This window comes from Duganella violaceipulchra, assembly GCF_019166075.1.
Classification (GTDB): Bacteria; Pseudomonadota; Gammaproteobacteria; order Burkholderiales; family Burkholderiaceae_D; genus Rugamonas; species Rugamonas violaceipulchra.
In genome coordinates, this window is the sequence record NZ_JAHTGR010000001.1 from 344,949 (window position 1) to 458,255 (window position 113,307).

Genomic DNA, 113,307 nt, shown 5'->3' on the forward strand with positions numbered 1-113,307 from the left:
GTATTCGAGCGGCTTGGTTTCGTTGAACGGCATCGCGGCGGCAAGCTGCTCGTCGCTGGTGACTTTTTCCAGCAGCTGTTCGGCGATCGGATTCGGAGGGCCGAGCCGGGAGGGCTGCGGCGGTTCGGCGGGTCCCGCCACTGTGCTGAGTATCGAGCCGGCGCCGTCTACCGCGCCGCTATCGTCTTTGGAGTGAGCCATGTCGCACCTCGTCTGAGTATCGCCGGCCCGGACGGACGGCGGATATTCAGTGTGCTTTTCTTGGCTGCGCGTGTGTTTGACGGCGCGCAAACCAAATCAGGAGAAGAAACGAGGGTCGTAGATCCAGCGCTTGATGGTTGTGGCCGTAATGGAGGCCACATCGGGATGCTGGGGATTAATCAACACATTGTATTCGTCCGGCACGCTTACCGACGGCACAAGCAACAATGCCGAACTGCCCGATGCCACCCAGGCATCCCCTGTCGTCCGGCTTGTCATGCCGCACGGAATTGCATCCCATCCGCCAGGCAAGGGATCGAGCACAAGGCGCGAGTTCCAGACGACGTCGGGAACGTCGATTCGCACCAGAAAGCGGTTGAATGGCAGGCCGCCACTGCGTATGTGCAAGATCGTTTCAATGGTCGCCAGGGCAATGTTCGTGGCGCTGTAGATCAGTGGCGTGCCGATGTTGTTCCAACGCCCCCCTGACATCTTGGCGCCGGCGCCGGTCAGATCATTGGCCTTATAGCTTGGCGCCTCGACGGCAATGCGCCATAAGGACATCGTCATGCATAGGCCCCGCTCTGGCTCATGGACAGCAATTCAGCCACCAGTTTTTGCCCTTCGAACGTGTCCATATAGCTTGCCGGCGTCGCGCCGCCGAGCGCCGGCAACGGCTTGGCCAGCCAGTCAGCAACCCACCGGGCGGCGTCGAAACCGGCCGGAACGCCGGACTCTTCCACCATCGTTTGCACTTTGCCGATCAAGCACGCCACCCCCAGGACACGCTCGGATTCGTCTTTCGACAACGCCGTTTCGTCCTTTTCCTTCCGGCTGATGGTTGCGCGGGACAGGCCAAGGCTGCCGAGCAGCAGCTCTTTGCTCATCCCCATCGTCGAGGAAAGCTCGCCGACCATCGAGGCCGGAATGCCCTTGCGTATCGCGGCGATGCGGGTTTGCGGATCAACCCGATAGAGGTGGTGAAATGTAGTCCGTTTTTCCAGAGCCTTCATAATCATCTCCTTTGAGACAACAGTGTAGCTCAAATGAGGCGTCAGAAGAAGTGCTGCCAGTCCGCCAGCCATGCCGGAAACTCTTCGACCGGCATCGGCTTGGCGATGTAGTAACCCTGCGCGTAGGTGCAGCCCAGCCCTTGCAGGAAGTCCCAATCCTGCTTGGTCTCGACGCCCACCGCCACCGAGCGGCGATCCAGGCTGCGCGCCAGTCCAAGGAAGGAGCGCAGCACCGTGCCGATGGCCTGCTTCTTGGAGGCCCCGTCGACGAAGCTGCGGTCTATCTTCAATTCGGAAAATGGGATGCGTGCCAGCAGCTGCAGGTTGCTGCGCCCGGTACCGTAGTCGTCGATCGCCAGGCCGAAGCCCTTCATGCGCAAGCGCAGCAAGCGTTCGAGGAAGTGCGGATCGGTGGTCAGCACCGCCGACTCGGTCATCTCGAAGGTGATGTAGTCGGGCATGATGCGGTGCCGTTCCAGGCAGGCCGCGATCTGCTCCATGAACTGCGGATGCGCCAGCGTGCCCTGGTCGACATTGATGGAAAACGAGATCGGTATGCCCTGGTCGTGCAGGGTGCGGCAGGCAGCCACCGACTTCTCGATCATGCTCCAGTCGAGGAAATCGATGCGCCGGTTCTCCTCCAGCACCTGCATGAACGACGCCGGTCCCAGCACGCCATACAGCGGATGGCGCCAGCGCGCGAACATCTCCAGCCCCTTGACCTGCCCGGTCTCGAGCTCGATCTTGGGCTGGAAGAAGGGGTCGAACTCGCGCATCTGCAAGCCCTGCCCCACCTCGGCGAACGAGATCGGCGGCGCCTTGGCGTGCGCGGCGTCGCTGCGGGCTTCTTCCGGTTGCAGGTAGTTGGTGATGAGCGCCTCCAGCCGGCCGCCGATCACCGGCTTGCCGATCGCGCCCAGCATATTGATGCCGTAGGCCGCCGCCATGGTCTCCACGGAGAACAGCACCGCGTTCGACTGCGCGCCCACCACCACCACGCCCATGCGGGACTTGGCTTCGGACAGGCGGCGGATCAGCTCCAGCGCGTCCATGCCCGGCAGCGCCAGGTCGATGATGGCGATATCCACCTGCGGCGTGATGCCGGCGCTGAAATGGCGCAGCGCCGTGTGGCCGTCGGGCGCCTGCGTGATCCGGCCCACGCCCAGGTGCACCAGGATATCGGCCAGCGCGTGGCGTTGTACCTGATCTCCCTCGGCTACCAGAAAGTGCAACTGCGCGATATCCATCGACGGCTCCAATAAATCAGTTATATCTGATTCTGCCTGACTTGCTCGAAAAAGCATACTGCCGCGCACGCGGCCACGTTCAGCGACTCCACCTGGCCCAGGTGCGGTATCACCACCTGATGAGTCGCCATCGACAGCAGGTCGTCCGCCACGCCCTGCCCTTCGTGGCCGAACAGCCACGCCACCGGCTGGCGCAGGTCGACGTCATACAGGCGCTGGGTGGCGTAGCCGCTGGTGGCCAGCGAGGCCACTTTCGACGAAGCCACCAGCTGCGCCAGGTCGACATTTTCGAAGATATCAAGCACAAAATGCGCGCCCATGGCCGCGCGCAGCACCTTGGGCGACCAGCAGAACGCCGAACCAGCGCTGCAATACACCTGGGTGATGCCGGCCGCCGCCGCGCTGCGCAGGATGGAGCCGACGTTGCCGGGGTCCTGCACGTTATCGAGCAGCACCGCCGACACGGCCAGCGGCTCGGTCACGGCGCGCTCCGGCGTCTCGATCAGGAACATCACGCCGACGCCATGTTCCACCTGGCTGACGGCGTTATACATCGCGTCGGGCAATCCCAGCACGTGCGCGTGCTGCACCTCCAGCCGGCCGACGATCTCCATCACTTCCGGGTTGTGCAGCGCCGTCTCGCTGACGATGCACTGCTCCGGCAGGCCGCGCAGCTGCAAATAGGCCTGGCACAGGTGCACGCCGTCCAGCAGAGTGCGGCCGGACTTGCGGCGCGCCTGCGAACTGCCGGCCAGCTTGACCAGCTCCTTGTACTGCGCGTTGTCGCGCGAAGTGATGGTCTTCATGCCGTACCTCCCGCGCGCAGCGCGAATTCTTCCAGCACCGCCCGCACCGGCGCGAACGAGCGGCGATGCACCGGCGAGGCGCCATGTTCGCGCAGGCGCGCCAGGTGCAGCGCGGTGCCATAGCCCTTGTGCTGGTCGAAGCAGTACTGCGGATATTGCGCGTGCAGCGTCACCAGCGCGGCGTCGCGCGCGGTCTTGGCCAGGATCGACGCGGCCGAAATCGCATCGACCTTGTCGTCGCCGCCGATCACCGCGATGCTCTGTATCTTCATCACCGGGCAGCGGTTGCCGTCGATCAGGGCCAGCGTCGGCACGGTGCTCAGCGCCTCCACCGCGCGCCGCATCGCCAGCATCGACGCCTGCAAAATATTGAGCTTGTCGATTTCCTCTTCCGACGCCTCGGCGATCGCCCACGCCAGCGCGTTGGCCTTGATCAGCGGCGCCAGCAGGTCGCGCTTCGCTTCGGTCAGCTTCTTCGAATCGCGCAGGCCCTCGATCGGACGCGAAACGTCCAGGATCACGGCTGCCGCGTACACCGGGCCGGCCAGCGGGCCGCGGCCCGCCTCGTCGACGCCGCAAATGATTTCATCAGGCGAGTCGGGCAGGAAGTCGAACAGGCCGGGGTTTTGGTTTTTCACGTTGATACTCTTAAGCTTTGATTACTTTAAGCACGGCGGCCGCGCTCTCCACCGCGCTGTTGCGCAGCAGGCTGTGATGCATGTCGGTGAAGCGCTCGGTCAGCCGCAGGCGATGCGGCGCGTCGCTCAGCTGCTTCCACATGGCTTCCGCCAGGGCTTCGGGATTGGCGGCGTTCTGCAGCAGCTCCGGCACCAGGAACTCGCGCGCCAGGATGTTCGGCATGCCGATCCACGGCTGGTAGTTGAAGTGCCGCAGGATCTGCCATTCCAGCTCCGCCATGCGATAGGCGATCACCATCGGCTTCTTGAACAGCGCCACTTCCAGCGACGCCGTGCCCGACGCCACCAGCACCGCGTCGGCCGCGGCGATGGCCGTATGCGATTGCCCGTCCAGCAGCTGCACTTCAACGTCCTGCAGGCCGGCCTGCGCCACCAGTTCGAGGAAGTATTGGCGCTGGCGTTCACCCGCCATCGGCGCCACGAAACGCAGCGACCGGTCGCGCTGCTTGAGCAGCCGCGCCGCAGTGATGAAGGCCACCGTGTTGTACTTGATCTCGGACATGCGGCTGCCCGGCATGATGGTCACCACGTTGGCGTCCTCCGGGATGCCCAGCGCGCGCCGCGCGCCCGCCACGTCCGGCGCCAGCGGGATCAGCTCCGCCAGCGGGTGGCCGACATACGTGACCGGCACGCCGGCCTGGCGGTAGATCTCCTCTTCAAAAGGAAACACCACCAGCATGTGCGATACGGCCCGGATGATTTTCTTGATGCGCCCACCGCGCCAGGCCCAGATCTGCGGCCCGATGTAATGGATGGTCGGAATCCCGGCCGCCTTGAGCTGCTCTTCCAGGCCCAGGTTAAAGCCCGGATAGTCGGCGCCGATGAAGGCAGCCGGCCGCTCGGCCAGCAGCTGGTCGCGCAGCTGGTTCTGGATGCCCTTGATTTCGCGATAGCGCGGGATCACAGCCAGCAGACCGCGCACGGTCAGCTTGTCCATCGGCCAATGCGATTCGAAGCCCTGCGCCATCATGTGTTCGCCGCCGATGCCGTGGAAGCGCGCCTCCGGCAGATGCGGGCGCAGGCCGGACAACAGACGCGCAGCCAGCAAGTCGCCCGACGGCTCGCCCGCCACCAGCGCCACCGACAGCGGCGTCGTGGCCGGCGCCGTCAGGTCAGCGGACGATGCCACGGCTGGCGACGTTGAGGAATTCGCGCATCGAGCGGATTTGCTCGGCCGCTGCCGGCATCGCATCTTCTTCCGCCTGCAATGCGACCTTGGCTTCTTCCAGCGTCAGGCCGGAGCGGTAGATCAACTTGTACGCGGTGCGGATGCCGTTGATCTGCTCGCGCGTAAAGCCGCGCCGCTTCAGGCCTTCGATGTTGACGCCGTGCGCCTGTGCCGGATTACCGTTCAACAGCACGAACGGCGGCACGTCCTGCGTCAGCGAGGTGCTCATGCCGACAAACGCGTGCGCGCCGATCTTGCAGAACTGGTGCACATTGGCGAAGCCGCTCATGATCACCCAGTCGCCAATTTCGACGTGGCCGGCGATCTGCGCGTTGTTCGAGAAGATGGTGTTGCTACCGACCTGGCAGTCGTGCGCCAGGTGGACGTAGGCCGAGATCCAGTTGTCGTTGCCCAGCGAGGTCACGCCCTTGTCCTGCACCGTGCCGGTGTTGAAGGTGCAGAACTCGCGGATGGTGTTGCGGTCGCCGATGGTCAGGCGGGTCGGCTCGCCGTTCCACTTCTTGTCCTGCGGCGCGGCGCCGATCGACGAGAACTGGAACAACTTGTTGTCGGTGCCGATGGTGGTGTTGCCCTCGATGACCACGTGCGGACCAACCACGGTGCGCGCGCCGATCACCACGTTGGGGCCGATCACCGAATACGGTCCCACCTCGACGGATTCGTCGAGCTGCGCCTTCGGATCGATGATGGCGGTGGCGTGAATCTTGGCCATGATTACTTCCCTGCAGGCTGACTGGCGTCGGTGGCGCTGCGGATGGTGCACATCAGGTCCGCCTCGACCGCGGTCTGGCCGTCGACCGAGCCGACCGCCTTGTATTTCCAGATGCCGCGCGAGACGCGCAGGATCTCGACGTTCATCACCAGCTGGTCGCCCGGTTCCACCGGACGCTTGAAGCGCGCGTTGTCGATGCCGACGAAGTACACCACCGAATTCTCGTCCGGCTTGATGTCCATGGTCAGGAAGGACAGGATGGCCGCGGTTTGTGCCATCGCTTCGATCATCAGCACGCCCGGCATCACCGGCTTGTGCGGGAAGTGGCCGTTGAAGAACTCCTCATTGGCGGTGACGTTCTTGATGGCGGTGATGGTCTTGCCCGACTCCCAGTCCAGCACGCGGTCGACCAGCAGCATCGGATAGCGATGCGGCAGGTACTGCTTGATCTGATGGATGTCCATGCATTTCTTGACGCAAGTGGATTCGGTGGGGGTGGTGATGTCGGTAGTGGTCATGATTATTTCTCGTCTTGATTCGTCAATGTTTTAATTGTTTTTTCCAGCGCGCGGATTTTATCCCGCATCGTCGACAGGTTGCGGACGATGGCGGCGGATTTTTCCCACTCGCTGTTCTTTGCCAGCGGATAGAAGCCGGTGTACTGTCCCGGCTCCAGGATGGAGCGCGAAACCATGCTGCCCGAACCCACATGCACCTTGTCGGCGATGGTCAGGTGGCCCAGCACCATCGCGGCCCCGCCGAAGGTGCAGTATTTGCCGATCTTGGCGCTGCCAGCCACGCCGACGCAGCCGGCCATCGCCGTGTGCGCGCCGATATGGCAGTTGTGGCCGATCTGGATCTGGTTGTCCAGCTTGACGCCGTCTTCCAAAATCGTGTCGGCCAGGGCGCCGCGGTCGATGGTGGTGTTGGCGCCGATGTCCACATCGTCGCCGATCACCACCCGCCCGGTTTGCGGAATCTTGATGTAGACCCCGCCCTCGTTGGCGAAACCGAAACCGTCGGTGCCGATCACCGCGCCCGAATGGATGATGCCGCGCTTGCCGATCACGCAGCGCGCCTGGAAGGTCACGTTGGCGAACAAATGCGTGTCCTCGCCGATGACGGCGTCGCGGCCGATGTAGCAGCCGGCGTCGATCACCGCGCGCTCGCCGATCACGGCGCCGCTCTCGATCACCGCGCGCGCGCCCACATGGGCGCTGGCGGCGATCACCGCGTCGGCCGCCACCACGGCGCTGGCGTGCACGCCCGGCGCCGGCACGATGGCCGTCAGCGATTCGAAATACTGCGCCGCGCGGGCGAAATACACGTACGGATTATTGGTGACGATGCGCGCGCCCGCATAGCCGGCGGCGATAAAAGCGTCATCGGCGGCCGACACGATCAGTGCCGCCGCCTGGCTTTGCAGCGCTTGCGCGCGCAGTTTGCTATTGCTGAGAAAGCTGATGTGCGAAACGCCGGCGTCCGTCAGTGGCGCGATCCCGGTCACTTCCAGGTTCGCATCCCCCACCAACTGCCCGCCGAGGCGTTCGACCAATTCCCCTAGTCGAGTGCCCATCGGGTGATCCAATCTTGATGTGTTTTACTTGTCTTTATCCAGCGCGGCCAGCACCTTGTCGGTGATGTCGATGCGCGGGCTGGCCCAGACCGCATCCTGCAGCACGATGTCGAAACCCTCCACCGCCGCCATCTGCTTGATGATCTTGGTGGCTTTTTCCGAGATCGCCTGGCGTTCCTCGTTGGTGCGCTGGTTCAGGTCTTCGCGGAACTCGCGCTGGCGGCGCTGGTATTCCTTATCCAGCTCGAACACGTCGCGCTGGCGCTTGATGCGGTCCGCTTCGGCCAGCGTCGGTACGTCCTTCTCCAGCTTTTCCGACGCCGCCTTCAGGCGTCCGGCCATATCCTGCATGGCCTTCTCGCGGCTCTTGAACTCTTCCTGCAGCTTCTCGCCGGCCAGCTTGGCCAGCTTGGATTCGTTGTAGATGCGCTCAGGACTCAGCCACGCGATGCGCGAGGCCGAGGTCTGGGCCTGCACCGGCGCCAATGCACACCAGCCCAGTGCAAGCACGGCGAGAGATTTGGTCAGGGTAGCGGACGCAGTCTTCAACTTGTTTCTCCGAAGTAAATATCAATACTCAATGCCATCAAACCCACCTTAGAAGCCGGTACCCATCTGGAACTGGAAGCGTTCCAGGCGGTCGCCCGGCTTGGCGTTCAAAGGCTTAGCATAACTCAACTTGAGCGGACCGACCGGCGAAATCCAGCTGATGCCCAGGCCCGACGAGTAGCGCAGCTCGGAAGCGCGCATCTTCGCGCCTTCCTGGTAGACCTGGCCGGTGTCGACGAAACCGAACCAGCGCAGGCTGCGGTCCTGGCCCGAGCCAGGGAACGGCAGCTGCAGTTCGGCCGTGCCGAGCAGGCGCGAGGCGCCGCCCAGCGCATCGCCGTACACCTGATCGACCGCGCCCAGCGAGGAGCTCAGGTAGCCGCGCACCGAACCGATGCCGCCGCCGTAGAAGTTCTTGAACACCGGGTAGCTGCTGTTGCCCAGGCCATGACCGTAATCGATCTCGCCCTTCAACGCCAGCGTCACCTTGGAGAACAGCGGCTTGTACCACTGCTGCTCGTAGACCGCGCGATAGTACTTCTGCTGGCCGATCACATCCAGTTCCAGGTTGGCGCGCTGGAAGCGGCCCACGGTCGGCGTCAGCGCCGAATCGCGGCTGTCGCGCGCCCACGCCGCCGTCAATGGCACGGCGTTGGTCGACGCGGTGCCGATGCCGTCCGCGTTGCCGGTAATGGTGGTCACGTAGTCTTTGAAGCGCACCGGCGAGGTGGCGTCGGTGGTGATGCGCGAGCGTTCCAGACCGATACCGAAGAACACCGTGTCGACTTCCGAGAACGGCACGCCGTAGCTGATGCGGCCACCCTGCTGGCGGATGGTGTAGCTACCGATGTTGAGGGCCGGCGGCTGCTGCGTGCGCAGGTAGACTTCGTACGAACGCGAGATGCCGTCGTCGGTGTAGTAAGGGTCGGTCTGCGAGAACGACAGCGTGCGGCTGTATTTCGACGTATTGAACTCGATGCCGACGGTGGTGCCCGAACCGGCGAAGTTGGCCTGCTGGATCGCCGCCTGGAAGGTGAACTTCTCCGACTGCGAGAACGCGCCGCCGATCTGGAAGTTACCGGTCGGCTTTTCGACCACGGTCAGGTTGACGTCGACCTGGTCGGACGTGCCCTGGGCTTCCGGCGTGTCGATGGTGACGTCCTTGAAGTAGCCGAGGCGGTCGACGCGGTCGCGCGAGAGCTTGATCTTGTTGGCGTCGTACCACGACGATTCGAACTGGCGGAACTCGCGGCGTATCACTTCGTCGCGGGTGGTGGTGTTGCCGGCGATATTCATGTGGCGCACGTAGGCGCGCTTGCCCGGATCGATGAAGAAGGTGAAGGCGACTTCGCGCTTCTTCTGGTCGATTTCCGGATTGGCGTTGACGTTGGCGAAGGCGTAGCCGAAGGTACCCAGGCGATCGGAGATCAGTTTGTTGGTGGCGGTCAGGCGCTCACCCGAATAGGTTTCGCCCGGACGCAGCAGCACCAGCGAACGCAGTTCCTCTTCGCGGCCGAAGGTCTCGCCTTCGAACTTGATGCCGGAGACCTTGTACTTCTCGCCTTCGGTGATGTTGATGGTGATGTAGATGTCCTTCTTGTCCGGCGTGATCGACACCTGGGTCGATTCGATCTGCATCTCGATGTAGCCGCGATTCAGATAGTAGGACTTGAGCGATTCGATATCGCCGGTCAGCTTGGTCTTGGAGTACTGGTCGGCCTTGGTGTACCAGCTGAACCAGCCGCCGGTGTTCAGGGCCAGCTGGTCTTTCAGCTCTTTGTCCGAGAACACCTTGTTGCCAACGATGTTGATCTGCTTGATCTTGGCGATGTCGCCCTCGTCCACCGCGAAGGTGATGTTGACGCGGTTACGCTCGATCGGGGTGACGGTGGTGACGATCTTGACGCCATACAGGCCGTGCGACAGATACTGGCGCTTCAGTTCCTGCTCGGCGCGGTCGACCGAGGCCTTGTCGAAAATCTTGGTCTCGCCGACGCCGATGTCCTTCAGCGCCTTGACCAGCGTGTCTTTTTCAAATTCCTTGGTGCCGGTGAACTCCACCTTGGAGATGGCCGGGCGTTCCTCGACCAGCACCACCAGCACGCCGCCGTCGGCTTCGAGCTTGACGTCCTTGAAGAAGCCGGTGGCATACAGCGCCTTGATGGCGGTGATGGATTTGTCGTCGTTGAAGGTCTCGCCGACCCGCACCGGCAGGTAGCTGAAGACCGTACCGGCTTCCGTACGCTGGATCCCTTCGACGCGGATGTCTTTGATGACGAAGGGCTCGATGGCCATGGCACTGCCGGCGCACAGCGCCAGGACAGCGGCGCCGATCAGGCTGCGGCGAAAGGAAGTTGAGTTAATACGGTCAGAATATAATTTCATTGGGGTTATTCAATGGCTAAATCAACGAACTACTTTTATATACAAAGCGAGCCTGTTACAGCAGCCGCGCGACGTCGTTAAACACCGCCAGCAGCATCAACGTCAGTAACAAGCCCATGCCCAGGCGCTGCGCAATCTCACCAAAACGCTCCGGCACAGAACGCCCAGTTAAAACTTCCAGCGAATAATACAGCAAATGCCCCCCATCTAGAACGGGAATTGGTAGCAAATTCATTACCCCCAAACTGATGCTGATGAAGGCGATGAAGCTCAAATAGCTGGCCACGCCCATACGCGCGGTCTGCCCGGCATAATCGGCGATGGTGATCGGGCCGGTGACGTTCTTCAGCGAGACTTCGCCGGTGATCATCTTGCCGATCATTTTGACCGTCATGGTGCAGGTATCCCATACCCGCGCCACCGACTTGCCGATGGCCGCAATCGGGGATGATGGCACGGTGATCATATCCGGCTGCTGCTCGACGTAAGCGCTGATCTTACCGACTGTTACAGTTCCCTTACCGGTTTTTGCCTGCTCGGCCTGGGGCACCATGGGCAGCACCAGCTGCTGGCCGGCGCGGCGCACCGCCACCTGCACCGTCTTGCCGGCCGAGGCGCGGATAATGTCGATGAAGGCGATGCCGTCGCCCACCGGCGTGTCGTCCACCGACAGCAGCAGGTCGCCCTTGAGCAGGCCGGCGCGCGCGGCGGGACCGCCCGGTATCACTTCCTGCACCACCGGCGCCGGACGGCCCACGCCCACACCGAGCTTACCCGGCACGTCGCCTTCCAGGTCCAGCGTCGCCAGGGCGTCGGCCGGCAGCACGAAAGTGAAGCGGCCCTGCCCCACGCGTTCAACGGCGACGCGGGCCTCTTTTTTATCGATGGCGGCCTGGATCAGGTTCCAGCGCAGCTCGGACCACACGGCCACCGGCTGCTCGTTGACAGCGGTGACCACGTCGCCGCTGCGCAGGCCGGCGCTCCAGGCGACGGTGGGCGCGCCCCCCGCCATTGCAGGCTCGCTGGCGCGCACGCTGATCTTGCTGGTCGGTTCTTCGACGCCGTGCATGTACAGGCCGGCGAACAGCACGATCGCGATCAGGAAATTGGCCAGCGGGCCTGCGGCCACGATGGCGATGCGCTTCCATACGTTCTGGCGGGTGAATTCACGCTTGAGGTCTTCCGGCGGCAGGTCGCCCAGGTCGCCCTCGCGCGAGTCGAGCATCTTGACGTAGCCGCCCAACGGCAGCGCCGACACCGCCCACTCGGTCTGGTCGGGCCCGAAACGGCGCGACCACACCACCTTACCCATGCCGACCGAGAAGCGCAGCACCTTCACCCCGCACCAGCGCGCCACCAGGTAGTGCCCCAATTCGTGGAAGATGATCAGGGAGCCCAGGCAGACGACAAATGCCAGCACGGTTTGCAGGAAGTTCATTTTGCCAGTCCGGCGATATAGGCTTCAGCGGCGGCCCGCGCCAGCGCATCCTGCGCCATCACCGCTTCGATGCTGTGCGCATCGCCGTGCGGCAGCGCCTCCATCACATGCGCGCTCACGCGGTCGATCTGGCGGAAGCCGATCTTCAAATCGAGGAAGGCTTGCACGGCGATCTCGTTGGCCGCGTTCAGCAGCGCCGGCGCGGTGCCGCCGGCCTTGAGCGCCTCGAAGGCCAGCGCCAGGCAGGGGAAGCGGTTGAAGTCGGGACGCTCGAATTGCAGCGTGGCGATCTGCGTCAGGTCCAGCTGGGCCACGCCCGATTCGATGCGCTCCGGGTAGGCCAGCGCGTGGGCGATCGGCGTGCGCATGTCGGGATTGCCCAACTGCGCCAACACGGAACCGTCGACATACGACACCATCGAATGGATCACCGACTGCGGATGGATCACCACCTCGATCTGCTCGGCCGGCGCGCCGAACAGCCAGTGCGCCTCGATCACTTCCAGGCCCTTGTTCATCATGGTCGCGGAATCAACCGAGATCTTGCGGCCCATCGACCAATTGGGATGCTTGCAGGCCTGCTCCGGCGTCACCGCGTCAAGCGTGGCGACGTCGCGCGTCAGGAACGGGCCGCCGGAAGCGGTCAGCAGGATCTTGGCGATGCCGGCCTTGCGGTCGCGCACCGCCGGCATGCGGCCGCCGAACTGCGGCATGCCCTGGAAGATCGCATTGTGTTCGCTGTCGATCGGTAGCAGCACCGCGCCCGCCGCATGAGCGGCGTCGATGAACAACTGGCCGGACATCACCAGCGCCTCCTTGTTGGCCAGCAGGACCTTCTTGCCGGCGCGGGCCGCGGCCAAGGTCGGCGCCAGGCCGGCGGCGCCGACGATGGCGGCCATCACACTGTCGACTTCCGGCGCGCTGGCGATGCTGCACAGCGCCGCCTCGCCATATTCCACTTCGGTGTTGACGCCGGCGGCGCGCAGCAGCGCCGTCAGCGCGCTGGCGCCGGCGGCCGTGCCGACCACCGCGCGCGCGGGACGGAACTGGATGCACTGGGCCGCCAGTTCCTCGACCCGGCTATGCGCCGACAGGGCGTAGACGGTATAGCGCTCGGGGTGACGGGCGAGCACGTCCAGCGTGGACACGCCGATCGAACCGGTGGCGCCAAGGATGGTGATGCGTTGCATAGTTATTCTTTCAGAACCAGGAGCCGATCAGCGCGGCCAGCGGCAGGACCGGGATCAAGGCGTCGATACGATCAAGCACGCCGCCGTGGCCTGGCAGCAGATTGCTGCTGTCCTTGATGGCGGCGCGGCGCTTGAGTTGGGATTCGAACAGGTCGCCGATCACCGACGCGGCGACGATCAGCAGCAGCAGCAGCAGGGCCAGGGCCCAGCCGAAGCGCGCCTGCAATTGGAAGGCGAAGGTGTCCCGCAGCCATGGCTGGCCGGCGGCCAGCAGCATGCTGATCGAGGCGATGGCCAGCACGGCGACGCCGCCGCCGATCGCGCCCTCCCAGGATTTGCCCGGCGAGATCGACGGCGCCAGCTTGCGCTTGCCGAAGGCCTTGCCGGAGAAGTAGGCGCCGATGTCGGCGACCCACACCAGCGCCATCACCGACAGCAGGTACAGCGCCGAATGCTGGTACAGGCTGACGATGGCGAAGAAGCAGGCGAAGATGGCGAAGCTGAAGGTGATGGCCAGCGACCAGTTGGCCGCGCCGGCCAGCGGCGGCAGGCCCAGGCCCAGCGACGGCGCATAGCGGATCAGCCACAGCAGGCAGGCCGCGCCGAACAGCGCGTTGAGCGCGCCCGGCTTGCCCGAGTGCTGCAGCAGGAACACGAACAGCACCGCGCCGGCGATGCCGGCCACGCGCGCGCGCATGGCGGACAGGCCGAACAGGCGGGCGCCCTCCCACATCGCGGCGCCCAGGAACAGCGTGACGACGACGGCAAACGCTGGGAAATAGTTGAAGAACAGGACCGGCAGCAACACCGCCAGCAAGACCAGAGCGGTAATAATCCTAGTTTTCAGCATCAGCTTTTCTTTTCCGCCAGTTGCGCGCCGGTGCGGCCGAAGCGGCGTTCCCGATGCTGGTAGGAGGCAATCGCCTCGTCGAGGCTCTCGATCGAGAAATCGGGCCAGTAGGTATCGGTGAAGAACAGTTCGGTGTAGGCGAGCTGCCACAGCAGGAAATTGGAGATGCGCTGCTCGCCGCCGGTGCGGATGAACAGGTCGGGCTCGGGCGCGTAGGCCATCGCCAGGTGCGGCGCCAGCTGCTCCTCGGTGAAGTTGGCGGCGCCGGGATGGGCGGCCACCATCTGGCCGACCGCCTGCATGATGTCCCAGCGGCCGCCATAGTTGGCGCACACGGTGACGGTCATGCGGGTGTTGTTGGCGGTCTTGCGCTCGGCGCTGGCGATCATGCCTTGCAGCTTGTCGTCAAAGCGGGTCAGGTCGCCGACCACCTTGAGGCGGATGTCATTGGCGTGCAGCTTGGACACTTCGCGGTCCAGCGCCGTCACGAACAGGCGCATCAGCAGGGACACTTCCTCTTCCGGGCGGCGCCAGTTTTCGGAGCTGAAGGCGAACAGGGTCAGGTACTCGACGCCGCGGCGGGCGCAGGCCTCGACCACGGTGCGCACGGCGTCCACGCCCTTGACGTGGCCGGCCACGCGCGGCAGGTAGCGTTTGGTGGCCCAGCGGCCATTGCCATCCATGATGATCGCGACATGGCGCGGCACGGACGGCGCATCTGGAACCTCAGTAGTCGAACTCGTATATTTCATCAAAACTTTGGTGCCAAAGTATAAAGTATTGCAGGTGTGGCGCAAAAAGACAAGACGCCCTGGGGTCAAGTCTGACATTCGGACACGAGCTGGTCCGTAGCGCTTGCTACGGACCAGCTCGTGTCCGAATGTCAGACTTGACCCCAGTTTGGCGCCGGCGGGTTTTAAACCGTCAGAACTTCTTTTTCTTTCTCGGCGACCATCTTGTCGATGTCAACGATGAACTTGTCGGTCAGTTTTTGCACCTCGTCGGTGCCGCGGCGTTCGTCGTCTTCCGAGATCGCCTTGTCCTTGACCAGCTTTTTCATGCCTTCGTTGGCGTCACGACGAATGTTGCGGACGGCGATTTTCGCGTCTTCCGCTTCGCTCTTGACCAGCTTGACCATCTCCTTGCGGCGCTCTTCGGTCAACGGCGGGGTCGGCACGCGGATCATGTCGCCCTGCGACGACGGGTTCAGGCCCAGGTCCGCGTCGCGGATGGCCTTCTCGATGGTGGCGGCCATCTTCTTCTCGAACGGCTGCACTCCAATGGTGCGGGCGTCGATCAGGGTCACGTTGGCGACCTGGGTCAGCGCGGTCGGCGAACCGTAGTACTCGACTTGCACGTGGTCCAGGATGCCGGTGTGGGCGCGGCCGGTACGCACCTTGGCCAGATCGGCGCGCAAGGTTTCCAGCGATTTGATCATGCGCTCTTGCGCACTTTTTTTAACGTCAGCTACGGACATTGCTGCTCTCCTGAAATCGAAATATTGTTTAAACGTGAACCAGTGTACCCTCATCCTCGCCCATGATGACGCGCATCAGCGCGCCCGGCTTGGTGATGGAGAACACCTTGATCGGCAGCTTCTGGTCGCGGCACAGCGCGAAGGCGGTGGCGTCCATGACCTGCAAATGCTTGGCGATGGCTTCGTCGAAAGTAATGGAGCTGTACAGCGTGGCGTTCGGATCTTTCTTCGGATCGGCGGTGTAGACACCGTCGACCTTGGTGGCCTTGAGCACGATCTCCGCGCTCATCTCCGAACCGCGCAGCGCCGCTGCGGTGTCGGTGGTGAAGAACGGGTTGCCGGTGCCGGCCGCAAACACCACGACCTTGCCTTCTTCCAGATACTGCAGGGCTTTCGGGCGCACATACGGCTCGACCACCTGCTCGATGCCGATCGCCGACATCACGCGGGCGGTGATGCCGACATGGCGCATCGCGTCGGCCAGGGCCAGGGCGTTCATGACGGTGGCCAGCATGCCCATGTAGTCGGCGGTGGCGCGGTCCATGCCTTGCGCACCGGGGGCGACGCCACGGAAGATGTTGCCGCCGCCGATGACGATCGCCAGTTCCACGCCCAGTTTCGCGACCTCCGCCACGTCGGCGACCATCCGTTCGATCGTGCCGCGGTTGATGCCGTAAGGATCATCGCCCATCAGGGCTTCGCCGGACAATTTGAGGAGGACGCGCTTGTAGGCTGGTTTTGACATGAGACGAGGCTCCTAAGTTGGGTTTATTCGGGTAAGGCTGCCGGCGCCTATGATACCTTGGTCGGCGCCGGGAACGACTGCGTACTGCTTGAAACTTTGGTCGGGCTAAAAAAACGGGCCTCTCGGCCCGTTTTCTTTGGTATTACGCTCCCTGGGAAGCAGCCATCTGTGCGGCTACTTCTGCGGCGAAGTCGTCAACCTTCTTCTCGATGCCCTCGCCTACCACGTACATGGCAAACGCCTTAACGGTGGTCGATTTTTCTTTCAGCATCTGCTCGATCGATTGCTTGTCGTTTTTCACGAAAGCCTGGTTCAGCAGCGATACTTCTTTCAGGTACTTCTGTACCGAACCTTCCAGGCGCTTGGCCAGGATTTCCGGCGATTGCGCCGGCTTGCCTTCGGCAATAGCTTTGGCCGCATCTTCTTCAGCTTTCAGTTTTGCAACCGAACGCTCTTTTTCGATCAGTTCCGCTGGAACCTGCTCGGACGACAGCGACACTGGCTTCATCGCAGCGATGTGCATGGCCACGTCTTTACCAACTTGCTCGTCGGCGCCTTCGAAGTCGACGATCACGCCAATGCGCGCGCCGTGCAGGTAGGAAGCCAGCTTGCCGGTGGTTTCGAAACGCTGGAAGCGGCGGATCGACATGTTTTCGCCGATTTTACCGATCAGTGCTGCGCGCACTTCGTCCAGGGTCTTGCCGTCCAGCGGCAGTGCCAGCAGGGCGGCGACGTCGGCCGGGTTGTGCTCGACAACCAGGCGTGCGGCGTTGTTGGCCAAGGCCAGGAAGTCGTCGTTTTTCGCGACGAAGTCGGTTTCGGAGTTGACTTCAACCAGCGCGCCTACGCCGCCGGCGATGAAGGTTGCCACGACGCCTTCGGCGGTGATGCGTGCCGATGCTTTCGATGCCTTGCCGCCCAGCTTGACGCGCAGGATCTCTTCAGCACGACCCATGTCGCCTTCGGCTTCGGTCAGTGCTTTTTTGCATTCCATCATAGGCGCGTCAGTCTTCGCGCGCAGTTCGCCTACCATTGCTGCAGTAATAGCTGCCATGTGATTCTCCTGTATTCGGTGTTCGGGTGGGGTGGTGAGCGCTGCTCAAACCACTTACGTTAAAAAAAAGGGGGAGCTGTTGGCCACCCCTTTTTCCTTGCAGCTTGTTACGAACGATTAAGCCTGTTCGGAAACTTCGACGAATTCGTCGCCAGCTGCAGCTTTAACCATTTCAACTACTTCGTTACCGGCAGCAGCACGGCCTTCCAGGATCGCATCTGCCACGCCGCGGGCGTACAGAGTGATGGCTTTCGACGAGTCGTCGTTGCCTGGAATGACGAACTGAACGCCTTCTGGCGAGTGGTTGGTATCGACCACGCCGATAACTGGGATGCCCAGTTTTGCGGCTTCGGTGATGGCGCCTTTATGGTAGCCAACGTCAACGACGAAGATTGCGTCAGGAACGCCGCCCATGTCCTTGATGCCGCCGATCGATTTTTGCAGCTTGATCATTTCGCGTTGGAACATCAGCGCTTCTTTTTTCGACAGCTTCTCAACCGAACCGTCTTCGATCGTCGCTTCCATGTCTTTCAGGCGCTTGATCGAGGTCTTGATGGTCTTGAAGTTGGTCAGCATGCCGCCCAACCAACGCTGGTCGACGAAAGGAACGCCTGCGCGTGCTGCTTCAGCAGCAATGATTTCGCGAGCTTGACGCTTGGTGCCGACCATCAGGATGGTGCCACGGTTCGAAGCTACCTGTTTCACGTGCTTCATTGCTTCTTGATACATACCCATCGTCTTTTCCAAGTTGATGATATGGATCTTGTTGCGGTGGCCGAAGATGAACGGAGCCATCTTTGGGTTCCAGAAACGGGTTTGGTGACCGAAGTGGACACCGGCTTCCAGCATTTCGCGCATAGTTACGGACATATTAAACTCCAGGGTTGGGTCTGGAATCCGATCAGTCACCATATAGGCACCCTTGTCGACCGGATTCGCGTTTATTAATGTGGATTTCCACGGGATTTTTACAACATTGCTCAAAACCGAATTCAAGCAACCCGAGATTCTACCCTGAAAACAGCCACTTAGGCAAGCACTGTACGCCTGCGCGCGCCCTCGCCCAGGCCTGGTGCGCCGCATAACTTTGCCTCGCGACACCTCCCTTTCCTCACAGACATGCCTTGTTACAAATAAAAAGGCAACCATTTTGAGCATAAGTAACTATTTTGTAATATCATGGCGAAAACTTTAATTTCATATTGTTAATAGTTATTTCGTATCTACTACATCATTGAAGGTTCCTCCCCATGTCCATCCTGTTTGCCGTGACGCTAGCCGCAGTTTCTACTGTTCAGCCAAGTTGCTCCTGGGATCGCCCTGGCGTTAATCCTTACACCGGCAAGACCGCCGCCGCCATCGACCGCTACACCGACATCCCGGCCTCCGTGCGCAGCACGCTCAAGCGCCGCATGGAGGAAGGCCAGTCCGATGACAAGGTCACCATCACCCGTGACGGCATCAGCGGCAAGAGCCAGTACGATCCGGCCATCCGCGACATGCACTTTGGCGCCGCCTCGGTTTGCACCACCGTCACCCGCGGTAAATGGAGCGAGAAGCGCCAGGAGCCGGGCGCGGTCTACTGCGTCGACCAGCACTGCATCCTGGTGCCCAAGATTTGCGGCAATGTCAGTCGCATCACCCGCCTGCCGGCCGCCGCCAAAGCGCCGGCCGCCGCGCCGCCGGCCGCCGCCAACCTGGGCGACCAGATGGGCGCCAAGGACCTGGGCCTGGCCGACGCCGAGCAGCACGAGCCGGAAGAACTGAGCGAGGAAGCCTTGGCCGAGCGCGAACTCCGGAAACTCCAGGTCACCGACCGGGCCAGCAAACTCCGCCGGCAACCGGGCGGCCTGGAAACAATCAAGCTCAATGACGAGGACGTACCCGAACTGCTGGCCGACGGCGGCGCCTTCCCGCTGCTGCCTCCCCTGCGCGACGACAGCGATGGCGCCATCCCCTTGCCGGTGCCTGAAGCCGATACCTGGGCCATGCTGCTGGCCGGCCTGGCCCTGCTCGGCGTCACCGCGCGCCGCCGGCGCAGCGCCTCCCGCCAGGGCTGAAGCGTCACGGCCGCGGCCGCGAGCGTGGCGCCCACGCGCCACGCCGGCCACCAACCTCGCATTCCCGAGCGGGGCCGCCCCGCGTCGTTTATAATTTCGACATATTTGCACGCCGCGAGCTGATCCCATCAGCTCGCCGCCTGCGTTTTTACCGTTTACTTTGCTGATTGCGATCCATTATGTCTATTTCCATTAAATCCGCCGAAGATATCGCCGGCATGCGCGTGGCCGGCCGCCTGGGCTCCGAGGTGCTGGACTACATCACGCCCTTCGTCAAGCCGGGCGTGACCACGGGCGAACTGGATCGCCTCTGCCACGAATACATGGTCAACGTGCAGGGCACCATCCCGGCGCCGCTGAACTACTGCCCGCCGGGTTACACGCCCTACCCCAAGGCCATCTGCACCTCGGTCAACGACGTCATCTGCCATGGCATCCCCGGCGACAAGGTGCTCAAGAACGGCGACGTGGTCAACCTCGACATCACCGTCATCAAGGACGGCTACCACGGCGACAACAGCCGCATGTTCTTCATCGGCGAGCCGTCGATCCTGGCCAAGCGCCTGTCCGACATCACCTACGAATGCATGTGGCTGGGCATCGCCAAGGTCAAAGCCGGCGCGCACCTGGGCGACATCGGCCACGTGATCCAGCAGCATGCGGAAAAAGCCGGCTACAGCGTGGTGCGCGAATTCTGCGGCCACGGCATCGGCAAGATCTTCCACGAAGAGCCGCAAGTGCTGCACTACGGCCGCCCCGGCACGCTCGACGCGCTGCAGGCCGGCATGATCTTCACCATCGAGCCGATGATCAACGCCGGCAAGCGCGAAATCCGCGAAATGGGCGACGGCTGGACCATCAAAACCAAGGACCGCAGCCTGTCGGCCCAGTGGGAACACACCATCCTGGTCACCGAGACCGGCTATGAGGTGCTGACGCTGTCGGCCGGCAGCCCGCCGCCGCCGGCGTTTATCACCGACGTGCGCGCGCCAGCTTCGCTGACGCCAGCCTAAGCCCCGCATGACGACGGCGGCGATGAAGAAGGAACTGCGCGAGCAACTGAAGCGCCAGCTGAAGGCCGACCGCCAGGTCGTCATCGCCGGCTTCCAGGCCGACGGCATGCCGGAGAAGCTGCTGCGCAGCCTGCGCCAGAGCGTCGACGCGGTGCTGACCACGGCCTGGCATGAAGCCCGGCTGCCGGCCAACACCGCGCTGGTCGGCGTCGGCGGCTACGGCCGCGGCGAGCTGTTCCCCTATTCCGACGTCGACCTGCTGATCCTGCTGGAAAAAGCGCCGGACGCCGCCACCACCGGCAAGCTGGAGGAGCTGGTGCAGCTGCTGTGGGACCTGGGCCTGGAGATCGGCCACAGCATCCGCACGGTGGACGAGTGCCTGAGCGAATCGGCGGCCGACATCACGGTGCAAACCAGCCTGCTGGAAGCGCGCCTGATCTGCGGCGACGAGCCGCTGTTCCAGCAGCTGCAGCAGCGCTACCAGGCGGCGATGGACCCGCGCGCCTTCTACCACGCCAAGGTGCTGGAGATGCGCCAGCGCCACGCCAAATACGAAGACACCGCCTTCAGCCTGGAGCCGAACTGCAAGGAAAGCCCGGGCGGCCTGCGCGACCTGCAGGTGATCCTGTGGATGGTCAAGGCCGCCGGCCTGGCCAACTCCTGGCGCACCCTGGCCACCAGCGGCCTGATCACGCAGACCGAAGCCAAGCAGCTGATGGAGAAGGAACGCGCCTTCAAGGACATCCGCGTGCGCCTGCACCTGCACGCCGGCCGGCGCGAAGACCGGCTGGTGTTCGACGTCCAGACCGCGATCGCCGAATCGCTGGGCCTGCAGGCCACCGGCAGCGGCGTCAACATGCGCCGCGCCAGCGAATACCTGATGCAGCGCTACTACTGGGCCGCCAAGACCGTCACCCAACTGAACACCATCCTGCTGCAAAACATCGAGGAACGGCTGTTCCCGAAGGCCGGCGTACCGGTGCGCATCAACGAGCGCTTCAACGACGTCAACGGCCTGATCGACATCAGCGAGGACGACACCTTCGCCACCACGCCGTCGGCGATGCTGGAGATCTTCGTGCTGATGACGGAGCGCCCTTCGCTGCAGGGCATGACTTCGCGCACCATGCGCGCGCTGTGGCATGAACGCTTCAAGATCGACGCCGCCTTCCGCGCCGATCCGGTCAACCGCGCGCTGTTCCTGCGCATCATGCAGGCGCCGGTCGGCATCATCCACGCGCTGCGGCGGATGAACGACCTGTCGGTGCTGGGCCGCTACCTGCCCAACTTCCGCAAGATCGTCGGCCAGATGCAGCACGACCTGTTCCACGTCTACACGGTGGACCAGCACATCCTGATGGTGGTGCGCAATATGCGCCGCTTCACGATGGCCGAGCACGCGCACGAATACCCGTTCTGCAGCCAGCTGATGGCCAACTTCCCGCAACCGTGGCTGCTGTACCTGGGCGCGCTGTTCCACGACATCGCCAAGGGCCGCGGCGGCGACCACTCCAAGCTGGGCACGGTCGACGCCGAGCAGTTCTGTCTCGATCACGGCGTCAGCGCCGACGACACCGAGCTGGTGGTGTTCCTGGTCGAAAACCACCTGACCATGTCGCAGGTGGCGCAGAAACAGGACCTGTCGGACCCGGACGTCATCGCCGCCTTCGCCAAGGTGGCCAAGGACGAGCGCCACCTGACCGCGCTGTACCTGCTGACGGTGGCCGACATCCGCGGCACCAGCCCGAAGGTGTGGAACGCGTGGAAGGCCAAGCTGCTGGAAGACCTGTACCGCATCACCTTGCGCGTGCTGGGCGGCGAGCCGCACAGCGCCGACCACGAACTGAAGCACCGCCAGCAGGAAGCGCTGGCCACCTTGCGCCTGTACGGCCTGCCGCCGGACGCGCACGAAGCGTTCTGGAAGCAGCTCGACGTCGCCTACTTCCTGCGCCACGACGCCTCCGACATCGCCTGGCAGACGCGCGCGCTGTACGACCGCTTCACCAGCGACAAGCCGGTGGTCAAGTGCCGCCTGGCGCCGATCGGCGAAGGCCTGCAGATCGCCGTCTACATCCAGGACCAGCCCGACCTGTTCGCGCGCATCTGCAGCTATTTCGACCGCAAGAACTTCAGCATCCTCGACGCCAAGATCCACACCACCCGCCACGGCTACGCGCTCGACACCTTCCTGGTCACCGAGCAGAGCTTCGCCAAGAGCTACCGCGACATCATCAGCCTGATCGAGCACGAGCTGTGCGCGCTGCTGACCAACCTGGAGCCGCTGCCGGCGCCGGGCAAGGGACGCCTGTCGCGCCTGTCGCGCACCTTCCCGATCCAGCCGACGGTGGACCTGCGCCCGGACGAGCGCGGCCAGTACTACCTGCTGTCGGTGGCGGCCAACGACCGCACCGGCCTGCTGTACTCGATCGCCAACGTGCTCACCAAGTACAAGATCAACCTGCACACCGCCAAGGTGATGACCCTCGGCGAGCGCGTCGAGGACGTGTTCCTGATCGACGGCGCCACGCTTAACAACGCCCGCAGCCAGATCCAGCTTGAAACCGACCTGCTGGACGCGATCAAGGTATAAACTAGTTTCACCCCTTTTAGAAAACGAAAAACGCATCATGTCCGAAGAATTATTACGCCTGTCCAAACGCATGTCCGAACTGGGCCTGTGCTCGCGCCGCGAGGCGGACGAGTGGATAGCGCGCGGCTGGGTACGGGTCGATGGCCAGGTCATCTCCGAACTCGGCACCAAGATCTACCCGAGCCAGCGCGTCACCGTCGAGCGCCAGGCCGCCGCCGAGCAGTCCAAGCGCGTCACCGTGCTAATCAACAAACCGATGGGCTACGTCAGCGGCCAGGCCGAGGACGGCTACCAGCCGGCCGTGGTGCTGATCAAGCCGGAAAACCGCTGGCCCGACGATCCGTCGCCGGAGATCTTCCACCCGACGCAGCTGCGCTCGCTGGTGCCGGCCGGCCGCCTGGACATCGACTCGGTCGGCCTGCTGGTGCTGACCCAGGACGGCCGCGTGGCCAAGCACCTGATCGGCGAAACCACCGACGTCGACAAGGAATACCTGGTGCGCGTCGAGTACACCAAGCCCGGCAAGCTGCCGGACAGCGACCTGAAAAAGCTGTGCCACGGCCTGTGGATGGACGGCAAGCCGCTGCTGCCGGCCAAGGTGCGTTGGCAGAACGAAGACCAGCTCAGCATCACGCTGCGCGAAGGCAAGAAGCGCCAGATCCGCCGCATGTGCGACATGGTCGGCCTCAAGGTTGTTGGATTGAAACGAGTCCGCATCGGCAAGGTCAAACTGGGCGACCTGCCGGTCGGCCAATGGCGCTATCTGCGGCCCGAAGAGCAGTTCTGACCGGTCCGGCGTGGACCAGAGTGCACAGGGAGCGAAATATTCTTGCCATTTAGCAAGCCAAGCGCGCGAATAAACTGTAAACTGTGCAGATCGACCTCGCATCGTAGAGTCATTATCAAAGAGATATGCCGTCGTGAACGATCCTATACCGAATGAATTTCGCCGCGGTCCGCCCAGCCTAAAAGATGCTGTGGAACCCATTCCGGCGGGTTCCAAGCCGCACGAGATGACCGATGAGCATGACATCGGCGATTCCCTGACGCTGCTCGCCGACAACGGCGATCCGATCTCCATTTATCCGGCCAGCACCACCAATGTGGTGATGGCGCGCATCAAATCGGTCGACCCCGAAAATCCGTATTTTGTGCTGGAGCTGAACGAGGGCGAGTTCCTGCCACCCGGCGACGCCGTGTTCGTCGCCTGGCTGCGCGCGGCCAAGGTGCAGTTCAAGCTCAGTTCGCCGGACTGGGCCTGCACGCCCGGCGAGCCGACCCTGATCCCGCTGGACTTCCCGACCAAGTGCCAGGTGCTGAACCGCCGCGCGTCCACGCGGCTGGAAACGCCGCTGGGCATCTACTACATGGCCTCGTTTGTCCTGAACGGCAAGCCCTACGAGCTGCAGCTGTACGACTTCTCGGCCGGCGGCGTCGGCATGCGGGCGCCGCCGCGCGACTGCGTCGGCCTGTATGTCGGCCGCAAGCTGCAACGCGTGCGGCTGGAGCTGGGCCCGGATTCGGTGATGATCGCCGACCTCGACATCCGCCTGTCGCGCACCTTCCGCTCCTTCCTGCTGGGCGAGCAGGTGCAGATCGGCTGCCAGTTCGTCAACCTGTCGCCGTCGATGCAGGAAGAACTGGCGCGCCTGCTGGACAAGCTCAACCTCAGCAAACAGCGCTAGCCGTCGCAACACAAGCTTACCGGGCATGCAACTTGCTTAGAAAAGCAGCTTAGATAGCTGCTTTTTTTTAGGGGCCCGGCATGACAAAAATAGAGTCCGAACCGACGCAACGCATCGTCAAGATCCGTCGCGACTACAACACCTGGGTGGCCAACGAAACCATCGAGGACTACGCGCTGCGCTACACGCCGCGCGCGTTCCGCAAATGGTCGGTGTTCCGCGTGTCGAACACGGCCTTCGGCGCGATCTCGTTCCTGGTGCTGGAGGCGATCGGCGGCACCATCACCGTCAACTACGGCTTCATCAACGCGCTGTGGGCCATCATGGCGGTCGGCCTGATCATCTTCCTGACCGGCCTGCCGATCAGCTACTACGCCGCCAAGTACGGCGTCGACATGGACCTGCTGACGCGCGGCGCCGGCTTCGGCTATATCGGCTCGACCATATCGTCCTTCGTCTACGCCTCGTTCACCTTCATCCTGTTCGCGCTGGAAGCGGCCATCATGGCCTACGCGCTGGAGCTGTACTTCCACCTGCCGCTCTACCTGGGCTACATGGTCAGCGCCCTGGTCGTGATCCCGCTGGTGACGCACGGCGTCACCCTGATCAGCCGCATCCAGATGCTGACGCAGCCCGTGTGGCTGGTGCTGATGGCCCTGCCCTTCATCGCCATCCTGCAGAAGCAGTCGGAGCTGCTGCCGCAACTGCTGCACTACGCCGGCCGCTCCGGCCAAAACGGCCAGTTCAACGTGCTGATGTTCGGCGCCGCCACGGCGGTCGGCGTGGCCCTGATCACCCAGATCGGCGAACAGGTCGACTTCCTGCGCTTCATGCCGCAGAAGACCGCCGCCAACCGCTACCGCTGGCATCTGGGCGTGCTGGCCGCGGGGCCGGGCTGGATCGTGCTTGGCATCGCCAAGATGCTGGGCGGCGCGCTGCTGGCCTTCCTGGCCATCAGCAGCGCGGTGCCGCTGGCGCAGGCGGTCAACCCGACCCAGATGTACCTGGCCGGCTTCGGCCAGGTATTCGACCATCCGTCGGTGGCGCTGCTGGCGACGGCGCTGCTGGTGGTGATCTCGCAGGTCAAGATCAACATGACCAACGCCTACGCCGGCTCGCTGGCCTGGTCCAACTTCTTCGCGCGGCTCACGCACAGCCATCCGGGGCGCGTGGTGTGGGCCGTGTTCAACGCGCTGATCGCCGTACTGCTGATGGAGCTGGACGTGTTCCAGGCGCTCGACCAGGTGCTCGGCCTGTACTCCAACGTCGCCATCTCGTGGATCACGGCGGTGGTGGCGGACCTGGTGGTCAACAAGCCGCTGGGCCTGAGCCCGAAAGGCATCGAGTTCCGCCGCGCCTATTTGTATGACATCAATCCGGTCGGCGTCGGCGCCATGCTGCTGGCGTCGGCCCTGTCGGTGGCGGCCTTCATGGGATTGTTCGGCCACCAGGCGCAGGCCTTTTCCGCCTTCATCGCGCTGCTGACGGCGTTCGTGGCGTCGCCGCTGATCGCCGTCGCCACCAGGGGCAAGTACTACATCGCCCGCCAGCCGTCGCCAGTGCACAGCAAGACCTGCGTGATCTGTGAAAAGGAATACGAGTCCGAGGACATGGCGCACTGTCCGGCCTACCAGGGCGCGATCTGTTCGCTGTGCTGCTGCCTGGACGCGCGCTGCAACGACCTCTGCAAGCCGCATGCGAAAGTGTCGTCGCAATGGCAGGCCGCGATGCAGGCGCTGCTGCCCAAGTCGCTGTGGCGCTACCTGAGCAGCGGACTGGGACACTACCTGCTGCTGATGATCGTCACGCTGCTGTTCCTGGGCGCCTTGCTGGGACTGATCTACTACCACGAACAGTCGGTGCTGGCGGCCGGCGACGCCGCCCTGCTGCCGCAGCTGCAACTGGTGTTCTTCAAGATCTTCGCGGCGCTGCTGCTCACCAGCGGCATCGTCGCCTGGTGGCTGGTGCTGACCAGCGAAAGCCGCCGCGTGGCGCAGGAGGAATCGAACCGCCAGACCGGCCTGCTGACGCGCGAGATCGAACTGCACAGCCAGACCGACGCCCAGCTGCAGCAAGCCAAGAAGACCGCCGACCTGGCCAACCAGGCCAAGAGCCGCTACATCGCCGGCATCAGCCACGAGATCCGCACGCCGCTCAATTCCATCCTCGGCTACGCGCAGCTGCTGGACAACGACCCGTCGATACCGGAGCACCGCCAGCAGGCGATCCGCGTGATCCGCAGCAGCGGCGAGCATCTGCTGTCGCTGATCGAGGGGACGCTGGACATCGCCCGCATCGAGGGCGGCAAATTCAACTTCGACATGAAGGAGCTGAACTTCCCCGACTTCATCGGCCAGATCGTGCGCATGTTCGAACTGCAGGCGGCCAACAAGGGACTGGCCTTCCGCTACGAGCTGACCGGCGCGCTGCCGCGCATCGTGCGCGCCGACCGCAAGCGGCTGGGCCAGATCCTCATCAACATCCTCGGCAACGCGGTCAAGTTCACCAGCACCGGCGGCATCGTGCTGCGCCTGCAGTACGCGCGCGAGATGGCCTCGTTCGAGATCGAGGACAGCGGTCCCGGCATCCTGCAGGAAGAGATCGACCACATCTTCGAACCTTTCTCGCGCGGCAGCGCCAGCGCGCACGCCAACGCCAGCGGCACGGGCCTGGGCCTGCCGATCTCCAAGATGCTGACGCAGCTGATGGGCGGCGAACTGAATATCCGCAGCACGCCGCAGCAAGGCAGCGTATTCCACATCCGGCTATTCCTGCCCAGCGTGCACGCCTCGGCCCGTGAGCTGAAGGAACTGGAGCAGCCGGCGGCGCAGCGCAGCGGCTATCGCGGCACGCGGCGCCGCATCCTGGTGGTCGACAACGAACGGGTCGACCGCGAGATGCTGCTCCATATCCTGACGCCGCTGGGGTTCGACGTGGCGCTGGCCGAATCCGGCCTTGAGTGCCTGGACCTGCACGCCTCCTTCCAACCGGACCTGATCCTGATGGACCTGGCCATGCCGGCCATGGACGGCTGGGAAGCGAGCTACATCCTGCGCCGCCGCCAGTTGTCGCAGGTGCCGATCGCCATCGTCTCCGCCAACGCCTTCGACAAGGGCATGGAAAACGCCGCCGGCATCACGGCGGCGGACTTCATCGTCAAGCCGGTCAACGTGGCCGAGCTGCTGGACTGGATAGGCCGGCGCCTGGCGCTGGAATGGATCACGCAGCCGGCCATCAGCATCGAGGTGGCGGCGACGGCGCCGGAACTGGCGCAGCTGGTGCTGCCGCCCGCCGCGCAGCTGCAGGCCCTCAATGAGCTGGTCCGCATCGGCTACGTGCGCGGCATCCAGAACAAGCTCGATGAAATCAGCGCGCTCGACGCACGCTACCTGCACTTCACGCAAACCATGCGCAATTTCGCCGCCCGCTTCCAGCTGGACGCGATGGCCGACTTCCTCCGAAAGCACCAGAACAATGAACTTCAACACTGACCGCAACGTCGTCCTGGTGGTGGACGACGTACCCGAAAACCTGGCCGTGCTGCACGACGCACTGGACGAATCGGGCTACACCGTGCTGGTGGCGAACAACGGCGCCACCGCCTTGCAGCGCGCCGCCGAGGCGCAGCCGGACATCATCCTGCTGGACGCGGTCATGCCCGGCATGGACGGCTTCGAAACCTGCCGCCATTTGAAAGCCAGCCTGGCCACGCGCCACATCCCGGTGGTGTTCATGACCGGCCTGACGGAAGCGGAGCATGTGGTGGCGGCCTTCGCCGCCGGCGGCAACGACTACGTCACCAAGCCGCTGCGCACCAGCGAGGTGCTGGCGCGGATCACCTCCCACCTGCAGACGGCGCGCCTGATGGACCAGGCCCGCAGCGCGCTGGACGCCTTCGGCAACGCGGTGATCGCGATGACGCCGCGCGACGGCAAGATCGTCTGGCAAACGCCGCTGGCGCGCACGCTGATGCAGGGCTATGCGGTCGACACGGAATTGACGGCGTGGCTGGCGGCGACGCAGCTGGCGCACAGCCAGGGCCAGTCGCATCCGCCGCTGACGCTGCAGCGGGCCAGCCGCCGCCTGATCTTCTCGGCGGCGGAGTTCAGCGAAAACGAACAGTGGATGATCGTGCTGCGCGAGGAATCGGACGGCGCGCAGATCGAGAAGCTGATGGCGTCCTTCAAATTGACGCAGCGCGAATCGGAGGTGCTGAACTGGGTCATCAAGGGCAAGACCAACCGCGACATCGGCGACATCCTCGGCACCAGTCCGCGCACCGTGAACAAGCACCTGGAGCACGTGTTCGTCAAACTCGGCGTGGAAACCCGCACCTCCGCCGCAGCGGTCGCGATGGGCAAGCTGCGGCTCAGAACGACGGAAGCCGCAAGCCCAGTTGAATCGCCAGCAGGCGCACCACCACGATAGACACCAGGCCGGCGCCGAACGCCCAGCGCGGCGGCATGCCGGCCTTCTTCAACAGGATGTAGAGCAGGATGCCGGCGATGGCGGCGGTCGCATAGATATCCTGGCGCAGTATCAGCGGCACCTTGGCGGCCAGGATGTCGCGCACCAGGCCTCCGCCGACGCCGGTCAGTGTGCCCATCAGGATGACGATCAGCGCGCGGCAGCCCTGCGCCTCCGCCACCTTGGCGCCGGACATGGCGAACAGCGCCAGCCCCAGCGCGTCGGCGATCAGCAAGGCGTCGGTCGGCACCGGCAGCACCTGCACCCAGACGATGGTGAAGACGGCCGAAGCGACGATCACCAGCAGCGGCTTGGGATCTTCGATCCAGAACACCGGATGGCGGTTCAGCAGCAAGTCGCGCACCGTGCCGCCGCCGATGGCGGTCATCGCGGCCAGCACCATGATCCCCAGCAGATCCAGATGGGAAGCCATCGCCGCCAGCGTGCCGCTGGCGGCGAATACGGCCACGCCGATCAGATCGAGGATATAAAAAAGCAAACGCAACTCCACGGCAAACCTGACAAATAAAAAAGGACCGTTACTTTATCAGCAATTGGAGCTGCGGCCAAATGATGCGGGCCGGCTCAGCGCTTTTTCATGGCGCGCGCCAGCAGCTGCCTGCCCTCGGCGGTGGCCAGCCTGACCTGATCCGGCGACAGCCCCTGCGACATCTTCTGCATAAATTCATCCGGCAGCGGATTGGGAGCGGTCCTGTTGGCGCCGCCCAGCAGTGCTTCGTAGTGGTCGTGCACGGCGGTCGCATAGCGCAGCGCCGCCAACGGATGCCGCTTCTGCAGCGCGCTGTCCTCGTTGTACTCGCCGAGCAGCGTGATCATGCTGGGGATGCGGCCCTGCTGCGCCTGCGCCTCCAGATAGCTCAGCGCCTGCGCCTTCCAGGCCAGCACCAGCGGATCATCGGGCCGGGATTCCAACGCCGACCGATCGCCGAACGGGCCGGTTTGCAGAAACGCCAGGTCCGCGCTGTCGATGCCGGCCCTGGCCGCCAGCGCCAGATGATCCAGCCGGGTGGTTCTCATCCGCTCGGTCATATCGGCACACAGCAGTTTTTCCGCAGCCTTCTCCGCGGCGTTCGCCGGCCGCATGAAGTCTCCGTCCGCCACGGCCAAGTCGCCGGTGCGCTGGAAGTCGATACAGGTTTGCACCAGCCAGTAAGCGTCCAGGGCGTCCGCCGGCCTGCCGGTAGCGGCCAGCCGGTCCACCTGCTGCGCCAGCGTATAGCGCGGATCGGATTTGGGCAGCAGGGTCGAAGACTGGCCCCGGCGGGCATCCGCCAGGGCGGCGCGGGTGGCGATCTGCTGCCTGGCCGCGACGGGTTCGCCGGCCGGACGGCGGGCCGACCAGTACCCGCCCACCAAGAGCAGCGGCACCAGCACGATGACATAAAGCGATAGATGCGGTCTCATGACGGCTACAAAGTGGCAAGAAAGACAATGTAGCATAGATACCAAGGCGCGAAATGCGCGCTTTGTCACACCAGGCACCCACCGCCGGCCTATACCGCCAGATGGCGCTTGACGTCAGGCGCGTTCATCGCCGCCTGGGCGCCCGAGGCCACCACCTCGCCGCGCGACAGCACGATGAACTGATCCGCCAGTTCGTGGGCGAAATCGAAGTACTGCTCGCACAGCAGGATCGCCATGTCGCCGCGCTGGCGCAGCAACCGGATCACGTTGCCGATGTCCTTGATGATGGACGGCTGGATGCCCTCGGTCGGCTCGTCGAGGATAATCAGTTTGGGCTCGGCCAGCAGCGCGCGCGCAATCGCCAGCTGCTGTTGCTGGCCGCCGGACAGGTCGCCGCCGCGCCGGTGCAGCATGTCCTTCAGCACCGGGAACAGCTCATACACCTCGCCCTTGATGGTGGACGCCTTCCTGCCGCTGCACGTGGCGAGGCCCATCAGCAGGTTTTCCTCCACCGTCAGCCGCGCAAAGATCTCCCGACCCTGCGGCACGTAGGCGATGCCCGCGCGCGCGCGCTGGTGCGGCGCCATGCGCGTGATGTCGCGCCCTTCCAGCCGCACCGCGCCGGCCGATACCGGCAGCACGCCCATCAGGCATTTGAGCAGCGTGGTCTTGCCGACGCCATTGCGCCCCAACAGCGCCATGCACTTGCCCCGTTCCAGTTCCAGCGAAACGCCGCGCAGCGTGTGCGAAGAACCGTAGTACTGGTTGATTTTTTCCACTTTCAGCATATGCGTCAGCGCCCCAGATAAACTTCAATCACCCGCTCGTCGGACTGCACTTGCGACATCGTGCCCTGCGCCAGCACCGAGCCTTCGTGCAGCACCGTCACCACGCCCTGTTGCGCAATCTCCGTCACGAACGCCATGTCGTGCTCCACCACCATGATCGAATGCTTGCCGCGCAACTCGTTGAGCAGCTCCGCCGTGCGCGCCGTTTCGGCGTCGGACATGCCGGCCACCGGTTCGTCCAGCAGGATCAGCTGCGGTTCCTGCATCAGCAGCATGCCGATCTCCAGCCACTGCTTCTGCCCGTGCGACAGCAGCCCTGCCAGCCGCTGCTCGCTGCCGTTCAGCCGTATCTGCTTGAGGATCTCGTCGATCTTGCCGCGCTGTTCGGACGACAGCCGCACGAACAGGGTGGTCCGCACGCGCTTGTCGGTCTTCATCGCCAGTTCGAGATTTTCAAATACCGTGTGCTGCTCGAAGATGGTCGGCCGCTGGAACTTGCGGCCGATGCCGGCGTGGGCGATCTGGTATTCCGTCATGCGGCTCAGGTCCATGGTCTGGCCGAAGAAGGCGGTGCCGGAGGTCGGCCGCGTCTTGCCGGTGATGACGTCCATCATCGTGGTCTTGCCGGCGCCATTGGGGCCGATGACGCACCGCAGCTCGCCGACCGAAATATCCAGGCTCAGTTTATTCAGCGCGCGGAAGCCGTCGAACGACACCGTGATCTCTTCCAGGTACAGGATGGCGCCGTGCGTGGTGTCCAGTCCGGGCTCCGCCACGCGGCCCGACGAAATGTTCAAATGTTCGTTGGCGCTCATGCCTGCTCCTTGCGCCAGCGCGCCGCCAGTCCTGCTATGCCCTGCGGCAGATAGCGCGTCACCAGGATGAAGATCAAACCCAGCGCGAACAGCCACAGATTCGGGAAGGCGCCGGTGAACCAGCTTTTCAAACCGTTGACCGAGAACGCGCCGATGATAGGCCCCAGCAGCGTGCCCCGTCCCCCCACTGCCGCCCAGATCACCATCTCGATCGAGTTCGCCGGCGACATCTCGGATGGATTGATGATGCCGACCTGCGGCACATACAGCGCGCCCGCTATCCCGCACAACACCGCCGACAAGGTCCACACGAACAGCTTGAACCACAGCGGGTTATAACCGATGAACATCAGCCGCGATTCCGAATCGCGCACCGCCTGCAGCACGCGTCCCAGCTTGGACTTGACGATCCAGCGGCACAGCAGCAGCGAGCCGGCCAGCATCGCCAGCGTGACCAGGTACAGCGTGGCCTTGGTGGCGGGCGCGCTGATCGAGTAGCCCAGTATCCGCTTGAAGTCCGTGAAGCCGTTGTTACCGCCAAAGCCGGTGTTATTCCGGAAAAACAGCAGCATGAAGGCGTAGGTCATGGCTTGCGTGATGATCGAGAAGTACACGCCCTTGATGCGCGAACGGAAAGCGAAGTAGCCGAACACGAACGCCAGCACGCCGGGCACCAGCACCACCAGCGCCAGGCAGTACCAGAAGCTGTCGGTGGCGGACCAGAACCACGGATAGGTTTTCCAGTCGAGGAAGACCATGAAGTCCGGCAGGTCGCTCTGGTACACGCCTTCCCTGCCGATGGCGCGCATCAGGTACATGCCGTGCGCGTAGGCGCCCAGCGCGAAGAACACGCCGTGGCCCAGCGACAGGATGCCGGCATAGCCCCACACCATGTCGAGCGCCAGCGCCGCCAGCGCGTAGCACATGAACTTGCCGACCAGGCTGACCATGTAGCTGGGCACATGCAGCGGATGGCCGTCCGCAAAGGCCAGGTTCAGCAAAGGCAGCGCGGCCAGCACCGCGCAGCAGACGGCGATGCCGCTCCACGCCCGGCGCGAAAAGAGAGAGGGATGATTCATTCGGCGCTCCTGCCTTTCATGGCGAACAGGCCCTGCGGCCGCTTCTGGATAAACATGATGATGAAGACCAGGATGGCGATCTTGGCCAGCACCGCGCCCGCCACCGGCTCCAGGAATTTATTCGCTTCGCCCAGTCCCAGCGCCGCGATGATGGTGCCGGCCAGCTGGCCGACGCCGCCCAACACCACCACCATGAAGGAATCGACGATGTAGCTCTGGCCCAGGTCCGGCCCGACGTTACCCAGCTGCGACAAGGCCACGCCGCCCAGCCCCGCGATGCCGGAGCCGAGACCGAAGGTCATCATGTCGATCTTGGCGGTGGAGACGCCGACGCAGCCGGCCATGCGGCGGTTCTGCATCACGGCGCGGACGAACAGGCCAAGCCTGGTCTTGTTCAGGATCAGCCAGACGCCGGCCACCACGAACAGCGCGAAGGCGATGATGACGATGCGGTTATAGGCCAGCACCAGTGAACCCAGCACCGTCACGCCGCCGGACATCCACGAAGGATTCGCCACCTCGACATTCTGCGCGCCGAAGATGGTGCGCACCGTCTGCATCAGTATCAGGCTGATGCCCCAGGTGGCCAGCAGCGTTTCCAGCGGACGGCCGTAGAGCCAGCGGATCACCGTGCGCTCCAGCGCGATGCCGACGGCGGCCGTCACCAGGAAGGCGGCCGGCAGCGCGGCGATCAGGTACCAGTCCACCGCCGATGGGAAGTAGTTGCGGAAGCCGAGCTGGCACAGGTAGGTGGTGTAGGCGCCTATCATCAGCAGCTCGCCGTGGGCCATATTGATGATGCCCATCAGGCCGAAGGTGATGGCCAGGCCAAGGGCCGTCAGCAGCAGCACGCTCGCCAGCGAGATGCCGTAGAAGACGTTGCCGATAAATTCGGTGCGCGCCAGGCGGCTGTCCAGCGCCTGCAAGGTGTGGGCGGCGGCCACGCGTACCGCCTGGTCGGGTTCTTTATCGCTCAGCATCGCTTGCAACAGCGGGCGCAGGTTGGCGTTGCTGCTGTCGGCAAGCGCCTCGACGGCAGCCTTGCGCTTGGCGGCGTCCGGCGATTGCAGGTTGGCGGTGGCGGCGACCAATTGCAGCATCGGGCGGATCTCGGCGTCCTGCTCCTTCGCGAGCGCTTTTTCGATCAAAGGGGCTTGCGCCGGTGTGACGCTTTTTTGCAGCTCGGTGGCTGCGGCCAGCCGCTGCGCGCGGTCCGGGGAGAACAGTTTGAGGGCGGACAGTGCCTCGTCGACGGCGCCGCGCAGGCGGTTGTTGACCATCACGCCGTCCAGGCCTTCGGGCAGCGGGCCGGTTTCGCCCGTGGCCGGATTGTAGGCCTTGTCGTCGGTGACGATGTAGATGCGGCCGTCCGGCGTGGCGTATAGCGCGTCGCTCTTGAGGGCCGTCAGCAGGCGGGTGGCGTCGTCGTTGGCCAGCGCGCCGATCTTGACGATGGCGTCGACGCGGGCGTCGGGGTCGTCGCCGGCCAGGGGCGCCAGCAAGCTGCTGTCGATGGCGGCTTGCGCCGCGCAGGACAACAACAGGCAGGCCAGGAGCAGGAGTTTTTTCAAGGTGGTGTCCTCAGGTGATACTGGTTTGCTGCCGCGCCCCGTCACACCGACCGGGGCGCAGCTTCACGGCTTACAGCTTCTGCTTACCCTCGTTACCCGGAATGTACGGGCTCCACGGATTCGCACGCACCGGGCCAGGCGTCTTCCACACCACGCTGAACTGGCCGTCCGGACGGATCTCGCCGATGAACACCGGCTTGTGCAGGTGGTGGTTGGTCGGATCCATCGTCAACGTGAACCCCGATGGCGCCTTGAAGGTCTGCCCCGCCATCGCCGCGATCACCTTGTCGGTGTCGGTCGACTTGGCCTTTTCCACCGCCTGCGCCCACATGTGGATGCCGACATAGGTCGCTTCCATCGGGTCGTTGGTCACGACGGTGTTCGCGTTCGGCAGCTTCTTGGCGACGGCATAGGCTTTCCACTTCTTGATGAACTCCGTATTCACCGGATTCTTCACCGACTCGAAGTAGTTCCACGCCGCCAGGTGGCCCAGCAGCGGCTTGGTGTCCACGCCGCGCAGTTCCTCCTCGCCCACCGAGAACGCCACCACCGGCACATCGGTCGCCTTCAGGCCCGCGTTGCCCAGCTCTTTGTAGAACGGCACGTTGGAGTCGCCATTGATGGTGGAGATGACCGCCGTCTTGCCGCCGGCCGAAAACTTCTTGATGTTGGCGACGATGGTCTGGTAGTCCGAGTGGCCGAACGGGGTGTACACCTCGTCGATATCGCTATCCTTCACGCCTTTGCTCTTCAGGTAGGCGCGCAGGATCTTGTTGGTGGTGCGCGGATAAACGTAGTCGGTCCCCAGCAGCACGAAGCGCTTGGCGCCGCCGCCCTCCTTGCTCATCAGGTATTCCAGCGCAGGTATCGCCTGCTGGTTGGGCGCGGCGCCGGTGTAGAACACATTCTTCTCCAGCTCCTCGCCCTCGTACTGCACCGGATAGAACAGCAGGCTATTCAACTCTTTGAACACCGGCAGCACCGACTTGCGCGACACCGACGTCCAGCAGCCAAACACCACCGACACCTTGTCCTGCGCGATCAGGCCGCGCGCCTTCTCGGCGAACAGCGGCCAGTTGGAAGCCGGATCGACCACCACCGCCTCCAGCTTCTTGCCCAATACGCCGCCCCTGGCGTTGATTTCGTCGATGGTCATCAAGGCCACGTCTTTCAGCGACGTTTCGGAAATCGCCATCGTGCCGGACAGCGAATGCAGGATGCCGACCTTGATCGTGTCGGCGGCGTAGGCTTGTGCGCCGGCGGCCAGCATGGCGGTGGCGGCGGCGATACGGCTCAGGGATGCGATGAACAGACGACGATTTTGCATGAGATAGCTCCGTGTGGTTGAATTAGAATTGCAGCTGCAAGGTGACCGAGAACTTGTCCGTATCGGCGGCCTTGGTCATCCTGGTCTTCGAGTACACGGCGCTGACCTGCGCGTTGTAGCCGTCGATGATGTAGTTCACGCCCGCGTCGTACTGCTTGGTGTCGATGTCGGTGTCGGCGGCGAATTTCTGCCAGCGCACGAAGGGCTGGAACTTGCCCCAGCCGGCCTTCTCCTCGAAGATCCAGGAAGCGCCGGCCGAATAAGCCTTGCCCTGTTCGGACTTGATGATGTCGTCGGTGTTGTAGTCGTACCAGGCCGCCTCCAGCGCGAAGGCGCCGGAGCCCTTGACCCGCTTCTCCATCAGGAAGTCAACGTTGTAGGAGCTGTACTTGCCGCTCTTGGCGACGGTGAGGATGCCGTCCTTCTGGTAGCGCCCCGCCACGCCGATCGACAGGATGTCGGCGCCGCCATGGTAATTGCCGGTGCCGTAGTAGCCCGGCTCCGCATCCCAGAAGTCGTATTGCAGGCGGCCGGCGTACATCAGCGAGTCGTCGGCCTTGACGCCAGCCGCCTTGGCCTGCGATTGCGTCATCGAGCCGATGCCGAAGGTATGGCCTTCGAACACGCCGAACGAGTAACCCAGCTTGCCCTCGGCGACATCGCCCCAAACCACCACGCCGTCGTCGCGGCCGCGGAAGATGCCGCCGTTGTAGCCGTAGCGCGAAGCCACGCCGGCCCAGTAGCCGCCGCCCAGCGAGTAGTACGGCCCGGCCATGTTGGCGCGGTCGCTGGGCGACAGCAGGCGGCCGGCCCAGATGTTCAATTCGGGCGAGATGGCGAACTGGCCGGCGGCATCCAGGATGCGGATCTTGTCGCCATCCCACTCCGTGTTCAGCATGCCCTTGATGTTTTTATTGAGCGACGCACCCAGGAACAGGCGCGCCGAATCCAGGTTGAAATCGCTGGAGCGGTCGGTGCCGTCAGGCGCGCCGTTCTTGGCGCTGGTGTAGCTCTCGCGCATGCCGAAGCCGACGCTGACCGACTTGTCCTCGCCAAAATTGACCGTGGCGCCGGCGTAAGCATTGCCTGCCACAGCCGCCGCAGCGGCCAGCAGCATTCCCCGTTTCAAACCCATCTTGTTCCCCTTTTCGGTTTTGGATGCTGCAAGATTAGCCAGCAGACAAGCCGTGAGGAATACGTCGAATGACGTAGTGGTATGGGAGGGACAAGAGGCCTTGAATTAATGGCACAATAGCGGCTTACTTTTTTGGAGCACCATCATGACCATTTTTGCCGCCTCGGTTTTCGACGCCACCGTTATCTACGAAGGCAATGAACTCTTCAAAGGCCAGGGCGCCGCGCGCGGCTGGGCCGAGAAGCTGGCGAAGGAGCTGGAGTGCGAGATCGGCGTCGAGAAGATCGGCACCGGCTGGGTACTGACCGGCACCGTCGACGGCGAGGCCTGCAAATGGAGCATCGTCGGACAGCGTCTCAAGCGCATGGACTGAAGCATGCGCTAATGCACAACAGCCTCAACGGCCGGCGACCGGCGGTGACGCCTCGGCGCGCAGGATAATCACGGCAGTGGCGATATCCTCATGGCGATTGCGCGCCAGCGAATTGACCGTCATGTAGACCTTCACCGCCGCCAGCGAAGCGTGGTCGCCGAAAAACGCACCCTCTGCGTCGTAGCGCTCCGGGAAGTTCTCGTTATTCAGCGGACAGGCCGGCGATTCGTTCTTCCCGCGGCTCTGGCGCTTTTCGCACCGGGTGTAGCTGTCGCCGTTGACGGCGGCGGCGATCAGATGGTCGGTGGGCTGATCCAGCATCACAGGAAAACTGAAGCGGCGCGCAACCCCGTCCACCTTCATCTCGAAACTGAGCACGCCCTTGTAGGCAGGCAGGTTTTCCAGTTTGAGTTTTGCGTCCGATATTTTCCCGGGCGGGATAAAGCCATCGCCACCCAAACCGCCACGGAACGTCGCGTCGGTACCGCCGATCTGGCGGTACTCCATACTGCGGTGTATGAACAGCAGATTGTCATAGGCCGATTGCGGAACCGGCTTGTTGGCCGCCATCGCCTGGGCCTGAGCCACTATCGCCAGCATGCGCGCCTGCCGTTCCGCCGGGCCAGGCATAGGCCCGCGGCTGGCCTCCACAGTCAGGCGCACCTTCGACTCCTGGCCGACAAACAAGTGCATATTGTCGCGCCGGCCCCACCACAACTCGCCAACCGGACCACTACTGCCGGACTGCTCCCATGCGGCGGGGTCGTAGGTATCTTTGGGCGTCGGATCTTCGCGGCCCAGATCGGGATTGCGAAGGCCGGCCAGCTTACCGTCCTTGCTGAACGCCGCCATCTTGTACGAGCCACCGTAATTGATGGCGCCGACGCCGGCATTGGACGCGTATTGCGAACAGGCGTTCTGGCTGGCGCCAGGGGGCAGCCATGGCTTGACCGTCGGCGGGCAGCGCTCCAGCGTTTCCGGGCCGGCGACGGCGGGCAGCGTCACCCACAGCGCGGCGAACAGAGGCAGCATCGAGTACATATTCTTCATGAGGCGTCAGTTTGAATTTAAAAAAAATATTATATATACAATAATAATTTGGTGCCGCACGACGTGGGGGTTCGGAGTAGAATTTAGCTTCGTCCATGCCGCCGAGCCGCTCCATCATGCCTCAAGCACTGCCCTTCCAGATTCGAAAAGAATGCCCACCCGGCGCCTGCGAGTGCCGCCGCGACGAGCTGCTGGAACAATGGGACAGCACGCCCGACGCCATCGACATCCGCATCCTGCGCCTCACCCGCGAGCAGGAAAAGGCGCTGATCGAAAAGATCGAGAACATCGCCAGCTTCGAGGAGCTGGGGCGCATCGAGCGGCGCATGCTGGAGCAGCTGGGCATCCGCCTGACCATCACCCCCAGCGCGAACGGCGTGCGGACCGTGATGGGCCTGCAGATACGCCTGGCGGAGCAGCCGGGCCTGTGCCGCAAGACCCGCGAGAACGTGCCGGCCGCCGTGCGCCGCTGCTTCAACAAACATCCCGATATCGTCTACGCGCTGCTGAACGCGCGCGACCTGCTGGGCGCCGAATAGCGCCCGTCCGCATCAGCCGGGATGCGCCAGCGCGGCGCCAGGCATGTTGCCGCCTTCGGTGCCGTCCGGGTAGATATCGTGGAATTTGCTGTAGTCCAGTATCCGCACATTGCCGTCCTGCTTGTCCGACATGATGTCGGCGAAGTGGTGGTTGAAGTAGATGTGCTCCGCCGCGTAGGTCTGGCGCGCGTGGACGAAATCGTTGAGGGTGTCGTCGGTGCCGGAAACGGCCACCGACAGCGTGGCGCCTTCGTTGTGCAGGTCTTCCTGCGACTTGCCCCAGAACGGACTCGATTCGTCGATCTTGTGCAGTATCGTCCACGTCAGCGCGAACACGCCGGAGCGCTCGCGCTCCAGCTGCAAATCGTAGAAGCGGGTGAAGATCTGCCCTTCCAGCGTCATCTCGCGGCGAATCAGCGTGGCCCGCACCGAGGCTTCCAATATCAGGTTGCCGCGTTCATTACCGGTCCTGAGCATCAGCGTCGGCACGCCGTTGAACGGCGTGATCACGGCGACGTCGGAAAACATGATGCGCGAGGTTGGTCGCGAGAAGCGCGCGAACAGCAGGCCCGTCACCGTCGCCACTTCCACCATGCCGAGCAGGATCTCGGTCGAGGCGACCACGTGGCCATAAGTCGAACCGGGATTCATGTAGCCGTAGCCGACGGTGGCCAGCGTTTCAATCGAGAAGAAGAAGGTGTCGAGGAAGGAATCCGGCCGCGCATTGGCGACCGAACCTGGCACCAGGAAGAACGCCAGCGCGAACGCCAGGTTGGTGAACATGTACAAGCCGCCAACCAGCAGGAAAAAGCGCGGCCAGCTCAGGGTCAGCATCCAGTGATAGATGTCGCCCCAATACCGGCGTCCCAGGCCTATCCGCTTGATCTGCGAAGTCCCCATCTGGAACACGCCGCGCTCATTGCCCACGCGTGGACGGACGACCTTTTGCGCATGCTTGCGCACCGGACCTTCACTCATCGCCTGGCCGCCTCAATCGTCGTCGTTGGGATCGAGGTCAGGGAACATCACATCGGTGAAGCCGAACTGGGAAAAGTCCTTGATGCGCATCGGGTACAACACGCCGAGCAGATGATCCACTTCGTGCTGCACCACGCGCGCGTGGAAGCCGTCGACGTCGCGCAGGATAGGCTGCTGGAGCTGGTCCACGCCTTCGTAGCGCAGGCTGGTGTAGCGCGGCACGCTGCCGCGCAGGCCAGGCACCGACAGGCAGCCTTCGAAGCCCTCTTCCATCTCGTCCGACAGCGGCGTGAGGACGGGATTGATCAATACCGTTTCCGGCACTTGCGGCGCATCGGGATAGCGGGCGTTCTGCTTGAAGCCGAAGATCACCAGCTGCAGGTTGACGCCGATCTGCGGCGCCGCCAGGCCCGCGCCATTGGCGGCGTGCATGGTGTCGAACATGTCGGCGATCAGCTCGCGCATGGCCGGGGTATCGAACTCGGTCACCGGCTCGGCCACGCGCAGCAGGCGCGGATCGCCCATCTTCAGGATTTCACGCACCGTCATTTGCCACCTCCGTTGATTTCGCACTGCATATCGCGCAGGAACTGGCAATACTCGGCGCCGGTCTCCGGATGCTTGAGGCCCATCGCCGTCATCGCCTTCAGATAGCCCAGCTTGGAGCCGCAGTCGTAGCGCTGGCCGTCGTAGCGGTAGGCCAGCACGCGTTCATCCTTCATCAGCGCGGCGATGCCGTCGGTCAGCTGGATCTCGCCGCCGGTGCCGGTGCCGAGGTTTTCCAGGTACTGGAAGATCCGGCCCGACAGCACGTAGCGGCCCACCACCGCCAGCGTGGACGGCGCCACATCCGGCGATGGTTTCTCGACGATGCCGTGCACCAGCTCCAGCTTCGGCAGGTAGGCCGAGGCGCTGACGATGCCGTATTGGCGCGTGGCTTCGCGCGCCACTTCCTGCACCGCCAGGATGCTGCAACGCTCATAGGCATAAAGCTCGGTCATCTGCGCCAGCACCGGCTTGACGCCGTCGGCGGTGTCCATGAAGTCGTCCGCCAGCAGCACGGCGAACGGCTCGTCGCCGATCACCGGGCGCGCGCACAGCACCGCGTGGCCCAGGCCCAGCGGCTCGGACTGGCGGATGTAGATGCAGTTGACGTTCTTCGGAATGACGTTCTGCACCAGCTGCAGCAAGGCCTTCTTGTCGGCCGCTTCCAGTTCCGCTTCCAGCTCGTAGGCTTTGTCGAAGTGGTCTTCGATGGCGCGCTTGTTACGGCCGGTGATGAACACCATTTCCGTGATGCCGGCGGCGACCGCCTCCTCCACGGCGTACTGGATCAACGGCTTGTCGACGATGGGCAGCATTTCCTTCGGCTGCGCCTTGGTCGCGGGCAGGAAACGGCTGCCAAGGCCGGCCACCGGGAATACTGCTTTTCTGATTTTGGACATGATCTTTCTTCTTATTTTATCTGGCTTCCAGCAGTGCCAGCAGGCCCGCCTCGTCCAGTATGGGCACTTCAAGCTCCTGGGCCTTGGCCAGCTTGCTGCCGGCATCGGCCCCTGCTACCAGGTAATGCGTCTTCTTGGATACCGAACCGGAGACCTTGCCGCCCTGCGCCTCGATCATGGCGGCGGCCTGGTCGCGGCTCAAGTTGGGCAGAGTGCCCGTCAAGACAAAGGTCTTGCCGGTCAGCGGGCCTTCGGCTGCCTGCTCCGGCAGTTGCGCCAGCAGGTCCTCGCGCAGCCGGTGCAGCGCCAGCAGCTGTTCGCGATGGCCCGGTTCCGCCATCCACGTTTCCAGCGCTTCCACCACGCCGGCCGGCAGGCCGAACACGGTGAACACCGGCAGGTGTGCCAGCACTTCCAGCGTCACTTCCTGTTCGACCAGCTGTTTGCTGCGTGGTTCCGTCAACTTGGGAATGCCCAGCGCGGCCATCAGCTTGACGGTGTCGAGCTTCTCGCGCAGCTTGGCGCTCGGCGGGTGCTCGCCGGTCGGCGCGACGCCGGCGGCCAGCAAGGCGTCGATGGCTTCCTGGTTCTTCGGCTCGGCGAAGAAGTCGGCGATCGACTCGGCGACCGTGCCGCCGATATCGGGCAGCACGCGCAGCAGCGCGGCAGGCACGCGGCGCACCAGGTCGAAACGCCCCAGCCATTCAGCCAGCGTCTTGGCGGTCGATTCGCCGACGTGGCGGATGCCGAGCGCGAACAGCATGCGCTCGAGCGGCGGGTTCTTGCTGGCGGCGATGGCTTCCAGCAGATTGTCCGCCCACTTGGTGGCGATCTTGCCCTGGGCGACAGTCTCCGGCGTAGTGCCTTCTCGCTCGTCGGCCAGGCGCTTCATTTCCAGCAGGTCTTCCAGCTTCAGCGCGTACAGATCGGCCACGCGCTGTACCTGGCCGTGTTCGACCAGGTTGTCGATGTAGCGGTCGCCCAGGCCTTCGATATCCATCATGCGGCGGCCGGCGAAGTGGCGGATCGCTTCCTTGCGCTGGGCCGAGCAGAATAAACCGCCGGAGCAGCGGGCAATCGCCTCGCCTTCTTCACGCACCACGTGCGAACCGCAGACCGGGCAGGTCTTCGGCAGCACATAGGCTTCCGGTTCCGGAGACAGGCGGCGTTCCAGCACCACCGACAATACTTCGGGAATCACGTCGCCGGCGCGGCGCACGATCACCGTGTCGCCGATGCGCACGTCCTTGCGGCGCACTTCGTCTTCGTTGTGCAGCGTGGCGTTGGTGACGTTGACGCCACCGACGAACACGGACGCCAGCCGCGCCACCGGCGTGATGGCGCCGGTGCGGCCGACCTGCACTTCAATCGCCAGCACGGTGGTCAGCGCTTCTTCTGCGGGGAACTTGTGCGCCAGCGCGAAACGCGGCGCGCGCGAGACGAAGCCCAGCGTGCGCTGGTCTTGCAGCAGGTTGGCTTTGTAGACCACGCCGTCGATTTCGTATGGCATGGTCGGACGCGCTTCGCCGATCTGTTTGTAGTAGGCCATCAGGCCGTCGTAGCCGCGCACCACGGCGGCTTCCTTCGCCACCGGCAGGCCCATGGTCCGATACCAGTCCAGCAGCGCGGAGTGCGACAGCGGCATTTCGACGCCTTCCAGCGCGCCGACGCCGTAGGCGAAGAAACTCAGCTTGCGCGATGCGGTGATGCGCGAATCGAGCTGGCGCAGGCTGCCCGCCGCCGCGTTGCGCGGATTGACGAATTCCTTCAGGCCGGCGTCGCGCTGGCGCGCATTCATCGCTTCGAAATCGCTCTTGAACATCAACACTTCGCCGCGCACATCGAGGATGGCGGGCGGCGTCGGGGTGTTCAGGCGCAGCGGAATCGAGCGGATGGTGCGAATATTGGTGGTGACGTCCTCGCCGGTGTAGCCGTCGCCGCGCGTGGCAGCTTGCACCAGCAGGCCGTCGAAGTAGCGCAGGTTGATGGCCAGGCCATCGTATTTGACTTCGGCAGCGAATTCAACGTGGTCGTTTGCATCCAAACCCTCGTTCACGCGCCGGACAAAATTCTCGATATCCTCTTCAGTGAAGCCGTTATTCAGCGACAGCATCGGCACCGTATGGGTGACCTGGTCGAACTGCGGCAGCGGCGCGGCGCCCACGCGCTTGGTGGGCGAATCGGGCAGCGCGAATTGCGGGTGTGCTTCTTCCAGCTTTTGCAGCTCGATGAACAGCTTGTCGTACTCCGCGTCCGGGATGGTGGGCGCGTCTTCCACGTGATAGGCGTGCAGGTGCTTGTTGAGCTCCGCGCTCAACGACTCGATGCGCGCTTTGTAATCCACTTCGGTCATGCTACTTCCTAGCTAAACAAACGCAACGCGCGGGTCGAACCGGCCGGAATATCGGCGTCGTTCATCTCGGCGTAGAAATCCTGTACCTGGCCGGCGATCTCCGCCAGCGCGGCGTCCGACAACGGCTGGTTGTAGTCGTCGACGATGGTCGCGTCCAGGCGGCCCACCAGCGATTTGGCGCACGCCACCATCGCACCGAAGCCGTCGCGGGCCGGCGTAACGCATGGCACGTCCAGCAGCAGCGTCAGGCGCGGCGTGGTTTCCTCGGCCAGCGTGACGTTGGTCGACAACGAGAACAGATGACCGCCCTCGCCGTCCGGCATCACGTAGCGGCCGTCGGGACGCACGTCGAAGCCCTGCTTTTCCAGTGCGCCCAGCAGCGTGGAGATGGCCCACGGCGCGCCGTTGGTTTGCAGGTTAACACCCAGTTGCGCGTCATGGCCGGCGACGAAGCGGTGCAGGTTGCGCGCCTCGGCCATCACTTCGATCATGTCCGGGATCTCCGGCTCGGCGCCGATTTCGTCGGCCATCGCGCGCAGGCGCGTGACCAGTTCCGAGTATTCCAGTTCGTTCAGCGCGGTGCTGCGGCTGGCCAGCTGCACGCCGCCTTGCAGCTTGGTGTAGACGCCGCCGTGGACGATGGGTTCCCAATCGCCGCTGACGGCCAGGCCGATGTAGTGCACCGGCTTGTTGCCGACCATGCGCAGCGTTTGCAGCACCGGCAGCAGCTTGTCGCCGCGCGCCGGTCCTTCCAGCGCCAGCGGCAGCAGGCAATCGATCAACGGGTCAACCAGCGCGGTGGCCTGTTCGGCCGCTGGCGTCACGGCGTTGACGCGCGGCGCGGCGGTCGGCGCGGTGGCGTCGGCCGGATCGGTCTCGAATTCGGCAACCACCGCGCCCAATGCGGCGGCAGCGACCGAGGCTTCGCCGCCCGCCAGGCCGGGAGCGGCGCTGTCGAGCGAGAAGCTAGGCTCGTGGCGCGCAGCGGACGACGGCGGCGCATCGCCGGTGCGCATCAGCACATCGTCATGATCGGTCGAGAAGGCGCGTTCGACGCTCTTCTTGGCCTTGTATTCCTGGATCTTGTTGTAGGTGAAAACGCCGGCGACGAATACGCCGGCGATTCCGATCAAACTCATTTGTAGGTCTGTCATGCTACTTGTGCCTCGGAAGCGAAGTTTGCGGCGGATTCCATATCCACCGCCACGATGCGCGATACGCCCTGCTCTTGCATCGTCACACCGATCAGTTGATTGGCCATCTCCATCGCAATCTTGTTGTGCGAGATGAAGAGGAATTGGGTGTGGTCAGACATGCGTTTGACCATCCGGCAGAATCGTTCGGTATTGGCGTCGTCCAGCGGTGCATCGACCTCGTCGAGCAGGCAGAACGGCGCGGGATTAAGTCGGAACATCGAGAACACCAGCGCCGTTGCGGTCAGCGCTTTTTCACCGCCGGACAACAGGTGAATGGTGGCGTTCTTTTTACCCGGCGGCTGGGCCATGACCTGCACGCCGGAATCGAGGATTTCGTCGCCGGTCATGATCAGCTTCGCCTGGCCGCCGCCGAACAGGATCGGGAACAGTTCGGAGAAGTGGCCGTTGACGCGGTCGAAGGTGTCTTGCAGCAGATCGCGTGTCTCTTTGTCGATGCGCGCGATCGCGTCTTCCAGCGTGTTGATCGCCTCGTTCAAGTCGGCGTTCTGCGCGTCGAGGAAGTTCTTGCGTTCGGAGGCCGTCGCCAGCTCGTCCAGCGCGGCCAGGTTGACCGCGCCCAGCATCGAGATCGCATTGGTCAGGCGGGTCACCTCACCTTGCAGGTACGAGGCCTTCATGTCGGGATGCAGCTTCTCGGCCAGCGCCGCTTCGTCGGCCTGCACTTCGGCCAGCTGCGCGGCGAACTGCTCCTGGTTCAGGCGCGCGGCCTGTTCCTTCAGCTGCATCTCCATGATCTTGTCGCGCTGCGGCTGCAGGGCGCGTTCGGTCGACATGCGGCCTTCCTCGAACATGCGCAGCTGCTGCGTGATCTGATCGAGTTCGTGACGGGCGTCGGACAGCGCTTTTTCCTGGCCGGTGCGGCGGTCCAGCAGCTCCTGCAAGCCTTCGTTGGCCTGGCCGGATTCGAGGTTGGCCAGTTCGGCCTGCCCCGCTTCCAGGCTTTGCGTGACCTGCGCCACCTGCGCGGTCGCGGTGGCGATCGAGCGGCGGAATTCTTCGATCTTGCTGCGCTGGGATTTCTCCGCGAACTGCGCTTCCTGCGCGGCGCGTTCCAGCTCGCGCAAGGCTTCGCGGGCGTCGGACAGGCGCTGCTCTTTTTCGAGGAACAGGGTCTGGCCTTCCTCGTGGTCGCCCTGCAGATTGCCGAGCTCCATGTCGAGCTGCTCGAACTTTTCCTCGGACTCCATCTTGACCTGGGTCTGTTCTTCTTCCTGCGCGGCGATTTCGGCCAGGTCGGTTTCGATCTGGTTGCTGCGCTGGTTGAAGCGCGCTTCGATCTCCGACAGCTTGACCACGTCCAGCTGCAAGGTGTGCACCGACTGCTGCAGGCTTTGCAGCTTGGCGCGGTACTCGGTCAGGCGGCGCGTCAGTTCGGAGACGGCGGCATCGGCGCGTACCGAACGGGCGCGCGCTTCGTCGGCCAGCATCTGCTGCGCGCGCAGCTGCTTGGTGATGTTGTCGATCTCCTGCTGGCGGCCCAGCATGCCGTCCTGCTCCGAATCGGCCGCGTAGAAACGCACGCTGCCCTGCGTGACGGCATGACCCTGGCGCGTGATGAAGCAAGCGCCGGCCGGCAGCTTGGCGCGGTCGGCGAAGGCTACCGCCGTGTCCTCGGCGATGTAGACGTTGTGCAGCCAGTCTTGCAACAGGCCGCGCAGGCCGGGGTCGTTCAGCTTGAGCAGATTGAGGAACGGCTTCAGGCCCGCCACTTCCACCGGCGCCGGCGGCACCGCGTGCGACGGCGCGAACAGCGCCAGCTTGGCCGGCGGCGCGTCGTTGAAGAAGGCCTTGGCCCATTCGATGTTCGACATCTGCAGGGCCGAGGTGCGCTCGCGCAGCACGGATTCCAGCGCGGTCTCCCAGCCGGATTCGATGTTCAGTTTTTGCCACAGGCGCGGCAACGTATCCAGCTCATGCTTTTGCAGCCACGGCGTGACCTTGCCCTGCGTCTGCACGCGCTCCTGCAACTGGCGCAGCGCGTTCAGGCGCGCTTCCAGCTGGGCGTTGGCGGCGGTTTCGGTGTTGACCTGGTGCTGCGCGGCCTGGCGTTCCTCGTCCAGCTTGGGCTGCTGTTCCAGCGCTTCGTCCAGCAGGTAGCCTTGCTCTTCCAGCGCCTGCTGCTTTTCTTCCAGCTGCAGGCGCAGGTTGCTCAGATGCGCGCTGTCCGGCAGATTGAGGCCGCTCTTTTCCTGTTGCAGGCGCTCGCGCCGCACGGCCAGGCCGTTGAGGATATTGTTGGCGTTGCGCTGGTGCGCCGATTCCAGTTCCAGCTGCTGCTGCGCCTGCATGATGCGGGCGCGCGATTCGGTGCTCTTGGTCTGCGCCTCGCGCCACACCTGCTCCAGCATCGGCAGCGACTCGGCCTTTTGCTCGGCCATCATCTGCGACTGCTCGACCTTGGCCGACAGCTCTTCCAGCGTGAACTCGCCTTCCTCGATCTGTCCGCCGTATTCGGTGGCCTGCTGCTGCCATTGGTCGCGCTGCGCGGTCAGCGCGGCCAGCTGCGCCTGCAGGCGGCTGCGCGATTCAATGACGAACTTGATCTGCGCTTCCAGGCTGCCGATTTCGGCGTTGGTCTGGTACAGGCTGCCCTGCGCCGTGTGCAGGCGGTCGCCGGCGGCGAAGTGGCCCTGGCGCATCTGCTCCAGCGACAGCTCGACGTTGCGCAGCTTGGCGGTCTGCTCTTCCAGGTCGTTCTGCGCCTGCTCCATCTCGCGGAAGTACTTCTTCTGCTCGTTCTCGGCTTCGATCTTGCGCAGCAGCCACAGCAGCTTTTGCTTTTCTTCCTGGTCCGATTGCAGCTGGTGGAATTTAGTGGCGACGGCGGCCTGGCCTTCCAGCTTTTCCAGGTTCGAGTTCAGCTCGCGCAGGATGTCGTCCACCCGCAGCAGGTTCTCGCGGGTGTCGTGCAGGCGGTTTTCGGTCTCGCGGCGGCGTTCCTTGTACTTCGAGACGCCGGCCGCCTCCTCCAGGAACACGCGCAACTCTTCCGGACGCGATTCGATGATGCGGCTGATCATGCCCTGGCCGATGATGGCGTAGGCGCGCGGGCCGAGGCCGGTACCGAGGAAGATGTCCTGGATGTCGCGCCGGCGCACCGGCTGGCCGTTGATGTAGTAGGTCGAGGTGCCGTCGCGCGTCAGCGTGCGCTTGACGGCGATCTCGGCGTACTGGCCCCACTGGCCGGAAGCCTTGCCGTCGTTGTTGTCGAACACCAGCTCGACCGAGGCGCGCCCGGCCGGCTTGCGGTGGGTCGAGCCGTTGAAAATGACGTCCTGCATGGACTCGCCGCGCAGCTCGGAAGCCTTGGACTCGCCCAGCACCCAGCGCACGGCGTCGATGATGTTCGACTTGCCGCAACCGTTGGGACCCACCACGCCAACCAACTGACCCGGCACCTGGAAATTGGTGGGATCAACGAAAGACTTAAATCCCGACAATTTGATGGAAGATAGACGCACGTTGTTATCTGGTGTGTGGGCTGGAAAAGTTCACAATAATACCATTTTGCGCTTCAAATCTGGCCGAAAACGCGTCATGGACCGGGCATGCGTCTATCGTAGCGGGCTTTTGGGTTCGCGCCAAATGGCGCGGGTATAAGGTTGGTCGTGGCCGGACAGCCAGAGCGCGGCCTTGGTGATCCACATTTCGGCCGGCACCGGCTCGACGCGCGGCGCGATCAGCACGATGGGGATGCACATCACCACCAGCAGCCGGCTCAGCGCTATGTGGTGCTCGGTGCTGGCATACCAGATGAACACCGCCGCCACGACCAGGCCGAGCAGGCAGCCGGTCACCGACTCGGACACCGAATGGGCCTGCACGTAGACGCGCGAAATGGAAATGAGCACGGCCAGTAGCACGCCAAGCAAGGTGCCCAGTACGCGCCATTGCGGCGGCGACGAGCGGAAAGCCAGATAAAAGGCGACCGGGAACACTGCGGCGGCGCGCATCGCATGGCCGCTGAACCCGGCGAACTCGACCGATTCCACGCCCAGCCCCCAGCCGACAAAGGCCATCTTGGTGGCCACCACCAACGCCATGCCGATGCCGAACAGCACGCACCACGCGGCGGTCAGCCGCCACGATTTGCCCGCCACCAGCCAGACGGCGATCGCGATTCCTATCGGCCCGGTTACCGCCAGACTCCCCGTCACACTCAAACCGTGCCACCACATCATCATCTAAAAGCGCCCTGTCGTTGTTTTTGCACGGCGTCATTAAAACACATGCGGGCGCATTTTAACGAAAATTGCTGTGCAACAATAGACTTGGAGCAAAATCGGGTGGCGCCCGACGCGCTCCGGCGGGGCGTGGCATACTGTTGCCATGCTCACCATCCTCGGCAAATCCTCCTCCATCAACGTCCGCAAGGTCTTGTGGACGTGCACGGAAATCGGCCTCGATTACCGCCTGGAGGAATACGGCAGCGGCTTCCAGCCGACCAGCACGCCGGAGTTCCTGCGCATGAATCCCAACGGCATGGTGCCGGTCATCATCGACGGCGGCCAGAACTTGTGGGAATCGAACACCATCTGCCGTTACCTGGCGGGCAAGCATGGCCGCACCGATCTGCTGCCGGCCGAACCGATGGCGCGCGCCCAGGTGGAAAAATGGATGGACTGGCAGGCCACCGAACTGAACAACGCCTGGCGCTATGCCTTCATGGCGATGATACGGCAGAGTCCCGACCATGGCGACGCGGCGGCGCTGGTGGCCAGCATGGCGGAATGGAACCGGCTGATGGGCATGCTCGACGCGCACCTGGCGACGGCCGGGCCCTTCGTCTGCGGCGAGGCGCTGACGTTGGCCGATATCGTGCTCGGCCTGTCGGCCAACCGCTGGCGCGCGATGCCGATGGTGCGGCCCGGGCTGGCGGCCGTCGATGCCTGGTTTGCCCGCCTGAGCGAGCGCGACGGCTTCCGCACCCACGGCTGCAACGGCCTCCCTTGACACTTACTTCTGGAGTTTAGCAATGACTGTATCGACCTGGCTGTTGTTCCTATCGGTTTCGCTGGCGGCGGCGTTCAGCCCCGGACCGGGCGTGCTGATGGCGATTTCGACCGCGACCACCATGGGCGCGCGGCGCGCGCTCTACAGCTCCGCCGGCAATGCGCTGGGCGTGTTCATCGTGGCGACGACGGCGGTGGCGGGTTTGGGCTTGTTGTTGAAGACCTCGGCGCTGGCGTTCGGTGCGCTGAAAGTGGCCGGTGCGGCCTACCTGATCTACCTGGGCATCAAGGCCTGGCGCCACGCCAGCCTGGTCACCGAAGCGGCGGAGACCGCCGCCACGGTGGCTGCCGAGCCGAGCGTGGCCGAGGCCAGCCGCCTGAGCACCTTCCGCGCCGGCCTGCTGGTGGCGGTCAGCAATCCGAAGGCGATTTTGTTCTTCACCGCCGTGTTCCCGCAGTTCATGCCGCCGGATCACGTGGACCCGGTGCGCTTCCTGTTGCTGACGTCAACCTTCACCAGCTGCACGCTGTTGTCGCACTTCTTCTACGTGGCGTGCGCAGCATGGCTGAAGCGCAGCGTCAAGCAGAGCATCGCCCGCACCCGCCTGGCCAAGCGCGCCACTGGCGTGATCTTCGTCGGCATGGGCGGCGCGCTGCTGACGTTGACGAACTCGAAGTAAACCGGCAGTAAACGGCGGTACAATTCGTTTCATGAATGCCGCCCTCAATACTTTGCTAGTCGAAGCGCTCAAACTCGATCCGAGCGAGCGCATGGACTTTGTACGGCTGCTGCTTGCCAGCCTGAACGAAGACGCCGAGATCGACAGGGCCTGGGCGATTGAGATACAACACCGCATTGCCGATATAGAGAACGGCAGCGAGCAAGTCATTCCAATCGCCGATGCCCTGGCTCAAGTCCGCAAAAATCTGAAATGAAACTGGTTGTCGTCCCACCCGCTCTCGCGGAATGCAAGAAGATCTAGCCGAAGGCCGACGCTGGCGGGTCGATGGAGGCGTCGTTGTCGGCGCTGCGGGCCAGCGCTTGCGAGAGCGCGACGGCGACCACGCCTTCGCTGCGCACCACTTGCACGGTCTGTTCGAGGAAGCGCTTGGCCAGCTGTTCGCCGGACATCGAGAACGCTTCCTGCCGCGCCGCCGTCGAGAAAATGTACAGCGTGCGCAAAGGACTGATCCACGCCAGCTTGACCTTGCGGCTGCCGCCGTCCTCCTGCTCGAACTCCAGCCACATGCCGCGCGTCAGGCTGTCGACTTCGATGGCGGCGTCTTCCTCTTCAGGATCAGGCTGCTGCTGGGCGCGCGCTTCGGCTTCCGCCTTGGCGGCCGCGTCTGCTTTGGCTTGCAGCTCCAGGCGCCGCTCGGCCGCCTGCTGCGCCACCTGCATCGAGATTTCCAGCTGACGCTCGGGCGACATCTCCAACGGCGCGCGCACGATGGAGGCGTGGCACTCGGCCAGCTCGGCAAAGAATTGCAGACGATCGGCATCCTGCCACTTGATGATGTCCAGCCATTTGTTCAGCGTGGTCAGCAGCACCGGCAGCTTGGCGATCAGCTGCTTGCGCTCGTCGGCGTTGAGCTTGGGACGCACGCTCCAGATCAGGTCGTCCATGGTCTTGGTGGCGTTGTTGACGGCGCCAGGCTTGTCGTCCTCGATGCTGTAGGCGATGGTCAGCACCGACACCCAGCGCTGCTCGAGGAAGGCCTCCACCACGGCGATCACTTCGCCGGTGCCGATGCGCAGCGCCACGGCGTTCTTGGCCAGCTTGGTCGATTCGGCCATCCGCTCCTGCTTCAGCGCGGCGGCGATGGGCTCGGCGATGGCGGTGGCGGCGGCGCGCTCTTCGGCCTGGATCGATGCCTCCAGTTCGTTGACCGCCTCGGTGAAGACCGACAGCTCATGATCGTAATCGCGGCCGACGCGGTCCACACTGCGCTGCATCGCCTGGAACAGCGGGTCTTCCGGCCCCTTGCGCTGCTCCCAGCCCATGCGCGACAGCAGGTCGATCAGGCGGCGTGCAGGGTGGGCTTCCTGGAAGAAGAAATTCTTGTCGACCAGCGCGGCTTTCAGCACCGGGATTTGCAGGAAGCGAATCAGGTCGCGGATTTCCTGCGAGATGTTCTGGTCCTGGAAAACGGTGTCGAAGATCGCCGACAGCAGATCGATGGTGCTCTCGTCGGTGCGCGACAGGCTCCCTTGCGGCATGCTGGCTTTGATGTTCGGCAGGTAGAAGACGTTGCCACCCGCCGCCGGCGCGGCATCGACCGCGGCCGTGGAAGACGGCACCGGTCCTGTTGCATAACCGGCCACCGCACCCAGCGTGCCGATGGATTCATACGGCACGGCCTTTTGCAGCTGCGCCAGATACGCCAGCAGCGGCTGCTTGGCGCCGATCTGCGACAGGCGCTGCGCGTCCTCGTTGCTGATCGAATCCGGCAGCAAGCCTTGCGCGGCGCCTTGCACCCAGACGCCGCCGGCGGGAGCGAAGCCGCCCGCAGCGACAGCCGGCGCGCCGGCAAGCCCGGCCGCAAAACCCGGAGCCATCAGCACGCCGCCCTGGACGCCCTGGGCAAGCGCCATGACGCCGTGTGCAGCGGCTGGCGCCGCGCCGTGCGCACCCATGACGCCGCCAGCGGCGGCCACCTTGGGACCGGACTGGCCCGCGCCAGCATCGCCCTGCGCAGCGGCATTCGGCACCCAGGCAGCGCCCGAGTTCAACGCCGACATCGGCAGATCGGGAATACTCAGGTCTACACCATGCATCAAGCCATCGGCGATGTTGTCGACGATCGCTCCCGCAGCGGAGCCCTCCACATCGCTGGAGGCAAAGAACTGCCGCAACTGCTGCGCCAGCGCCGCCTGGTTGCCGCGCACGCGCGACGGCGCGGCGGCCTTGGCTTTGTCCGCCTTGCGCCCCTTGTGGCCGTCCACCGAACCGGGCAGCACACCCTTGCTCTGCAAGGCCAGGTTCAAGGCATCGAGCATCGGGCCCAGCTCGATGAACATGCCCGGCTTGATCAGCGGCTGCAACAGCGGCGCGGCATCGGCCTCGGTATCGAATTCGGTCCAGGCCTGCTGCAAGGCGACCAGGAACACGTCGGGCCGGAATGGATTCTGGCTGACGCGCAGGATATCGCGATCCAGCAGGAAGGCCAGGCGCACGTTCAGCGTTTGCAGCTGGTCCGAATACAGGCTCTCGAACGGCTTGCTGACGCCGCTGAGCGCGACCTTGTTGTCCATCTCCTCGAACGGCACCAGCGACAGCGGCTGCTCGGCCTCGCGCACCTTGCCCTTGAGCGCGGGCGACAGCTCGGCGATCTCGCGCCGCAGCGCCTTCTCCAGTGTGCTCGAAGCCAGGTGCAGGAAGGCGAAGTTGCGGTTGCGTAGCTGGTTGCCGGCGCGGATGCGCTGCTGCATGGTGCGCGGGTCGCCGCCGGTGGCGTCGATCAAGGCGCCGGCCAGGCGGGTGGCCAGGTCCAGGTACTGGTCGCTGGCATGCCTGGTGGCGATGCCGATCAACTCTTCCAACAAGGCATGCCGCGGCGAGACCGTCTTTTTCGGCAATGCGGGCGTTGTGGAAGTTGCAACCATGGTGTGACCTGCTTTTGATATGGGAGTCCGTTTACGCCATTCTTACACATTCTTTCCACAAGGCAATACCGGAAAGGAAAGACTGTGCAATATTTCGCGTATTTTTCTGTTTTTCCACAACTTTTATGGCATGAAACCCAGTGTTGACGGGGCGCAAAGGACAAGATTGAAGTTTCCCTAACATAACAATTTCCTTCCGTCGCCAGCGAGACCCCGCCATGAAATTCCTGCACAACCTGGAAATCTCCAGCAAGCTGCTGGCCGCCTTCGCACTCCTGCTCGGCCTGACCACCCTGCTGGGTCTGAGCGCCTTGGCCCGCATGGGCCGTATCGACGACGCCTCCTCCGAATTGTCCGGCAAATGGCTGCCACAGACTATAGCAGTGCTGTCCCTGCGCAACGATTTGCAGGAAGTGCGCAAGCTGGAACATGTGGTGACGGGCGACAAAGACAGCATCGCCGACGCCGACCGCAAGCTGGCCGCGGCCCACGCCGCCCTGCGCGGCAATGCCGGCCAGCTGGCGCGCCTGCTGGCGGGGACGCCGCAACAGTCGCAAGGCGCGGAGCTGTTGCGCCTGGTCGCCGATTACGCCGCAGAACACGAGCGCATGATCGCCCTCGCCGCCGAGGGCAAAAAGGAGCAGGCGGCAGAGCTGCTCAAGGGCCGCTCGCAGCAAACGCTGGACGCGGTGAACGGCCAGCTCGACAAGCTGTTGGCGGCGCAGATGGCCGGCAGCCAGCAGGCGGCGCGCGCGGCAGACGAGCTGTACGAAGGCGCCCGCGTGATTACCTTGAGCACGCTGGGCATGGCGGTCTTCGGCGGCGCCTTGCTGGCGCTGTGGCTGGCCCGTTCGATCTCGGCGCCGCTGCAGCGAGCGATGCAGGCGGCGCAGCGCATCGCCGGCGGCGACCTCGGCACCCGCATCGGCGACACCGCCAACAACGAGACCGGCAAGCTGCTGCAAGCGATGCAGCACATGAACGACAGCCTGCTGGGCATCATCGGCCAGGTGCAGCAAGGCGCGCGCGCCATCGACGGCGCCGCGCGCGAGATCGCCGAGGGCAATCTGAACCTGTCGACCCGCACCGAGCAACAGGCCGCCTCGCTGGAGGAAACCGCGTCGTCGATGGAGCAGCTGACGGCCACCGTCAAGCAAAACGCCGAGCATGCCATGCAGGCCAACCAGCTGGCGCTATCGGCGTCCGCCGTGGCGCTGCGCGGCGGCGCCGACGTCGAACAGGTGGTGGGCACGATGGCGTCCATCAACGACAGCTCGCGCAAGATCGCCGAGATCATCGGCGTCATCGACGGCATCGCCTTCCAGACCAATATCCTGGCCTTGAACGCCGCGGTGGAGGCGGCCCGCGCCGGCGAACAGGGGCGCGGCTTCGCGGTGGTGGCCTCGGAAGTGCGCAACCTGGCCCAGCGCAGCGCGGCGGCCGCCAAGGAAATCAAGGAATTGATCGACGATTCGGTCGACAAGGTCGCGCGCGGCACGCAATTGGCCGACCAGGCGCGCAACACAATGGACGAAGTGGTCGGCAGCGTCAAGCGCGTGACCGGACTGATCGGCGAGATCGCCGACGCCAGCGCCGAGCAAACCGCCGGCCTCGAGCAGGTCAACCAGGCGGTGGCGGAGATGGACCAGGCCACCCAGCAGAACGCCGCCCTGGTCGAGCAGGCGGCCTCGGCAACGGCGGCGATGCAAGCCGAGACGGGCAAGCTGAGCGAGGCGATCGGCGTGTTTTCCGCCCAGGGCGAAACGGCCCCGGCCCCGGCCCTTGCCGCCGAGCTGGCCGCGCCGGCCAGCCGGATATCGCACGCCGACGCGGCCGGCGCGGGTGGACGGCGCCCGCCGTCGCCGCCTCGGCCGGAGCGAACCACGGCGCCCTCGGCCGCGCGCCGCCAAGCCGCGTCCGCCGCCCGTGCGCCGCTGAGCGGCCACAACAGCAAGGAAGTGGAATGGGAGGAATTTTAAGGGGCCAGCAAGGCGTACTCCTACACGCCACCAAGAGAAATTCCGATAGCGATCACCGGATCGAGCCCGCATCATTGCGATACCAAAAACGCGCCGGAATGCAAGCAACCGACGCGGTTCTGGCCAGCACGTTCTTTCACTTTCGCAAAGGAATAGACATGAGCTCGAATCAAAAAGGTGGCAGTAGCAAGCAAGGCTCGGATCAGGGCAGCAGCAAGCAGTCCGGTGGCCAGGGTTCGTCCGGCGGATCGCGCGGCAGCAGCAGCGGCGGCACCCAGGGCGGCACCCATGAGCAGCACGTGGAAGCCGGCCGTCAAAGCCACAAAAACGACGGCAAGCAATCCGGCAATAAAGACCGCTAGCTAGGCCAGCGCGGTCCCTGCGGCGCCGTCACAGGGCGCCGCACCCCCTCCTCAGATATTCGTCACGCGCTGTCCGCGCGGCGGCACGAAATCCTTCACCGCATTGACCATCCCCACTTTCAAGCCCTCGGCCGCCGTCAGGTGCAGGTCCGAGTACTCGTGGATATGCCAGTGCTCGTCGCTGAATTCCACGTGGTCGCGCAGGATCTGTTCGGTGCGGGCGTCGTCGGCCTGCAAGCCTTCGACGATGATGCGCAGCGCGTCCGGACGGGCGCCATGCGGCGCGCTGGCGTGCGACTTGTGCACCATGAAGCGCGCGGTGTCGCTGGCGTAGCGCTCGCCGCCGGCCAGGAACAGGATCACCGCGATCGACGCCACCGCGCCGGCGTTGTAGGTGATGATCTTGATCGGCAGCTTGCTCAGGTAGTTGTACAGGCAAATGCCGTCGCTGACATAGCCGCCGTTGGACTGGATCAGGATGTGGGCGGTGCTGATGCGGTCTTCGGTCATGTCGGCGACGGCGTCAAAGACGCGGCGCACCATGTCGCTGTTGACATCGCCGGACAGGGTGAACCACGCGTGGCCCTCGTAAGTAGTGGAATCTTGGCTCATGGCTGGGCTCTCGAATAAGTGTGATTTATTCTAGCAAATAGTTGTCTTTCGGGTCTTATTATTGCATTTCATTCGTGCGGCGCTCGCGCTCGCCTGAAACGGGCTGCAGATTGACAACAAGGTACTTCTGACATATATTCCCGAGTCTTGATCGGGAGAGGGCAAACCAGCTTTGCCGCCGAAGGGGCACTACCCAAAAACTCTCAGGCAAAAGGACCGATCAAGGGACCAGCGCGGCCGTCGGATGGATAATTCGACGGGATGCCAACTGGACCAACTCTGGAGAGCGGCCGCGGCGCAAGCTGGCGGCCCACCGAAGGGGCGCACGGGAACCAGGAGCCAAGCTCCTCCCGTAATCTCTCAGGTACCAAGGACAGAGGGGTCTGCGATCATTGTGGAATCAGCTTGTGTTGAGCGTTTCCTTGTATGTTCTGTTAACCCCTATTCGAATTGGACCGAGGAATTATGTCGCTTAAAGCCACCCCACTCAATAATGCCCACCGCGCAGCTGGCGCCAAGATGGTCGATTTCGGCGGTTGGGACATGCCGGTCAACTACGGCTCCCAGATCGAAGAACACAACGCCGTGCGCACCGACGTCGGCATGTTCGACGTCGCCCACATGTGCGTGGTCGACATCAAGGGCGACAATGTGCGCGGTTTCCTGCGCGGCCTGCTGGCCAACAACGTCGACAAGCTGCAAGTGTCCGGCAAGGCGCTGTACTCCTGCATGCTGAACCCGCAGGGCTTCGTCATCGACGACCTGATCGTCTACTTCATCAACGAGAGCTGGTTCCGCCTGGTGGTCAACGCCGGCACCGCCGAAAAAGACGTGGCCTGGATGCAGCAGCACAACGCCGCCACCAGCGCCGGCCTGACCATCACCCAGCGCCGCGATGGCGCCACCGCAGCTGGCTCCCCTATGGCGCTGATCGCCGTGCAGGGCCCGAACGCCCGCGCCAAGGTGTGGCAAGTCATTCCGGAATCGAAGGAAGGCACGGCCGACATGAAGCCGTTCAACGTCGCCTTCGCCCAGAGCGCCGCCTTCGGCGAGGCGATGATCGCCCGCACCGGCTACACCGGCGAAGACGGCTTTGAGATCGGCGTCGCCGCCGAGCAGGCCGAGAAGCTGTGGAACGCGCTGGCCGCCGCTGGCGTCAAGCCGGCCGGCCTGGGCGCGCGCGACACGCTGCGCCTGGAAGCCGGCATGAACCTGTACGGCCAGGACATGGACGAAACCGTCAACCCACTGGACGCCGGCCTGGCCTGGACCATCGACCTGGTCTCCGAGCGCGACTTCATCGGCAAGGCGGCGCTGCAGGCGATGGGCCAGAACGCCCAGTTCGTCGGCCTGATCCTGCGTGAAAAAGGCGGCGTGCTGCGCGCCCACCAAAAGGTGGTCGTAGCGGGCACCGACGCTGTCGGCGAGATCACCAGCGGCACCTTCAGCCCGTCGATGCAGCAGGCGATCGCCCTGGCGCGCGTGCCCAACGGCGTGGCCGTCGGCGACACCGTGCACGTCGAGATCCGCGACAAGAAACTGGCCGCGTCGGTGGTCAAGCTGCCGTTCGTGCGCAACGGTAAAATCCTGGCTGTTTAATTTCCGAATCACCCCATCACCCTTCTGGAGCCTTACATGAACATTCCTGCCGACCTGAAGTACACCGAATCCCACGAATGGGTACGCGCTGAAGCTGACGGCACCGTCACCGTCGGCATCACCGCGTTCGCACAGGACGCGCTGGGCGATATCGTCTTCGTCGAACTGCCAAAAGTCGGCTCCTCCTATGGCGCCGGCGACGACGCCGCCGTGGTGGAATCGGTCAAAGCGGCCAGCGACATCTACGCGCCGATCGCCGGTGAAGTCGTGGCCGTCAACGACGACGTGGTCAACGCGCCTGAGTCGATCAACGCCGATGCGTACAGCGCCTGGCTGTTCAAGATCAAGCCGGCCGACGCCGCCGCGATCAACGGCCTGCTCGACGCCGCCGCTTACGGTAAAACCACCGAAGCGTAAGCACCCCGCACGCCGGGGTCTGACCCCACGGGGTCAGACCCCAAAAGCACGGGGTGCGCGCGCCCCGTCCGTACTCTCCTTTCGGCCCTGACAAATCATGACCCGCTCCAGCCTGACCCAACTCGAAGCCCGCGACGCCTTCATCGCCCGCCACATCGGCCCTGACGCCGCCGAACAGCAAGCCATGCTGTCGGTACTCGGCTACGCCTCGCGCGCAGCCCTGATCGACGCCCTGGTTCCCTCCAACATCCGCAACCAAGGCGCACTGCCGCTGGGCGCGTATTCGCAGCCAATGCCGGAACAGGAAGCGCTGTCCAAGCTGAAAAAGATCGCCTCGAAGAACAAGGTGCTCAAGTCGCTGATCGGCCAGGGCTACTACAACACCGTCACGCCTGGCGTGGTGCTGCGTAACATCTTCGAAAACCCTGCCTGGTACACCGCCTACACCCCGTACCAGCCAGAGATTTCGCAAGGCCGCCTGGAAGCGATCCTGAACTTCCAGCAGACCATCACCGACCTGACCGGCATGGGCATCGCCAACGCCTCGATGCTGGACGAAGGCACGGCCGCCGCTGAAGCGATGACGCTGATCCAGCGCGTGGGCAAATCGAAATCGACGGTGTTCTACGTCGCCGACGACGTGCTGCCGCAGACCCGCGAAGTGGTCGAGACCCGCGCCAAGCCGCTGGGCATCGAAGTGAAGACCTTCCACCCGGCCGAACTGTCGGCCGTGGGCGAGTGCTTCGGCGTGCTGCTGCAGTACCCTGGCGTGAACGGCGTGGTGCGCGACTACAAGGCCGGCGTTGAAGCGGTCAAGGCCAAGGGCGCGATGGTGGTGGTCGCCGCCGACCTGCTGGCGCTGACCATGCTCACACCTCCGGGCGAATGGGGCGCGGACGTGGTGGTTGGTAACAGCCAGCGCTTCGGCGTACCGCTGGGCTTCGGCGGCCCGCACGCAGGCTACCTGTCGACCCGCGATGAATTCAAGCGCAGCATGTCCGGCCGCCTGGTCGGCGTCACCATCGACGCCCAGGGCAACAAGGCCTACCGCCTGGCGCTGCAAACCCGCGAGCAGCACATCCGCCGCGAAAAAGCCACGTCCAACATCTGCACCGCGCAGGTGCTGCTGGCGGTGATGGCGTCGATGTACGCCGTCTACCACGGCCCGAAAGGCCTGCTGCAAATCGCCCAGCGCGTGCACCGCTACACCGGCGTGCTGGCCGCCAACCTGAAGACGCTGGGCTACACCGTCATCAACGACACCTTCTTCGACACGCTGACCGTGGCCGTCAAGAGCGCCGAACAGCTGCATGCATCGGCCCACTCGCACGGCGTGAACCTGCGCGTGATCGACGCCACCCACGTCGGCGTATCGCTGGACGAGACCACCAGCCGCGAAGACATCGCGCTGTTGTGGACCGTGTTCGCGCATCCGGTCGGCGGCCCGGCCCACGGTCCGGACTTCGATGGCGTGGAAGCCGCCGTTGCAGAGGCCTTCCCGGCATCGCTGTCGCGCACCAGCGGCTACCTGAGCCACCCGGTCTTCAACCGCTACCACTCCGAAACCGAAATGCTGCGCTACCTGCGCAGCCTGGCGGACAAGGATCTGGCGCTGGACCGCACCATGATCCCACTGGGTTCGTGCACCATGAAGCTGAACGCGACGTCCGAGATGATCCCGGTCAGCTGGCCAGAGTTCTCGAACATCCACCCGTTCGCACCGGACGCGCAAACCGTCGGCTACCGCGAAATGATCTCGCAGCTGGAAGAGATGCTGTGCGCGCTGACCGGCTACGCCGCCGTCTCGCTGCAGCCTAACGCCGGTTCGCAGGGCGAGTACGCCGGCCTGCTGGTGATCCAGGCTTACCACCAGTCGCGTGGCGAAGGCCATCGCAACATCTGCCTGATCCCGTCGTCGGCGCACGGCACCAACCCGGCATCGGCCAACATGGTCGGCATGCAGGTGGTGGTGACCGCCTGCGACGCCAGCGGCAACGTCGACCTGGCCGACCTGAAGGCGAAAGCCGAACAGCACTCGAAGAACCTGGCCTGCGTGATGGTGACCTACCCATCGACCCACGGCGTGTTCGAAGAAGGCATCCAGGAACTGTGCGAGATCGTCCATGGCCACGGCGGCCAGGTCTACATCGACGGCGCCAACATGAACGCGCTGGTCGGCGTGGCGGCTCCGGGCTCGTTCGGCGGCGACGTATCGCACCTGAACCTGCACAAGACCTTCTGCATTCCTCACGGCGGTGGCGGTCCTGGCGTCGGCCCTATCGGCGTCGGCGCGCACCTGGCGAAGTTCCTGCCTAACCAGCGTTCGAACGGCTACATCCGCGACAACGCCGGCATCGGTTCGGTCAGCGCCGCGCCATACGGTTCGGCCAGCATCCTGCCGATTTCGTGGATGTACATCGCGATGATGGGCGCGGAAGGCCTGACCGCCGCGACCGAAACCGCGATCCTGAACGCCAACTACATCGCGCGCCGTTTGTCGCCGCACTTCCCTGTGCTGTACTCTGGCCACGACGGCCTGGTGGCGCACGAGTGCATCATCGACCTGCGTCCGCTGCAGGATGCCACCGGCATCAGCAACGAAGACGTGGCCAAGCGTTTGATGGACTTCGGTTTCCACGCGCCGACCATGAGCTTCCCGGTACCGGGCACGCTGATGATCGAGCCGACCGAGAGCGAATCGAAGGTCGAGATGGACCGCTTCATCGATGCGATGATCGCCATCCGCAGCGAGATCGCCAAGGTTGAAAGCGGCGAGTTCGACAAGCTGGACAACCCGCTCAAGTTCGCGCCGCACACCGCCGAGGTGCTGACCGCCGACAAGTGGGAGCGCAAGTACAGCCGCGAAGTGGCGGCCTACCCTGTGCCGTCGCTGCGCAAGCAGAAGTACTGGCCGCCGGTCGGCCGCGCCGACAACGTCTACGGCGACCGCAACCTGTTCTGCGGCTGCGCGCCGATGAGCGACTACGAGTAATTGACACGATGCGCGGTACGCCGCGCAGTCTGAAGAACGCAGACGAGCCAACTGGCCCGGCCTGCGTTTTTTTATGCCTGCGCCGCGCGCGCCAGGGCGATGCTGCCGATGATGAACAGCGCCAGCCAGGACAGGTGCCGGCCGCGCGTGAACACCAGCGGCAGCAGGCCGGCGACGATCAGGGTCCAACCCAGGGTGTGGGCGACGACGGCAGGTGTCAGTCGGTCCTGGGCCAGTTGGATCAGCAGCGCGGCAAAACCCCATAGCGCCACCGTGGTCTCGTGCCATACGAAGCGCAGCGTGCCGACGGTGAAGCTGGTGCCGCCCAGCACCTGAGGCAGATTAGTCAGTAACTCAATAGCAAAGTAACCATCACGAGCAGCGCGATGGATGTCCAGCGGAGACTCAATTGCGCACCGACGCCAGACGCAGGCGCACCACGCGGGGCGAGCCGTCGGGCAGTTTGGGGGGCGGCTCCATGCCTTCGTCCAGTTTGAACATCGCCACCGCCTCCGATAGATTGACCGCCTGCCGCTGCAAGCTCGATGCCGCGCTGGCGGCTTGCTCCACCAGCGCCAGCTTCTGCTGCGTCACCTGGTCCATCTCGACGATGGCCTGATGCATGCCCTGCAAGCCCTGCGCCTGCACCGCGCTGGCGGTGCTGACCTGGTCGATGATATCACCCACCTGCTGCACCGACGCCACGATCTCCGCCATGCTGCTGCCGGCTTCCTCCACCGAGCGGCTGCCGCCTTCGATCTCCGCCACCGACTCGGCGATCAAGGCCTTGATCTCCTGCGCCGCCATGGCCGATCGCTGCGCCAGCGTGAGCACCTCGCCCGCCACCTGCGCGAAACCCTCGCCATGCTCGCCCGCGCGCGCCGCCTCCACCGCCGCGTTCAAGGCCAGCAGATTGGTCTGGAAGGCGATGCCGTCGATGACGCCGACGATCTCCACCACCTTGCGCGAACTGCCGCGTATCGCCGCCATCGTCACCACCAGCCGCTGCACCACGCTGCCGCCGCGCACCGCGAAGTTGGTGGCGCAGCGTGCCAGCTGGTTGGCCAGTTGCGCGTTGTTGGCGGTCTGGGTAACGGTGGCGCTCAGTTCCTGCATCGAGCTGCTGGCTTCCTCCAGCGTGCTGGCCTGCGCCTCGGTGCGCTGGGTCAGGTCGACATTGCCCTGCGCGATCTCGCGCGAGGCCGTGTCGATCGACTGCGCCGACGCCAGGATGGTCTTGAGCGTCGTATTCAGGTTGCGGATGCTGGTGTCCAGCGCGCGCGATGTCTCGGCGATTTCGTCCCTGCCGTAGACCCGGTTCTTCACCGTCAGGTTGCCCTCGGCCAAGTCGATGGCGGCCGCGCCGATTTCGCTCACCTCCTTCAGCAGCGCCCGCCGCACCGCCATCGTCACCAGCAGCGACAGCGTGATCGACAGCACCACCACCGCCGGCATCACGGTCGACAGCGTCCGGAACTCCGCCTCGGCGTCGTTGTAGGCGCGTGCGCTGAGCGCCTCCTCCAGCCGCGACAACTCCGCCAGCCGCCGCGCCACCACGTCGAACGCCCGCTCGGCCTTGGACATGGCGTTGGTCGCCATCGATTGATCGGCCATGCTCAACTCGATGACGTCGCCGACCGCCTTCACGTACAGCGCGTGCGCCGCCTGCGATTGGGCGACGAAACGGCGCTCGGCCGGATCGCCCTGGGTCGCCATCTCCAGCTGGGCGAACTGGCGGTCCAATATGGCGTGGCGGGCGTGGATGTCGCGCACCAGCGCATCGATGCGCGCCGGCGAGAAGCTGGCGTTGATCCAGGTGAGCAGCTGGTAGATCTCGGTATGCGCGCGGTTGGCGCACGCCACCAGGTCGGCCGCCGCCTTGAGCCGCACGGCGCGCTGTTGCACCAGGTCGTCGAGCCGGTGGTTTTGCCTCACCAAGCCGACGAAGGCGCCAGCCGACAGCGCGATCAACAGGATCAGCACCACCCCAGGCGCCAGCAGCAGCTTGGGCCCTATCCGCAGTTTGCTGAGCATGTCCACGGCTTAGTGCTTGTAGATGCCGGCTTCCAGCGAGACGTCACCGACCCGCAGCACGTAGGTGCTCTTGGCCTCCACCTTGCCCGTTTGCGGATTGCGGAACTTGTAGTCGACCCAGCCGGAGCCCTTGCCCTTGGCCAGCGCCAGCATCTCCTGCCGGAACGGCTTGCCGTCGGCGTCCGGCACGTCCAGCAGGTTCTTGCCGATCAACGCCGTGGTCGGATGGGCGACGGTGATGCCCTCCAGGTCGCGCATGGCCAGGTACAGCGTGCCCTGGTTGAATTCCGGGTCCTTGCGGTTGATGCGCGCGATCATCTCGGCCTTGCCGTGCGCGCGCATGAACTGCGCCCCCTTCTCGGCCAGCGCGACCGCATCTTTCTCATTGGGGGCGGCGTGCACGCACACAGAACACAACAACAGGGCAATCCCGAATAAAGCGCGCATGATTCACTCCGGCAGGTAAGATGTTGTAATCTACGCCGCATGCAACGGCGCAATCTTGCGCTTAGTCAAGGCCAACCACAGGAAGTTCATGAAAGCATCGATCAAGGCAGCGCTCATCTCGGCGCTGGTGTTTCCCGGACTGGGCCACCTGGTCCTGCGCCGCGGCGCGCGCGGCCTGCTGTTCATCGTGCCGGCGCTGCTGGCGGCCGGCTACCTGCTGCGCACCACGCTGGTGCTGGCCGATACCATCGTCACCGAAATCAACAGCGGCAAGCTGCCGCTCGATCCGCTGCTGATCGTCGAGCGCGTGCACAGCGCCGGCGTCGACAACCCGGCCACCAACCTGGCGGCGCTGGTCTGCATCGTCTGCTGGGTCGGCTCGGTGCTTGACGCGCTGTGGCTGGGACGCCACCGCTAGCACAGCGCAAAGGCGTACAATCGGCCGGCGCCCTCCCGGCGCCGCCACATACCTGAAAGGATGCGCCATGCCACCTGTCTCGTTCGCCCGCCACGCCCTGCCCGCCATCGCCGCCCTGCTGCTTGCCGTGTATGGCGGCGCCGTCCAAGCTCAAGCCTCCGGCATCCACCGCACCGTGGTCAAGAAAGCCGACGTCTCGGTGCCGGGCCGCGAGGCGGTCGTCGCCAGGGTCGAAGTGGACCCCGGCGCCACCGCCGGCCGCCACTCCCATCCCGGCGACGAGATCAGCTACGTGCTGGAAGGCGAAGGCGAATTGCGCATCGACGGCGAGGACCCGCGCCGGGTCAAGGCCGGCGAAGCCTTCGTGATCCCGGCCGGCGCCATCCATGACGCCATCAACGTCGGCAACGTTCCGCTCAAGCTGGTCGGCGTGTACGTGGTCGAAAAAGGCAAGCCGCTGGCCACGCCGGCCAAATAGTGTCATCACGATTTCATCTGGCGGCGCTACAGTGCTCATTTACGCCCTCGTTGAAGACTGAGCACCGATGACCTTTGCGCCCCTCCAGGCCCGCGCGGCCGCTTGCGTGCTGGCGGCCAGCCTGCTGGCCTGCCCCGCGACCCACGCCGGCCGCCCGATGACGGTCGACGATGCCGCCATCGCCGCTCCCGGAAGATGCCAGCTGGAGACCTACGCCCTGCATGCCGACCACTTGGCGGAATACTGGGCCACGCCCGCCTGCAACGTCGGCGGCGATTGGGAGTTGGCGCTCGGCGGTGCCTGGGCCGACGATACCGCCGGCCCGCGCAGCCAGACCACGCATCACTTCCGGCTGCAGGCCAAGACCGTGTTCAAGCCACTGGAAACCAACGGCTGGGGCCTGGGCCTGGTGCTGGCCGACTATTTCCGCGCCGGACGCGGCGGCGACGGCGACCTGTCGATCAATGTGCCGCTCAGCATCTCATTGCGCGACGACGCCGTGCTGCTGCATCTGAATGCCGGCATGATGCATGCCGAGACCGGCCGCCGGCACCACGCCACCTGGGGCGGCGGCGCCCAGTTCAGGCTGGACGAACGCCACAGCCTGACGGCAGAAGTCTACGGCCGCCAGCACAGCGGCTCGAACTACCAGTTCGGCATCGCCCGCGCGCTGATCCCGGACCGCCTGCAACTCGACGCCACCTGGGGCCAGCGCCTGGCGCGCGGCGGCGGCGAACCGGTGGCCACGGTGGGACTGGTGTTCCAGTCCCGCTAACGAACAGGCGTCAGGCCAGCAAGCGGCCGGCCGGCAGCACAGCCGGCAACGCCATCAAGCGTTGCCAACGCCGGCGCAACACCAGCAAAGTCACCAGCACGACGGCGCCGCCGATCCAGAACAGCGGCAACTCCGGAAAGTCGTTCTCCGCCGCCAGCGCGACCAGATAGGCCACCATCGCCACAAACGTCCAGGCCACCGTCGTCATCTGGCTGTGCGATACCGGCGTGGCCGCATAATCCCGCAGCAGGAGGCAGGAAAACGGCAGCAGCAGCGCCGCCAGCAAAAAGGTGGAGCCGTAGATCCTCGGCGCGCCATGCAACAGCATATCGACCAGGAAGGCGGCCGCGCAGGCCAGCAGCCACACGCGCAGAAAACGCGTCAACAAGGCCGATCCCAGCATGCGGTTGACCTGGGCCGCGACGGGCGCGCGCGGCGCCAGGAAAAACAGCGCCTGCTCCGCGCCGTGACGGCTTGCGCTCTTGAGCAGGTCGGCCGCGTACAACACCACCGCCACCAGCAGACAAATCTGCATGACGAAGGTGCGCATCATCTGGCGCACGGCCAGCGCATCGTCGCCGGCGTGCAGCAGGACGCCCGCGGCCACCGCCGTCACCAGCAACAGATAGACGAGGTAGCCGCCCTCGTAGGCGGTCGGGCCCAGGGTGTGCATCAACATGCGCGCCGGCCTGGCGCCGGTCTGGCTGTCGCGGCGCAGCGCGGCGCTGTAACCGAAGCGCAGCAGCATGCTGAAGCGGTTGCGGGCGCCGGCATCGTCGGGCTTCAGCAGCCCACCCTGTAGCCGCCGCGCCAACGCGACGTTGCGCGAGTACCAGGCCCAATGACGGTCCCCGCCGCGCGGGAACACCAGCTGTATGCCGGCCGCGCCCAGGATGGCCACGGCGATCATGCCCATGCCCGCCAGCGCCGGTTCGCCCATCGGGGCCAGGCTTTGCCACAGCGCTGCCAGCCACTGCTTCAACGACAGCGCCCCCAGGATGATCACAGTGGGCAGGAACGCCAGCACCATATAGCGCTGCGCGTACAGCATGTAGCAGAAAAACGCCCCGGCGCCGACCAGCGCGTAGCCGGGATGACCGAACACCGCCGCCGCCATCGCCGCCACCGCCAGCCCGCCCGCCGAGAACAGCACCACCGTCAGCACGATCAGGCGCCGCCGCAGCTGCGGCACCAGGCAGGCGTAGGCCGGGTGATTTTGCTGCACGGCGCTTTTCAGGTAGGCGCCAGACCACATCACAATCAGCATCGTCGACATGCCGAGCGGCGCTTGCCACGCCAGCTCCATGTGTGACCGCAGGCTCAATACCAGCAGCGCCACCACCAAAGCGCCGAGCGCCAGCAAGGCGCTGATGCGCACCATCATGCGGTTGGCACAGCGGTCGCGCACCACCTGCAGCAGCAGTTGCGTAGTGGCGCCGTTCATTTGGTCACCTCGACGAACAAGTCTTCCAGGCTCAGGGTTTCCACCCGCAGATCCGGGCCGGCCCGCAGGTCGGCCGCCTCCTGCCCGCTCAGGCGCGCCAGGATGCTGACGCCGCCGCTGCGGTCCTGCTGGCGGCGGATCTCGTCGCGGAACTGCAGGCGCGCCAACGCCGCCGCCGAGCCGGTGATGCGGTGCGCGCTTTCCAGCAGCTCGTCCAGCGGCGCCTGCAGCGTGATCTTGCCGCCCTGGAGGAAAGCCACGTCCAGCGCCACCCGCTCCAGGTCCGACAGGATGTGGGTGGAAAAGATCACCGTCGTATCGCGTTCAATCACGCCGTCCACCAGCTCGTGCAGGAAGTCGCGGCGGCCGACCGGATCGAGGCTGGCCACCGGCTCGTCCAGCACCAGCAGCCTGGGATCGTGCGCCAGCGCGCGGATGATGGACAGGCGCTGCTTCTCGCCGCCGGACAGACGGCCGATCTGTTTGTGGCGCGCCTCGCCGCCGAAACCCCAGCGCTCCAGCAGGCCGGCCACCTTGCCGGCGTTCCAGTGCGGGTAGAGGGCCTTGAAGTAATCCAGCATCTGCAACGGCGTCAGCCACTCGAACAGCTCCGACTTCTGCGGCACATAGCCGATCCAGCCGCGCACCTCGTCGCCCAGCTGCGTGGAGGGCTGGCCGAACAGCGTGCTGGCGCCGGCGTCGGCTTCGCGCAGGCCAAGCAGGCATTCGAGCAGTGTCGATTTGCCGGCGCCGTTGCGGCCCAGCAGGCCGATCACCTTGCCGGGCGCGATGTCCCAAGTCACGCCCTGCAACACCTGCTGGCCGCCGAAGGATTTATGCAGGTTGGCGATATTAACAATCGATGGTTTCATCAGGTTCTTCCTTGAGGATTTTGTTGAACAGGGCAAGTACGGCATCGGGATCAAGCTCCAGCTGGCGCGCCTCCGCGACCGCCCGTTCCAGCGTGGGGCGCAACAGGGCCTCGCGTTCACGGGCGCTGTGCACCCTGCGCTCGGCCACCAGCATGCCGATGCCGCGGCTGCGCGACAGCAGGCCTTCGGTCTCCATCATGTTGTAGGCCTTGGACACGGTCATCGGATTGACGGCCAGCGCCAGCGCCACCTCGCGCACCGACGGCAGCACGTCGCCCGGCGCCAGCACGCGGGCGGCCAGCAGGCGGCGGGTCTGCTCGATCAGCTGGCGATAGATCGGCTCGGACGAACCGGTCGCGATCGAGTACAGGGTGGCGGTGTGGGAGGTCATCGTTTTGTATCGGTGTATTAGTTGACCAATACATTAATCCACAAAAACCGCTTTGTCAACGCTTTATCAAATGCGTGCGGCGCCGCACGGTGGCGCCGGAGGGGGCTGCGCATACTGGGCGCATGCGCATCGCCACCTTCAACGTCAACGGCATCGGCAGCCGCCTGCCCGCCCTGCTCCAGTGGCTGGACCAGACGCGGCCGGACGTGGTTTGCCTGCAGGAGCTCAAGGCGCCGCAGGAAAAATTTCCCGAGGCGGCCATCAACGCGGCCGGCTACCAGGCGCTCTGGCACGGCCAGAAGAGCTGGAACGGCGTCGCCATCCTGGCGCGCGGCCAGCTGCCGGTCGAGGTCGGGCGCGGGCTGCCGGGCGACCCGGACGACGCGCAAAGCCGCTACATCGAGGCGATGTTGAACGGCGTGCTGGTGGCCGGCCTGTATCTGCCCAACGGCAATCCGGCCCCCGGCCCCAAGTTCGACTACAAGCTGCGCTGGTTCGAGCGCCTGATCGCCCACGCGGCGCAGCTGATCGACAGCGGCGCCGACGCGGTGCTGGCGGGCGACTTCAACGTCATGCCGACCGAACTCGACGTCTACAAGCCGGAGCGCTGGGTGGACGACGCGCTGTTCCGGCCCGAAGTGCGCGCCGCCTTCCAGCGGCTGCTGGCGCAGGGCTGGTGCGACGCGCTGCGCACCATGCATCCGGGCGTAACGATTTATACCTTTTGGGATTACTTCCGCAACGCCTACGCGCGCGACGCCGGCCTGCGCATCGACCACCTGCTGCTCAGCCCAGGGCTGGCGCCGGCGCTGAAGGCGGCCGAGGTGGACCGCGCGGTGCGCGGCCGCGACAAGCCCAGCGACCATGCGCCGGTGTGGGTGGAACTGGATCTGGAGGGCGGACCATGACGGAACAGAAATGGCCGCAGTGCGCTCGACCGCATTAGGAAGGGGTCAAGTCTGACATTCGGACACGAGCTCTGCTGTAACCAGAGGCTACGGCAGAGCTCGTGTCCGAATGTCAGACTTGACCCCCGGTGTTACACCAGCTTGGCCGAGTGCTCGCGGGTGGCGTGGAACTGCAGCTTGGGCCAGCGCTCCTGCGTCAGGCGCAGGTTGACGCCGGAGGTGGCCAGGTAGGCCAGGTTGCCGGCGGCGTCGTAGGCGACGTTGTGGCCCAGCGCGTCCTCGAAGTCCGACAGCGCCTTCTTGTCGTCGCTCGACACCCAGCGCGCGCTGCTGATGCTGGTGCCTTCGAACACGGCGTCGACGCCGTATTCGTTCATCAAACGGCTGGCGACCACTTCGAACTGCAGCACGCCGACCGCGCCCAGTACCAGCTCGCCGCCCTGCACCGGCTTGAAGACCTGCACCGCGCCCTCCTCGCCCAGCTGCTGCAAGCCTTTGTGCAGCTGCTTGATTTTCAGCGGATTGCGGATGCGCACCGAGCGGAAGAAGTCCGGCGCGAAGTAAGGAATGCCGGTGAAGGTCAGCAGCTCGCCCTCGGAGAACGAATCGCCGATCTGCATATTGCCGTGGTTGGGCAGGCCGATGATGTCGCCGGCGTAGGCCTCTTCCACCTGCTCGCGCGAGGACGCCATGAACGTCACCACCGACGACACCTTGATCTCGCGACCCAGGCGCAAGTGCTTGACCTTCATACCGCGCTCGAAACGGCCGGAGCACACACGCAGGAAGGCGATGCGGTCGCGGTGGGCTGGGTCCATATTGGCCTGGATCTTGAACACGAAGCCGGTGAACGGCTCTTCCTTCGGATCGACCGAACGCACGGTGGCGTCGCGCTCGCGCGGCGCCGGGGCCCAGTCGACCAGCGCCGACAGGATCTCGCGCACGCCGAAGTTGTTGATCGCGGAGCCGAAGAACACCGGCGTCTGCACGCCGGCCAGGAACTGCTCCAGGTCGAACGGATGCGAGGCGCCGTGCACCAGCTCCACTTCCATCTTCAGCTGGTCCATCTCCAGCGGGAACATCTCCACCAGGCGCGGGTTGTCGATGCCCTTGATGATCTCGAAGGCGCCGTCGGCCTTTTCCTCGCCGGCCTTGAACAGCATGATGGTGTCGTTGAGCAGGTGGTACACGCCGCGGAAGTTCTTGCCCATGCCGATAGGCCAGGTCACCGGCGCGCACTGGATCTTCAGCACCGATTCCAGCTCGTCGAGCAGCTCCAGCGGATCGCGGGTTTCGCGGTCCATCTTGTTCATGAAGGTGACGATCGGCGTGTTGCGCATGCGGCAGACGTCGAGCAGCTTGATGGTCTGCGCTTCCACGCCCTTGGCGGCATCGATCACCATCAGCGCCGAGTCGACCGCCGTCAGCACGCGGTAGGTGTCTTCCGAGAAGTCCTGGTGGCCGGGGGTGTCGAGCAGGTTGACCACGTGGTCGCGGAACTCGAACTGCATCACCGACGAGGCGACGGAAATGCCGCGCTGCTTCTCGATTTCCATCCAGTCGGAGGTGGCGTGGCGGCCGCTCTTGCGCGCCTTGACCGTGCCGGCCATCTGGATCGCGCCCGAGAACAGCAGCAGTTTTTCCGTCAGCGTGGTCTTACCGGCATCCGGGTGGGAAATGATGCCGAAGGTGCGGCGACGCTGGACTTCACGTGCGATCAGGGCCGGGGTCCTGGCGTTGGCCGTGGTGCCGGCGTCGTCGTTATTCTCGGGTGTTACGTTTTCGATATCGTTGACCATTTGTTCGCGATCTGAGGCGGGGCTGCAAAACCCTCGATTTTACCGATAGTTGGCCCCGCCGTGTGAACTGTTTGCCAGCACCTCCCCCGCTTTACTCCCCTTTCACCCTGCGCCAGCCCGTGCGGTGGGCGTCGGCCGAGATCTGCTCGGACAGCGGCGAGGTCTTGTTGGTGCCGTCGGCCAGGGTGGTGATCATCTTCAGCTGGCCGTTCGGCAGGCGGATGATGATGAAGCCGACCGCCGCCGAGGTGTTCGACAGGGTCGCCCCCACCGGGTGGCCGCCGATCGCCTGGCCGTTGCAGACGTTGACCTGGTACAGGTTGCTCGAGCCGCCCACCGAGCAGGCCGACGACGAGGATGGCATATTGGTCACCACGTTGGCCACGCCGCTGACGATCTGCGGGTCCAGGTTCATGCGTTCGCCGGCGTTGACGGTCCAGTCGAAGTACCAGCCGTCCCGGGACGTCAGGTCGACCGGGTTGCTGGTGATCTGGTAGGTGTTGATGTTGCTGCTCGAGCCGAGCAGGCTCAGGGTCTGCTTCACCATGGTCGAGCCGCGGATGTCGGTGATCTGCGCGGGGCCGTCCTTCAGCACGTACAGGCTCTGCACCGAGGTGTCGGAGGTGTCGGGCACGTCCAGCAGGCGCCCGGTGCCGAACAGCACCACCCGCTTGCCGCTGGTGGTGGTGGTGCTGACGCCGTCGACGGTCGAGCTCACCTGCACCGCGCAGGTGGTCACGTCCGGACGGGTGGTGATCGGCTTGTTGACGCCGGCGTTGCCCAGCATGCTGACCGAGATCGCGCCGGTGGACGCGCTCAGGTCGAAGCGCCACAGCTGCCCCAGGTTGTCGCCGCCGTAGATGAACTGGACGCGCGCATCGGCGCCCGGATCGTCGCTGATGGCGGAAATCTTGGCCAGGCCGGACGGCGTGGTGGTGTCGCCCGAGCCGGTGCTGATCTTGGCGATCCGTTCGCCGGTGTAGGCGTCCAGCACGTACAGATAGCCCACGCCGGTGCCGGTGCCGACGCCGTCGGTGCCGGGCACGTTGTTGTAGCCGGAGGTCAGGAACACCACCCAGCGGCCGTCGGCCAGGGTGCCGAACTGCGGATTGCCGAAGGTCAGGCCGAGGTCGCCGTCGCTGAGCGGGCAGACGGCGGGGTCGGCGCAGAATTCCCAAAGCTGCTTGGGATTGCTGGTGTCGGTGATGTCGAGCGCGTAGTAGCCGCGGCCGCCGCCGTTCAGGCCGGCCACCAGCACGGTGTGCCAGCCATCGGCGGCCTTGACGTCGGCCACTTCCGGCGAGCCGTCGGTGGTGAACTGGTGGTTGGTGCCGTAGGTGGTGCTGGCCAGCGCGTACAGCTTCTTCATCGTGATGCGCGGCACGTAGGCCCACAGCTCGTCGCCGGTGGCCGAGGCGAAGGCGTGCAGCATGCCGTCGTTGGCGGCGGTGAACACGGCGCCGCTGCGGTAGTCGTGACTGGTCGGATTGCCGTACTTGTCCTTGAAGGTGGCGTAGGCCGGGTCGGCGTAATCGTTGCGCGGGTCGCGCACGAAGGCCGGCTTGGACGAGGCGATATCGCCCAGCACGATGGGGATGGGCCCCGCCGCGCCGGCCGGGGTGTTGAGCGTCGGCGTGTAGGCGCGGAACAGGCTGTCGTCGGCGAACTGCTGCTGGCCGCGCAGGTAGTTGACCAGGTTGGCGCCGTCGTTGACCAGCGCCTTGTCCGACGCCGACAGCAGCACGCATTGCGACAGCGCGGTGCACTTGTTGGCGAACCAGCCGGAGGCCGGCCCCTTCATGTTGTCAAACAAGAACAGATCCGGGACACTGGCGAGCGCGCCGCTTGGGTTGTACATGTAGATGGTGCGGCTGTCGCTGCTGTTGCCGACCTTCTTGCCCAGCGTGTCGCTCGTGGTCCAGGTGCTGGTGGTGCCGACGCTGCCGTCGGTACTGTCGATCTTCTTGTCCGACAGTTCGCCGTACCACTTCACGGTGGTGAAGGTGTCGGAGAAGATATCGTTGTCGGTGAGCGTGATGTTCGGCGTCGACGTGGCGGCCGCGGCGGCCGCGCCGATGTGCACCTGCATATTCGACAGCGCCTCGCTCAGGCCGCCCACCACGTCTTTCGGGTCCTGGGCGCTGAAGTACTTGCCGTGGCCGTTGATGGCGGCGTGCCACAGGTCGTCGACCCGCTCCTGCACGGTGCTGGCGGTGTTGGCGACGTCCGGATCGGGCCAGACATAGGCGCCGCCGCTGTTCCACGGACAGCCGCTGGTGGCCGCCGTGATCAGGTTGTAGAAGTCGCCGCTGGTCTTGGGCGCGGTGTCGTAGTTCGGCTCATAGGTCATCACGCCGTCCACGCCCAGGCCCAGCGTGTAGGTGTTCATGTGCAGGTGGGTGTTCTCGCCGCCGGCCGCCGGCACGGAGCCGGGCTTGCTCATGTCCGGCTCCAGCGCCGGCCGCAGCGACACCGTGGTGGTGCTGGAGCCGCCGTTGTACCAGTGCAGCGCCACGTCCGAGATGGACGGCTGCGTCTGCGCCCGCGCGTCGACGCAGCCGCGCGCCTGGGTGCAGAAGCGCGCGGGATTCTCGAGGTTGTCGTTGTTGACCACGTTGGCGGTGGAGTTGCCGTTCCAGTAGCCGTCGGTGGTCAGTATCATGAAGTTCTGCTGGCACGGGTACTGCACCACTTCCTGCCCGGCCGCGTAGTTGTACGGCGTCAGGTTGCCGAACATGCGGCCGACGTTGTCCATCGCGGCGCGGATCGGCGTCGAGCCCGAGGTGGTGGTGTTGTACAGCGTGGTGTACCAGCTGGCGCGGGCGCTGCCGGTGAAGTCGGCCGGCTTGAGGTCGATGGCGGCGCTGGCGCCGGCGTTCGACAGCTTGACGTAGCCGACCTTGTAGTTGGCGGTGATGGCCGCGAACGCGATGCCGATCGAGCTCTTCATCATTTGCAGGCGGCTCTTGTAGTACACATACCAGTTGGCGAAGTTGTTCATCTCCTCGGCATAGGTGCAGGTGGCGCCGGCGCAGTCGGTGCGGTCGGCGGCCTTCGGGTAGGTCTGGCCGCTGACGATGTTGACCCGCACGAAGGGATTGGGCGCGCCGGAGCCGGCCGTCAGCGCCGTGGTGCTGGTGGGAATAGTGTCGTTGACGGCGGCCACGTAGCCGGTGGAGCCGGTCTTGGTCCAGTTGACCGTGTTCTGGTTGTCCATCGTGAAGGCGCTGATGGTGGCGGTGTTGTCGGTCGAGGCCCAGTTCAGCAGGCAGACGCTGGTGGCGGTATAGCCGGACGGGCAGTTGCTGTTGTTGCCCAGGTAGGCCTTGATGGTGCCGGCGGTGCCGACCTTGGCCACCAGGGCCGCGGCGATCTGGGTCGGGGTCTGGCTCTTGCCCAGGCTCAGGTAGGTCGGCGTGCTGCTGGAGGTGCCGCCGACCAGCACGGTGCCGGCATAGCTGAGGTTTTTCAGGATGGCGGTCAGCGACGACGAGGTGGCCGTGCCGGTGAAGCTGACCACCGCCCTGGCCGGCGCGTAGGCCGTCACCGCGACGGTCGGCGAGGTCACCGCGATGCCCCAGCCGGCGCGGGTATTGTCGGCGACGGTGACGCAGTTGGCGACGGTGACGCTGCCGGTGCAGCTGACCGGCACCACCGCCACCAGGTTGTCGGCGCCGAGCGTGATGCCGAACACGCTGCAGGCGGGCACCGTGGGCTGGCCGGTCGGGGTCTTGACGCAGGCGTAGTACAGGCTGGTGGACGCGGCGCCCTTGCCGACCGAGGTGGCGATGATGTTGGCGGCCAGCGCGCTGGCCAGCGTCTGCTGCTTGATCAGGCTGTTGGTGCCGGTGGTGGCGGTGACGGTGGCGTTGGTGACGGTGGTGCTGCCGTTGACCACCACGCTGCTGATGCCCAGCGAGCTGGCCGTGGCCGAGGCGCCGATGGCGATGGTGCCGTAGGAGGCGGTGGCGCCGGCCGGCTTGGAATAGCCGGGGTAGATGTAGCTGCCCACGCGCTTGCCCTGGCACTGGGTCAGCAGCTTGTCGCTGCACCAGCGCACCTTGGCCGGCACCGGATAGCCGGACGGCGCGGTGGCGCCGACCGCGGTCGAGACGCAGGTCTTCATGGTGTCGTCGGTGCAGAACTGGCCGACGCCGATGGTGTAGTAGTACGGGCCGGTGGTGATCGCGGTGGCGGTCTGGTAGGTCGCGTCCGGGTAGGTGTAGCTGGCGGTGTTGAACTGGCAGGTGCCGCCCGAGCACCACTTCAGGTCCGGGAAGCCGGTCACCAGGTTGATGTTGGCCGTCACCGTGTTGCCGGCCAGGTCGGCCTTGTGGGCGCCGAAGCCGTCGCCGCTGACCGAGGTCCAGTTGGTGGTGTTGGCGGCGTTCTGCTCCGGATAGTAGGTGCCGTCGGACTTGATCGGCACCAGGTAGCGGATCTGCGGGTTGTAGTACTGCTTGTTGAAATCGGGACTCATGAACGGCGGATGGCCGACCGCGCAGGCGGTGATGCCGGCCTGCAAAGTGGCGGCGCTGCGGCACAGGTTGTCGTTGACGTAGTCCGGCGTGTAGGTCTGGTCCATCGAGCCGGAGTTATCGAACAGCAGCATCAGGTTGGGCTTGACGGTGCCGGTGCCGGTGATGTTGAGCAGCGGCACCTGGGCGATCTGGGTGGTGCCGGCCAGCGCCGCCTGCGCCGCGGCCAGGCCAAGGACCAGGCCGGCCAATGTGGAAGTAAGCTTGTTCATGATGGTTCCATTCAAAAAGACGACGGCCTCACGGCCCTTTCATGACGACCGCTTGCGTGATCACATTGCCGCCGCGGGCGCCGACGATGCGCGCCGTCACCACGTAATGCAGCTGCGGCTGGTCCTGGTAGTTCGGGCTGTCGGCGCGGCCGCTCTTGCCGTAGGGCTGGGGGGCGTTGGAATTCGGCCGCGCCGAGGTCGTCAGGCAATGGTTGCCGGCCGCGTTGAAGGCGCCGGCGAAGTCGCACAGCCGGTGGATCACATACTCGACCCGGTTGCCGGAGGCGTCCACCGGCAAGATGACCGAGCCCGTCCAGAAAGCCGGGGTGCTGGCGGTCCAGGTCGGCGTCAGGGTGGCGACGTAGCCGTTGGCCGGCTGGTTCACTTCCAGCAGCGAGGCGTTGGTCATCGAGCGCAGGTAGGCGAAGGCCGTGTGGACCCCGAGGTCGGCCGCCTTGCTGAGCGAGGCGTCGTAGGCCAGGTTGGAGGTGGTCAAGGTGGTCGAGGTGCTGGACTTGAGCAGGTAGATGCTGCTCACCAGCATCACCGTCAGCATGATCAGCATGATGGGCAGCGCGATGCCGCGTTGTCGGGTGGGCAGGCGCATCATGGCCTCCATTGGGCGTTGCGAATCTGTACGATGGTCTCGAACACGCGGTAGCGGTAGCACTGCCACGGTACGCTGTCGCCGGGCACCGCCACGTTGACCTGCACCGGCGCCGCCGCCACGCCCGCCGGGGCGACGCCGGCAAACACGGTGGGGCGCACGGTGGTGGTGCTGCACCGCCCTGCCGAGTCCGGCCTCTCGGTGTTCTTGCTGCGCGCCACCACGGCGATCCGCACCGCGGCCACCCGCTGGAAATCGCCGGGGCTGCCGATGACGGTGTCGTGGTCGGCGTCGATCATGGTGCTGCTCCAGGTGGTGATCTGCATGCCGTCGGCGCCGGGGTTGGGGTCGTAGGGCTTGGGGCCGGGCAGGCGCGCGTCAAAGCCGTACTGGGCCTTGATGCTGACCACGTTGTCGGTCACCGAGACGCCGGCCAGCTCGGCCCCGGCCAGTTCGGTGGCGCGCAGCAGCAACACGCCGTTGGCCACGCTCCAGGTGTGGAAATGCAGCAGCGTGGGCGAGCCGAGGTTGTAGACGTAGGCCAGGTTCTGCTTGTAGGCCGTGGGCAGGCCGGCCAGCGGATTGAAACGGTAGCGGCCGCCGGTGCCGACCAGGATGCCGGGGGCGGCGGGCGGAACAGTAAAGCCCGACACCTGGAACAAGGTGCAGCGGCCGCTGCCGGGCGTCATCGGCGCCGCCACCACCACGTCGCCGTCGCTGAAGGCGTAGGGGCCCCTGCTGTCGATGCCGACGGTGTTGCCGACGGTGTAGTCGGCGGTCAGCTTGACCGATCCGGCGCCGGCCTGCGAGGTGCCGCTGTTGAAGGAGATCACGTCCGGATCGGCGCCGTTGGACTGGATCACCGCCGCCGCCAGCGGCGTGAAGTTGGCGCCGCCGCGCTGCGCGGTCGGCAGCACGTAGCCCCTGGTGTCGGCGAACACGGTGTCGCAGCCGGCCACCATCGGATCGTTCAGGCCCCAGCCCGCTTCGGTGGCGTCGCTGCTGAGCGAGAACAGCGCCAGCATGCCGTTCTGCATGCTGTCCGAACCGCCGACGGCGGCGTCCTTGTTCTTCTCGCCGCTGATGATCAGGCGGGTGGCGAACAGCAGCGCCAGCAGGCCGATCACCACGCTGACCATCAGTTCCACCAGCGAAAAGCCGCGGCTGCGGCGTGAGGTAGGGAGGTTCATATCAGAGCGCAATATAGGAAGTGACCAGATGCTGGTTGAGGGCGTCGCCGGTCTTGCGTTTCCACTTGATGGAAATATCCACCTGGACCCGCAGCTGCTGCGGCGCCACCGCCACGCTGATCAGGGCGCCGGGGATCGCCGCCTTGGTCTCGTCCACCCAGGCTTGGGTGGCGGCGGTGGCCGCGCCGCCCTCGATGGCGCCGTAGTTCAGCAGGTTGTTGCTGTCGGCGTTCATCGTGCCCAGCAGCTTCTCCCCGGCCAGCGTGGCTTCGGCCCGCAGGCTGGCGTCCGACAGCGCCGAGTAGGCGCGCGCCTGCAGGCCGATGGTGCCGAGCAGGCCGATGCCGAGGATGACGATGGCCAGCATCGCCTCCAGCAGCGCGATGCCGCCCTGGCGGCGCGCAGGCCGGCGCAGCGTGGAGGTGTGGGAGGTGGTTTTCATGGAGGACAAGCCCTGGTGTCGGTGACGGCAAGCCGCGGATCGCACTTGCTGGCCATGCCGGCCAGCGTGATCACCAGCGCCACCACCGGCACCTCGCTGGCGTAGCGGGTGGCCGGGTCGAGGCGCAGGCTGTTCAGGCGCTGGCCGAAGCGGGTGTCGACCCAGCCGATCGGCGTGTAGTAGACCTGCGAACTGCCTGGCGGCTGGGTGCTTGGCAGCAGCACTTCGGAGTTGGGCAGCGCATCGGCCGCGCGGAACACCGACTTGTAGCCGGCCGCGCCTTCCGGATCGTTGGCGGCCGCCGCGGTGACGCTCGACCAGCCGGCTTCGGCCGCGCCGCACTGGGTGGCCGGCGAGACGAAGCAGATGTCGACCTGCCAGTCCATCTGGCCGCTGTTGACGTTGGGGGTCAGCGAAATCCGGCTAAAGCTGTTGTGCATCACGGCCTGGCGGCGCGCCAGGCTGAAGCCGTCGGCATAGAATTCGCTGGCGCTGCGGGCCCGGTTGCTGAGCAACCAGTTGCTGGCGTTGGGAAGGCCGATCGCCAGCATGAAGGCGAAGATGGTCAACCCCAGCAGCAGCTCCAGCAGCGTGAGGCCACGCTGGCGGCGCCGGGCCGGCGGCGTTAGTTGGAACATGTGCCACCTTTATGGTCCACCCAGCACGAGGCGCTCACGCCCCAGCCGCTGGGGCTGCCGGTGGTGGCGTGGGTGCCGTTCTGGTCGATGGTGTAGACGAAGCCGGCCATCTTGCCGATGCCGGTCGCCGTCAGCGTGTAGCTGGAGGCGTTGGCCACGTACGTGTAGCGAAAATTGGCGGTGGCGGCCGGGAAGGTGGTGGTGCCGTCGAAGCCGTCATACTTGCGGTAGTTGGACCAGTACTGCTCGGCCGCCGGCTGGGCGCCGCCGAGCGCGGTGAAGGCCTCGCTGAGGCGGCCGCGGGTCACGTAATCGCTGTAGGCCGGCAGCGCCACCGCCATCAGGATGCCGACGATGGCGACGGAGATCATAATCTCGATCAAGGTAAAGCCTTTTTGGACACGCTTCATGGCCTGCTCCCGCTGGGTTTTCTCATGACTGGAGTGTAGCGGGCCAAGCTTGCATTTCCCTGAGGAAATGCTGACAAATTCCTGACAGCGACGAAAAGGCGGAAAAAACTAGCGAAAGTGCACGGAAAACAGCGCGCCCCGGCCGCCGGCCGCCTCGGTCACGGTCAGCGTGGCGCCGTGGACGGTGGCGATGTCGCGCACGATGGCCAGGCCCAGTCCGCTGCCGGTGGTCTGGTCGTCCAGCCGCACGTAGCGGCTGAACACCTGCTCGCGCTTGTGCGGCGGGATGCCGGGGCCGTTGTCCTCGACGCTCAGCCAGCCGCCCTCGCCGTCCGGCCGGCAGGCCACCGTCACCGTGCCGCGCGGCGGCGTGTAGCGGATGGCGTTGTCGATCAGATTGTCGATCAGGTCGCGCAGCAAAAAGCGGTCGCCGACGATGGTGACCGGCTGCAGGTCGAAGCCGAGATCGATCGCCTTGAGCGTGGCCTGGTCGACGAAGGACTGGATCGCCACCTCCACCAGCGCGTCCAGCGCCACCGGTTCCAGCCGGGTCTTTTCAAAATGGCCGGGCTCGGCGCGGGCCAGGGCCAGCAGCTGGTTGGTCTTGCGTATCATGCGCTCGGTGGCCGACAGCATCAGCTTGAGCGATTGCGCGGTTTCCGGCTCGGCGTGGCGCGCGCCCAGCCATTCGAGCTGGGTCTTCAGGCCGGCCAGCGGCGTGCGCAGCTGGTGCGCGACATTGGCCAGGAACTCCTGGCGCGCGCGGGCGCCCTGGCTGACCTTGTCCAGCAGTCCGTTGAAGGCCGACACCACCGGCTCCAGTTCGTAGGGGACCTGCGCCGCCGCGATCGGTTCGAGGTCGTCGCCGTCGCGCGCGTTCAGGCCGGCGCGCAGGCGGTTCAGCGGCAGCAGGCCGTTGCCGACCGAGAACCAGATCAGGCCGACGCAGCTCAGCGCCAGCAGCGATTCCAGCAGCACCAGCGCGCGCACCACGGCCTGGCGGACCTGGGTGCGCTTGCGCAGCGTCTTGGCGACGCCGATGGTGGCCTGCAGCGGCGCGCCCGTGGCGGCCGGCAAGCTCAGCCGCAGCGCCACGCCGCGCACGGCTTCGTCGCGCACGGCGCTGTCGAAGGCCGCGGTGGGCTTGTTGGCCGAAGTCGCGCCATCGGGTGCGGCCGGCAGCGGCGGAAAGTCCGCGTCGCCGGCGATGGTGTGGCCGGCCTGGTCGCGCACCACGAAGTAGACGGCGTCGGTGTCGTCGCTGCGCAGCACCTGCTCGGCCTGGCGCGGCAGGTCGATGCGCAATTGGCCGCCGTCCGCGCCCAGGCGCGCGCCCAGCGCGGCGGCGGCGCCGGACAGGCCCTGGTCGAACGCCAGCTGGGCCGGCAGCCAGGCCAGCATGTAGGTCAGCGCGCCGCCGGCCAGGTTGATCAGCAGGATAGGACCGATCAGCCACTTCAACAGCCGCAGGCGGATGCTATTCATTATGCATGCGGCGCCGGCGTCTGCTCCAGCATGTAGCCGAAGCCGCGGATGGTGCGGATCGAGACGCCGGCGTCGGCGATCTTCAGCCGCAGGCGCGAGATGTAAACTTCCACCGCGTTCAGGGTCAGGTCGTCGCCCCAGGGCAGGATGGCGTCGATGATCTGCTGCTTGGACACCACGCGCGCGCCGTGCTGCAACAGGTATTCCAGCACCGCCCATTCGCGCACCGACAGCTCGATGGTCTTGTCGCGCACGCGGGCGCGCTTGGCCGACATGTCCAGCACCAGGTCGCCCAGCGCCAGCACGGTGGGCTTGGGCGTGTTGCGGCGCGCCAGCGCGCGCAGCCGCGCGACCAGCTCGGCGGTGGCGAAGGGCTTGACCAGGTAGTCGTCGGCGCCCAGCTCCAGGCCGCGCACCCGGTCCTCGATGGCGTCGCGCGCCGTCAGCAGCAACACCGGCACCTGGCTGCCGCGCGCGCGCAGGCGCCGCACCACCTCGAAACCGTCGATGCCGGGCAGGCCGATATCGAGCACCACCACCTCGGTGTGCTCGGCGCGCTGCAGCAGCGCGTCGGCCTGGGTGCCGTTGCCGACCACCTCGACCGCCATGCCGTGCCCGCTCAGGACGCGGCTCAGGCCATCAGCCAGGACGGCGTCATCTTCCACCACAAGTACATGCATGTTCTGTGCGCCGTTCAAAGTCGATTTGTGCATTATGCACGCGCCCTCCACAGAAAAATAGAGCTCGTGTAGGACCAGACCTACAAAGTGCCATGTTGCAAGCCTACATTTGTGCGTCCCCTCCTCTTATGTTCGCAATCTAACAAAGCCCCTAAAGTTATGGCAACACTGAAGCAAGCCTTCGGTGCTCTTGTATAGCCAGATTGTGAGGAACAAAATGAACAACACCCAACTTAACGCAACCGACAAAACCACAGCGCCACGCATGGCGCTGAAGTCGAAAGAATTCAAGCTTGCGTCACGGCCTGTTGTCAGCTACAGCGGCACCCTGCAGAACGAATTGCTGGCCGCCCTCCCACGCGACGTGCTGGAATCGCTGTTTGAACACCTGGAATTGGTGACCCTGCCCTTCGGCAAAGAATTGTTTGAATTCGGCGGCGCGATGGACTACGTGCACTTCCCGACCACGGCCATCGTCTCGCTGCTGTATGTGATGGAAGACGGCGCCACCACCGAGATCGCCGTGGTGGGCCACGAAGGCGTGGTCGGCGTGTCGCTGTTCGAGGGCGAGCGCGCCATGTGCAGCGCCGTGGTGCAGGCGGCCGGCTACGGCTACCGCATGAAGGCCCAGCATCTGCGCGACGCCTTCAACCAGGGCGGCGCCCTGCCCGCGCTGCTGATGCGCTACAACACCGCGCTGTTCGCACAGATGGCGCAGAACGCCGTCGGCGGCCGCCACAGCTCGATCGAACAAAAGCTGTGCCGCTGGCTGCTGGACCGCCTGGACCGCTCGCCATCGAACGAACTGAAGGTCACGCAGGAAATGATTTCCATCATGCTGGGCGTGCGCCGCGAAAGCATCACCGCCGCCGCCGGCAAATTGCAGGACGACGGCCTGATCACCTACCGCCGCGGCAACATCACTGTGCTTGATCGCTCAGGCTTGGAGGCGTATGCGGGTGAGTGCTACAAGGTGGCGAAGACGGAATACGACCGTCTGCTGGTGGATGTAGCACGCTGTTAAGCACTTCGCTGATGGCCGGCGGCAGCGTCGCCATCGGCGTCGCCGGGCCGTCATCGGCGCGGCGCTCTTCGTTCGTTGCGCGATTGCGCAAGGGAATCGACACCTCAATACAAGTCCCCGCATCGTTGCGGCCGCGGCGTATCGTCAGCGCGCCGCCCAGCAGCAAGGCGCGTTCGCGCATCCCCAGCAAACCATGCGACATCGGCTTGACGATGGTGTTGGACGCGATGCCGATGCCGTCATCGATGATGCGCAAGGTCAGGCCACCCGGGCTCAGGCTCATGGTGACGGTGACGCGGCTGGCCTTGGCGTACTTGCGGATATTGGTCAGCGATTCCTGCACGATGCGGAACAGGGCGATCGACAGGTCGCCCGACTGGCTGGCCGCACCTTCGATATCGGCATCCACGTCGCAATCGCAGCGCACCTTGGCCAGGCGGCTGAATTCATTGCAATAGCTTTCGATGGCGGCGCACAGGCCCAGGTTGTCGAGCAGGCTGGGGCGCAGGTTCTCGACGATGCGGCGCTTCATTTCCACCGTTTCCACCAGCGTGGCGCGGGCGCGCTTGAGCTGGGCCGCCAGTTCGGGGTCGGTCTTCTGCAATTGCTGGGTGACGGCGGCGATATCCATGGCGATCGAGGTCAGGTTGGCGCCCAGCTCATCATGCAGTTCGCGCGACAGCCTCACCTTCTCTTCCTCGCTGATGCTGATCAGGTGGCGCGACAACACCGATAACTGCTCGGTACGCTGCTCGACCTGCGATTCCAGGTTTTCATTGGCGCTTTGCAGCGCGTGCTCGACCTGGGCGCGGTTGGCGAAACTGCGCCGCACCAACTGGTAGAACATGATCAGCACCACGATGGCCAGCGCGTTGATGCCCATGCCCAGCAGTACCGCCTTCTGGTATTCCTGGTAGAACGTGGCGCTGCGCGTGACCAGGGTTTCGTTCTGCTCCTGCTCCATGATCACCACTTGCAGGCGGATCTCGTCCATGCTGGCGCGGCCGTCGCTGAGCTTGGCGATCTTGACGATCTCCTCCAGCCCGCCCTCGCGGTAGACGTCGATGGCCTGGCTCATGATGGACAGGCGGCGGCGCACCAGCGTGTGCAGTTGCGCCAGATTCTTCAGCTGCGACGGGCTGTCGGCCAGCAGCTTGTCGAGCTCTTTGAATTCGATTTCGGTTTCAGCCAGCGCGGTCCTGGTGGGACCAAGATAGGCGTCGCGCCCGGACAGGAAATAGCCGCGCATGCTGCTTTCGGCATCGAGCACCAGCACGTTCAGGTATTGCAGACGGTCCGCCACGCGGGCGGTCTGGCCCAACTGGACCTGGGCGCCGCGCAAGGCTTGCAAATTGTGGAACAGGCTGAATCCGTTGACGATCAGCAGCAGCGCACAGGTCACGCACAAGACGGTCTTGTACAGCGGCAGGCGGTGATGCGGCGCTGTTTCGACAGTGAAATACATCCTGATGAGTTTCCTTCACAAGGTTTAATCCGGGGCGGACATACGCCACACTAGCCGAATTATAGACCGATGAGGAAAGGGATGCGTTTGGAGCGCGCCGCAATGGTGCGCGCCCCGGCGGGGTCAATCCAACAGGTTGTTCTTCATGGCGTAGTAGGTCAGGTCGGAATTCGACTGCATGCCCATTTTTTCCATGATGCGGGTGCGGTAGGTGCTGACGGTCTTGATACTCAGCGACAGCGCCACGCCGATGTCCGACACGGTGGCGCCGCGCGCCAGGCGCAGGAAGACCTGGAACTCGCGGTCCGACAATTCGGTATGCAACGCGGTGTTCGGATCGCGGTCGAAGCTTTGCGCCAGCAGTTCGCCGACGGTCGAGCTGACATAGCGGCGGCCCTGGAACACGGTGCGCACGGCGGTGATCAGCTCGTCCGCCTCGCACTCCTTGTTCAGGTAGCCGTTGGCGCCCATTTTGAACAGGTTCAGCGCATACTGCTGGGCCGGATAGCCGGACAGGATCAGCACCGGCAGGTCCGGCTGGCCCTGGCGGATGGTGCGCAAGGTGTCGATGCCGCTCTGGTCGGGCATGGCGATGTCCAGCAACAGCACGTCGCAAATCTCGCGCCGCGCGATATCCAGCGCTTCGCGGCCGGTGCCGGCTTCGGCCACCACGTCGAAATCTTCCGACGACGAAAAAATCTGTTTGAAACCCGCTCTAACTATCTGATGGTCGTCACAAATGGCAACGCGTATCATTGTTTCCCCTCGTATTGTCCGGCTGTCGCGCCATAGGCCCCACCGGACTTCACGCCACCGTCTATCAGCGTAGCTGATGTGAATAATGTTGAAATTATAGCAGCAATCAAGCCGCTAGCCGCACTACGCGGCAGCAGTAAAGCTAGGATTGCTTGAGCAATGTCAATATTGCCAGCAATTCGCCGCGTATCATTTTTCGGTCCAGCGGAACAGGAACGTCCGCCGCCAGCACGCCGTTGACAGCCAAGCCGCCATCATACTCCGCCGCCGCGCCATCAACCGCACGACTGTCGAGCTTATTGCGGGCGCCGCTGATGGTGAAACCCTGCTCGTACAGCAGTTCCCGTATGCGGCGTATCAACAGCACTTCGTGGTGCTGGTAGTAGCGGCGGTTGCCGCGCCGCTTGACCGGCTTGAGCTGCGTGAACTCCTGCTCCCAGTAGCGCAGCACGTGCGGCTTGACGCCGCACAGCTCGCTCACTTCACCGATCGTGAAATAGCGCTTGGCCGGGATCGGCGGCAGCACAACCAGTTCGGATTTGGCGAGGCGGTCATTCATCACGGCTCAGTCTCACTCAGGCGGCGCGCGCCATCGGATTAGTCTCTTCGACCATGCCCTTGAGTTTTTGGCTGGCATGGAAAGTCACCACGCGGCGCGCCGTGATCGGGATTTCTTCGCCGGTCTTCGGGTTGCGGCCCGGACGCTGCGGCTTGTCGCGCAGCTGGAAATTGCCGAAACCGGACAACTTGACGGCCTCGCCGCGCTCGAGCGCGTTGCGGATCTCGTCAAAGAAGGTTTCCACCATATCCTTGGCCTCGCGCTTGTTCAGGCCGACCTGTTCGAACAACAGCTCGGCCAGCTCCGCCTTGGTCAGCGTAGGCAAATCTTTTTCTGCATCCTGGCGTACCTTGGCCACCTGCATGGCCCGATGCAAATCGGCAGCCAATGCGGATTGGAGTACGGCGGAATCTACGTCGTTATTATTAATTTTCCTGCCCTGCCTTATCTAAGAACGAATGAGTCCGGCAAAGGCCGGACTCCCAAATGGTCAACGGTGATGATTTTACAACAATCTTGGCTGCCAGCTCAGGTGCGCAGACGGGCGCCGTGTTGTTGCTGGGCGGCGTCGCCGACGGCGGCCATTACCGCTTCCACCACATCGTCTTGCAGCGTATTTTGAGTATCTTGCAAGCTAAAGCGGAAAGCAAGCGATTTTTCGTCCGCCTCCAGTCCTTTGCCACGATATTCATCAAACAAAACAATGGCTTGCACGATCTTGCCCTGCGGACTCATTTGCACGGCAGCATTAAATGCGTCCAGCAAATCCTGCGCCGGAACGTCTTGCTTGACGACCACAGCCAGATCGCGCGTGGCGCCTGGGAACTTGGAGATTTCCGCGTATTCTGGCACGGATCGTTGCCGCAAAGCAACGGCGTCCACCTCGAACACCACCGGTGCGTGCGGCAGCTCGTACTTTTGCAGCCAGCGCGGGTGCAGCTCGCCGATGAAACCGATGACCTTGCCGTCCAGCAGCACGTGCGCCGAGCGGCCCGGATGCAGCGCCGGGTGCTCCGCCTTGACGAAGCGCAGCGACAGCGGCGCGAACAGGTGCTCCAGGTCGGCCTTCAGGTCGAAGAAGTCGATCTGACGGTTGTCCTGGCCCCACTGCTCGTCGGCCACGTTGCCGTAGGCCATGGCGGCCACGCGTTTCGGCTGGTGGTAGCCGGCCACGGTCAGCGGTCCATCTGGCACGCTGTCGTCGCGCAGGTAGATGGCGCCGATCTCGAACAGGCGCACGCGGCTGGTCTTGCGGTTCAGGTTGTAGCGCACATTGGCCACCAGGCTGCCGATCAGCGTCGAGCGCATCACATTCATCTGGCTGGCGATCGGGTTTTGCAGCTTGATCGGGTAGTCGTTGCCGCCGAAGTCCTGCTCCCAGGCCGCGTCCACAAAGCTCATGTTGACCACTTCCTGGAAGCCCAGGTCGGCCAGCTGGTGGCGCACCGCGAACAGCGAACGGGTGTTTTCCGGCGCGATGATCATGGTGTTGGCGGCCACCGGCGCCACGGTCGGGATGTTCTCGAATCCGTAGACGCGCGCGACTTCCTCGATCAAGTCTTCCTCGATCTCGATGTCGAAGCGGTACGACGGCGAGGTCACCGAGAACACTCCCCCGTTCGGGCCGTCGGCTAACGTAAAGGGCAGCGCCAGGCGGGTGAAGATGTCGGCGATGGTTTTATCGTCCAGCGCGACGCCGATCACTTTCTGTGCGCGGGCGGTGCGCATCTGCACCGGTGCGCGCTTCGGCACGTTGACGATCTGGTCGTCAACCGGGCCGATCTGCGTGGTCGTCGTGCCGCAGATTTCGATCAGCAGCGAGGTGATGCGCTCGATGTGCTCGACCGTGGTCGCGTAGTCGACGCCGCGCTCGAAGCGGTGCGCCGCGTCGGTCGAGAAGTTGTACTTGCGGGCCCGGCCCTGGATGGCGCTCGGCCACCAGAACGCCGCTTCCAGGTAGATAGCTTCGGTCTCGAGCGAGACGGCGGTGGAATCGCCGCCCATGATGCCGGCCAGCGATTCGATTTCCTTGTCGTCCGAGATCACGCCCACCCATTCATCGACGTTGACGGTGTTGCCGTTCAGGAGCTTGAGCGTTTCGCCGGCTTTGCCCCAGCGCACGTTCAGGCCGCCGTGGATCTTGGCCAGGTCGAACACGTGCGACGGACGGCCCAGCTCCAGCATCACGTAGTTGGAGATATCCACCAGCGCCGACACCGAGCGCTGGCCGCTGCGCTCGAGGCGCTGCTTCATCCAGTCGGGCGTGGCGGCCTTGGCGTTCAGGTTGCGGATCACGCGGCCGGAGAAGCGACCGCACAGGTCCGGCGCCGAGATCTTCACCGGCAGCACTTCGGCGCTGTTGACGGTGGCCGGACGGAACGACGGCAGGTGCAGCGCGACGCCGGTCAGCGCCGACACTTCGCGCGCCACGCCCAGCACCGACAGGCAGTCCGCCTTGTTCGGGGTCAGCTTGATGGTGAACTTGAGGTCGTTGAGCGCGTAGTAGTCGCGGAAGTTCTGGCCGACCGGCGCGTCGTCCGGCAGCTCCATCAGGCCGCCGCCCTCTTCCGACAATTTCAGTTCCTTGGCCGAGCACAGCATGCCTTGCGACTCGACGCCGCGCAGCTGGCCGACCTTGATTTCAAACGGCTTGCCGTCGGCGCCGGGCGGCAGGATCGCGCCGGCCATCGCGCACACGACCTTCAGGCCCGGGCGCACGTTGGGCGCGCCGCAGACGATGTTGAGCAAGGTGCCGGTGCCGACATCGACCTGGCAGACGTTGAGGCGGTCCGCGTTCGGATGCTTGGCCATGTCGCGCACGTGGCCGACGACCACGTTGGAGAACGGCGGCGCCACGGCTTCGACTTCTTCCACTTCCAGGCCGGACATCGTCAGCAGATGGGCCAGTTCGTCCGAAGTCATCTTCGGATCGACCATGGTACGGAGCCAGTTTTCGGAGAATTGCATAATCAAGCCTTCAAAGATAGTCCGACGGGAGCGCGCACCGGGGTGGCGCTCGACCGTTTCGTTATTGTTAGTTGAACTGCTTCAGGAAGCGCAGGTCGCCTTCGTAGAACAGGCGCAGGTCGCTGACGCCGTAGCGCAGCATCGTCAGGCGTTCCAGGCCGGAGCCGAAGGCGAAGCCGATGTACTTTTCCGGGTCGAGGCCGAAGTTGCGCACCACCGATGGGTGCACCTGGCCCGAGCCGGAAATCTCCAGCCAGCGGCCCTTCAACGGACCGGAACCGAAGGCGATATCGATCTCGGCCGACGGTTCGGTGAACGGGAAGTACGACGGACGGAAGCGCACCTGCAGGTCGTCGGTCTCGAAGAAGGCCTTGACGAAGTTCAGGTACACGCCCTTGAGGTCGGCGAAGCTGATGTTCTCGGCGATCCACAGGCCTTCGACCTGGTGGAACATCGGCGAATGGGTGGCGTCGCTGTCGACGCGGTAGGTGCGGCCCGGCGCGATCACCTTGATCGGCGGCGTGTGGCTGCGGGCGTAGCGCACCTGCATCGGGCTGGTGTGCGTGCGCAGCAGCAGCGGCTTGCCTTCGCTGTCGTTGCCTTCGATGTAGAAGGTGTCCTGCATCGAACGGGCCGGATGGTTTTCCGGGCTGTTGAGCGCCGTGAAGTTGGTCCAGTCGTTTTCGATCTCGGGGCCGTCGGCCACGTCGAAACCGATCGAGCGGAAGATCTCTTCGACCCGCTCCCAGGTCCGCATCACCGGGTGGATGCCGCCGCCGGCGCGACCGCGGCCAGGCAGCGAGACATCGATGGCCTCGGCGTTCAAACGGGTTTGCATCTGGGCGTCGGCCAGCGCATCGCGCCGGGCCGTCAGCGCCGCTTCAATCTGCCCTTTGGCAGCATTGATCAGGGCGCCCTGCGCCTTGCGCGCTTCAGGGTCGAGCTTGCCCAGACCCTTCATCAATTCGGTGATCTGGCCGGTCTTGCCCAGATATTTGGCTTTGGCATTTTCCAGTGCGGCGGCGTCATCTTTGACCGCGTCGAAATCCTGCACTGCTGAGGCGACGAGTTGTTCCAGGGAGTCCATGCGTTTTTCTTATCCTCAATCAAAAACGGGGCACAGGTTTCAACCTTTGCCCCGTTCTCAGTCGCGGACCCGTTGCCGGGATCGCGCGTCCAAATCAATGCGTATTAAGCAGCGATTTTTGCTTTCACAGCGTTGACAATCGCAGCGAACGCTGGCTTGTCCATCACTGCCATATCGGCCAGGACTTTACGGTCCAGTTCGATCGAAGCTTTCTTCAGACCATTCATGAAGACGCTGTACGTCACGCCATGCTCACGGGAAGCGGCGTTGATACGAGCGATCCACAGACGGCGGAAGACGCGCTTCTTGTTACGACGGTCGCGGTAAGCGTATTGGCCAGCGCGCATAACTGCTTGCTTGGCAACACGGTATACCTTGCTGCGACGACCGCGGTAACCCTTGGCCATGTTTAATACTTTTTTATGACGGGCACGAGCTGTAACCCCACGTTTTACTCTAGGCATAGTAACTCCTTAGTTGTGAGATTAAGCGGTTGGCATCATGCGCATGACGGATTTCACGTCAGCCGCATCAACGTTCGTGATACCGCGCAATTGGCGCTTCGATTTGGTGGTCTTCTTGGTCAGAATGTGGCGCTTGAAAGCGTGACCACTCTTAACAGTACCACCTGGACGCACGCGAAAACGTTTCTTCGCGGAGCTTTTGGTTTTCATTTTTGGCATAGCAATCTACCCTCGGGTAGCTCCATATCAAACAGGATTGCAGGTGGCGACACTACGTCACACTTAGATGCCTGCTTTCACTTGTTTTTGCAGCAGATGCGAGTCCACTACATTACAACAGCCGGTAATTATAGACCAGTTGCCGCAATTCTGCAGCACAAATTACAAGAGGCGCCTCAGCGCCCCTTGTATTTGCAATTAAAGCAAGCTTACTTCTTTTTCTTAGGCGAAAGGACCATGATCATCTGGCGGCCTTCCATCTTGGGGAACTGCTCGACCTGGCCGTATGGCTCCAGATCGGCTTTCAGGCGCTCCAGCATACGGAAGCCAATATCCTGGTGCGCCATTTCACGACCGCGGAAACGCAGCGTGATCTTGGTTTTGTCGCCTTCATCAAGGAACTTGATGAGGTTGCGCAGCTTGATATTGTAGTCGCCGTCATCAGTACCGGGACGGAATTTGACTTCCTTCACGGCGATGATTTTCTGCTTCAATTTCGCTTCGTGAGCCTTCTTCTGCTCCGAATACTTGAATTTGCCGTAGTCCATCAAACGGCACACTGGTGGAACCGCGGTAGGCGCGATCTCAACCAGGTCGACGTTTGCCTCTTCCGCCAGGCGGAAGGCTTCGGCCAAAGTCACGATACCGAGAGCCTCGTTATCGACCCCACTTAAACGCATTTCAGGGGCAGTGATTTCGCCATTGATGCGATGCGACTTGTCAGTAGCTATGGTGATTCCTTTTAAAATCTAATGAAGAACTGTGCGATCAGGCTTTGTTGGCGACGTCTTGCTGAAGTCGCTCGATCAGGGCATCGATGGACATGACGCCCAAATCGACATTGCCCCGTGCCCGCACAGCAACGGTATTGGCATCCCGCTCTTTATCGCCAACTACAAGGATGTAGGGCAGTTTTTGGACGGAATGTTCACGTATTTTATAGGTTATTTTCTCGTTGCGCAAATCGGTCTGCACGCGGAACCCGCTCCGGCGCAGCTTTTCAGCCACTTGCACCACATATTCGGCCTGCGCGTCGGAGATGTTCAGCACCGACACTTGCACCGGCGCCAGCCAGGCCGGCAAGGCGCCCGCGTAGTTCTCGATCAGGATGCCGATAAAGCGCTCCATCGAACCGACGATCGCGCGGTGCAGCATGACCGGCACCTGACGGCTGTTGTCGGCCGCCACGTATTCGGCGCCCAGGCGCTCCGGCATGAAGAAGTCGACCTGCATGGTGCCGACCTGCCATGGGCGGCCCAGCGAATCCTTCAGGTGGTATTCGATCTTTGGACCGTAGAACGCGCCCTCGCCCGGCAATTCGGTCCAGCTCACGCCGCAGGCGCGCAGGCCCGAACGCAGCGCGTCCTCGGCCTCGTCCCACACTTCGTCGGTGCCGATGCGGTTGTCCGGACGCAGCGCCAGCTTGACTTCGATGTTGTTGAAGTCGAAGTCCTTGTAGACTTCCATCGCTTGCGTGTGGAAAGCCACCACTTCCGGTTCGATCTGCTCTTCGGTGCAGAAGATGTGGCCGTCGTCCTGGGTGAAGCCGCGCACGCGCATGATGCCGTGCAGCGCGCCCGAAGGCTCGTTGCGGTGGCACTGGCCGAACTCGCCGTAGCGCAGCGGCAGGTCACGGTACGAGCGCATATTGCTGTTGAAGATCTGCACGTGACCCGGGCAGTTCATTGGCTTCAGCGCGTAGGAGCGGTTTTCCGATTCCGTGACGAACATGTTTTCGCGGTAGTTGTCCCAGTGGCCGGTCTTGCCCCACAGGCTGGAGTCCAGGATCTGCGGCGCCTTCACTTCCTGGTAGCCGTTGACCTGGTACTTATTGCGCATGTATTGCTCAACCTGCTGCCAGATGGTCCAGCCCTTCGGATGCCAGAACACCAGGCCCGGCGCCTCGTCCTGGAAGTGGAAGAAGTCCAGCTGCTTGCCCAGCTTGCGGTGGTCGCGCTTTTCCGCCTCTTCCAGCTGGAACAGGTACTGCTCCTGGTCTTCCTTCTTGACCCAGGCGGTGCCGTAGACTCGCTGCAGCATTTCGTTCTTGCTGTCACCACGCCAGTAGGCGCCGGCCAGCTTCATCAGCTTGAACACTTTCAGCTTGCCGGTCGACGGCACGTGCGGGCCGCGGCACAGGTCGGTGAAGCTGCCTTCGGTGTACAACGAAACATCCTGGTCGACGGGAATCGACGAGATGATCTCGGCCTTGTAGGCTTCGCCGATGGACTTGAAGTAGGCGACGGCCTCGTCGCGCGGCAGCACCTTGCGGGTGACCGGCTCATCCTTCTTGGCCAGCTCGGCCATTTTCTTTTCGATGGCGACCAGGTCGTCAGGCGTGAACGGACGCTTGTACGAGAAGTCGTAGTAGAAACCGTTTTCGATGACCGGACCGATGGTCACTTGCGCATCGGGGAACAGCTCCTTGACGGCGTAGGCCAGCAAGTGGGCGGTGGAGTGACGGATCACGTCCAGGCCTTCAGGGTCTTTGTCGGTGATGATGGCCAGGTCGGCATCTTTCTCGATCAGGAAAGAGGTATCCACCACTTTGCCATCGACCTTGCCGGCCAGCGCGGCCTTGCCCAGGCTAGTTGCGATGCTGGACGCCACTTGTGCAACGGTGACTGGGCCGTCGAATTCACGGGCAGAACCATCAGGAAGGCGAACTGAAAGCATAACGATCTCCATTTCGGCGCGGGCGCCAGGTAGTGGTACAAAAGAATGATAATAAAAACGCGGACGAAAAAAAACGCGGGCTAGCCGCGTTTTCTCTTTTTTTGAGCAAAAGAATCCCGATCGACTAGCGTCACTCCCAAAGCTTGGTAGTAGTTCGCGGTGTCATAACCGGATTGCCTTTCTCGCTCTTACATGTTCTGGTGGGCGGTGCAGAATTCGAATCTGCGACCCCTTGGATGTCGACCAAGTATTCTAACCAGCTGAACTAACCGCCCGTGGTACTACATTTTACTGCTATTTACTGCGCTTTTACTACCGTGCTACGTAATCTGGTGGGCGGTGCAGAATTCGAATCTGCGACCCCTTGGATGTCGACCAAGTATTCTAACCAGCTGAACTAACCGCCCGAAGACCAGCATTATAGAGAGCGATTTGAAGAAAAACAAGGGCATAATTCGGAAACATTTACAAAATGCACTATGAGGCTGCAATACGCGAGTCATCGACATCCTTTAAACTACGGCTGTCCCCATCACAACAAGAAGCCCATGCAAGCCGAAACCCGCATCAACACTAGCGCAGACCTGCCCCGCTCCCCTTCCGCCCACCTGCACGAACACCGCGACGGCGACGCCGAACATGCCCACTTTAATGTGCAACGCAGCCAGTCGGTGCTGGCGTGGTCACTGGTATTGACGCTGGGATTCGCCGTGGTCGAAGTCATTACCGGCTTTATGTCCAACTCGCTGGCGCTGATTTCCGACGCCGGCCACATGGTGACGGACGCCGCGGCGCTGGGCCTGGCGTTGTTGGCGCAACTGATCGCCAAGCGGCCGCCGTCGGCGCGCCACTCGTTCGGCTTCGGCCGCGCCGAGGCGTTGGCGGCCTTCGTCAACAGCCTGGTGCTGTTGCTGCTGGTGGGCTGGATCGTCTTCGAGGCGGTGCAGCGCTTTTCCAAACCGGAGCAGGTGCAAGGCGGCACCGTGTTCATCGTCGCCGCCATCGGCCTGCTGATCAACGTGGCGCTGGCCTACATGCTGTCGCGCGGCGACAGCAATATGAATACGCGCGCCGCGCTGGTCAATGTAATCGGCGACCTGCTGGGATCGGTGGCCGCGCTGATCGCCGGCGCCGTCATCTACTACACCGGCTGGATGCAGATCGATCCGCTGCTGTCGATCTTTGTCGCGCTGCTGATTTTAAAGTCCACCATCGACGTGCTGCGCGAGTCCTATCACTTCCTGATGGGCGGCGTGCCGGAGCAGATCGACTATTTGAACGTCGGCGCCGACCTGGGCCAGATAGACGGCGTCTGCTCCGTGCACGACCTGCATGTGTGGGACATGTCGCCCGGCCATCCTGCCCTGATCGGCCACGTGGAGATCACCGACCTGGCGCACTGGCCCACGATCCTTCAAGCCATCAAGGCCATGCTGCTGGAAAAGCATGGTATCGACCACATCACTTTACAAGCAGAAGTCACCCACGATGCATAATTTTGAAAAACGCCGCGACCGCTACAACGCCTTTGCCTCATTTGAAAACCCGCTAGTCAACCTGAGCTTCGAGATGGAGGTGCCGGACTTCCGCCCCTTCTGCAAGGCCAACGAGCTGCCGCCGTTCCACGTCTTCCTGTACTGCATACTGAATTCGCTGAAGGAAATCGACAACTTCATGTACCGCATCCACGAAGGCGAGGTCATCAAGATCGACGACTTCATGGCCTCGTACACGGTGCTCAACCAGGACAAGAACCTGAACTTCGCGCGCTTCACGCGCTCGTCGGATCTGCGCGAATTCGTCGCACGCAGCGTGGCGGCGAAGCAGTTCGCCGAGGCCAGCGATGTGCTGGTCAACACCACCGAGGCCCTGAGCCCAATGGACAAGAAACGCAACGTCCACATCACCTGCATGCCTTGGCTGAAGCTGGTGGCGATGGAGCATCCGATCTACCATCACAAGAACCACGACATTCCATCGCTGGCCTGGGGCCGCTTCAGTGATCCGCGCGACGACGGCAAGCTGACGGTGAACATGTCGGTGCTGGCCCACCACGGCTTCGTCGACGGCTACCACGTGCACCTGCTGGCGCAGGCCATCGCCGCCCGCGTGGCAAAAATTATCGCTTAAGCACCGGGGTCAAGTCTGACATTCGGACACGGTCTCTTCCGTAATAAGCGCTACGGAAGAAGTCGTGTCCGAATGTCAGACTTGACCCCCTTGGGTTTAGGGACCTAGGCGCGGCGGGCTTCCTGCACGCCGCTCACTTCGGCGATGGCGTTCAGCGCTTTTTGCAGCTGCGCGGTGGCGCCGATTTCTGCCGTGAAGGTCATGCGCGCAAAGCCTTTGGCGCTTTGCGTGTTGACGCCGATGACGTTGATCTTTTCGCGCGAGAAGATCTCGGAAATGTCGCGCAGCAGGCCCTGGCGGTCACCCGCCAGGATGAAGATGTCGACCGGGTAGACCGTGTCCGACACCGCCCGCCCCCACTCGGTGACAATCACCCGCTCCGGCGCCTTGGTGCGCATCTCGGCGAAGTTCTTGCACGTGGTGCGGTGGATCGACACACCCTTGCCGCGCGTGACGAAGCCGACGATGCCGTCCGGCGGCGCCGGCTTGCAGCACTTGGCCAGCTGCGTCATCAAGCCATCGGTGCCCACCACCAGCACGCCCGACTTGGCGCCCTGATCCACGCTGGATGCCTTGCTCTTGCCCAGCACCACCGCGTCTTCCGGCTCGGCCGGCTCGCCGGTGTCGTGCAGCGCTTGCTCGACGTGACGCAGGCTGAACTCATCCTTGCCCACCGACAGGAACAGGTCGTCCACCTTGGCGAAGCCCAGCTTGTTGGCCAGCGCTTCCAGGTTGACCGCCGTCTTGCCTTCGCGCTGCAGGGATTTCTCCACCATCGCGCGGCCATGCGACAGCGTCTCCTGCATGTCGATGGCGTGGAACCAGGCGCGGATCTTGGAGCGCGTGCGCGTGGCGACCGTGTACTCGTCGCTGAGCCAGTCGCGCGACGGACCGGCCGTGCCCGGCGCGCCCTTGGCGGTGATGATCTCGCAGGTCTGGCCGTTCTTCAGCGGCGTATTGAGCGGCACCATGACGCCGTCCACGCGTGCGCCGCGGCAGCGATGGCCGACGTCGCTGTGCAGGTGGTACGCGAAGTCGACCGGCGTGGCGCCGACCGGCAATTCCAGCACGCGCGCCTGCGGTGTCAGCACGAAGATGCGGTCGTCCAGGGTGGCCGACTTGAGCTTCTCCACCCACTCGCGCTGCTGCTCTTCCTGCCCGACCACGGCGTCGGCGACGTCGGTTTTCCACGCCAGCAGCTGGCGCAGCCAGGCGATCTTTTCATCGTACTTCTGGCCGGCGAAGTTGGAGCCGCCCTCTTCCTTGTAGCGCCAGTGCGCCGCCACGCCGTACTCGGCGAAGCTGTGCATCTCCTGCGTGCGGATCTGCACTTCCAGCGGCCGGCCGTCCTCCGCCGTCACCACCGTGTGTAGCGACTGGTAGCCGTTCGATTTCGGCCGCGAGATGTAGTCGTCGAATTCCTTCGGGATCGGGGTCCAGATGTTGTGCACCACGCCCAGCACCGTGTAGCAGGTCTTGACGTCGGCCACGATCACGCGGAAGGCGCGCACATCGTACAGGTCGGTGAAGTCCAGCTCCTTGCCCTTCATCTTGCTCCAGATGGAGTAGATGTGCTTGGGCCGGCCGAACACTTCGGCCTGGATGCCGGCGCCCGCCATTTCCGACTGCAGCCGCTCGATCGCCGAAGTCACGAAGCCTTCGCGCATCATGCGCTTTTCTTCCAGCATCTTGGCGATGCGCTTGTACGCCTCGGGCTCGATGAAGCGGAACGACAAGTCCTCCAACTCCCACTTCAGCTGCCAGATCCCCAGCCGGTTGGCCAGCGGCGCGTACAGGTCCAGCGTTTCGCGGCCGTAGGCGCGGGTCATGTCGTTGAACAGCTTGATGTCGGCGAAGTAGCGCAAGGTCGTCACGCAGGACGCCAGGCGCACCAGCACCACGCGCATGTCCGAGGCCATCGCCAGCAGCATCTTGCGCAGCGTTTCCACCTGCGCCACCGCCATCTGCGCGGCGTTGCGGCCGCGTGCGACGGCGCCCTGCTGGCCCTGACCCTGGGTCTGCGTCAGTTCGCGCAGCCGTATCAGCTGGCGCACGCCGGCCACCAGGTCGCTGACCTCCTGGCCGAAACGCGGTTCGATGATGGGCGCCTGCGCGGTGTCGAGCAAGGTCAGCTCGAACATCAGGCCGGCGATGCGGGTCTCGACGTCGGTGCGCATGAAGGCCAGCGTGCCGGCCACGCCGACCGCGAAGTCGATCGCCGGCTGGCCACTGGCGCACAGTTTGTCGCCGTAGGCGTCGCCGGCGAAATCCAGCGCCGACAGCATGCGGGCGCTGTCGTCGGGCGACAGGCCCTGGACCAGCTGCTCCGACGTTGCGCTCGTGAGCGCGGTGATAGAAACCATGATGCCCCTAGCGCTGCGCCGCGACGACGATGATCTCTACCCGCCACGCCGGATCGGCCAGCCTGGCTTCAACGGTGGCGCGCGGCGGCGTGTGGCCGCTCGGCACCCAGGCGTCCCACTCTTCGTTCATGCCGGCGAAATCGGCCAGGTCGGCGATATAGATGGTGGTGCTGAGGATGCAGGTCTTGTCACTGCCGGCTTCGGCCAGCAAGCGGTCGATATGTGCCAGCACTTCGCGGGTCTGGCCCTGGATGTCCAGCGTCTTGTCGTCGGCGATCTGGCCCGCCAGATACACGGTGCCGTTGTGGATGGCCACTTCGGACAAGCGTTTGCCTACATGCAGTCGTTTGATTTCCATACTCTTCTTCTTTAACTTTTTTAATTTAGCCCAACAGGAATTGCTTGACGATCGCGATCTGGTCGTCGTGGATAAAGGTCGGCGCATGGCCGACGCCCGCGATTTCCACCAGCCTGGCTTTCGGTCCACGCTGGGTCATCAACGCCGCCGTTTCGGCCGACAGCAGGTCCGACTCGGCGCCGCGCACCAGCAAGGTCGGGCAGCGGATCGCATCGTAGGCGGACCACAGCAGCGCTTCGTCGGCGGCGGCCGATTCCGGCGTGGCGGAACGGAAAGGCAGGGCCAGTCCCATATCGTAATGGCGCACCCACTTGCCGTCTTTATCCTGGCGCAGTACGTCGTTCGCCAGTTTATGCCATTCCTCCTCGGTGTGCTGGCCGAAGGTCAGCGAGACGTCGCGGATGAACTTGGACGCTTCCGCGTAGGTGTCGAAGCGCAGGTCCTGGCCGATGTAGTCGCCGATGCGCTGCAAGGCCATCGGTGCCAGCACCGGGCCGATGTCGTTGAGGATCAGTTTGCGGATCGGGTTGTCCGGCAGCGAGGCCAGGCCCAGGCCGATCAGGCCGCCCATCGAGGTGCCGAACCAGTCGACCGTCTGTGGTTCGCCGTCCGGCAGCACGCGCGCCAGCAAGGTGACAATGTCGCTAACATACTGCGGAACGCGGTACAGCTGCGGGTTCTTCAGCCAGCCGGAGCGGCCGCGGCCGACGATGTCCGGGCAGATCACGCGGTAGTCGTTGGCCAGCGCGCGCGCCATGTTGTCGAAGTCGTCGCCGACGCGGGTCACGCCGTGCACGCACAGCAGCACGTTGGGGTTGCTCTCATCGCCCCATTCCTTGTACGACATGCGGTGCAAACCAGCCAGAGACAGACATTGAACAGACTTTATTTTTGCTTCGAACATGCGACTTCCTTGGTGGTTTTTATAGTGATTTGTGCAATGCTGTTTAGAAATACCATTTTACCGGGCGTTACGCTTAAAATCCTACCGAAGTGTAGCGCAGCACGACTTTAATCTCCAACCCTCCAGAGGACACTATGGCAAACAAGACTTTGAGCGGCAAAACGGCGCTGGTGACCGGCTCCACCTCCGGCATCGGCCTGGGCATCGCCCGCACCTTGGCGGCGGAAGGCGCCAACGTGTTATTGAACGGCTTCGGCGACGTCGCTGAAATCGCCCAGCTGCAAACCGACCTGGCCAAGGAATTCGGCGTGCAGGTGGCCTACCACAACGCCGACATGTCGAAGCCGGCCGAGATCGAGAACATGATCGTCTTCGCCGGCGACAAGTTCGGCGGCATTGATGTGCTGGTCAACAACGCCGGCATCCAGCATGTGGCCAACGTCGAAGACTTCCCGGTCGAGAAATGGGACGCCATCATCGCCATCAACCTGACCTCGGCCTTCCACACCTCTCGGCTGGTGCTGCCGCGCATGCGCGCCAACAACTGGGGCCGCATCATCAACCTGGCCTCCACCCACGGGCTGGTGGCCTCGGCCGGCAAGTCGGCCTATGTCGCCGCCAAGCACGGCCTGATCGGCCTGACCAAGGCCAGCGCGCTGGAAACCGCCACCACCGGCGTGACGGTCAACGCGATCTGCCCCGGCTTCGTGCTGACGCCGCTGGTGCAAAAGCAGGTCGACGCCCGCGCCGCCAAGGACGGCATCAGCAACGAGGACGCCAAGAAGGCGCTGCTGGCGGACAAGCAGCCGTCCGGCGAGTTCGTCACGCCGGAGGAACTGGGCGCGCTGGCGGTGTTCCTGTGCAGCGACGCCGCCAAGCAGGTGCGCGGCGTGGCGTGGAACATGGATGGCGGCTGGGTGGCTCAATAAGCCCATCAGAGATATCACCAGGATGAATGCGGTTAACCACAATGGTGATGTCTCATATTTTGACGGATGATGAACTCCTCACAAGAACGCGAGGAGACCCCGTGAAAAAGCCGTTTTATAAAATTCTATATGTGCAGGTGCTGTTCGCCATCGCCTGCGGCATCCTGCTAGGCATCTTCTACCCTAGCGACGCGGTCAGCATGAAGCCGCTCGGCGACGGCTTCATCAAGCTGATCAAGATGATCATCGCTCCGGTGATTTTCTGCACCGTGGTCTCCGGCATCGCCGGCATGCAGGACATCAAGAAGATCGGCCGCGTCGGCGGCAAGGCGCTGTTGTATTTTGAGGTGATCTCCACCTTCGCGCTGGTGATCGGCCTGTTCGTGGCCAACATCATCCGCCCGGGCGCCGGCTTCAACGCCGACCCGGCCACGCTGGACACCAAGTCCATCGCCGAGTTCACGGAAAAAGCCAAGCACCAGTCGACCATCGACTTCGTGATGAACATCATCCCGAACACCGTGGTGGACGCCTTCGCCAAGGGCGAAATCCTGCAGGTGCTGCTGGTCGCCATCCTGTTCGGTTTTGCGCTGTCGCTGCTGGGCGACCGCGGCAAGCCGGTCACCAAATTGATCGACGACCTGTCCGCGGCCATCTTCGGCGTGGTCGGCATCATCATGAAAGTCGCGCCGCTGGGAGCGTTCGGCGCGATGGCCTTCACCATCGGCAAATACGGCATCGCCTCGCTCAAGCCGCTGGCGACGCTGATGGGCTGCTTCTACCTGACCTGCTTCCTGTTCGTGGTGGTGGTGCTGGGCACCGTGGCGCGCCTGACCGGCTTCTCGATCTTCAAATTCATCTCCTACATCAAGGAAGAACTGCTGATCGTGCTGGGCACCAGCTCGTCGGAAAGCGCGCTGCCTTCGCTGATGACCAAGCTGGAACGCCTGGGCTGCTCCAAATCGGTGGTGGGCCTGGTGGTCCCGACCGGCTACTCGTTCAACCTGGACGGCACCAACATCTACATGACCATGGCCGCCCTGTTCGTGGCGCAGGCCACCAACACCGACCTGACCCTGGGCCAGGAACTGACCATCCTCGGCGTGGCGATGCTGACCTCCAAGGGCGCGTCCGGCATCACCGGCGCCGGCTTCATCACCCTGGCGGCGACGCTGGCCGTGGTGCCGACCATCCCGGTGGCCGGCATGGCGCTGATCCTGGGCATCGACCGCTTCATGAGCGAATGCCGCGCGCTGACCAACTTCGTCGGCAACGGCGTCGCCTCGGTGGTGGTATCGCACTGGGAAAAAGAGCTGAACCACGACACCCTGCACAAGGAGCTGAACAATCCGGGTTCGACCGTGACCGATCCCGACCTGCAACCGCTGACCCGCCACGCGCACTGATAGTCCCGCGCCCCGGCGCCGACGCCCCGCACGCTGACAGCCTGCGGGGCGTTTTTCATTGTTGACATCAAAATAATCCGTGAGACAATACAATTTTATAAACGGAATTAATCCATGAACAAGATTATTCGTCTACTGGCCTGCGCCGGCTTGTTGGCCGCCAGCGCTGCAGCACAGGCCGCCAGCTATCAATTTTCCTACCACTTTCTCGACGGCGAGGTGCTCAGTGGTTCGTTCGACGGCAATGCCAACGGCAATCTGATCACCGACCTGAGCAACATCTCGATCAGCGTCAATGGCGCGGCCTTTGGCGGCGGCACACACTTTTATTCCTTCGGCGTAGATGGCTCTTACGTCGACGGCGCCGGCCTGGCCTCGTTTGACGGCAAGGCCAACCAGTTCCTGTTTGTCAATGCCGACGTCATACACGGCGGCGTACCGACCCATAGCCTGGTGTCGGGCGCATTCAACGGCAGCCAGACCGATGCCTTGGGTTTTTACGATGCGATCGCGGGTGTCGGCTATGGCGAAGGCGACGGCGGCGATCCATATGCGGCCGCGCGCTGGAGCGTCACTGCGGTGCCGGAACCAGCCACCTACGCCATGTTGCTGGGCGGCCTGGCGCTGACCGGCGCCCTCGCCCGCCGCCGCAAATTGGCCTGAGCGCTGCTCAGCCTTTGTTCCGGCCACGCCCCGCACGCTGCATGACGGCCTGAGGGGCGTTTTTCATATATATATTCCGGACATGAAAACCACTGCCGGCAAGCTGGTCGACGTCAAGCGGGTCGACGACCGCGATGGCGAGCACCTGTTGGCGCTGAGCCGCAAGGTGCGCGACTGATGCATAAAAAAAGGCACGCCGCAGCGTGCCTTTTGTCGAGCGGCTCCGCTTACACGGCCGACATATCCAGCGCCACGCCAGTGGCGGCCTGGATCTGTTCCTTGCTGACGCCGGGCGCCAGTTCGGTCAACTTCAAGCCTTTGGCGCTCACTTCCATCACGCCCAGGTCGGTGATGATCAGGTCCACCACGCCGACGCCGGTCAGCGGCAGGTCGCATTTCTTCAGCAGCTTGTGCGAAGTCGAACCATCCTTGGCGGTGGCGACATGCTCCATCAACACCACCACCCGCTTGACGCCGGCCACCAGGTCCATCGCGCCGCCCATGCCCTTGACCATTTTGCCCGGGATCATCCAGTTGGCCAGGTCGCCCTGCTCCGACACCTGCATCGCGCCCAGGATCGCCAGGTTGATCTTGCCGCCCCGGATCATGCCGAACGAGTCGGCCGAGCTGAAGTAGGCCGCGCCCGGCAGCGCCGTCACGGTCTGCTTGCCGGCGTTGATCAGGTCGGCGTCGATTTCAGCTTCGGTCGGGAACGGGCCGATGCCCAGCAAGCCGTTCTCCGATTGCAGGAACACTTCCATGCCCGCCGGGACGTAGTTCGCCACCAAGGTCGGCAAGCCGATGCCGAGGTTGACGTAGTAACCGTCCTGCAATTCCTTCGCCGCGCGCGCGGCCATTTCGTCACGAGTCCATGCCATAGTAATCTCCGATGTTCTTTAGTTGGCGCGCACGGTGCGCTGCTCGATGCGTTTTTCCGGCGTGGCGTTGACCACGATGCGGTGCACGAAGATGCTCGGCAGGTGCACGGCGTCCGGGTCGATCTCGCCGATTTCCACCAGCTGCTCAACTTCGACGATGGTGATCTTGCCGGCCATCGCGGCGTTCGGGTTGAAGTTGCGCGCGGTCTTGCGGAACACCAGGTTGCCGGCCTTGTCGGCCTTCCAGGCCTTGACCAGCGAGACGTCGGCCACCAGGCTGCGTTCCATCACGTACTGCTCGCCGTCGAACTCGCGGATTTCCTTGCCGTCGGCGACGATGGTGCCGACGCCGGTCTTGGTGAAGAAGGCCGGAATGCCGGCGCCGCCGGCGCGCAGCTTCTCGGCCAGCGTGCCTTGCGGCGTGAATTCCAGTTCCAGCTCGCCGGCCAGGTACTGGCGCGCGAACTCTTTGTTCTCACCCACGTAGGAGGCGATCATTTTCTTGATCTGGCGGGTTTCCAGCAACTGGCCGAGGCCGAAGCCGTCGACGCCGGCGTTGTTGGAGATCGCGGTCAGGCCGGTGACGCCGGAATCGCGCAGCGCGCCGATCAGCGCCTCGGGGATGCCGCACAGGCCGAAGCCGCCGACCGCGATGGTTTGCCCGTCTTGCACGACGCCGGCCAGCGCTGCGGCGGCGTCAGGATAGATTTTATTCATGGGTGTCCCTTTATAGTGTGTTGCTGAATCCGTTGCTAACATTATTAAATGCACTAGCGACGAGGCGTCTCAGCATAGAATACGCAAATCAAAAGCACAATACCGTAGAACTACCTGCCGCCCCCACACATGAACAATGCCCCGGTCATCGATTACGAATCCATTTTCCTGCACGCGCCGGTCGGCATGTGCATTTCGGAGAACCGCGTCATCCAGTCCTGCAACGAGGCGCTGGCCGCGATGTTCGGTTACGCGCGCGGGCAGCTGCAAGGCCAGTCCTTCATGGTGCTGTACCCGACCATGGACGAGTTCCTGCGCACCGGCGACCGCATCATTCCCATCATGAACGCCAAGGGCCGCTATTCGGACGAGCGCATCATGCGCCGCGCCGACGGCGAGTTGTTCTGGTGCCACGTCACCGGCCATTCGATGAAGGCGTCCGAACCGCTGGGGCCAGGCATCTGGACCTTCGAGGACGTCAGCGAAAAACGCCCGGTGACGGCGGAGCTGACCCCGCGCGAACGGGAAATCGCCGCCCTGCTGGTCGAAGGCAAGACCAGCAAGACCATCGCCCGCCAGATCGACCTCAGCCCGCGCACGGTGGAAATGCACCGCGCCAAGCTGATGCGCAAATTCTCGGCCGCCACCTCGTCGGAACTGGTCCACAAGCTGGTCGGCCTGCAGCTCTGACTATGTTGCGGTCATGCCGTCGTCGGCGGAGATGATGGCGCCGTTGATGAAGTTGGAGTCCTCGCCGGCCAGCAGCAACAGCAGGCCGTCCAGGTCTTCCGGCTTGCCGGGGCGCTTGCGCGGCAGCATGTTGATCAGCTTCTGACCCTGTTCGCTGGCGAAGTAATCCTCGTTGATCTCGGTCGAGATGTAGCCGGGGCAGATGGCGTTGGTGTTGATGCCGTACTTGCCCCACTCCACCGCCATGGCCTTGGTCATCTGCACCACGCCGGCCTTGCTCATGCAATACACGCCGATCTGCGGCATCACCCGCAAGCCCGCCACCGAGGCGATGTTGATGATGCGGTGTTTCTTGCTCGGGTCGCCCTTGGCGCGCGCGATCATGCGCTTGGCGGTCTGCTGGGCCACGAAGAAGGCGCCGCGCAGGTTGGTGTCCATGACGAAGGAATAATCCTCCGGCGTGACGTCGACCAGCCGCTGGGTGGTCGACACGCCCGAGTTGTTAACCAGGATGTCGATCGGCCCGGCCTCGGTCTCCGCATGGGCGATGGCCGACTTGATGCTGGCGAAATCGGTCACGTCCAGGCTGACCACATGGGCGGCGCCGCCGTCGGCCTCGATCTCGGCGCGCAACTCCTTCAGGCGCTCGGTGCGGCGCGAGGCCAGCACCACCTGGGCGCCGGCCTGGGCCAGCACTTTGGCAAACCGGGCTCCGAGACCGCTGGAGGCGCCGGTGATCAGCGCAATTTTTCCCTCAAAGTTGACTTCTATGCCCACGAGCTACTCCTAGTGTTTGGTATAAGTGATGAATTGCCGACAGCGTGACTGTCGAATCGTTATGATTACACAAATCGCCAGTATTAGATTGCAGTGTCTAATAATGTCCCTCAAAATGGCGCCCACATTGCATTCCGAGCGAAAAAGAAGCACACTCGTGCTTAAATTTCCCTCCACCCATTTGACCACGATAAGAACAGACCATGACACAGCCACAAAATCTAGTAGAACAGTACGGCCCGCGCGACGCGATGGAGTATGACGTCGTGATCGTCGGCGGCGGCCCTGCGGGCTTGTCGGCGGCCATCAAGATCAAGCAGCTGGCCGCCGAAAAAGGCCAGGAAGTGTCGGTCGTCGTGCTGGAAAAAGGCGGCGAACTGGGCGCCCACATCCTGTCCGGCGCCGTGATGGACCCCAAGGCCCTGACCGAACTGATCCCTGACTGGAAGGAAAAAGGCGCACCGCTCAACACCGAAGTCACCGAAGACCGCGTATTGTTCCTGACCGAAACCAAGGCCATCAAGACCCCGAACATGCTGCTGCCGGCCTGCTTCGAGAACCACGGCAACTATGTGATCTCGCTGGGCAACGTGGTGCGCTGGCTGGGCCAGCAGGCCGAGGCGCTGGGCGTGGAAATCTTCCCCGGCTTCCCTGCCGCCGAAATCCTGTATAACGACAATGGCTCGGTCAAGGGCGTGGCCACCGGCAATATGGGCGTCAAACGTGACGGCGAAGCCGGCTCCGACTTCCAGCTGGGCATGGAACTGCACGGCAAATACACCCTGTTCGCCGAAGGCGCGCGCGGCCACCTGGGCAAGCAGCTGATGGCCAAGTACGACCTGAACAAGGGCAAGGACCCGCAATCCTACGGCATCGGCATCAAGGAACTGTGGGAAATCGACCCGGCCAAGCACCAGCCCGGCCTGGTGGTGCACACCACCGGCTGGCCGCTCGACAGCAAGACCTACGGCGGCTCCTTCCTCTACCACCTGGAAAACAACCAGGTCATGGTCGGCTACGTGGTCGGCCTGAACTACGAGAATCCCTACCTGTCCCCATACGAGGAATTCCAGCGCTACAAGACCCACCCGGCCATCAAGACCTTCTTCGAGGGCGGCAAGCGCATTTCCTACGGCGCCCGCGCGATCACCGCCGGCGGCCTGCAATCCCTGCCCAAGCTGGTCTTCCCGGGCGGCGCGCTGATCGGCTGCGACGCCGGCTTCCTCAACATGAGCCGCATCAAGGGCAGCCACGCCGCCATCAAGTCCGGCATGCTGGCCGCCGAGTCGGCGTTCGAAGCGCTGGCCGCCGGCCGTCAGCACGACGAGCTGGCCACCTTCCCGGCCGCTTTTGAAAAGTCCTGGCTGCACGACGAACTGCACGTGGCGCGCAACGTCAAGCCATGGCTGAGCAAGGGCCTGTACCTCGGCTCGGTGATGACCTATGTCGACCAGGCCATCCTGCGCGGCAAGGCGCCGTGGACCCTGCACCACAGCCATGCCGACCACGAATGCCTGAAGCCGGCCGCGCAGTTCACGCCGATCAGCTATCCCAAGCCGGACGGCAAGCTGACCTTCGACCGCCTGTCGTCGGTGTTCATTTCCAACACCAACCACGCCGAAGACCAGCCCATCCACCTGACGCTGAAAAATCCGAGCGTGCCGGTGGACGTCAACCTGGCCCAGTATGCCGGTCCGGAAGCGCGCTACTGCCCTGCCGGCGTGTATGAATTCATCAAGACCGACGAAGGCGCCGACCGCCTGCAAATCAATGCGCAAAACTGCGTGCATTGCAAAACCTGCGATATCAAGGACCCGACCCAGAATATCGTCTGGATCACCCCGGAAGGCGGCGGCGGCCCGAACTATCCCAACATGTAAGACAAAAAAGCAACGAAAGCTCGGCAGCGCGTTCTCGGTGGCGCGCTGTTTTTTTATTCCGGGAACAATTTATTGCGCCGTCCGGGCAAAAGCGGACCATAATCGTGCGGTGGACAGGCGGTACAGCAGGCCTGAACGATGGGAAAACGGCCGCTGTTACAAAATATTTCGCAAATTTCCACAAAGCATTTAATGTCCTCCCAGATATGGTCGTCTTGTACTTGGGAGAGCACAAAAGATCCGTTGCTCCGAACTGAATCCACCTACCAGGAGTTATTTCATGCTGAGCCTTCACACTAACGCTGCGGCCCTTTCCGCACAGAACTCGATCTCCCGCACCCAGATGTCGTTGTCGACTTCGCAGACCCGTCTGAGCACCGGCTTCCGTGTCAATTCGGCCATGGACGATGCTGCAGGCCTGCAAATCGCAACCCGCCTGAAAGCCCAGACCAGCGGCATGAGCATGGCCATGCGCAACACCCAGAACTCGATCTCGATGCTGCAAACCGCCGAAGGCGCGTTTGACGAAGTCACCACCATGCTGACCCGCATGAAAGATCTGGCCACCCAGGCAGCCGACGTTTCGTCGACCGCAAAAGACCAGGCAGCACTGCAGTCCGAATTCGATGCCCTGGGTAGCGAACTGAACAACGTCATGAAGAACACCACCTTCGGCGGCGCCAAGCTGATGGACGGCGGCACGATCGCTTCGTCGATGACCTTCCAGATCGGCGCTACCAAGTCCGAAACCATGGCAGTCGACCTGTCGGCCGCTGTGACCGCGGCCGTTGCCGGCCTGACCAGCGTGACCGCACGCTACGCAGCAGGCGGCGCGGCAGTTGGCGCAGAGATCTCCGACGGTTCCGATGGTACCGCCGTGGGCGCCACCAACACTGCCGGCCAGACCGCAGCGAACAGCTCGATCGACACGATCAGCACCGCCATCGACCTGATCGGCGGCGTACGTTCGTCGCTGGGTGCTGCAGCTAACCGCCTGGACCACGTGTACAACAACTTGTCGAACATTTCGACCAACACCAAGGCGGCAACTGGCCGTATCATGGATACCGACTTCGCCAGCGAATCGTCGAACATGACTTCCAGCCAGATGCTGCTGCAAGCCGGTACCGCCATGCTGAAGCAGTCGAACAGCACGTCGTCGCTGGTGATGTCCTTGCTGCAGTAATCGTAGCGCCTTCCTGACCGGCTCGCGGGTCAGGAATACAAGGAGCCAACCGGCGCATCGGTTGGCTTTTTTTTCATCGGATTTTTTCGAGAGCGAGCTTGATGGCTTTAGACCGCATCGGACCAACTGCGCGCCCGCTGGGCATCCCGGACCGGCAGACCACCACGCCAGGCCCGGTTGCGCGCGCGCCCGGCGAAGTGCCGCTGGATGCGGACTATCCGGTCGGCCCGCTGGCGCCCAGCGGTCCCGGCGCGGTCGGCGTGCTGCTCGATGGCCCGGAAGGCCTGCCGCTGCCGCAATCGGGGGTCGAGGCGCTGGCCGCCGCGCTGGCCGAAGTGCCGAACGCCGCCGATCCGGCCGCGATGCGCCCCAATCAAGTCTTCCTGTCGCGCCAGCTGGTCTGGCAGCCGCCCGACACGCAAATGATGGCCGCCTCATGGCAAGTCATGGTGCGCACCTATGCCGAACAGCGCGCCGCCTGGCTGGAGCAGGCCAACGGCCAGCATGTGCCGTCCAGCCTGTTCATGGCCGACCACACGCCGGCGGCCATGCGCGACGGCCGCCCCGGCCTGCCGCTGGTGACCGAGATGGAGCCGTGGCGCTTCGCCGTGTACGCCTGGGGCGCCGAGCGCCTGGTGCTGAAGGTGATCGTCAAGGACGACGAGGAACCGGATCGCAACAACCGCCGCCGCCGTTCGCGGGTGGCGCTGCGGCTGGAGCTGATGCTGCCGGGCGTGGGCCGGGTGGTGATCCAGATGGAGCCGGCCACCGGCAACGGCGTCGCGCTGGAGGTGGGCGCGGCCCAGACCTCGGCCATGCAACACATGCGCGAAATGCTGCCGCAACTGGCGGCCACCGTCAGCCGCTGCGGCCTGACGATCTTGCGCTGCCGCCTGCGGCGCGAACTGCCGCCGGCCGGCGGCGAACACCACTACCCTACCCGCGCCCACACGGCGGCGCTGAGCCAGGCGATCTTCAAGGCCATGGCCGAGCTGGCCGTGCTGCTGTCGCAGCCGCTGCCGCCGGACGACCTGTTCTCCGAATCGGCCTGAACACCCGGAACAGGTCCCCGGACAGAAAAAATGCCGCCCGGTCCGTGGACGGGGCGGCATCCGGCCGGCGCCGGCGGGATCAGCCGACCGTGCCGATGATGCTCACTTCGCGATTTTCCGGAATCTCGTTGTAAGACAACACGTGCAGGCCGGGCGCGAACAGCCGCGCATAGCGCGCCAGCAGCGGCCGGATCTGCGGCAGCACCAGCAGCAGCGGCGGCGTGGCCTGCTGCTTCATCTGCTCGCGCGCCACCGGCATATTGACCTGCAGCTGCGCCAGCAGGTGCGGATCGATGGGGTAATTGTCCAGCACGATCTTGCCGCTCTGGCGCGCCTGGTTCAGCGAACCGAGCAGCATGTTTTCCAGGTCGCCGCCCAGGTTGAAGGCCTGCATCTCGGTCTTCTGCCCGAACAGGCCGGTGACGATCTGGCGCCGCAGCGCGCAGCGCACCTCGGCCGCCAGCAGGATCGGGTCCTTGGTGGTCTCGGAACTGTCGACCAGGGTGGTGGCGATCGGCACGATATCCTTGAGCGAGACGTTCTCCGCCAGCAGCACGCGGAACACGCGCAGCATCTGCGTGTGGGTCAGCGCCTTGTCCAGCGAGGCGGCCAGCTTGGGCGAGAGCGCGGCCAGCCGGTCCATCAGCGCCGGCACGTCCTCGTGGCGGAACAACTCCGGCAGGTATTCGCGGATCAGCTTGGACAAGTGGGTGGCGATCGCGCTCGGCGCCTCCACCACCTGGTAGCCCAGCCCCAGCGCATTGGCCTTCTCGCTGGTCTCGATCCACGTCACCGGCATGCCGTAGGCCGGCTCGATGCCGGGAATGCCGTCGATCTGGCCGTAGATGTTGGGGGACGGGATCGCCATCAGGCGGTCGGCGAACACCTCGGCCTGGGCCACCACGCTGCCCGACAACATCACCGAATACTGCGAAGGCTTCAGGCCCAGGTCGTCGCGCACGACGATCGGCGGCAGCAGCAGGCCCATCGCTTCGGACAGGCTCTGGCGCACGCCCTTGACGCGCTTGGTCAGCGGCTCGCCGTGGGCCTTGTCGATCAGACTGACCAGCTTGTAGCCCAGCGCCACCTGCAACTGCTGCACGGCCGGCAGGCTGTGCCAGTCGAGCTCGGGGTTGCGGTCTTCGCGCAGCGCCGCCTCGATGGCGTCGAGGTTGCTGGTGTCGGGCGCCTTGACCTTTTGCAGCAGCCGGTAGCCGACATAGGCCAGCACCAGCGCGAACGGGCCGAACATCTGCCACGGCATGCCCGGCACCATGGCCAGGATCAGCATCATGCCCGAGGCGCTCAGCATCACCTGCGGCGAGGCCAGCACCTGGCCGCCGACCTGCTGCTCGAAGTCTCCGGAGTCGGAGATACGGGTCACCAGGATCGCCGCCGCGGCCGACAGCAGCAGCGCCGGGATCTGCGCCACCAGGCCGTCACCGATGGTCAGCAGCGCGTATTGCTTGAAGGCGTCGCCGAAGGACATGTCCTGCATCAGCGCGCCGATGGCCACGCCGCCGACCATGTTGATGATCAGGATCAGGATGCTGGCGACGGCGTCGCCGCGCACGAACTTGGAGGCGCCGTCCATGGCGCCGTAGAAGTCGGCCTCGGCGGCGACGTCCTGGCGCCGCGCCTGGGCTTTTTCCTGGTTGATCAGGCCGGCGTTGAGGTCGGCGTCGATCGCCATCTGCTTGCCCGGCAAGGCGTCCAGCGTGAAGCGCGCCGACACTTCGGAAATCCGCTCCGCGCCCTTGGTCACCACCATGAAGTTGATGATCATCAGGATCACGAACACCACGATACCGACCACGTAATTGCCGCCGATGACGACCTTGCCGAAGGCTTCGATCACCTGGCCGGCCGCGGCCGTGCCTTCATGGCCGTGCAGCAGCACCACCCGGGTCGAGGCCACGTTCAAGGTCAGGCGCATCATGGTGGTGGCCAGGATCACCGTCGGGAACACCGAGAAGTCCAGCGGCCGGCGGGCCGACACCGACACCAGGATCACGATCAGCGCCAGCACGATGTTGAACGTGAACATCACGTCCAGCAGAATGGGCGGCAACGGCAGGATGATCATCGCCAAAATCACCAGCAGGAATGCCGGCGTGGCGAACTTGTGGCGACGCGCTTCTGCGACCAGCCTGTTCAAAAAATTCATGACTTAACAACCTCGCTCATGGATGTGGGTACATCGACTTCTTTTGGATACACCGGCTCGGCAGTGCGCCGTCCGGTACGGAATGCCTTCAACTGCAATATGTAGTTCAACACCTGCGACACCGCCTGGTACAGCTGGACCGGGATCTGCTGGTTGACCTGGCTGGTGTTGTAGATGGCGCGCGCCAGCGGCGCCAGCGGCATCACCTCGATCTTGAACTCGACCGCCAGCTGGCGGATGTACAAGGCCATCTCGTCGATGCCCTTGGCGATCACGTATGGTGCTTCGGCACGGTTCTGGTCATACTTGAGCGCCACCGCGTAATGTTCCGGGTTGACGATCACCACGTCGGCGGTGGGCACCGTCTTGCGCGCGCTGCGGCGCGCCATGGCCCGCTGCAGCTGGCGGATGCGGCTCTTCACTTCCGGCCGGCCCTCGCTCGACTTGTGCTCCTCCTTCTGGTCCTGCTTGGACATGCGCTGGTTCTTGGCGAAGAAATACGCCTGCGCCGGCACGTCGACCAAGGCGAAGATGATAAACACTGCGACCAGCGACATCAAGCTGTCGAGCATCAAATTCGAGCCCATCATCATGGCCTGGCCCATCGGCATGTGCTGCAGCTGGGTGTAGCTCTGCACCGTCGAACGCGCCACGTGGACCAGCACCGCGATCAGCACGCCCGCCTTGCCCAGCGAGATCAGGAACTCGATGCCGTGCTTGGCGCCGAACAGCCGCCCCAGGTTGGCCGCCGGGCTCAGCCGTTCCATCTTGAACGCCCAGTGCTTGGTGCTGACCACCCAGCCGCCCGGCACCATCGCCCCCAGCACGATGAAGAACGGCACCACGAACAGCGGCAGCACCATCTTGATCAGCAACCACATCGCCGAGCTGAACAAGGTCGACATGGCGTTGTCGATCGCGCCCGAGGAACTGAACGGCGCAAAGCTCTGGTGGAAAATCTCGAGGAACTCGCCCAGGTAGTCGGGCAGCAGGTAGACGAACAGCTTCAGGCTGACCAGGATGCCGATCGCGGTCGACAGGTCGCGCGAACGCACCACCTGCCCTTCCTGGCGCGACTTCTTGAGCTTCTGTTGTGAAGCCTTTTCTGTTTTATCGGCGCTGTCCTGTTCAGCCATGGGCCGCCACCTGCATCTGCTGGCGTATCAGCTCCAGCACCATATTGGTCATGCGCACATAATGCTCGGGGATGAAGCGCACCACCTGCCCCAGCATCATCAGGCCGAAAATGGTGATCACGGAAAAACCCAGCGCGAATAGGTTCAGCGCCGGCGCCACCCGGTTCAGCAGGCCGAAGCCCAGCTGCACCACCAGCGTGGAAAACACGATGGGGATGGCCAGCAGCATGGCGGCGGAAAAAATCCAGGCGACGTTGTAGGCGATGGCGTTGATCAGCATCGGGCTGTAGCCGTGGCCCAGCGGCCAGGCCTTGAAGCTCTGGCCGATGACGTTGGCGATCACCAGGTGGCCGTCGATGGCGAAGAACACCATGATCGACAGCACCGACAGCAGCGCCGACACCACGTCCGACGATTGGCCGTTCATCGGGTCGTTCATCACCGCCATCGAAAAGCCCATCTGCGACGACACCAGGTAGCCCAGCACGCCGATCACCGACATGGCGAAGTGGAAGGCCAGGCCCAGCACGAAGCCGATCAGCGCCTGCTCGATCGACGCCACCACGCCGTGCATGGAAAACGGCTCGATCGCATAGGCGCCGGCGGCGGTGGTCAGCGGCAGCATCAGGATGGACAGCACCAGCGCGATCAGGATGCGCACCGTGACCGGCGTGACCGCCTCGCCCAGCACCGGGGCGCCGATCAACATCGCCAGGATGCGGCAGAACGGCCACCACAGCGCGGTGAGCATCGGCAGCAACTGGCTCAGTATCGGTTCCATGACGGGGCAGCTAGCCGACCAGCGTGGCCGCGCGGGTGAAGATCGAGACGCAGAAGTCCATCAGGTAGCCGGCCATCCAGCGCCCCATCAGGATGATCGCCAGCAGGGTCACCAGCAGCCTCGGCAGAAAACTCAGGGTCTGTTCATTGATCTGCGTGGCGGCCTGCACCAGCGCCACCACCAGGCCGGTGATCAGGCCGGGCACGACCAGGATCACCACCAGCAGCATGACGATGTGCAGCGATTCGACCACCAGGTCGACGGCAACTTCGGGAGTCAGCATCAGGTCGCTCCTCAGTACGCCTGCACGCTCGTGACGAGCGTATTGACGGTCAGGGTCCAGCCGTCCACCAGCACAAACAGCAGCAGCTTGAACGGCAATGAAATCACCAGCGGCGACAGCATCATCATGCCCATCGCCATCAGCACCGACGACACCACCAGGTCGATCACCAGGAAGGGAATGAACAGCATGCAGCCGATCTGGAAGGCGGTCTTGAGCTCCGACAGCACGAACGCCGCCAGCTTGACGGTGAAGGCGTGCCGCGACGGTTCGGCGATCTTGTCCTCGCCGGCCAGGTGGGCGATCTGCTGCAGCGCCGCCTTGCTGGTCTGCGCCAGCATGAAGCGCGACACCGGCTTCTCGGCGATCTGCAGCGCCACCTCCAGGCCGATCTTGTCCTGGTCGTAGGGCACGAAGGCCTCGGTCCAGATCTGGTCGCCGATCGGGCGCATCACCAGCAAG

105 protein-coding genes, 2 tRNA genes and 2 riboswitches (2 of these 109 running past the window's edge) are annotated in these 113,307 nt (G+C 64.1%); of the genes, 31 read left to right on the forward strand and 76 right to left on the reverse strand.

Annotated elements, in window-relative coordinates; translation table 11 throughout:
• The 20 genes from KVP70_RS01380 to rpsB form a co-directional block, all read right to left on the reverse strand.
• A protein-coding gene (locus tag KVP70_RS01380; RefSeq protein ID WP_217940223.1) for a catalase crosses the window boundary here: on the reverse strand, positions 1–201 show its 5' end (the start). It extends 2,253 nt beyond the left edge of the window; 201 of the gene's 2,454 nt are visible here — the first part of the coding sequence; the start codon lies at positions 199–201; the stop codon falls past the left edge of the window.
• Positions 202–297: 96 nt separating this feature from the next.
• Positions 298–771 (reverse strand): RES family NAD+ phosphorylase, encoded by a 474-nt coding sequence (locus KVP70_RS01385; protein WP_217940224.1) that lies wholly within the window; start codon positions 769–771, stop codon positions 298–300.
• Positions 768–1,214 (reverse strand): Xre family toxin-antitoxin system antitoxin, encoded by a 447-nt coding sequence (locus KVP70_RS01390; protein WP_229224514.1) that lies wholly within the window; start codon positions 1,212–1,214, stop codon positions 768–770. The genes KVP70_RS01385 and KVP70_RS01390 overlap by 4 nt, the downstream gene beginning before the upstream one ends.
• Before the next feature lie 41 nt (positions 1,215–1,255).
• A complete protein-coding gene (locus tag KVP70_RS01395; protein ID WP_217940225.1) occupies positions 1,256–2,461 on the reverse strand; it encodes an EAL domain-containing response regulator in 1,206 nt (401 codons plus the stop codon).
• 20 nt (positions 2,462–2,481) lie between these two features.
• Positions 2,482–3,267: a TrmH family RNA methyltransferase gene (locus tag KVP70_RS01400; protein ID WP_217940226.1), complete on the reverse strand. Its 786-nt coding sequence runs from the start codon at positions 3,265–3,267 to the stop codon at positions 2,482–2,484.
• Entirely contained in the window at positions 3,264–3,905 is a 642-nt protein-coding gene (gene rnhB, locus KVP70_RS01405; protein WP_020702767.1) for a ribonuclease HII, read from the reverse strand. Before rnhB ends, KVP70_RS01400 begins: the two co-directional genes overlap by 4 nt.
• Positions 3,906–3,915: 10 nt before the next feature.
• Positions 3,916–5,094, reverse strand: a complete 1,179-nt coding sequence (gene lpxB / locus KVP70_RS01410) for a lipid-A-disaccharide synthase (protein ID WP_217940227.1) — start codon at positions 5,092–5,094, stop codon at positions 3,916–3,918.
• On the reverse strand, positions 5,078–5,866 hold the full coding sequence (gene lpxA / locus KVP70_RS01415) for an acyl-ACP--UDP-N-acetylglucosamine O-acyltransferase (protein ID WP_217940228.1): 789 nt from the start codon (positions 5,864–5,866) through the stop codon (positions 5,078–5,080). Before lpxA ends, lpxB begins: the two co-directional genes overlap by 17 nt.
• A 2-nt stretch (positions 5,867–5,868) precedes the next feature.
• On the reverse strand, positions 5,869–6,384 hold the full coding sequence (fabZ, locus tag KVP70_RS01420) for a 3-hydroxyacyl-ACP dehydratase FabZ (RefSeq protein ID WP_217940229.1): 516 nt from the start codon (positions 6,382–6,384) through the stop codon (positions 5,869–5,871).
• 2 nt (positions 6,385–6,386) lie between these two features.
• The gene (gene lpxD, locus KVP70_RS01425; RefSeq protein WP_217940230.1) at positions 6,387–7,442 is read right to left on the reverse strand and encodes a UDP-3-O-(3-hydroxymyristoyl)glucosamine N-acyltransferase; all 1,056 of its coding nucleotides are present in this window, start codon (positions 7,440–7,442) and stop codon (positions 6,387–6,389) included.
• A 24-nt stretch (positions 7,443–7,466) separates the two neighbouring features.
• Entirely contained in the window at positions 7,467–7,991 is a 525-nt protein-coding gene (locus KVP70_RS01430) for an OmpH/Skp family outer membrane protein (protein WP_217940231.1), read from the reverse strand.
• Positions 7,992–8,039: 48 nt separating this feature from the next.
• Positions 8,040–10,376 carry an outer membrane protein assembly factor BamA gene (gene bamA / locus KVP70_RS01435; RefSeq protein ID WP_217940232.1) on the reverse strand — a complete coding sequence of 779 codons (2,337 nt, stop codon included), beginning with the start codon at positions 10,374–10,376 and terminating at the stop codon, positions 8,040–8,042.
• A 55-nt stretch (positions 10,377–10,431) separates the two neighbouring features.
• Positions 10,432–11,814 (reverse strand): RIP metalloprotease RseP, encoded by a 1,383-nt coding sequence (gene rseP, locus KVP70_RS01440; RefSeq protein ID WP_217940233.1) that lies wholly within the window; start codon positions 11,812–11,814, stop codon positions 10,432–10,434.
• The gene (gene ispC, locus KVP70_RS01445) at positions 11,811–13,004 is read right to left on the reverse strand and encodes a 1-deoxy-D-xylulose-5-phosphate reductoisomerase (RefSeq protein ID WP_217940234.1); all 1,194 of its coding nucleotides are present in this window, start codon (positions 13,002–13,004) and stop codon (positions 11,811–11,813) included. Before ispC ends, rseP begins: the two co-directional genes overlap by 4 nt.
• A 10-nt stretch (positions 13,005–13,014) precedes the next feature.
• Positions 13,015–13,854: a phosphatidate cytidylyltransferase gene (locus KVP70_RS01450; RefSeq protein ID WP_217940235.1), complete on the reverse strand. Its 840-nt coding sequence runs from the start codon at positions 13,852–13,854 to the stop codon at positions 13,015–13,017.
• A complete protein-coding gene (gene uppS / locus KVP70_RS01455; RefSeq protein WP_217940236.1) occupies positions 13,854–14,606 on the reverse strand; it encodes a polyprenyl diphosphate synthase in 753 nt (250 codons plus the stop codon). Before uppS ends, KVP70_RS01450 begins: the two co-directional genes overlap by 1 nt.
• A 164-nt stretch (positions 14,607–14,770) precedes the next feature.
• Positions 14,771–15,331: a ribosome recycling factor gene (frr, locus tag KVP70_RS01460; RefSeq protein ID WP_008449292.1), complete on the reverse strand. Its 561-nt coding sequence runs from the start codon at positions 15,329–15,331 to the stop codon at positions 14,771–14,773.
• Between the two features lie 28 nt (positions 15,332–15,359).
• Entirely contained in the window at positions 15,360–16,076 is a 717-nt protein-coding gene (gene pyrH / locus KVP70_RS01465; protein ID WP_020702755.1) for a UMP kinase, read from the reverse strand.
• 142 nt (positions 16,077–16,218) lie between these two features.
• Positions 16,219–17,130, reverse strand: a complete 912-nt coding sequence (gene tsf / locus KVP70_RS01470; protein ID WP_217940237.1) for a translation elongation factor Ts — start codon at positions 17,128–17,130, stop codon at positions 16,219–16,221.
• Between the two features lie 117 nt (positions 17,131–17,247).
• A complete protein-coding gene (rpsB, locus tag KVP70_RS01475) occupies positions 17,248–18,000 on the reverse strand; it encodes a 30S ribosomal protein S2 (RefSeq protein ID WP_217940509.1) in 753 nt (250 codons plus the stop codon).
• Positions 18,001–18,380: 380 nt separating this feature from the next.
• Here rpsB and KVP70_RS01480 point away from each other — a divergent pair, with 380 nt between their 5' ends.
• The 7 genes from KVP70_RS01480 (at position 18,381) to KVP70_RS01510 (ending at position 28,906) form a co-directional block, all read left to right on the forward strand.
• The gene (locus tag KVP70_RS01480; protein ID WP_217940238.1) at positions 18,381–19,190 is read left to right on the forward strand and encodes an MHFG family PEP-CTERM protein; all 810 of its coding nucleotides are present in this window, start codon (positions 18,381–18,383) and stop codon (positions 19,188–19,190) included.
• A 176-nt stretch (positions 19,191–19,366) separates the two neighbouring features.
• Positions 19,367–20,203, forward strand: a complete 837-nt coding sequence (map, locus tag KVP70_RS01485; protein WP_217940510.1) for a type I methionyl aminopeptidase — start codon at positions 19,367–19,369, stop codon at positions 20,201–20,203.
• 7 nt (positions 20,204–20,210) lie between these two features.
• Positions 20,211–22,793 (forward strand): [protein-PII] uridylyltransferase, encoded by a 2,583-nt coding sequence (locus KVP70_RS01490; protein ID WP_229224516.1) that lies wholly within the window; start codon positions 20,211–20,213, stop codon positions 22,791–22,793.
• A 37-nt stretch (positions 22,794–22,830) separates the two neighbouring features.
• A complete protein-coding gene (locus KVP70_RS01495) occupies positions 22,831–23,580 on the forward strand; it encodes a pseudouridine synthase (RefSeq protein ID WP_217940239.1) in 750 nt (249 codons plus the stop codon).
• A gap of 226 nt (positions 23,581–23,806) precedes the next feature.
• Positions 23,807–24,478, forward strand: a complete 672-nt coding sequence (locus KVP70_RS01500; protein ID WP_217940512.1) for a flagellar brake protein — start codon at positions 23,807–23,809, stop codon at positions 24,476–24,478.
• An 80-nt stretch (positions 24,479–24,558) separates the two neighbouring features.
• A complete protein-coding gene (locus tag KVP70_RS01505; protein ID WP_217940240.1) occupies positions 24,559–27,969 on the forward strand; it encodes a hybrid sensor histidine kinase/response regulator in 3,411 nt (1,136 codons plus the stop codon).
• Positions 27,953–28,906 (forward strand): response regulator transcription factor, encoded by a 954-nt coding sequence (locus KVP70_RS01510; RefSeq protein ID WP_217940241.1) that lies wholly within the window; start codon positions 27,953–27,955, stop codon positions 28,904–28,906. Before KVP70_RS01505 ends, KVP70_RS01510 begins: the two co-directional genes overlap by 17 nt.
• Here KVP70_RS01510 and KVP70_RS01515 read toward each other — a convergent pair.
• From KVP70_RS01515 to KVP70_RS01550, 8 genes are all read right to left on the reverse strand, one after another.
• The gene (locus KVP70_RS01515) at positions 28,848–29,444 is read right to left on the reverse strand and encodes a trimeric intracellular cation channel family protein (RefSeq protein WP_217940242.1); all 597 of its coding nucleotides are present in this window, start codon (positions 29,442–29,444) and stop codon (positions 28,848–28,850) included. The genes KVP70_RS01510 and KVP70_RS01515 overlap by 59 nt on opposite strands.
• A gap of 86 nt (positions 29,445–29,530) precedes the next feature.
• Entirely contained in the window at positions 29,531–30,370 is an 840-nt protein-coding gene (locus KVP70_RS01520) for a hypothetical protein (RefSeq protein ID WP_217940243.1), read from the reverse strand.
• 89 nt (positions 30,371–30,459) lie between these two features.
• Positions 30,460–31,158 (reverse strand): urea ABC transporter ATP-binding subunit UrtE, encoded by a 699-nt coding sequence (urtE, locus tag KVP70_RS01525; RefSeq protein ID WP_217940244.1) that lies wholly within the window; start codon positions 31,156–31,158, stop codon positions 30,460–30,462.
• A gap of 5 nt (positions 31,159–31,163) precedes the next feature.
• Entirely contained in the window at positions 31,164–31,973 is an 810-nt protein-coding gene (gene urtD / locus KVP70_RS01530) for an urea ABC transporter ATP-binding protein UrtD (protein WP_217940245.1), read from the reverse strand.
• Complete coding sequence (gene urtC, locus KVP70_RS01535) at positions 31,970–33,052, reverse strand: urea ABC transporter permease subunit UrtC (protein WP_217940246.1); 1,083 nt, start codon at positions 33,050–33,052, stop codon at positions 31,970–31,972. The genes urtD and urtC overlap by 4 nt, the downstream gene beginning before the upstream one ends.
• Entirely contained in the window at positions 33,049–34,623 is a 1,575-nt protein-coding gene (urtB, locus tag KVP70_RS01540; RefSeq protein ID WP_217940247.1) for an urea ABC transporter permease subunit UrtB, read from the reverse strand. The genes urtC and urtB overlap by 4 nt, the downstream gene beginning before the upstream one ends.
• Before the next feature lie 70 nt (positions 34,624–34,693).
• Positions 34,694–35,893: an urea ABC transporter substrate-binding protein gene (gene urtA / locus KVP70_RS01545; RefSeq protein ID WP_229224554.1), complete on the reverse strand. Its 1,200-nt coding sequence runs from the start codon at positions 35,891–35,893 to the stop codon at positions 34,694–34,696.
• A 79-nt stretch (positions 35,894–35,972) separates the two neighbouring features.
• Positions 35,973–37,085, reverse strand: coding sequence for a porin (locus tag KVP70_RS01550; protein WP_229224517.1), 1,113 nt, complete (start codon positions 37,083–37,085; stop codon positions 35,973–35,975).
• A 145-nt stretch (positions 37,086–37,230) separates the two neighbouring features.
• Between KVP70_RS01550 and KVP70_RS01555 the strand changes: the two genes are divergently transcribed.
• The gene (locus KVP70_RS01555) at positions 37,231–37,458 is read left to right on the forward strand and encodes a hypothetical protein (RefSeq protein WP_161084789.1); all 228 of its coding nucleotides are present in this window, start codon (positions 37,231–37,233) and stop codon (positions 37,456–37,458) included.
• Positions 37,459–37,482: 24 nt separating this feature from the next.
• Here KVP70_RS01555 and KVP70_RS01560 read toward each other — a convergent pair whose 3' ends face one another.
• Positions 37,483–38,508, reverse strand: coding sequence for a hypothetical protein (locus tag KVP70_RS01560; RefSeq protein ID WP_217940249.1), 1,026 nt, complete (start codon positions 38,506–38,508; stop codon positions 37,483–37,485).
• A gap of 116 nt (positions 38,509–38,624) precedes the next feature.
• Here KVP70_RS01560 and KVP70_RS01565 point away from each other — a divergent pair, with 116 nt between their 5' ends.
• Positions 38,625–39,047, forward strand: a complete 423-nt coding sequence (locus KVP70_RS01565; protein ID WP_217940250.1) for a hypothetical protein — start codon at positions 38,625–38,627, stop codon at positions 39,045–39,047.
• Positions 39,048–39,059: 12 nt separating this feature from the next.
• On the opposite strand, the gene KVP70_RS01570 is transcribed toward KVP70_RS01565, so the two are convergent.
• The 7 genes from KVP70_RS01570 to KVP70_RS01600 all read right to left on the reverse strand — a co-directional run bounded on the left by KVP70_RS01570 (position 39,060) and on the right by KVP70_RS01600 (position 49,224).
• Positions 39,060–40,025 carry an ion channel gene (locus KVP70_RS01570; protein ID WP_217940251.1) on the reverse strand — a complete coding sequence of 322 codons (966 nt, stop codon included), beginning with the start codon at positions 40,023–40,025 and terminating at the stop codon, positions 39,060–39,062.
• Between the two features lie 12 nt (positions 40,026–40,037).
• On the reverse strand, positions 40,038–40,574 hold the full coding sequence (gene def / locus KVP70_RS01575; protein ID WP_217940252.1) for a peptide deformylase: 537 nt from the start codon (positions 40,572–40,574) through the stop codon (positions 40,038–40,040).
• On the reverse strand, positions 40,571–41,470 hold the full coding sequence (galU, locus tag KVP70_RS01580) for a UTP--glucose-1-phosphate uridylyltransferase GalU (RefSeq protein ID WP_217940253.1): 900 nt from the start codon (positions 41,468–41,470) through the stop codon (positions 40,571–40,573). Before galU ends, def begins: the two co-directional genes overlap by 4 nt.
• Before the next feature lie 16 nt (positions 41,471–41,486).
• Positions 41,487–43,823 (reverse strand): NAD-dependent DNA ligase LigA, encoded by a 2,337-nt coding sequence (gene ligA / locus KVP70_RS01585; protein ID WP_217940254.1) that lies wholly within the window; start codon positions 43,821–43,823, stop codon positions 41,487–41,489.
• A gap of 8 nt (positions 43,824–43,831) precedes the next feature.
• Positions 43,832–44,977, reverse strand: coding sequence for a cell division protein ZipA C-terminal FtsZ-binding domain-containing protein (locus KVP70_RS01590; RefSeq protein WP_217940255.1), 1,146 nt, complete (start codon positions 44,975–44,977; stop codon positions 43,832–43,834).
• A complete protein-coding gene (gene smc, locus KVP70_RS01595; RefSeq protein ID WP_217940256.1) occupies positions 44,974–48,501 on the reverse strand; it encodes a chromosome segregation protein SMC in 3,528 nt (1,175 codons plus the stop codon). The genes KVP70_RS01590 and smc overlap by 4 nt, the downstream gene beginning before the upstream one ends.
• A 93-nt stretch (positions 48,502–48,594) precedes the next feature.
• Complete coding sequence (locus KVP70_RS01600) at positions 48,595–49,224, reverse strand: phosphatase PAP2 family protein (protein ID WP_217940257.1); 630 nt, start codon at positions 49,222–49,224, stop codon at positions 48,595–48,597.
• Positions 49,225–49,369: 145 nt separating this feature from the next.
• Here KVP70_RS01600 and KVP70_RS01605 point away from each other — a divergent pair, with 145 nt between their 5' ends.
• From KVP70_RS01605 to KVP70_RS01615, 3 genes are read left to right on the forward strand one after another with little or no spacing between them, the layout of a single operon-like run.
• Positions 49,370–49,993 carry a glutathione S-transferase family protein gene (locus KVP70_RS01605; RefSeq protein WP_217940258.1) on the forward strand — a complete coding sequence of 208 codons (624 nt, stop codon included), beginning with the start codon at positions 49,370–49,372 and terminating at the stop codon, positions 49,991–49,993.
• A gap of 22 nt (positions 49,994–50,015) precedes the next feature.
• Positions 50,016–50,672, forward strand: coding sequence for a LysE family translocator (locus KVP70_RS01610; protein ID WP_217940259.1), 657 nt, complete (start codon positions 50,016–50,018; stop codon positions 50,670–50,672).
• A gap of 31 nt (positions 50,673–50,703) precedes the next feature.
• Complete coding sequence (locus KVP70_RS01615; protein ID WP_217940260.1) at positions 50,704–50,928, forward strand: addiction module protein; 225 nt, start codon at positions 50,704–50,706, stop codon at positions 50,926–50,928.
• A gap of 43 nt (positions 50,929–50,971) precedes the next feature.
• On the opposite strand, the gene KVP70_RS01620 is transcribed toward KVP70_RS01615, so the two are convergent.
• Positions 50,972–53,599 carry a DUF1631 family protein gene (locus KVP70_RS01620; protein ID WP_217940261.1) on the reverse strand — a complete coding sequence of 876 codons (2,628 nt, stop codon included), beginning with the start codon at positions 53,597–53,599 and terminating at the stop codon, positions 50,972–50,974.
• Between the two features lie 218 nt (positions 53,600–53,817).
• Here KVP70_RS01620 and KVP70_RS34840 point away from each other — a divergent pair, with 218 nt between their 5' ends.
• Positions 53,818–55,578, forward strand: coding sequence for a methyl-accepting chemotaxis protein (locus KVP70_RS34840; protein WP_304515508.1), 1,761 nt, complete (start codon positions 53,818–53,820; stop codon positions 55,576–55,578).
• A 158-nt stretch (positions 55,579–55,736) separates the two neighbouring features.
• Positions 55,737–55,940, forward strand: coding sequence for a hypothetical protein (locus tag KVP70_RS01630; RefSeq protein WP_217940262.1), 204 nt, complete (start codon positions 55,737–55,739; stop codon positions 55,938–55,940).
• A 51-nt stretch (positions 55,941–55,991) separates the two neighbouring features.
• Here the strand turns inward: KVP70_RS01630 and KVP70_RS01635 are convergent, their stop codons facing one another.
• Positions 55,992–56,552, reverse strand: a complete 561-nt coding sequence (locus tag KVP70_RS01635; RefSeq protein ID WP_217940263.1) for an ATP-dependent Clp protease proteolytic subunit — start codon at positions 56,550–56,552, stop codon at positions 55,992–55,994.
• Between the two features lie 142 nt (positions 56,553–56,694).
• A riboswitch (glycine riboswitch) is annotated at positions 56,695–56,781 on the forward strand.
• Between the two features lie 40 nt (positions 56,782–56,821).
• Positions 56,822–56,939, forward strand: a riboswitch (glycine riboswitch).
• 78 nt (positions 56,940–57,017) lie between these two features.
• Between KVP70_RS01635 and gcvT the strand changes: the two genes are divergently transcribed.
• The 3 genes from gcvT (at position 57,018) to gcvP (ending at position 61,560) form a co-directional block, all read left to right on the forward strand.
• Positions 57,018–58,151, forward strand: coding sequence for a glycine cleavage system aminomethyltransferase GcvT (gcvT, locus tag KVP70_RS01640; RefSeq protein ID WP_217940264.1), 1,134 nt, complete (start codon positions 57,018–57,020; stop codon positions 58,149–58,151).
• A gap of 36 nt (positions 58,152–58,187) precedes the next feature.
• Entirely contained in the window at positions 58,188–58,568 is a 381-nt protein-coding gene (gene gcvH, locus KVP70_RS01645; protein WP_217940265.1) for a glycine cleavage system protein GcvH, read from the forward strand.
• Between the two features lie 97 nt (positions 58,569–58,665).
• Entirely contained in the window at positions 58,666–61,560 is a 2,895-nt protein-coding gene (gcvP, locus tag KVP70_RS01650) for an aminomethyl-transferring glycine dehydrogenase (RefSeq protein WP_217940266.1), read from the forward strand.
• 71 nt (positions 61,561–61,631) lie between these two features.
• Here gcvP and KVP70_RS01655 read toward each other — a convergent pair whose 3' ends face one another.
• The 3 genes from KVP70_RS01655 to KVP70_RS01665 form a co-directional block, all read right to left on the reverse strand.
• Positions 61,632–61,892, reverse strand: a complete 261-nt coding sequence (locus KVP70_RS01655) for a DUF202 domain-containing protein (RefSeq protein WP_217940267.1) — start codon at positions 61,890–61,892, stop codon at positions 61,632–61,634.
• 73 nt (positions 61,893–61,965) lie between these two features.
• Positions 61,966–63,594: a methyl-accepting chemotaxis protein gene (locus tag KVP70_RS01660; RefSeq protein ID WP_217940268.1), complete on the reverse strand. Its 1,629-nt coding sequence runs from the start codon at positions 63,592–63,594 to the stop codon at positions 61,966–61,968.
• A 9-nt stretch (positions 63,595–63,603) separates the two neighbouring features.
• Complete coding sequence (locus KVP70_RS01665; protein WP_217940269.1) at positions 63,604–64,041, reverse strand: cache domain-containing protein; 438 nt, start codon at positions 64,039–64,041, stop codon at positions 63,604–63,606.
• Between the two features lie 88 nt (positions 64,042–64,129).
• On the opposite strand from KVP70_RS01665, the gene KVP70_RS01670 reads away from it, so the two are divergent.
• The 3 genes from KVP70_RS01670 to KVP70_RS01680 all read left to right on the forward strand — a co-directional run bounded on the left by KVP70_RS01670 (position 64,130) and on the right by KVP70_RS01680 (position 65,712).
• Entirely contained in the window at positions 64,130–64,459 is a 330-nt protein-coding gene (locus KVP70_RS01670; RefSeq protein WP_217940270.1) for a DUF6677 family protein, read from the forward strand.
• A 67-nt stretch (positions 64,460–64,526) separates the two neighbouring features.
• Positions 64,527–64,937: a cupin domain-containing protein gene (locus KVP70_RS01675; RefSeq protein WP_217940271.1), complete on the forward strand. Its 411-nt coding sequence runs from the start codon at positions 64,527–64,529 to the stop codon at positions 64,935–64,937.
• A 67-nt stretch (positions 64,938–65,004) separates the two neighbouring features.
• Entirely contained in the window at positions 65,005–65,712 is a 708-nt protein-coding gene (locus KVP70_RS01680; protein WP_217940272.1) for a PA4824 family protein, read from the forward strand.
• A gap of 10 nt (positions 65,713–65,722) precedes the next feature.
• Here KVP70_RS01680 and KVP70_RS01685 read toward each other — a convergent pair whose 3' ends face one another.
• From KVP70_RS01685 to KVP70_RS01695, 3 genes are read right to left on the reverse strand one after another with little or no spacing between them, the layout of a single operon-like run.
• The gene (locus tag KVP70_RS01685; protein WP_217940273.1) at positions 65,723–67,156 is read right to left on the reverse strand and encodes a hypothetical protein; all 1,434 of its coding nucleotides are present in this window, start codon (positions 67,154–67,156) and stop codon (positions 65,723–65,725) included.
• Positions 67,153–68,028 carry an ABC transporter ATP-binding protein gene (locus KVP70_RS01690; protein WP_217940274.1) on the reverse strand — a complete coding sequence of 292 codons (876 nt, stop codon included), beginning with the start codon at positions 68,026–68,028 and terminating at the stop codon, positions 67,153–67,155. Before KVP70_RS01690 ends, KVP70_RS01685 begins: the two co-directional genes overlap by 4 nt.
• Positions 68,009–68,419, reverse strand: a complete 411-nt coding sequence (locus tag KVP70_RS01695) for a GntR family transcriptional regulator (protein WP_217940275.1) — start codon at positions 68,417–68,419, stop codon at positions 68,009–68,011. The genes KVP70_RS01690 and KVP70_RS01695 overlap by 20 nt, the downstream gene beginning before the upstream one ends.
• 122 nt (positions 68,420–68,541) lie before the next feature.
• Here KVP70_RS01695 and xth point away from each other — a divergent pair, with 122 nt between their 5' ends.
• Positions 68,542–69,327, forward strand: coding sequence for an exodeoxyribonuclease III (gene xth, locus KVP70_RS01700; RefSeq protein WP_217940276.1), 786 nt, complete (start codon positions 68,542–68,544; stop codon positions 69,325–69,327).
• Between the two features lie 131 nt (positions 69,328–69,458).
• On the opposite strand, the gene KVP70_RS01705 is transcribed toward xth, so the two are convergent.
• From KVP70_RS01705 to KVP70_RS01745, 9 genes are all read right to left on the reverse strand, one after another.
• Positions 69,459–71,126 carry a peptide chain release factor 3 gene (locus tag KVP70_RS01705; protein WP_217940277.1) on the reverse strand — a complete coding sequence of 556 codons (1,668 nt, stop codon included), beginning with the start codon at positions 71,124–71,126 and terminating at the stop codon, positions 69,459–69,461.
• A 91-nt stretch (positions 71,127–71,217) separates the two neighbouring features.
• Positions 71,218–75,876: a PilC/PilY family type IV pilus protein gene (locus tag KVP70_RS01710; RefSeq protein ID WP_217940278.1), complete on the reverse strand. Its 4,659-nt coding sequence runs from the start codon at positions 75,874–75,876 to the stop codon at positions 71,218–71,220.
• A 28-nt stretch (positions 75,877–75,904) separates the two neighbouring features.
• Positions 75,905–76,486 (reverse strand): pilus assembly PilX family protein, encoded by a 582-nt coding sequence (locus KVP70_RS01715; RefSeq protein WP_229224518.1) that lies wholly within the window; start codon positions 76,484–76,486, stop codon positions 75,905–75,907.
• Positions 76,483–77,673 (reverse strand): PilW family protein, encoded by a 1,191-nt coding sequence (locus tag KVP70_RS01720; protein WP_217940280.1) that lies wholly within the window; start codon positions 77,671–77,673, stop codon positions 76,483–76,485. The genes KVP70_RS01715 and KVP70_RS01720 overlap by 4 nt, the downstream gene beginning before the upstream one ends.
• Position 77,674: 1 nt before the next feature.
• Positions 77,675–78,115 carry a type IV pilus modification PilV family protein gene (locus tag KVP70_RS01725; protein ID WP_217940281.1) on the reverse strand — a complete coding sequence of 147 codons (441 nt, stop codon included), beginning with the start codon at positions 78,113–78,115 and terminating at the stop codon, positions 77,675–77,677.
• Entirely contained in the window at positions 78,112–78,753 is a 642-nt protein-coding gene (locus KVP70_RS01730; RefSeq protein ID WP_217940282.1) for a prepilin-type N-terminal cleavage/methylation domain-containing protein, read from the reverse strand. Before KVP70_RS01730 ends, KVP70_RS01725 begins: the two co-directional genes overlap by 4 nt.
• Positions 78,741–79,163, reverse strand: a complete 423-nt coding sequence (locus tag KVP70_RS01735; RefSeq protein ID WP_217940283.1) for a type IV pilin protein — start codon at positions 79,161–79,163, stop codon at positions 78,741–78,743. Before KVP70_RS01735 ends, KVP70_RS01730 begins: the two co-directional genes overlap by 13 nt.
• Before the next feature lie 108 nt (positions 79,164–79,271).
• Positions 79,272–80,648, reverse strand: a complete 1,377-nt coding sequence (locus KVP70_RS01740; protein WP_217940284.1) for a sensor histidine kinase — start codon at positions 80,646–80,648, stop codon at positions 79,272–79,274.
• On the reverse strand, positions 80,648–81,328 hold the full coding sequence (locus KVP70_RS01745) for a response regulator transcription factor (protein WP_217940285.1): 681 nt from the start codon (positions 81,326–81,328) through the stop codon (positions 80,648–80,650). Before KVP70_RS01745 ends, KVP70_RS01740 begins: the two co-directional genes overlap by 1 nt.
• A gap of 217 nt (positions 81,329–81,545) precedes the next feature.
• Between KVP70_RS01745 and KVP70_RS01750 the strand changes: the two genes are divergently transcribed.
• Positions 81,546–82,352, forward strand: coding sequence for a Crp/Fnr family transcriptional regulator (locus KVP70_RS01750; protein ID WP_217940286.1), 807 nt, complete (start codon positions 81,546–81,548; stop codon positions 82,350–82,352).
• On the opposite strand, the gene KVP70_RS01755 is transcribed toward KVP70_RS01750, so the two are convergent.
• The 12 genes from KVP70_RS01755 to KVP70_RS01810 all read right to left on the reverse strand — a co-directional run bounded on the left by KVP70_RS01755 (position 82,249) and on the right by KVP70_RS01810 (position 92,952).
• Positions 82,249–83,817 (reverse strand): CHASE3 domain-containing protein, encoded by a 1,569-nt coding sequence (locus tag KVP70_RS01755; protein WP_217940287.1) that lies wholly within the window; start codon positions 83,815–83,817, stop codon positions 82,249–82,251. The genes KVP70_RS01750 and KVP70_RS01755 overlap by 104 nt on opposite strands.
• 123 nt (positions 83,818–83,940) lie before the next feature.
• Positions 83,941–84,573: a response regulator gene (locus KVP70_RS01760; RefSeq protein ID WP_026334469.1), complete on the reverse strand. Its 633-nt coding sequence runs from the start codon at positions 84,571–84,573 to the stop codon at positions 83,941–83,943.
• 142 nt (positions 84,574–84,715) lie between these two features.
• Positions 84,716–85,132, reverse strand: coding sequence for a MerR family transcriptional regulator (locus tag KVP70_RS01765; RefSeq protein ID WP_217940288.1), 417 nt, complete (start codon positions 85,130–85,132; stop codon positions 84,716–84,718).
• Positions 85,133–85,148: 16 nt separating this feature from the next.
• Entirely contained in the window at positions 85,149–85,496 is a 348-nt protein-coding gene (locus tag KVP70_RS01770; RefSeq protein WP_008449399.1) for an integration host factor subunit alpha, read from the reverse strand.
• Positions 85,497–85,660: 164 nt separating this feature from the next.
• Positions 85,661–88,099 (reverse strand): phenylalanine--tRNA ligase subunit beta, encoded by a 2,439-nt coding sequence (gene pheT, locus KVP70_RS01775; protein WP_217940289.1) that lies wholly within the window; start codon positions 88,097–88,099, stop codon positions 85,661–85,663.
• 67 nt (positions 88,100–88,166) lie between these two features.
• Entirely contained in the window at positions 88,167–89,186 is a 1,020-nt protein-coding gene (pheS, locus tag KVP70_RS01780; RefSeq protein WP_008449402.1) for a phenylalanine--tRNA ligase subunit alpha, read from the reverse strand.
• A 104-nt stretch (positions 89,187–89,290) separates the two neighbouring features.
• Entirely contained in the window at positions 89,291–89,650 is a 360-nt protein-coding gene (gene rplT / locus KVP70_RS01785; RefSeq protein ID WP_026334467.1) for a 50S ribosomal protein L20, read from the reverse strand.
• A 21-nt stretch (positions 89,651–89,671) separates the two neighbouring features.
• On the reverse strand, positions 89,672–89,869 hold the full coding sequence (gene rpmI / locus KVP70_RS01790) for a 50S ribosomal protein L35 (RefSeq protein ID WP_099416965.1): 198 nt from the start codon (positions 89,867–89,869) through the stop codon (positions 89,672–89,674).
• 209 nt (positions 89,870–90,078) lie between these two features.
• A complete protein-coding gene (gene infC / locus KVP70_RS01795) occupies positions 90,079–90,618 on the reverse strand; it encodes a translation initiation factor IF-3 (protein WP_081632419.1) in 540 nt (179 codons plus the stop codon).
• A gap of 19 nt (positions 90,619–90,637) precedes the next feature.
• Positions 90,638–92,545: a threonine--tRNA ligase gene (thrS, locus tag KVP70_RS01800; RefSeq protein ID WP_217940290.1), complete on the reverse strand. Its 1,908-nt coding sequence runs from the start codon at positions 92,543–92,545 to the stop codon at positions 90,638–90,640.
• 198 nt (positions 92,546–92,743) lie between these two features.
• A tRNA-Val gene (locus KVP70_RS01805) sits at positions 92,744–92,820 on the reverse strand.
• A 55-nt stretch (positions 92,821–92,875) separates the two neighbouring features.
• Positions 92,876–92,952 (reverse strand) — tRNA-Val (locus KVP70_RS01810).
• A 141-nt stretch (positions 92,953–93,093) separates the two neighbouring features.
• Here KVP70_RS01810 and KVP70_RS01815 point away from each other — a divergent pair.
• Positions 93,094–94,041 carry a cation diffusion facilitator family transporter gene (locus KVP70_RS01815; RefSeq protein WP_217940291.1) on the forward strand — a complete coding sequence of 316 codons (948 nt, stop codon included), beginning with the start codon at positions 93,094–93,096 and terminating at the stop codon, positions 94,039–94,041.
• Positions 94,034–94,675, forward strand: coding sequence for a CatA-like O-acetyltransferase (locus KVP70_RS01820; protein ID WP_217940292.1), 642 nt, complete (start codon positions 94,034–94,036; stop codon positions 94,673–94,675). Before KVP70_RS01815 ends, KVP70_RS01820 begins: the two co-directional genes overlap by 8 nt.
• A 104-nt stretch (positions 94,676–94,779) precedes the next feature.
• On the opposite strand, the gene KVP70_RS01825 is transcribed toward KVP70_RS01820, so the two are convergent.
• From KVP70_RS01825 to KVP70_RS01835, 3 genes are read right to left on the reverse strand one after another with little or no spacing between them, the layout of a single operon-like run.
• Positions 94,780–97,038 carry a RelA/SpoT family protein gene (locus KVP70_RS01825; protein ID WP_217940293.1) on the reverse strand — a complete coding sequence of 753 codons (2,259 nt, stop codon included), beginning with the start codon at positions 97,036–97,038 and terminating at the stop codon, positions 94,780–94,782.
• A 7-nt stretch (positions 97,039–97,045) separates the two neighbouring features.
• Positions 97,046–97,396 carry a RidA family protein gene (locus tag KVP70_RS01830; RefSeq protein WP_217940294.1) on the reverse strand — a complete coding sequence of 117 codons (351 nt, stop codon included), beginning with the start codon at positions 97,394–97,396 and terminating at the stop codon, positions 97,046–97,048.
• 25 nt (positions 97,397–97,421) lie between these two features.
• On the reverse strand, positions 97,422–98,300 hold the full coding sequence (locus tag KVP70_RS01835; RefSeq protein ID WP_217940295.1) for an alpha/beta fold hydrolase: 879 nt from the start codon (positions 98,298–98,300) through the stop codon (positions 97,422–97,424).
• 134 nt (positions 98,301–98,434) lie between these two features.
• On the opposite strand from KVP70_RS01835, the gene KVP70_RS01840 reads away from it, so the two are divergent.
• From KVP70_RS01840 to KVP70_RS01850, 3 genes are all read left to right on the forward strand, one after another.
• Entirely contained in the window at positions 98,435–99,229 is a 795-nt protein-coding gene (locus KVP70_RS01840; RefSeq protein WP_217940296.1) for a 3-hydroxybutyrate dehydrogenase, read from the forward strand.
• A 47-nt stretch (positions 99,230–99,276) separates the two neighbouring features.
• Positions 99,277–100,635 carry a dicarboxylate/amino acid:cation symporter gene (locus tag KVP70_RS01845; protein ID WP_229224519.1) on the forward strand — a complete coding sequence of 453 codons (1,359 nt, stop codon included), beginning with the start codon at positions 99,277–99,279 and terminating at the stop codon, positions 100,633–100,635.
• A 114-nt stretch (positions 100,636–100,749) separates the two neighbouring features.
• A complete protein-coding gene (locus KVP70_RS01850; protein WP_217940298.1) occupies positions 100,750–101,298 on the forward strand; it encodes a PEPxxWA-CTERM sorting domain-containing protein in 549 nt (182 codons plus the stop codon).
• Between the two features lie 227 nt (positions 101,299–101,525).
• On the opposite strand, the gene KVP70_RS01855 is transcribed toward KVP70_RS01850, so the two are convergent.
• Positions 101,526–102,176 carry a CoA transferase subunit B gene (locus KVP70_RS01855; protein ID WP_217940299.1) on the reverse strand — a complete coding sequence of 217 codons (651 nt, stop codon included), beginning with the start codon at positions 102,174–102,176 and terminating at the stop codon, positions 101,526–101,528.
• Positions 102,177–102,194: 18 nt separating this feature from the next.
• A complete protein-coding gene (locus KVP70_RS01860; RefSeq protein WP_116988575.1) occupies positions 102,195–102,893 on the reverse strand; it encodes a CoA transferase subunit A in 699 nt (232 codons plus the stop codon).
• A gap of 129 nt (positions 102,894–103,022) precedes the next feature.
• Between KVP70_RS01860 and KVP70_RS01865 the strand changes: the two genes are divergently transcribed.
• Positions 103,023–103,583 carry a LuxR C-terminal-related transcriptional regulator gene (locus KVP70_RS01865; RefSeq protein ID WP_217940300.1) on the forward strand — a complete coding sequence of 187 codons (561 nt, stop codon included), beginning with the start codon at positions 103,023–103,025 and terminating at the stop codon, positions 103,581–103,583.
• Here the strand turns inward: KVP70_RS01865 and KVP70_RS01870 are convergent, their stop codons facing one another.
• Positions 103,584–104,360 carry an SDR family oxidoreductase gene (locus KVP70_RS01870; protein ID WP_020702681.1) on the reverse strand — a complete coding sequence of 259 codons (777 nt, stop codon included), beginning with the start codon at positions 104,358–104,360 and terminating at the stop codon, positions 103,584–103,586.
• 203 nt (positions 104,361–104,563) lie between these two features.
• Between KVP70_RS01870 and KVP70_RS01875 the strand changes: the two genes are divergently transcribed.
• The 3 genes from KVP70_RS01875 (at position 104,564) to KVP70_RS01885 (ending at position 108,478) form a co-directional block, all read left to right on the forward strand.
• On the forward strand, positions 104,564–106,240 hold the full coding sequence (locus KVP70_RS01875; RefSeq protein WP_217940301.1) for an electron transfer flavoprotein-ubiquinone oxidoreductase: 1,677 nt from the start codon (positions 104,564–104,566) through the stop codon (positions 106,238–106,240).
• Between the two features lie 280 nt (positions 106,241–106,520).
• Positions 106,521–107,426 (forward strand): flagellin N-terminal helical domain-containing protein, encoded by a 906-nt coding sequence (locus KVP70_RS01880; RefSeq protein WP_217940302.1) that lies wholly within the window; start codon positions 106,521–106,523, stop codon positions 107,424–107,426.
• 101 nt (positions 107,427–107,527) lie between these two features.
• Positions 107,528–108,478 (forward strand): hypothetical protein, encoded by a 951-nt coding sequence (locus KVP70_RS01885; protein ID WP_217940515.1) that lies wholly within the window; start codon positions 107,528–107,530, stop codon positions 108,476–108,478.
• 79 nt (positions 108,479–108,557) lie between these two features.
• Here the strand turns inward: KVP70_RS01885 and KVP70_RS01890 are convergent, their stop codons facing one another.
• The 5 genes in view from KVP70_RS01890 to fliP are tightly spaced (at most 11 nt apart) and all read right to left on the reverse strand, a layout consistent with a single transcriptional unit that may run on beyond the window.
• Entirely contained in the window at positions 108,558–110,645 is a 2,088-nt protein-coding gene (locus KVP70_RS01890; RefSeq protein WP_217940303.1) for a flagellar biosynthesis protein FlhA, read from the reverse strand.
• Positions 110,642–111,781, reverse strand: coding sequence for an EscU/YscU/HrcU family type III secretion system export apparatus switch protein (locus KVP70_RS01895; protein ID WP_217940304.1), 1,140 nt, complete (start codon positions 111,779–111,781; stop codon positions 110,642–110,644). Before KVP70_RS01895 ends, KVP70_RS01890 begins: the two co-directional genes overlap by 4 nt.
• Complete coding sequence (fliR, locus tag KVP70_RS01900; protein WP_217940305.1) at positions 111,774–112,562, reverse strand: flagellar biosynthetic protein FliR; 789 nt, start codon at positions 112,560–112,562, stop codon at positions 111,774–111,776. The genes KVP70_RS01895 and fliR overlap by 8 nt, the downstream gene beginning before the upstream one ends.
• A gap of 10 nt (positions 112,563–112,572) precedes the next feature.
• On the reverse strand, positions 112,573–112,845 hold the full coding sequence (gene fliQ, locus KVP70_RS01905; protein ID WP_008449457.1) for a flagellar biosynthesis protein FliQ: 273 nt from the start codon (positions 112,843–112,845) through the stop codon (positions 112,573–112,575).
• 11 nt (positions 112,846–112,856) lie between these two features.
• Positions 112,857–113,307: the 3' portion of a flagellar type III secretion system pore protein FliP gene (fliP, locus tag KVP70_RS01910; RefSeq protein WP_217940306.1), read on the reverse strand. The gene runs 320 nt beyond the window's last position; only the last 451 of its 771 coding nucleotides appear in the window; its start codon lies off the right edge, out of view; its stop codon occupies positions 112,857–112,859.

What these genes read in the sequence shown, in the direction of transcription:
- bamA (WP_217940232.1), bottom strand. Translation starts at nt 10,376, where the DNA reads ATGAAATTATATTCTGACCGTATTAACTCAACTTCCTTTCGCCGCAGC.
- pyrH (WP_020702755.1), bottom strand. Translation starts at nt 16,076, where the DNA reads ATGTCAAAACCAGCCTACAAGCGCGTCCTCCTCAAATTGTCCGGCGAA.
- KVP70_RS01565 (WP_217940250.1), top strand. Translation starts at nt 38,625, where the DNA reads ATGCCTCAAGCACTGCCCTTCCAGATTCGAAAAGAATGCCCACCCGGC.
- xth (WP_217940276.1), top strand. Translation starts at nt 68,542, where the DNA reads ATGCGCATCGCCACCTTCAACGTCAACGGCATCGGCAGCCGCCTGCCC.
- rpmI (WP_099416965.1), bottom strand. Translation starts at nt 89,869, where the DNA reads ATGCCAAAAATGAAAACCAAAAGCTCCGCGAAGAAACGTTTTCGCGTG.
- fliQ (WP_008449457.1), bottom strand. Translation starts at nt 112,845, where the DNA reads ATGCTGACTCCCGAAGTTGCCGTCGACCTGGTGGTCGAATCGCTGCAC.
- tsf (WP_217940237.1), bottom strand. Translation starts at nt 17,130, where the DNA reads ATGGCAGCTATTACTGCAGCAATGGTAGGCGAACTGCGCGCGAAGACT.
- KVP70_RS01560 (WP_217940249.1), bottom strand. Translation starts at nt 38,508, where the DNA reads ATGAAGAATATGTACTCGATGCTGCCTCTGTTCGCCGCGCTGTGGGTG.
- KVP70_RS01480 (WP_217940238.1), top strand. Translation starts at nt 18,381, where the DNA reads ATGTCCATCCTGTTTGCCGTGACGCTAGCCGCAGTTTCTACTGTTCAG.
- KVP70_RS01825 (WP_217940293.1), bottom strand. Translation starts at nt 97,038, where the DNA reads ATGGTTTCTATCACCGCGCTCACGAGCGCAACGTCGGAGCAGCTGGTC.
- KVP70_RS01730 (WP_217940282.1), bottom strand. Translation starts at nt 78,753, where the DNA reads ATGTTCCAACTAACGCCGCCGGCCCGGCGCCGCCAGCGTGGCCTCACG.
- KVP70_RS01385 (WP_217940224.1), bottom strand. Translation starts at nt 771, where the DNA reads ATGACGATGTCCTTATGGCGCATTGCCGTCGAGGCGCCAAGCTATAAG.
- KVP70_RS01395 (WP_217940225.1), bottom strand. Translation starts at nt 2,461, where the DNA reads ATGGATATCGCGCAGTTGCACTTTCTGGTAGCCGAGGGAGATCAGGTA.
- KVP70_RS01895 (WP_217940304.1), bottom strand. Translation starts at nt 111,781, where the DNA reads ATGGCTGAACAGGACAGCGCCGATAAAACAGAAAAGGCTTCACAACAG.
- KVP70_RS01490 (WP_229224516.1), top strand. Translation starts at nt 20,211, where the DNA reads ATGACGACGGCGGCGATGAAGAAGGAACTGCGCGAGCAACTGAAGCGC.
- KVP70_RS01495 (WP_217940239.1), top strand. Translation starts at nt 22,831, where the DNA reads ATGTCCGAAGAATTATTACGCCTGTCCAAACGCATGTCCGAACTGGGC.
- urtE (WP_217940244.1), bottom strand. Translation starts at nt 31,158, where the DNA reads ATGCTGAAAGTGGAAAAAATCAACCAGTACTACGGTTCTTCGCACACG.
- KVP70_RS01550 (WP_229224517.1), bottom strand. Translation starts at nt 37,085, where the DNA reads ATGGGTTTGAAACGGGGAATGCTGCTGGCCGCTGCGGCGGCTGTGGCA.
- KVP70_RS01450 (WP_217940235.1), bottom strand. Translation starts at nt 13,854, where the DNA reads ATGCTGAAAACTAGGATTATTACCGCTCTGGTCTTGCTGGCGGTGTTG.
- galU (WP_217940253.1), bottom strand. Translation starts at nt 41,470, where the DNA reads ATGTCCAAAATCAGAAAAGCAGTATTCCCGGTGGCCGGCCTTGGCAGC.
- KVP70_RS01400 (WP_217940226.1), bottom strand. Translation starts at nt 3,267, where the DNA reads ATGAAGACCATCACTTCGCGCGACAACGCGCAGTACAAGGAGCTGGTC.
- KVP70_RS01830 (WP_217940294.1), bottom strand. Translation starts at nt 97,396, where the DNA reads ATGGAAATCAAACGACTGCATGTAGGCAAACGCTTGTCCGAAGTGGCC.
- KVP70_RS01605 (WP_217940258.1), top strand. Translation starts at nt 49,370, where the DNA reads ATGCTCACCATCCTCGGCAAATCCTCCTCCATCAACGTCCGCAAGGTC.
- lpxD (WP_217940230.1), bottom strand. Translation starts at nt 7,442, where the DNA reads ATGGGCACTCGACTAGGGGAATTGGTCGAACGCCTCGGCGGGCAGTTG.
- KVP70_RS01665 (WP_217940269.1), bottom strand. Translation starts at nt 64,041, where the DNA reads ATGCGCGCTTTATTCGGGATTGCCCTGTTGTTGTGTTCTGTGTGCGTG.
- KVP70_RS01845 (WP_229224519.1), top strand. Translation starts at nt 99,277, where the DNA reads ATGTCTCATATTTTGACGGATGATGAACTCCTCACAAGAACGCGAGGA.
- KVP70_RS01660 (WP_217940268.1), bottom strand. Translation starts at nt 63,594, where the DNA reads ATGCTCAGCAAACTGCGGATAGGGCCCAAGCTGCTGCTGGCGCCTGGG.
- KVP70_RS01675 (WP_217940271.1), top strand. Translation starts at nt 64,527, where the DNA reads ATGCCACCTGTCTCGTTCGCCCGCCACGCCCTGCCCGCCATCGCCGCC.
- KVP70_RS01855 (WP_217940299.1), bottom strand. Translation starts at nt 102,176, where the DNA reads ATGGCATGGACTCGTGACGAAATGGCCGCGCGCGCGGCGAAGGAATTG.
- gcvP (WP_217940266.1), top strand. Translation starts at nt 58,666, where the DNA reads ATGACCCGCTCCAGCCTGACCCAACTCGAAGCCCGCGACGCCTTCATC.
- KVP70_RS01750 (WP_217940286.1), top strand. Translation starts at nt 81,546, where the DNA reads ATGAACAACACCCAACTTAACGCAACCGACAAAACCACAGCGCCACGC.
- rplT (WP_026334467.1), bottom strand. Translation starts at nt 89,650, where the DNA reads ATGCCTAGAGTAAAACGTGGGGTTACAGCTCGTGCCCGTCATAAAAAA.
- urtD (WP_217940245.1), bottom strand. Translation starts at nt 31,973, where the DNA reads ATGAGCGCCAACGAACATTTGAACATTTCGTCGGGCCGCGTGGCGGAG.
- ligA (WP_217940254.1), bottom strand. Translation starts at nt 43,823, where the DNA reads ATGACCGAAGTGGATTACAAAGCGCGCATCGAGTCGTTGAGCGCGGAG.
- KVP70_RS01725 (WP_217940281.1), bottom strand. Translation starts at nt 78,115, where the DNA reads ATGAAAACCACCTCCCACACCTCCACGCTGCGCCGGCCTGCGCGCCGC.
- ispC (WP_217940234.1), bottom strand. Translation starts at nt 13,004, where the DNA reads ATGCAACGCATCACCATCCTTGGCGCCACCGGTTCGATCGGCGTGTCC.
- KVP70_RS01890 (WP_217940303.1), bottom strand. Translation starts at nt 110,645, where the DNA reads ATGAATTTTTTGAACAGGCTGGTCGCAGAAGCGCGTCGCCACAAGTTC.
- KVP70_RS01670 (WP_217940270.1), top strand. Translation starts at nt 64,130, where the DNA reads ATGAAAGCATCGATCAAGGCAGCGCTCATCTCGGCGCTGGTGTTTCCC.
- KVP70_RS01745 (WP_217940285.1), bottom strand. Translation starts at nt 81,328, where the DNA reads ATGCATGTACTTGTGGTGGAAGATGACGCCGTCCTGGCTGATGGCCTG.
- urtC (WP_217940246.1), bottom strand. Translation starts at nt 33,052, where the DNA reads ATGAATCATCCCTCTCTCTTTTCGCGCCGGGCGTGGAGCGGCATCGCC.
- KVP70_RS01760 (WP_026334469.1), bottom strand. Translation starts at nt 84,573, where the DNA reads ATGATACGCGTTGCCATTTGTGACGACCATCAGATAGTTAGAGCGGGT.
- KVP70_RS01555 (WP_161084789.1), top strand. Translation starts at nt 37,231, where the DNA reads ATGACCATTTTTGCCGCCTCGGTTTTCGACGCCACCGTTATCTACGAA.
- KVP70_RS01865 (WP_217940300.1), top strand. Translation starts at nt 103,023, where the DNA reads ATGAACAATGCCCCGGTCATCGATTACGAATCCATTTTCCTGCACGCG.
- urtA (WP_229224554.1), bottom strand. Translation starts at nt 35,893, where the DNA reads ATGCTGGCCGCCGGCGCACAAGCCTACGCCGCCGACACGATCAAGGTC.
- KVP70_RS01500 (WP_217940512.1), top strand. Translation starts at nt 23,807, where the DNA reads ATGACCGATGAGCATGACATCGGCGATTCCCTGACGCTGCTCGCCGAC.
- KVP70_RS01680 (WP_217940272.1), top strand. Translation starts at nt 65,005, where the DNA reads ATGACCTTTGCGCCCCTCCAGGCCCGCGCGGCCGCTTGCGTGCTGGCG.
- KVP70_RS01850 (WP_217940298.1), top strand. Translation starts at nt 100,750, where the DNA reads ATGAACAAGATTATTCGTCTACTGGCCTGCGCCGGCTTGTTGGCCGCC.
- KVP70_RS01510 (WP_217940241.1), top strand. Translation starts at nt 27,953, where the DNA reads ATGAACTTCAACACTGACCGCAACGTCGTCCTGGTGGTGGACGACGTA.
- KVP70_RS01710 (WP_217940278.1), bottom strand. Translation starts at nt 75,876, where the DNA reads ATGAACAAGCTTACTTCCACATTGGCCGGCCTGGTCCTTGGCCTGGCC.
- KVP70_RS01765 (WP_217940288.1), bottom strand. Translation starts at nt 85,132, where the DNA reads ATGAATGACCGCCTCGCCAAATCCGAACTGGTTGTGCTGCCGCCGATC.
- KVP70_RS01615 (WP_217940260.1), top strand. Translation starts at nt 50,704, where the DNA reads ATGAATGCCGCCCTCAATACTTTGCTAGTCGAAGCGCTCAAACTCGAT.
- KVP70_RS01720 (WP_217940280.1), bottom strand. Translation starts at nt 77,673, where the DNA reads ATGAACCTCCCTACCTCACGCCGCAGCCGCGGCTTTTCGCTGGTGGAA.
- KVP70_RS01740 (WP_217940284.1), bottom strand. Translation starts at nt 80,648, where the DNA reads ATGAATAGCATCCGCCTGCGGCTGTTGAAGTGGCTGATCGGTCCTATC.
- KVP70_RS01570 (WP_217940251.1), bottom strand. Translation starts at nt 40,025, where the DNA reads ATGAGTGAAGGTCCGGTGCGCAAGCATGCGCAAAAGGTCGTCCGTCCA.
- KVP70_RS01880 (WP_217940302.1), top strand. Translation starts at nt 106,521, where the DNA reads ATGCTGAGCCTTCACACTAACGCTGCGGCCCTTTCCGCACAGAACTCG.
- KVP70_RS01885 (WP_217940515.1), top strand. Translation starts at nt 107,528, where the DNA reads ATGGCTTTAGACCGCATCGGACCAACTGCGCGCCCGCTGGGCATCCCG.
- rseP (WP_217940233.1), bottom strand. Translation starts at nt 11,814, where the DNA reads ATGAACTTCCTGCAAACCGTGCTGGCATTTGTCGTCTGCCTGGGCTCC.
- KVP70_RS01835 (WP_217940295.1), bottom strand. Translation starts at nt 98,300, where the DNA reads ATGTTCGAAGCAAAAATAAAGTCTGTTCAATGTCTGTCTCTGGCTGGT.
- KVP70_RS01610 (WP_217940259.1), top strand. Translation starts at nt 50,016, where the DNA reads ATGACTGTATCGACCTGGCTGTTGTTCCTATCGGTTTCGCTGGCGGCG.
- rpsB (WP_217940509.1), bottom strand. Translation starts at nt 18,000, where the DNA reads ATGTCCGTAACTATGCGCGAAATGCTGGAAGCCGGTGTCCACTTCGGT.
- KVP70_RS01840 (WP_217940296.1), top strand. Translation starts at nt 98,435, where the DNA reads ATGGCAAACAAGACTTTGAGCGGCAAAACGGCGCTGGTGACCGGCTCC.
- KVP70_RS01390 (WP_229224514.1), bottom strand. Translation starts at nt 1,214, where the DNA reads ATGAAGGCTCTGGAAAAACGGACTACATTTCACCACCTCTATCGGGTT.
- uppS (WP_217940236.1), bottom strand. Translation starts at nt 14,606, where the DNA reads ATGAAATATACGAGTTCGACTACTGAGGTTCCAGATGCGCCGTCCGTG.
- KVP70_RS01635 (WP_217940263.1), bottom strand. Translation starts at nt 56,552, where the DNA reads ATGAGCCAAGATTCCACTACTTACGAGGGCCACGCGTGGTTCACCCTG.
- KVP70_RS01600 (WP_217940257.1), bottom strand. Translation starts at nt 49,224, where the DNA reads ATGATGATGTGGTGGCACGGTTTGAGTGTGACGGGGAGTCTGGCGGTA.
- KVP70_RS34840 (WP_304515508.1), top strand. Translation starts at nt 53,818, where the DNA reads ATGAAATTCCTGCACAACCTGGAAATCTCCAGCAAGCTGCTGGCCGCC.
- KVP70_RS01820 (WP_217940292.1), top strand. Translation starts at nt 94,034, where the DNA reads ATGCATAATTTTGAAAAACGCCGCGACCGCTACAACGCCTTTGCCTCA.
- pheT (WP_217940289.1), bottom strand. Translation starts at nt 88,099, where the DNA reads ATGCAATTCTCCGAAAACTGGCTCCGTACCATGGTCGATCCGAAGATG.
- KVP70_RS01860 (WP_116988575.1), bottom strand. Translation starts at nt 102,893, where the DNA reads ATGAATAAAATCTATCCTGACGCCGCCGCAGCGCTGGCCGGCGTCGTG.
- frr (WP_008449292.1), bottom strand. Translation starts at nt 15,331, where the DNA reads ATGTCCGTAGCTGACGTTAAAAAAAGTGCGCAAGAGCGCATGATCAAA.
- gcvH (WP_217940265.1), top strand. Translation starts at nt 58,188, where the DNA reads ATGAACATTCCTGCCGACCTGAAGTACACCGAATCCCACGAATGGGTA.
- KVP70_RS01590 (WP_217940255.1), bottom strand. Translation starts at nt 44,977, where the DNA reads ATGACAGACCTACAAATGAGTTTGATCGGAATCGCCGGCGTATTCGTC.
- pheS (WP_008449402.1), bottom strand. Translation starts at nt 89,186, where the DNA reads ATGGACTCCCTGGAACAACTCGTCGCCTCAGCAGTGCAGGATTTCGAC.
- KVP70_RS01705 (WP_217940277.1), bottom strand. Translation starts at nt 71,126, where the DNA reads ATGGTCAACGATATCGAAAACGTAACACCCGAGAATAACGACGACGCC.
- KVP70_RS01875 (WP_217940301.1), top strand. Translation starts at nt 104,564, where the DNA reads ATGACACAGCCACAAAATCTAGTAGAACAGTACGGCCCGCGCGACGCG.
- KVP70_RS01815 (WP_217940291.1), top strand. Translation starts at nt 93,094, where the DNA reads ATGCAAGCCGAAACCCGCATCAACACTAGCGCAGACCTGCCCCGCTCC.
- KVP70_RS01715 (WP_229224518.1), bottom strand. Translation starts at nt 76,486, where the DNA reads ATGATGCGCCTGCCCACCCGACAACGCGGCATCGCGCTGCCCATCATG.
- KVP70_RS01695 (WP_217940275.1), bottom strand. Translation starts at nt 68,419, where the DNA reads ATGACCTCCCACACCGCCACCCTGTACTCGATCGCGACCGGTTCGTCC.
- KVP70_RS01520 (WP_217940243.1), bottom strand. Translation starts at nt 30,370, where the DNA reads ATGAGACCGCATCTATCGCTTTATGTCATCGTGCTGGTGCCGCTGCTC.
- KVP70_RS01735 (WP_217940283.1), bottom strand. Translation starts at nt 79,163, where the DNA reads ATGAAGCGTGTCCAAAAAGGCTTTACCTTGATCGAGATTATGATCTCC.
- KVP70_RS01685 (WP_217940273.1), bottom strand. Translation starts at nt 67,156, where the DNA reads ATGAACGGCGCCACTACGCAACTGCTGCTGCAGGTGGTGCGCGACCGC.
- gcvT (WP_217940264.1), top strand. Translation starts at nt 57,018, where the DNA reads ATGTCGCTTAAAGCCACCCCACTCAATAATGCCCACCGCGCAGCTGGC.
- fabZ (WP_217940229.1), bottom strand. Translation starts at nt 6,384, where the DNA reads ATGACCACTACCGACATCACCACCCCCACCGAATCCACTTGCGTCAAG.
- KVP70_RS01690 (WP_217940274.1), bottom strand. Translation starts at nt 68,028, where the DNA reads ATGAAACCATCGATTGTTAATATCGCCAACCTGCATAAATCCTTCGGC.
- KVP70_RS01630 (WP_217940262.1), top strand. Translation starts at nt 55,737, where the DNA reads ATGAGCTCGAATCAAAAAGGTGGCAGTAGCAAGCAAGGCTCGGATCAG.
- KVP70_RS01505 (WP_217940240.1), top strand. Translation starts at nt 24,559, where the DNA reads ATGACAAAAATAGAGTCCGAACCGACGCAACGCATCGTCAAGATCCGT.
- def (WP_217940252.1), bottom strand. Translation starts at nt 40,574, where the DNA reads ATGACGGTGCGTGAAATCCTGAAGATGGGCGATCCGCGCCTGCTGCGC.
- KVP70_RS01755 (WP_217940287.1), bottom strand. Translation starts at nt 83,817, where the DNA reads ATGTATTTCACTGTCGAAACAGCGCCGCATCACCGCCTGCCGCTGTAC.
- lpxA (WP_217940228.1), bottom strand. Translation starts at nt 5,866, where the DNA reads ATGGCCAAGATTCACGCCACCGCCATCATCGATCCGAAGGCGCAGCTC.
- KVP70_RS01620 (WP_217940261.1), bottom strand. Translation starts at nt 53,599, where the DNA reads ATGGTTGCAACTTCCACAACGCCCGCATTGCCGAAAAAGACGGTCTCG.
- KVP70_RS01770 (WP_008449399.1), bottom strand. Translation starts at nt 85,496, where the DNA reads ATGCAGGTGGCCAAGGTACGCCAGGATGCAGAAAAAGATTTGCCTACG.
- thrS (WP_217940290.1), bottom strand. Translation starts at nt 92,545, where the DNA reads ATGCTTTCAGTTCGCCTTCCTGATGGTTCTGCCCGTGAATTCGACGGC.
- fliR (WP_217940305.1), bottom strand. Translation starts at nt 112,562, where the DNA reads ATGGAACCGATACTGAGCCAGTTGCTGCCGATGCTCACCGCGCTGTGG.